Origin of the sequence: Paraburkholderia aspalathi, assembly GCF_900116445.1 — a bacterium.
In the GTDB taxonomy this organism is placed as follows: Bacteria; Pseudomonadota; Gammaproteobacteria; order Burkholderiales; family Burkholderiaceae; genus Paraburkholderia; species Paraburkholderia aspalathi.
Genome location: NZ_FPBH01000036.1, coordinates 1 through 81,432, shown reverse-complemented (window position 1 = coordinate 81,432; position 81,432 = coordinate 1). Strand labels below are relative to the sequence as shown.

At 60.9% G+C, this 81,432-nt stretch carries 73 protein-coding genes and 1 pseudogene; 37 read left to right on the top strand and 37 right to left on the bottom strand.

Annotated elements, in window-relative coordinates; all coding sequences use genetic code 11:
- Positions 1 to 197: 197 nt before the first annotated feature.
- Positions 198 to 1,091 (bottom strand): LysR family transcriptional regulator, encoded by an 894-nt coding sequence (locus BM438_RS37570; protein WP_093645171.1) that lies wholly within the window; start codon positions 1,089 to 1,091, stop codon positions 198 to 200.
- A 126-nt stretch (positions 1,092 to 1,217) separates the two neighbouring features.
- Between BM438_RS37570 and BM438_RS37565 the strand changes: the two genes are divergently transcribed.
- Both BM438_RS37565 and BM438_RS37555 read left to right on the top strand, forming a co-directional pair.
- Complete coding sequence (locus BM438_RS37565) at positions 1,218 to 2,066, top strand: SDR family NAD(P)-dependent oxidoreductase (protein WP_093645169.1); 849 nt, start codon at positions 1,218 to 1,220, stop codon at positions 2,064 to 2,066.
- Between the two features lie 1,076 nt (positions 2,067 to 3,142).
- Positions 3,143 to 3,862, top strand: a complete 720-nt coding sequence (locus tag BM438_RS37555) for a tetratricopeptide repeat protein (protein ID WP_093645165.1) — start codon at positions 3,143 to 3,145, stop codon at positions 3,860 to 3,862.
- A gap of 284 nt (positions 3,863 to 4,146) precedes the next feature.
- Here BM438_RS37555 and BM438_RS37550 read toward each other — a convergent pair whose 3' ends face one another.
- A complete protein-coding gene (locus tag BM438_RS37550; RefSeq protein WP_093645162.1) occupies positions 4,147 to 5,625 on the bottom strand; it encodes an esterase-like activity of phytase family protein in 1,479 nt (492 codons plus the stop codon).
- A gap of 926 nt (positions 5,626 to 6,551) precedes the next feature.
- Positions 6,552 to 7,289, bottom strand: a complete 738-nt coding sequence (locus tag BM438_RS37545; protein WP_093645181.1) for an SEL1-like repeat protein — start codon at positions 7,287 to 7,289, stop codon at positions 6,552 to 6,554.
- Between the two features lie 967 nt (positions 7,290 to 8,256).
- Between BM438_RS37545 and BM438_RS37535 the strand changes: the two genes are divergently transcribed.
- The gene (locus BM438_RS37535) at positions 8,257 to 8,826 is read left to right on the top strand and encodes a hypothetical protein (protein ID WP_093645158.1); all 570 of its coding nucleotides are present in this window, start codon (positions 8,257 to 8,259) and stop codon (positions 8,824 to 8,826) included.
- A 17-nt stretch (positions 8,827 to 8,843) separates the two neighbouring features.
- Here BM438_RS37535 and BM438_RS37530 read toward each other — a convergent pair whose 3' ends face one another.
- Positions 8,844 to 9,293, bottom strand: coding sequence for a hypothetical protein (locus BM438_RS37530; protein WP_143131826.1), 450 nt, complete (start codon positions 9,291 to 9,293; stop codon positions 8,844 to 8,846).
- 28 nt (positions 9,294 to 9,321) lie between these two features.
- Between BM438_RS37530 and BM438_RS37525 the strand changes: the two genes are divergently transcribed.
- Both BM438_RS37525 and BM438_RS37520 read left to right on the top strand, forming a co-directional pair.
- Positions 9,322 to 10,302 (top strand): hypothetical protein, encoded by a 981-nt coding sequence (locus tag BM438_RS37525; protein ID WP_093645154.1) that lies wholly within the window; start codon positions 9,322 to 9,324, stop codon positions 10,300 to 10,302.
- 278 nt (positions 10,303 to 10,580) lie between these two features.
- Positions 10,581 to 10,979: a hypothetical protein gene (locus tag BM438_RS37520; protein ID WP_143131825.1), complete on the top strand. Its 399-nt coding sequence runs from the start codon at positions 10,581 to 10,583 to the stop codon at positions 10,977 to 10,979.
- 116 nt (positions 10,980 to 11,095) lie between these two features.
- Here the strand turns inward: BM438_RS37520 and BM438_RS37515 are convergent, their stop codons facing one another.
- Entirely contained in the window at positions 11,096 to 11,656 is a 561-nt protein-coding gene (locus BM438_RS37515) for a hypothetical protein (protein ID WP_074302232.1), read from the bottom strand.
- A 683-nt stretch (positions 11,657 to 12,339) separates the two neighbouring features.
- On the opposite strand from BM438_RS37515, the gene BM438_RS37510 reads away from it, so the two are divergent.
- Positions 12,340 to 12,813: a hypothetical protein gene (locus tag BM438_RS37510; RefSeq protein WP_093645150.1), complete on the top strand. Its 474-nt coding sequence runs from the start codon at positions 12,340 to 12,342 to the stop codon at positions 12,811 to 12,813.
- Between the two features lie 87 nt (positions 12,814 to 12,900).
- Here BM438_RS37510 and BM438_RS37505 read toward each other — a convergent pair whose 3' ends face one another.
- Positions 12,901 to 13,812, bottom strand: a complete 912-nt coding sequence (locus tag BM438_RS37505) for a LysR family transcriptional regulator (protein ID WP_093645148.1) — start codon at positions 13,810 to 13,812, stop codon at positions 12,901 to 12,903.
- Between the two features lie 216 nt (positions 13,813 to 14,028).
- Between BM438_RS37505 and BM438_RS37500 the strand changes: the two genes are divergently transcribed.
- Positions 14,029 to 14,241, top strand: coding sequence for a tautomerase family protein (locus tag BM438_RS37500; protein ID WP_093645146.1), 213 nt, complete (start codon positions 14,029 to 14,031; stop codon positions 14,239 to 14,241).
- 157 nt (positions 14,242 to 14,398) lie between these two features.
- Here the strand turns inward: BM438_RS37500 and BM438_RS37495 are convergent, their stop codons facing one another.
- Entirely contained in the window at positions 14,399 to 15,826 is a 1,428-nt protein-coding gene (locus tag BM438_RS37495) for a spinster family MFS transporter (RefSeq protein WP_093645143.1), read from the bottom strand.
- A gap of 384 nt (positions 15,827 to 16,210) precedes the next feature.
- On the opposite strand from BM438_RS37495, the gene BM438_RS37490 reads away from it, so the two are divergent.
- Entirely contained in the window at positions 16,211 to 17,305 is a 1,095-nt protein-coding gene (locus tag BM438_RS37490) for a porin (RefSeq protein ID WP_093645141.1), read from the top strand.
- A gap of 52 nt (positions 17,306 to 17,357) precedes the next feature.
- On the opposite strand, the gene BM438_RS37485 is transcribed toward BM438_RS37490, so the two are convergent.
- The gene (locus tag BM438_RS37485) at positions 17,358 to 18,431 is read right to left on the bottom strand and encodes a LysR family transcriptional regulator (RefSeq protein WP_093645139.1); all 1,074 of its coding nucleotides are present in this window, start codon (positions 18,429 to 18,431) and stop codon (positions 17,358 to 17,360) included.
- 5 nt (positions 18,432 to 18,436) lie between these two features.
- Positions 18,437 to 19,420: an AraC family transcriptional regulator gene (locus tag BM438_RS37480; protein ID WP_093645137.1), complete on the bottom strand. Its 984-nt coding sequence runs from the start codon at positions 19,418 to 19,420 to the stop codon at positions 18,437 to 18,439.
- Positions 19,421 to 19,642: 222 nt separating this feature from the next.
- Between BM438_RS37480 and BM438_RS37475 the strand changes: the two genes are divergently transcribed.
- Positions 19,643 to 20,749, top strand: a complete 1,107-nt coding sequence (locus tag BM438_RS37475; RefSeq protein ID WP_093645135.1) for an NAD/NADP-dependent octopine/nopaline dehydrogenase family protein — start codon at positions 19,643 to 19,645, stop codon at positions 20,747 to 20,749.
- Complete coding sequence (locus tag BM438_RS37470; RefSeq protein WP_093645133.1) at positions 20,746 to 21,747, top strand: 3-hydroxybutyryl-CoA dehydrogenase; 1,002 nt, start codon at positions 20,746 to 20,748, stop codon at positions 21,745 to 21,747. Before BM438_RS37475 ends, BM438_RS37470 begins: the two co-directional genes overlap by 4 nt.
- A 57-nt stretch (positions 21,748 to 21,804) precedes the next feature.
- Here BM438_RS37470 and BM438_RS37465 read toward each other — a convergent pair whose 3' ends face one another.
- Positions 21,805 to 22,605, bottom strand: a complete 801-nt coding sequence (locus tag BM438_RS37465; protein WP_093645131.1) for an AraC family transcriptional regulator — start codon at positions 22,603 to 22,605, stop codon at positions 21,805 to 21,807.
- A 97-nt stretch (positions 22,606 to 22,702) separates the two neighbouring features.
- Here BM438_RS37465 and BM438_RS37460 point away from each other — a divergent pair, with 97 nt between their 5' ends.
- The 15 genes from BM438_RS37460 to BM438_RS37390 all read left to right on the top strand — a co-directional run bounded on the left by BM438_RS37460 (position 22,703) and on the right by BM438_RS37390 (position 36,480).
- Entirely contained in the window at positions 22,703 to 22,954 is a 252-nt protein-coding gene (locus tag BM438_RS37460; RefSeq protein ID WP_093645129.1) for a hypothetical protein, read from the top strand.
- A 38-nt stretch (positions 22,955 to 22,992) separates the two neighbouring features.
- Complete coding sequence (locus BM438_RS37455; RefSeq protein WP_093645127.1) at positions 22,993 to 23,949, top strand: quinone oxidoreductase family protein; 957 nt, start codon at positions 22,993 to 22,995, stop codon at positions 23,947 to 23,949.
- 94 nt (positions 23,950 to 24,043) lie between these two features.
- Positions 24,044 to 25,009: a LysR family transcriptional regulator gene (locus tag BM438_RS37450; RefSeq protein WP_093645125.1), complete on the top strand. Its 966-nt coding sequence runs from the start codon at positions 24,044 to 24,046 to the stop codon at positions 25,007 to 25,009.
- Positions 25,010 to 25,193: 184 nt separating this feature from the next.
- A complete protein-coding gene (locus tag BM438_RS37445; protein ID WP_054041289.1) occupies positions 25,194 to 25,685 on the top strand; it encodes a cupin domain-containing protein in 492 nt (163 codons plus the stop codon).
- A 37-nt stretch (positions 25,686 to 25,722) separates the two neighbouring features.
- Positions 25,723 to 26,718: a hydroxyquinol 1,2-dioxygenase gene (locus tag BM438_RS37440; RefSeq protein WP_093645123.1), complete on the top strand. Its 996-nt coding sequence runs from the start codon at positions 25,723 to 25,725 to the stop codon at positions 26,716 to 26,718.
- 95 nt (positions 26,719 to 26,813) lie between these two features.
- A complete protein-coding gene (locus BM438_RS37435) occupies positions 26,814 to 28,277 on the top strand; it encodes an aldehyde dehydrogenase family protein (RefSeq protein ID WP_093645121.1) in 1,464 nt (487 codons plus the stop codon).
- 6 nt (positions 28,278 to 28,283) lie between these two features.
- A complete protein-coding gene (locus BM438_RS37430; protein WP_093645119.1) occupies positions 28,284 to 29,342 on the top strand; it encodes a maleylacetate reductase in 1,059 nt (352 codons plus the stop codon).
- Between the two features lie 42 nt (positions 29,343 to 29,384).
- Entirely contained in the window at positions 29,385 to 30,674 is a 1,290-nt protein-coding gene (locus BM438_RS37425; RefSeq protein WP_093645117.1) for an ABC transporter substrate-binding protein, read from the top strand.
- Positions 30,675 to 30,694: 20 nt separating this feature from the next.
- Complete coding sequence (locus BM438_RS37420) at positions 30,695 to 31,417, top strand: ABC transporter ATP-binding protein (RefSeq protein WP_093645115.1); 723 nt, start codon at positions 30,695 to 30,697, stop codon at positions 31,415 to 31,417.
- Positions 31,418 to 31,419: 2 nt separating this feature from the next.
- Entirely contained in the window at positions 31,420 to 32,130 is a 711-nt protein-coding gene (locus tag BM438_RS37415) for an ABC transporter ATP-binding protein (RefSeq protein WP_093645113.1), read from the top strand.
- Entirely contained in the window at positions 32,127 to 32,993 is an 867-nt protein-coding gene (locus tag BM438_RS37410; protein ID WP_093645111.1) for a branched-chain amino acid ABC transporter permease, read from the top strand. Before BM438_RS37415 ends, BM438_RS37410 begins: the two co-directional genes overlap by 4 nt.
- Before the next feature lie 9 nt (positions 32,994 to 33,002).
- Positions 33,003 to 34,109: a branched-chain amino acid ABC transporter permease gene (locus tag BM438_RS37405; protein ID WP_244179542.1), complete on the top strand. Its 1,107-nt coding sequence runs from the start codon at positions 33,003 to 33,005 to the stop codon at positions 34,107 to 34,109.
- A gap of 8 nt (positions 34,110 to 34,117) precedes the next feature.
- Positions 34,118 to 34,981 (top strand): intradiol ring-cleavage dioxygenase, encoded by an 864-nt coding sequence (locus BM438_RS37400; RefSeq protein WP_244179541.1) that lies wholly within the window; start codon positions 34,118 to 34,120, stop codon positions 34,979 to 34,981.
- Between the two features lie 12 nt (positions 34,982 to 34,993).
- Entirely contained in the window at positions 34,994 to 35,362 is a 369-nt protein-coding gene (locus BM438_RS37395; RefSeq protein ID WP_093645107.1) for a Rieske (2Fe-2S) protein, read from the top strand.
- Positions 35,359 to 36,480, top strand: coding sequence for a porin (locus tag BM438_RS37390; RefSeq protein ID WP_093645105.1), 1,122 nt, complete (start codon positions 35,359 to 35,361; stop codon positions 36,478 to 36,480). Before BM438_RS37395 ends, BM438_RS37390 begins: the two co-directional genes overlap by 4 nt.
- A gap of 71 nt (positions 36,481 to 36,551) precedes the next feature.
- Here BM438_RS37390 and BM438_RS37385 read toward each other — a convergent pair whose 3' ends face one another.
- Entirely contained in the window at positions 36,552 to 38,918 is a 2,367-nt protein-coding gene (locus BM438_RS37385; protein ID WP_093645103.1) for a DNA polymerase II, read from the bottom strand.
- Positions 38,919 to 39,134: 216 nt separating this feature from the next.
- Here BM438_RS37385 and BM438_RS37380 point away from each other — a divergent pair, with 216 nt between their 5' ends.
- Positions 39,135 to 39,560, top strand: coding sequence for a PRC-barrel domain-containing protein (locus BM438_RS37380; protein WP_054041262.1), 426 nt, complete (start codon positions 39,135 to 39,137; stop codon positions 39,558 to 39,560).
- Positions 39,561 to 39,723: 163 nt separating this feature from the next.
- Here BM438_RS37380 and BM438_RS37375 read toward each other — a convergent pair whose 3' ends face one another.
- On the bottom strand, positions 39,724 to 40,734 hold the full coding sequence (locus tag BM438_RS37375; protein ID WP_093645177.1) for a DUF2891 domain-containing protein: 1,011 nt from the start codon (positions 40,732 to 40,734) through the stop codon (positions 39,724 to 39,726).
- Between the two features lie 84 nt (positions 40,735 to 40,818).
- Positions 40,819 to 40,905, bottom strand: a pseudogene (locus BM438_RS45920) (hypothetical protein); the annotation flags it as partial.
- A 202-nt stretch (positions 40,906 to 41,107) separates the two neighbouring features.
- On the opposite strand from BM438_RS45920, the gene BM438_RS37370 reads away from it, so the two are divergent.
- Complete coding sequence (locus BM438_RS37370; RefSeq protein WP_093645101.1) at positions 41,108 to 42,325, top strand: amidohydrolase family protein; 1,218 nt, start codon at positions 41,108 to 41,110, stop codon at positions 42,323 to 42,325.
- Positions 42,326 to 42,403: 78 nt separating this feature from the next.
- On the opposite strand, the gene BM438_RS37365 is transcribed toward BM438_RS37370, so the two are convergent.
- From BM438_RS37365 to BM438_RS37345, 5 genes are read right to left on the bottom strand one after another with little or no spacing between them, the layout of a single operon-like run.
- Entirely contained in the window at positions 42,404 to 43,855 is a 1,452-nt protein-coding gene (locus BM438_RS37365) for an amidohydrolase family protein (protein ID WP_093645099.1), read from the bottom strand.
- Positions 43,856 to 43,889: 34 nt separating this feature from the next.
- The gene (locus tag BM438_RS37360) at positions 43,890 to 45,086 is read right to left on the bottom strand and encodes an amidohydrolase family protein (protein WP_093645175.1); all 1,197 of its coding nucleotides are present in this window, start codon (positions 45,084 to 45,086) and stop codon (positions 43,890 to 43,892) included.
- A gap of 5 nt (positions 45,087 to 45,091) precedes the next feature.
- Positions 45,092 to 46,570 carry a sodium:solute symporter family protein gene (locus BM438_RS37355; protein WP_093645097.1) on the bottom strand — a complete coding sequence of 493 codons (1,479 nt, stop codon included), beginning with the start codon at positions 46,568 to 46,570 and terminating at the stop codon, positions 45,092 to 45,094.
- Positions 46,567 to 46,785 carry a DUF3311 domain-containing protein gene (locus BM438_RS37350; protein WP_093645095.1) on the bottom strand — a complete coding sequence of 73 codons (219 nt, stop codon included), beginning with the start codon at positions 46,783 to 46,785 and terminating at the stop codon, positions 46,567 to 46,569. The genes BM438_RS37355 and BM438_RS37350 overlap by 4 nt, the downstream gene beginning before the upstream one ends.
- 32 nt (positions 46,786 to 46,817) lie before the next feature.
- Entirely contained in the window at positions 46,818 to 47,948 is a 1,131-nt protein-coding gene (locus BM438_RS37345; protein WP_093645093.1) for a porin, read from the bottom strand.
- Positions 47,949 to 48,217: 269 nt separating this feature from the next.
- Here BM438_RS37345 and BM438_RS37340 point away from each other — a divergent pair, with 269 nt between their 5' ends.
- From BM438_RS37340 to BM438_RS37325, 4 genes are all read left to right on the top strand, one after another.
- Complete coding sequence (locus tag BM438_RS37340) at positions 48,218 to 49,099, top strand: LysR family transcriptional regulator (RefSeq protein ID WP_093645091.1); 882 nt, start codon at positions 48,218 to 48,220, stop codon at positions 49,097 to 49,099.
- 197 nt (positions 49,100 to 49,296) lie between these two features.
- Positions 49,297 to 50,022 carry a haloacid dehalogenase type II gene (locus BM438_RS37335; protein WP_093645089.1) on the top strand — a complete coding sequence of 242 codons (726 nt, stop codon included), beginning with the start codon at positions 49,297 to 49,299 and terminating at the stop codon, positions 50,020 to 50,022.
- Positions 50,023 to 50,126: 104 nt separating this feature from the next.
- The gene (locus BM438_RS37330; protein WP_054042818.1) at positions 50,127 to 50,852 is read left to right on the top strand and encodes a haloacid dehalogenase type II; all 726 of its coding nucleotides are present in this window, start codon (positions 50,127 to 50,129) and stop codon (positions 50,850 to 50,852) included.
- 41 nt (positions 50,853 to 50,893) lie between these two features.
- Positions 50,894 to 51,388, top strand: a complete 495-nt coding sequence (locus BM438_RS37325; RefSeq protein ID WP_093645086.1) for an Lrp/AsnC family transcriptional regulator — start codon at positions 50,894 to 50,896, stop codon at positions 51,386 to 51,388.
- 63 nt (positions 51,389 to 51,451) lie between these two features.
- On the opposite strand, the gene BM438_RS37320 is transcribed toward BM438_RS37325, so the two are convergent.
- The 11 genes from BM438_RS37320 to BM438_RS37270 form a co-directional block, all read right to left on the bottom strand.
- On the bottom strand, positions 51,452 to 52,774 hold the full coding sequence (locus BM438_RS37320; protein WP_093645084.1) for an NAD(P)/FAD-dependent oxidoreductase: 1,323 nt from the start codon (positions 52,772 to 52,774) through the stop codon (positions 51,452 to 51,454).
- Positions 52,774 to 54,066 carry an NAD(P)/FAD-dependent oxidoreductase gene (locus tag BM438_RS37315; protein ID WP_093645082.1) on the bottom strand — a complete coding sequence of 431 codons (1,293 nt, stop codon included), beginning with the start codon at positions 54,064 to 54,066 and terminating at the stop codon, positions 52,774 to 52,776. Before BM438_RS37315 ends, BM438_RS37320 begins: the two co-directional genes overlap by 1 nt.
- Positions 54,067 to 54,139: 73 nt before the next feature.
- The gene (locus BM438_RS37310) at positions 54,140 to 55,708 is read right to left on the bottom strand and encodes a DUF3138 family protein (RefSeq protein WP_093645080.1); all 1,569 of its coding nucleotides are present in this window, start codon (positions 55,706 to 55,708) and stop codon (positions 54,140 to 54,142) included.
- A 38-nt stretch (positions 55,709 to 55,746) separates the two neighbouring features.
- The gene (locus BM438_RS37305; RefSeq protein ID WP_093645078.1) at positions 55,747 to 56,658 is read right to left on the bottom strand and encodes an ABC transporter permease subunit; all 912 of its coding nucleotides are present in this window, start codon (positions 56,656 to 56,658) and stop codon (positions 55,747 to 55,749) included.
- On the bottom strand, positions 56,655 to 57,626 hold the full coding sequence (locus BM438_RS37300; protein WP_093645076.1) for an ABC transporter permease subunit: 972 nt from the start codon (positions 57,624 to 57,626) through the stop codon (positions 56,655 to 56,657). Before BM438_RS37300 ends, BM438_RS37305 begins: the two co-directional genes overlap by 4 nt.
- On the bottom strand, positions 57,623 to 58,786 hold the full coding sequence (locus BM438_RS37295; RefSeq protein ID WP_372450133.1) for an ABC transporter ATP-binding protein: 1,164 nt from the start codon (positions 58,784 to 58,786) through the stop codon (positions 57,623 to 57,625). The genes BM438_RS37300 and BM438_RS37295 overlap by 4 nt, the downstream gene beginning before the upstream one ends.
- A gap of 207 nt (positions 58,787 to 58,993) precedes the next feature.
- A complete protein-coding gene (locus BM438_RS37290) occupies positions 58,994 to 60,115 on the bottom strand; it encodes a polyamine ABC transporter substrate-binding protein (protein WP_093645074.1) in 1,122 nt (373 codons plus the stop codon).
- Positions 60,116 to 60,188: 73 nt separating this feature from the next.
- Positions 60,189 to 61,628 (bottom strand): aspartate aminotransferase family protein, encoded by a 1,440-nt coding sequence (locus BM438_RS37285; RefSeq protein ID WP_093645072.1) that lies wholly within the window; start codon positions 61,626 to 61,628, stop codon positions 60,189 to 60,191.
- 49 nt (positions 61,629 to 61,677) lie between these two features.
- Entirely contained in the window at positions 61,678 to 63,012 is a 1,335-nt protein-coding gene (locus BM438_RS37280) for a glutamine synthetase family protein (RefSeq protein WP_093645070.1), read from the bottom strand.
- 32 nt (positions 63,013 to 63,044) lie between these two features.
- Positions 63,045 to 63,839, bottom strand: a complete 795-nt coding sequence (locus BM438_RS37275) for a gamma-glutamyl-gamma-aminobutyrate hydrolase family protein (RefSeq protein ID WP_093645068.1) — start codon at positions 63,837 to 63,839, stop codon at positions 63,045 to 63,047.
- Positions 63,840 to 64,146: 307 nt separating this feature from the next.
- Positions 64,147 to 64,350 (bottom strand): hypothetical protein, encoded by a 204-nt coding sequence (locus tag BM438_RS37270; protein ID WP_035516723.1) that lies wholly within the window; start codon positions 64,348 to 64,350, stop codon positions 64,147 to 64,149.
- A gap of 434 nt (positions 64,351 to 64,784) precedes the next feature.
- On the opposite strand from BM438_RS37270, the gene BM438_RS37265 reads away from it, so the two are divergent.
- From BM438_RS37265 to speB, 3 genes are all read left to right on the top strand, one after another.
- Positions 64,785 to 65,336 carry a cupin domain-containing protein gene (locus BM438_RS37265; protein WP_054042828.1) on the top strand — a complete coding sequence of 184 codons (552 nt, stop codon included), beginning with the start codon at positions 64,785 to 64,787 and terminating at the stop codon, positions 65,334 to 65,336.
- An 89-nt stretch (positions 65,337 to 65,425) separates the two neighbouring features.
- The gene (locus tag BM438_RS37260; RefSeq protein ID WP_093645066.1) at positions 65,426 to 66,919 is read left to right on the top strand and encodes an aldehyde dehydrogenase; all 1,494 of its coding nucleotides are present in this window, start codon (positions 65,426 to 65,428) and stop codon (positions 66,917 to 66,919) included.
- 134 nt (positions 66,920 to 67,053) lie between these two features.
- Positions 67,054 to 68,016 carry an agmatinase gene (speB, locus tag BM438_RS37255; protein WP_093645064.1) on the top strand — a complete coding sequence of 321 codons (963 nt, stop codon included), beginning with the start codon at positions 67,054 to 67,056 and terminating at the stop codon, positions 68,014 to 68,016.
- A gap of 37 nt (positions 68,017 to 68,053) precedes the next feature.
- Here the strand turns inward: speB and BM438_RS37250 are convergent, their stop codons facing one another.
- From BM438_RS37250 to BM438_RS37240, 3 genes are all read right to left on the bottom strand, one after another.
- Complete coding sequence (locus tag BM438_RS37250) at positions 68,054 to 69,250, bottom strand: MFS transporter (protein ID WP_093645062.1); 1,197 nt, start codon at positions 69,248 to 69,250, stop codon at positions 68,054 to 68,056.
- Positions 69,247 to 69,780 (bottom strand): MarR family winged helix-turn-helix transcriptional regulator, encoded by a 534-nt coding sequence (locus BM438_RS37245; protein WP_093645060.1) that lies wholly within the window; start codon positions 69,778 to 69,780, stop codon positions 69,247 to 69,249. The genes BM438_RS37250 and BM438_RS37245 overlap by 4 nt, the downstream gene beginning before the upstream one ends.
- 120 nt (positions 69,781 to 69,900) lie before the next feature.
- Entirely contained in the window at positions 69,901 to 70,920 is a 1,020-nt protein-coding gene (locus tag BM438_RS37240; RefSeq protein ID WP_093645058.1) for a VTT domain-containing protein, read from the bottom strand.
- Positions 70,921 to 71,282: 362 nt separating this feature from the next.
- Between BM438_RS37240 and BM438_RS37235 the strand changes: the two genes are divergently transcribed.
- The gene (locus BM438_RS37235) at positions 71,283 to 71,888 is read left to right on the top strand and encodes a peroxidase-related enzyme (protein ID WP_093645056.1); all 606 of its coding nucleotides are present in this window, start codon (positions 71,283 to 71,285) and stop codon (positions 71,886 to 71,888) included.
- A 74-nt stretch (positions 71,889 to 71,962) separates the two neighbouring features.
- Here BM438_RS37235 and BM438_RS37230 read toward each other — a convergent pair whose 3' ends face one another.
- Together BM438_RS37230 and BM438_RS37225 are read right to left on the bottom strand one after the other, a co-directional pair.
- Positions 71,963 to 73,213, bottom strand: coding sequence for an MFS transporter (locus BM438_RS37230; protein ID WP_093645055.1), 1,251 nt, complete (start codon positions 73,211 to 73,213; stop codon positions 71,963 to 71,965).
- A 113-nt stretch (positions 73,214 to 73,326) separates the two neighbouring features.
- Positions 73,327 to 74,289 (bottom strand): LysR substrate-binding domain-containing protein, encoded by a 963-nt coding sequence (locus BM438_RS37225; protein WP_093645053.1) that lies wholly within the window; start codon positions 74,287 to 74,289, stop codon positions 73,327 to 73,329.
- Positions 74,290 to 74,557: 268 nt separating this feature from the next.
- Here BM438_RS37225 and BM438_RS37220 point away from each other — a divergent pair, with 268 nt between their 5' ends.
- Positions 74,558 to 75,286 (top strand): DUF899 family protein, encoded by a 729-nt coding sequence (locus tag BM438_RS37220; protein ID WP_093645051.1) that lies wholly within the window; start codon positions 74,558 to 74,560, stop codon positions 75,284 to 75,286.
- Positions 75,287 to 75,355: 69 nt separating this feature from the next.
- Here the strand turns inward: BM438_RS37220 and BM438_RS37215 are convergent, their stop codons facing one another.
- Complete coding sequence (locus tag BM438_RS37215) at positions 75,356 to 77,323, bottom strand: putative bifunctional diguanylate cyclase/phosphodiesterase (protein WP_093645049.1); 1,968 nt, start codon at positions 77,321 to 77,323, stop codon at positions 75,356 to 75,358.
- A 601-nt stretch (positions 77,324 to 77,924) separates the two neighbouring features.
- Here BM438_RS37215 and BM438_RS37210 point away from each other — a divergent pair.
- A complete protein-coding gene (locus BM438_RS37210; RefSeq protein WP_006049832.1) occupies positions 77,925 to 78,203 on the top strand; it encodes an HU family DNA-binding protein in 279 nt (92 codons plus the stop codon).
- A 266-nt stretch (positions 78,204 to 78,469) separates the two neighbouring features.
- Here the strand turns inward: BM438_RS37210 and BM438_RS37205 are convergent, their stop codons facing one another.
- Positions 78,470 to 79,588, bottom strand: a complete 1,119-nt coding sequence (locus BM438_RS37205) for a 3-deoxy-7-phosphoheptulonate synthase (protein WP_093645047.1) — start codon at positions 79,586 to 79,588, stop codon at positions 78,470 to 78,472.
- A 113-nt stretch (positions 79,589 to 79,701) separates the two neighbouring features.
- On the bottom strand, positions 79,702 to 80,508 hold the full coding sequence (locus BM438_RS37200) for a DUF72 domain-containing protein (RefSeq protein ID WP_093645045.1): 807 nt from the start codon (positions 80,506 to 80,508) through the stop codon (positions 79,702 to 79,704).
- Positions 80,509 to 81,432: the final 924 nt, after the last annotated feature.

Genomic DNA, 81,432 nt, shown 5'->3' with positions numbered 1-81,432 from the left:
GTCGTAGACAACAGGAAGACAGGAAGCTGCGAAGGCGCGGCCTCACCAGTCGCTCGACAGACCGCCGGCTCACGCGTTTTTACACGGCCTCGGCCAGGAGCGGTCAGTTACCGGCGTTATTCAAATGACCGCAGCTGGGTCGGCAATGGACATTTATTCCGCAACATCCGGACCGGGAGCTAATGTCTCAAACCAAATCAAGAACGATAACGAAGCGAGTCGATGACGACACGTACAGCGACCGGAAGTTGGCGTCGGTCGGGATAATAGAGGAAGCTTCCCGCTAGCGTGACAGACCATCCCTCTAACACTTGCGTCAATGTGCCTGACTTCAGGTGGGGTTGCACCTGTTCTTTGAGAACATAGGCGAGGCCGTTTCCCGCCAGGGCGGCATGGATAAGGATATCGCTGTCATTGGAGATAAAGACCGGATCGACTGGCACCTGGACGGATCGGCCCTCTCGCTCAAAGTCCCAGAAATGGAGGGCCTTCGAACTTGGTCGTTGATATCCCAGACATGCATGGCCGGCCACATCGTCCGGAGTGAGCGGCGCGGCATTGTTCTTCAGGTAAGAGGGCGATGCAACCACCGCGGTTCGGTAGTCTGCACCGATGCGAACTGCCACCATGTCCTTAGCCAATAGTTCGCCATTCCGGATGCCCATGTCGAAGCCAGCCGCGACGATGTTTGCCAAGGAATCATCTACCGACAGTTCAACCACGACCTCAGGATAGTCGCGCCGAAGTTGTGTGAGCTTCGGCACGACGAACATAAGCGCTGCCGTGCGATGAACACTGATACGGACACGGCCTGCTGGCCGGCTTCGATTATCCGCAAGCGTCGTCAAGCCTGCCCCGATCTCGATGAAAGCGGGCCGCAACCGGCTCAACAGCTTTTCTCCCGCAGCGGTCGGTGCGACGTTTCTTGTGGTTCTATTGAGCAGCTTGACGCCGAGGCGCGCCTCCAGCAAGCGAATGGAATGACTGAGAGCAGAAGCGGAAACACCGAGCCGCGCGGCTGCACGCGTGAAGCTGGATTCCTCGGCGATGGTTGCAAAAGTTAGCAGATCGGCCAGATCCTCGCGGTTCATTGTTGAGTCTCACTCATGATTTCATACAAAATTATGTCACTAATCAACAAAGCCGACAGGCACTAGACTGCTGGAACTGATGACAGTCCGACGCAATAAGGCGTCGTACAGTGCGCAGGAGGATCGATGACAGCAAACATGATTGCAGTGGTGACGGGTGCGAGCAGAGGCGCCGGAAAGGGAATCGCGATCGCGCTTGGAGAAGCCGGGGCCACGGTCTATGTCACCGGGCGCAGTGCCACTGGGGGCGAAACGCCCTTCGGCGGTTCAGTAGATGAAACAGCCGAACTCGTGTCTCGCGCAGGCGGGACAGGAATAGGAGTTGTGCTCGATCACGCAGACGATCTGGCAGTGGCAGATTTCTTCGCCGACATCCATCGTCAACACGGCCGTCTCGATATCCTCGTGAACAACGCTGCAAAGGTTGGTGCACCCGCTCAAGGCGGCTTCTGGCAGAAGCCGTTGGATACGGCCGATGTGATTACTGTCGGCCTGCGCTCGCACTACGTGGCTAGCTACTATGCTGCGCCGCTTCTGATTGCCAATGGCCGTGGGTTGATTGTCAACACCGGACACTACGGTGCCGTCAGCTACCATCAGAACCCGGCCTACGGCGCCCAAAAGGCAGGTGCGGACAAAATGGCGGCCGATATGGCGAAGGAGCTACGGCCATACAATGTCGCCGTGGTTTCCGTCTGGATGGGCGGTTTAGATACCGAACGTGCTCGCGCCTATCTCGCTACGCTCCTCGAAGACAAGCGCCCCAGGCAAAAGCGCGAGTCTCCACAATTTACAGGCCGCACTATCGCCGCGCTCTATGAATTTGAGTCCATGATGGCACTTTCAGGCAGGGCGCTGATCGGCGCGGAGATCGGCGCAACACTCGGCGTGACCGACATCGACGGTAGCCGGCCACGCTCTGATCGCTACGCGATGGGTGGCCCGCCTGAGTTACATCGTTCCCTTACCATTTAAGCCGTCCTGCCATATACAAATCTGAACACTAGCGAAGCGTGTCGGATGAAACCCTGTGATGTCGGACTTTTGTCCGGGCAACGGCCATTCGTGATCGTAGCCTACAGGGTGGCTGTGGGTCGAACCCAGGCGCTCGCCATCCGGCTGAGTTCGGCCTTGGATTCAACCGGTCGCCGGCTCGCGAATTTCAGGCTGCGAACGCCACTTGCGTGAGGCAGACAGCGGCCATCAGCGGACCTTCGACAACCACACCAGAATCGTCGACAATTTGCGTGCTCAACGTCAGAGGCAACCGGGAAGAGAATCATGGACTGCAAGTCTGCCGTATTCGCTGTGGGGCTGCTTTTTGCCGGTGTTGGTCCGATTCAAGCCCAAAACGAGGTCACGTCGTCAGATCCAACGGCGGTCAGGCCAATTCACACAGCCCCTATGGTTCCACCCGCGATGAGTCAAGAGGGTAGGGATGCCTTATGTACCATCTTCAATCGCATAAGTGTCGCGACGAAATCTTTGGAACCTGGGAGCGACTCTCCACCAGTAATCGGCTATAGCGTCCATGTTGACAGTAGTGGGCAGGTTACGAAAGTGATGAAGAACGCGCGTGCTGAAGATTCCGATTTTGATAACGCTGTCAGGCACGCTCTCGTAGGTTACAACGTGTCTCAACGCCCCGATGGCTTTCCATATGTTGTGACTATCGGGTTCGACGGAGAAGGGCACCTCGATGACAGCTACCATCTGGGAGACTGCCTTATCGCGCACTGACAAGCTTGGCAAACAGCGAGTGTGCAGGTCCAAAGGAGTCTCGCTAAAGCGCATCGGGCCGCGATCTGCCAGGAACGGCCTTTCATTGGTGCCCAATGATTATCGCAGGAATGACGGTTTTCGATCCGTGAGCCGACGCCCTTGATTAATCGGTTTTTCGAGCGCTACCCGTGCGACGACAAATATCTGATTGACACAAGATAGACCGATTAGTATCTTTGCGTACGCAATCAGGCCATCACATGACCTTTATGTGACGCTATTTCGTCATGTCGTCGTGAAGCGCTTCATCACCCGCTAATGGCGCCGGCATGGCTTCCCATTTTCAAAACGGAAATACCACGCCGATGATATTCTTGTCCATCCGCCGTCTTGCGTTCGGTGTCGCCGTCATGCTGTCCTTGACCGCACTGGGCGGCTGCGCGGTGCCCTCATCCAAGACGCAGTCCGAGCGTGAAGCCGAGGTGGCTGCACACGAAAAAGCCGCCGCGGAATCTGGCAATGTGATGGCCGAGTATCTTTACGCCTCGCACCTCGTAGGTCAGAACGACCTCGCCGGGGCCTTCGTCTATTTCCTGAAAGCCGCGCAGGCCGGCGATGCTTTGGCACAAGCAAAAGTCGCCGGGTACTACTACTACGGAAGTGGTGGCGTAACCAAAGACTATGCCGCCGCCGCGTCATGGATGCGGAAATCCGCCGAACAAGGCAACGACCGCGCGCAATTTTCGCTGTCTACCATGTATGCGGAGGGGGTAGGCGTGCCGAAGGACAAGGCCAAGCAGATTGAATGGTTGGAGAAGGCGGCCTGGCAGTACAACCGCGATGCGCTTAACGCCCTTACTCGCGTGGGCGATCCTCACGGAGTCGTGCAAAAGGTAGAAGCGAACAGAGACGCGTTCCTCCGGGCATCGAACGCGAACGTTCAGGCCGAACGACTCCAGCAGGCGGTACAGCAGCAGAATTCACAACCGGCGCCGCAGCGGCTGTGCCCGGTGACTATGGGTAGTGTTACCGGCCTGGCACCGTGCTGAGAGATCAGGCCGCCGGCAAAGCTGAGAATATGGCGTCCACCGAGGACACGCAAATGGCCGTTGGACTCCGGAAGCGGACTTTCAAGTAAAGCTGGCTCCAATGGCGGTAGAGGGTCGACAAGACTCAGTTGAGTTTCTTGAAAACGACCGTTCGTAGACGAAGATGTGTGTCCCTTCGATTAACGGCTATCGCTGAGTGCCAGCCGTCCAGCGGCGACAAAGAAAACGGGCCGAAAGTGGATCGCGCATCCAGCGTTAAAAAACACGGGATGCGCGATCGATGCTCAATGATCGTCGTCAGCCGCGCACATACGGTTATGGTCTTGGCCGCGACCGTGACCGTTGCCGCGCGTGTCGTCATCCACTCCGGGCAGGCGCTGCGCGACATAGGCCGGCAAGTCGCTCGGATCCCACGCGAACACGAAGAACTGATTCGGGTTCGCGATACCGGCCGGATGATTGGAATCGGTTATCGTCCCGATAAAATCGTTATCGTTCGCAATGAACAGCGTGTGCTTTTTCACGCCGCCGACCATGACATCGGGACCGAACGCGAGGCCTTCGAGCTTCGCCGGTATATCGTTGGCGCTGAGACCGTGTGCATTTAGCGTGGTGACGACATCGAGGAACAGGGCCTTCTGGACCGCGTAGGGTGCGAGCCCCGCCTGACTGCTTGCGTTGCTCACATCCTGGGCGCCCGTCAGGTCAATGTGAAACACCTTCTTGAACACTGCCGTCGAATTGTCGCCAAGACCCTTGCCGTCGCGTTCGTCCATCAGCAGTTCGTGATCGTTGACGGCGACCACGTCGCTGATGGTCGGGTACTTCGGCTTGGCTGCCGTGCCGATGTTCGTTAGCGGATACGCAAATTGCGTCATCTTGCCGCTGCGTATATCGATTTTCACGATGCGCGTATAAGCGCCGTCCGTGCCGCCATCCTGGATCAGCGGGCTTTGCATCGCGCCGAACAACGTCTTTCCGTCGGGCGAGATCGCCAGGCCTTCCATGCCCTTGTTCGCCACGCGGCCGGAGGTGTTGAGCGTGATTTCATCGCTACCGAGAGGGCTGAGCGTCGAGACCGCGAACGTATCCGGCAGCTTGTAAGTGTCGATGCGGCGTCCACTGCGGCGATCGAACCGGTAAACGTACGGACCGTATTCATCGGAGATGAATACGGTCTCGCCGTCATTGCTCACGCGCACACTTTCCGGGTCGAAGCGCGCGTTGCGATCATTCGTCGACAAGCGTGAAGGGTCAAAGTTGTCCGAGCGGCCCGAGAAGTAATGCGTGTGATTGCGGCGGTTAAGCGTTGGGGCGCCATCGGGGACGCCGGCAGCCGCGCCCGTTCCGTAGACCAGTGGTTCGGAGGCGTGGAGCAGGGTGGTATCGAGGAGTTTAGGTGTCAGCGTGTACGGCAGTGCTGCGCTCGCCGACGCCGGTTTCAGGCGCAGGCTCAAGGTTTGGAAGCGGTTGATGTACGACGCGGTATCGTCGATCGCGGCGTTGTACGACACGGCATTCGGGCCGCGGTCCGGAACAGCCACGAACGTTTGGCACCCCGCGTAAGCGATGCCCGAACCCAGGCCGCCGAGCAGATTGCCCGCTACACCGTTTTCCAGCGGCGCAGCCGTTTCCTTCGATAAATCGCCGGTCAGACCGCTCAGTTGGCCCATCGCAATGAGATCCACGCCCGCATACGCCGTAGTTGTAAATATGAGCGACGACGCAATCGCCGTCAGAGCAAACAGTCTTGAACGTGACACGATGTCTTTCCTTGAGTGGGCATGGTTCTTGTCGAGCGCGTATGGCGCTGAGTCTTGTCCTCGCTTGTCTTGCTCGCCCGGATGTTTGCATCGGACAAGGACGGACTCGCGCGCAGATCGTCGGCCATTTGAAGGCTGGCGGTAATACTGCGTGAGGGTTGTGACCGATTGATGACGCTAATTAGTTGGATCGGCCGGACGCTCAGATTGGCCAGTCTTGTGCCGCTTGCGCTAGAAACCGGGCCCTATTGCTCGCTGTACCTTGCTGGCTCAGGAGAAACGTCGGAGCCAATTCCCGGAGCGCGCCGGCTGCCTTTCTGTGTTACCTGAAGGGTTTGAGTGCTCACTGGCCGACAATCGCGAAGAGCGGTCTACTGTCGCGGGAATGAGAATATTGGGTGCCTCGTACAGACAGATCCACTCGGATCTACCGCGTTCTAGCGGATCTGTTTCGTGTATCCAGTTGAAGCCACAGTGCTTGCAGCGATAGCGATGTAGAACAACCGGCGGTCGGCCGAAGGGGCGAAGAATTGCTGGGTTGCGATATGTCAGCAGCCCATCGTGGGAACCGTCTGAATCGCCAACCAACAATTTCTGGCACGCTTCGCAGGGCATGGTTTCCTGAAGCCGACCGGGGTGAGCATCGAAGGTAGCACGTTCGCGAAGAAAGGAAAGAACGTTTGGGCGAAAAAATACCCGCTTTGTGGCGGGCTCAATTCATATCAATGGAGACATGGAGGAGACGTAACGAGTACAAACCCTTGGGGCTCGATTGCAATCGCACAACTATGCGCTCTATCTGGCAACCAGTGTCGATGGCATAGCTGCCTGCAATCTGTTCAGCCGTCCGGCGGTGCTGGCGAAGTCGTTCCCCGCTGGCGATTGTAGGTCGAAACTATGACGAGCCTGACGGGACCTTCGAGTGCTTAGGCGGTGCCTAAGCGCGATTCGGCAATCCGCTTCAGATCATCGGGAGTTGAAGCAGATTCAGCCAACCGCCCGAGCAGCTCCGTGGCCCTGTTTTCGTCTTTAGGCCCACCATCGCCAAGCGTCAAACTCACCGCCAGGTTAAGTATTGACCTAGGGAGCCCTCGCGAGGCCAGAGCCTCAAGGAGGTGACGAGCCACTTCGGGTTCTTGCTTTCGGTTGCCGCTTAGCAACTCATCAGCAATCGATTCTACAAACCTCAGCGAGCTTTCGTTTTCCGTTCTGTGTATGCCAGTCATGAGCGCTTGTTCGAAGTGGCCAACGGGACGGTCCGCGGCGTGAGCCAATGTGCTCAGCGCCTCCTGAAAACTCAGATCTTCCTTTGAGCCGGCAAACGGCGCTTCTGTCGGGTTCGGGCCCTCTTCGTGCGCATGTGCGGACGATGGTTGCCACCATCGAACAAATTCGTCGGCGGATTCACCGTGAAGATCAACTGACGATGCGAGCAATTGCGACGCCTGATATACGCGTCTCTCGGTTAGTGTCACGCTGTCACACGCCTCGTCGAGCGCGGAAGCCGCTTTGCTGCCCAGGTCGCGGTGGAGGTCGGTCCAGTCTCTATAGCCGAAGACTTCGGAGGTTACCTGTCGCGCCTGGGATTCCTTTAGCGAAAGGCGGAATTTAAGCCGATTGGCGGCCCGCGTCGGGATAGACGCGTTCTGGAAGTAGATACGCATGGCTTCGGTCCGAGTATCCGTGCCGATGAGCCTCCACAGCCGGCACGGAATCGAAAAGAACTGTGAGGCGGCGCAGGGGGCGTGACGCCCCATCAGAAAAAATACCGTTGGTTTCTCAAGTAGTCAATCCCATGCAAAGAGGTCGGTATTCTGCGCGATAACACAACCTTTCACTTCCAAGCAGACCCGCTCCGCGACAAATTGATTGACTCTCTGGACAAGCAAGATAGTGGGGTCTGGATTCGCGGTCTGAACAAGCAACTGGAAGCCTTCCTGATACGGGCACTACCGATCAAAGAGACCATGGATAAACTGGCGAGGAACGGGCCGCCGAAGGTTCCTCTCAGCATGAAGCTGGGCACTCTGCTTCAGTGGGGCAAAAAATAGGCATCACACAGTGTCAGTGCGCCGCACCGTAGCACGTGAATGTCCGCTCGGGACAAATCCCACAGACCGCTCAGGGTCGGCTACGGCCGACCGCGTCAGGCGGGATGGCCCACGATAAGCCTTTCGAATTATCAGCGCGAGCGTCCGATACCTCGTCTATTCCAAATGTTCGAACAAACTTGCGCATCTTCTACGAGGCTGAGGCCGAGCGGAAACATGACGGCCACTTACGAGTGCTGCCGTCAAGCGAGCAGGTCCGGTACCTGACGAAGCGCGTTCCATCGTCTCCACGCCCGCCTCACTCGCGGGTCGGGGATTGGCGCGGGCGACTAGGGCGATGTGCGCCGCCCTGCGTGTTTCGCGTGACTTTTGCCACATACCGTCGACGCATGGTTAACGATTTCTTCATGTTCTGTCGATGGCACAGGCTCGCGCTTCTGACCACAATGAAACAGGTCAACGTAAGCGGCGCGGTGCGCCGCCGCTGGCCAGCCTCTGCCGGACGCTTTGTGCCTGCGCAAGCGCCTTGACATCACGCACACCCTGCGAAGCGCCCGTGGTCGGTGACAAGGAGATGAACATGAAAAGCAAAAGTTTGACCTGCGCGGCGGCCGTTGCGGCCACCCTTCTGTCGTTGAGCGGTGCGGCGCATGCCAAAGACCCCACCTGTTCCAACGAAACGCTGAGAGGCCTGTATGGATTCAGCGCTCAAGGCGAAATACTCGGCATCATCGGCACGGATGGTGCGGTTCACTACGCAAAGTCTCGGCTGCTGCTCAACGATGTCGCCGTCGTCAACTTCGATGCCAACGGCAACTTCACGCGAAACGATGCGGGCAATATCGGCGGCTTGCCAAAGTCGGGCGGCGCCTTCAACTCCGTTCAGTTCGGCACCTACAACGTGAACAGCGATTGCACGGGAACGATGACGATCAACTACGGCACGAAAGCGAGTCCCGCAGGCGTGGTGCTCGTCGTGAATATCGTTATCTCGTCGGATGCGACACTGGTGATCGGCGAAATGACCAGTGAGACGGTCCCCTTCGCTGCTGCGCCTCCCACCGTCGATGGCACGTGTGGGAACCCATGCTCCGAAGCGGTGCAAATCAGTTTCGAGGGCAAAAAGGTGCTCGCCTACGGATTCCGTTAGGCGGACGGGACACGGCTTCAGGGGAAAGGTGGCAGCGACATCGGTACGACGACGCTTGCCGCTTTGGTGCGCAGGCCGCCCGGCACCCGGCACCCGGCTTTCGCTGGCGCAGCGGCGCGCTCCGCCAATCGGAGCTGCGGCAGACGCGACCCTTCAAAAGCCGATCTGATCGCATCTGTCCGACGGTCCGTTGCGGGTTGTCCTGAGCCGATCAGGTGTCGGGCCGAGTTCGGCCACAAGCGGTCGGTCGGCATCGTCGCCCAGATCGCCGACAATTCCTTGCGCACACCCGAGCCCAACAGATTACGGGAACCCGGGCATGTCGAGCGCGATCGCCAGTCGAAGCGTGCGATACTGATTCCGCTGACGAACTCCAGAGATGTTCGACGAATGCGGATTATTAGTCTCGCAACTGAATCCATCAATTCAATCGTGTAAATTTCGGCCCACCGATCGATATCCGTCAAATGGCGATGCAACCGCGAACCTACAATAATGAGTAAGCCCTCGTTTGTTGTCGATATTGCGGAAAACGCAGGGTCTAACCTCGACGCGCACACACCGCTGGCCCTCACCTCCGAGGAAGGATGCCATCATCACGGAAACGGTTTGCGCATGCCGCTCGGGATCTATAACGTTTCCATCGCGAGAGTGTGTAGCAAAGTGCTTCGACTGTGCCATCGCCTCGAAACCTATTTCGACGTCGGTCACACGTTGCGTTCTCTAGAAGGCGCAGGCGATCTCTTGGAAGAAGTCATCGATTACGTCGAACTTGCGCTCTACGCTGCCGCTGAGCATGTAGACGACATCGACTCGATCGCCAGTGGATTTTTCAAATCTAAAACGCTCAGAGACAAGAATCCAGCCTACAAACAGCTAGATAAATCCATCAAGTCTCACAAACGTTTCGTCGCAGCCGCTGCGAACGCAATCAAACACCAGCAGTCCAGAATCCGACCGTACACTTTAGAATATTTACACGGAACAGAATACAGTTGTTTTCACGGTTATTTCTTTGAAGGTGTTGCGCAAGGTACCGTGGGGCCGAACAATATTTTCCACCTGAACCAAGAAATATTTTCGATCACCACATTAATTTGGGAGATCTTGGTGTTCGTGCTGCAATGTTCTCGCGAGTTATCGACTTTCGTCAATGTCACATCAAAGCAAATTATTGGCCCTCCCCGAGAACAAAAAACAAGCCTTGCTGAAACAGTAATTGCGGCAGCTCGCTTGCCTCTGTATACGTTCGGCGAGGAGCATCCATTCTCACGCGTTGCCTTGCACATCGCTGCATCCGACGGAAAGATAGATTCTCTCAACTCAGCGCTTTACGGGTCTATCGGAAATCAATGGTCGCAGAATGCACAGGCGCAGTTCGGTCAGTTCATATTGCGGTTCAGCGGCGACGGAGTGTCAAAGACCTTTCGACTTGCCAACCCGGGGAAGGTAGTGCTTCAAAATTGGGCGCACTAAAATCGTCGTTCACCGATTCTGGTTTATCCAGAACGCCAGGTGAAACCGGCCTCGTGAGCGTCCGATTTCAAGAAATTCGACAGCCCGCTTCGCGTCGACTACGGAAGCAGGCCTCGCGACGCGGGCTGCGGAGATCGCCGCGCCGGGCGAACTTCCGTGTCCGGCCATGAAGAGACGTTCGACGCAACCACGCGAATCGTCGACAATGCCAGGTGAAGAGTTGCCCATAAAGCCTACACGTAAGGAGCGCATCCGTGCGGCAGGAAAGTGACGTTCCCGTGGACGAACGTGTGCTCGTGGTTGAAGGTCGAGCGTCACCGGATGTCCTGTTTCATGTCCAAAAAGCACTTCCAAAGGAACGGCCAGGAAACTGCGAAGTGCTGCTCGTTTCGTTTGCCTACGCTGATATTCCTATAGGCCGAACATTCGACATCGCCTTTCCAACACGCGCCCCGAAGTCCGAGACAAGGACACGCTTCGTCATCAGAGCAGTAACGCAGCAATATGCCAAACCGTTTGACGAGATTCCACACGGCTGGAAAACGATCTGCCTCGTGGAATTTCCAGAGGGCATTCCAGGCGTCATCGCATCCATGCCGGAGGTGAATGGCTGGTATGAGAATCGACAGACCGTGAGTCTTTGCGATGAAGAAACGTGGCGGCTGATAGTGGATTGAACGGCCGCTTTACCGCTGCTCGAGAGCCCCCTTCGGGTCGATCAGAGCCGACGGCAACAGGCAGAGGTCGGCCAACAGCGGCCTGTCGACCGCGCTGCGTAGATCGTTGACGATCGTCATCCAGCCTTTACGGTAATCCGCGTCATGCCGTGAGACGCCAGAATTTCGATAAACTCGATCATTGCTTGCGCCGGCGCCGTACCAAAGTCAACTGTCAGGTACCACCACTCGCCATTCGATTCGACAGGAGTGAAGGAATGAGCCGCCCCGCTAAGATTGTCATAGGCATGAGCTTCTGTTTCTTCAACGTCGAGCCACCGAGTAATAAATCGGTCCAACTGCTGCTGATCGGCGATCGCCTTTTCGAAAACGATTTGTGCCCTGTTCCAGCTGAACGGATAAAATGCGACCTGAAGCCCACCAAACTTGAATGCGGTCGCCTCGAAATTTGGGTCTGGGTCAAGCGCCAACTCGAATGGCTTGATCGCGTCATCGGAGTTTTTGGAGAGCACATCGACTCTGAGATAACGATACGGATACGGGATCTGTTCGTTGTTGAGAGCGATTAATACCTCTGCGGCGACGTTTTCTTCAGAGGCCGAAATGCGGTCGCGGGCAGCCGTGAAAAATTCAATGTAACGTCGCTGTACGTCACCGATCAAAGACGTAATCGTCACCAGGCCACCTAAGTAGAGTTTTCGAACTGGCCGTCAGTATAGACTGACGCCAACTTTCAGAACTTGCACCGACGATCGAGTTTTATCGGTTTGAGTGGCTGCTTTGGAGGGATCTGAGAGACCGTTCGGGGTCGACTTCAGTCCTCCGCGTTCTCCGAGAGCAGTCATTCAACCGGTTGCGATCAGATGGAGGTCCACCGTCCCTTAGGCCGATGAACCTCCATCAACCGCCAAGTTCGGACACTGACGAACCCCAGATACGCCTACGCGCTCACTATCACCGCAGAGCCAACCAACCGCCCGCGTCCTCTACGGCCTCCGAGTTCACGCCAACCCGCCAACCGCCGCCGCCGACGATGCCTTATCCAATCGGCCAAACGCAAACACTTAGCCTGCCTGGTTGATCGCTACGCGGCTGCCTTGATTTATAATCATCAAGCCGTTGGGAAACACCCGGCGGTCAGGTGTGGAAGCCTGTTGTTCTAACCGCACACCCGCCTAGGCGGGTCGTGCGTCTACCCCTGCACGTCTGTTGTCTTCAATGGGCGGGCTGTGGTGGGGGAGCCGCAAGGCTCGCCGGCTCGTTAGAACACCGGTCTTCCAAACCCGCCACGTGCCCGCTCACCCACTTCCCCAAGCAAGCGAGTGTCGGGCGATCAAAGAAGTACCAGGGAGGTCGCACCATGAGCAACAAACCTACAAAACAATCCCAACCCGCTTCACGCCCGCCAGTCGACGCGCTCCAGTACGAGAAGCTCGCGCTTTCCACCTTCGCTCTCTGCAATCGGCAGTTGAACCAACTCAACACATTGATCACACTTGCGTCCTCGATGTGTAGGAATCCTGCCATCACGAGCGACGAAAGACGACGCCAGCAGACCATGCTTGAATTGCTCGTCGACACAGCAGAGCAATATCATCACGAACTTGAGTGCGACCGTGAGCTATACCAGGTGATCGCGCTCGATGCGAAGGGCATCCCTCAAAGCCGCATCACCGCGAGCCGTGCAGCGCGCCTTCTCGCAGAGGCGTCACAAATAGCGACGACGGAAACACCGGCAGCCACAAAGCCCAGCCCGGCCAAACAAGCGTCAGCCAAATCCGCGACAAACGAAGAAGACGACGCGGACGAACAGCCGGCTCCTGTGCACCACTAACCACCGAGAAAGGCGGACGGCTTCAGTTGGCCGACTGCCGTCCAATGCTCAGCCGCCCGAAAGCGGGCGGCTCTTCCAACCTTGCTTTCAACCGTTCTCACCGCCGAATTTCGCCGCATACACCTGACTCGCCCAATCCACGAAAGCGCGGACCCTCGGAGCGAGCTGCCGGTGCTGGGGATAGAGAATATTGATAGGTAAGCCCGGACTCTCCCAGTCCTGCAGGACCTCGACAAGACGACCATCGGCAAGCTCGTCCTCCACGTGGAAGCGGGGCAGCTGAATCAGACCCGCCCCGCGCAACGCGCAGACGACATAATTCTCAGCGTCGCCCACCGAGATCCATCTACGCAGCTTGAATTCAGTGATCTTCCGCTCGATGCGCAGTTCGATCGCATAGGAGGACTCGCTCGTCTGGGAAAAGAAGCCGACGGCTTCATGCGAGGCCAGATCAGCCGGTGTCGCGGGCATACCCCATCGCTCAAGATAGGCGGGACTCGCGCAAATGATCTGCGGCACGACGGCCACGGGCCGCGCAATCAGCGACGAGTCGCGCGGACGCCCCCCACGGATCACGCAATCGACACCTTCGCGCACGAGATCGACGAGGCGATCGCCGCTACTCACCACCAGCTCGATACCCGGATAGCGTGCCCGAAACTCGTCGATGCGCGGCAACACGATGCGTGTGGCGTGCGTGCCATGCAGGTCCAGCCTCAATACGCCACGCGGGTTGCTAGTCTGATGCGAGAACGACGACTCCGCATCGTCGATCTCGCCCAGGATGCGCACGCAGCGCTCGTAAAAAGCCTGGCCGTCGAGTGTCGGCCGCACGTGCCGCGTCGTTCGTTCCAGCAGCCGTGTGCCGAGCCGCGCCTCAAGTGCCTTGATGGCATAGGTCGCCGTCGCGCGCGGGATGTCCACCATGCTCGCGCCTTTGGTGAAACTGCCCTGCTCGACGATCCGGACGAACAACTGCAGCGTGTCAAAACGATCCATATCCGCCGATCTCGATTAGTTATTCCCATTGAATAGTCATGGCAATTTACCACCATTTATCCAGGTGCTCTGGGTGGGAATAATCGCTCTCAAGGCAGTCGGCCACCTGACGGTCACCCTGTAAAGGAGCAGAAATGGAAACTGGTTCTTCACGCGTGACTGTCCAGGTGCCGAAAACCGACACCTCGTTTTCAAACCCCAATCAAGGAGTTTTTCATGCCATTTGCCAATTACAAGTTTCCGCAAGGCACGCTCGATGCCGCGAAAAAAGAAGAAATCATCCATCGCACGACGGCCATGTTCGTCGAGTATTTCGGCGAGGGCGTCCGTCCTTACTCGATGGTTCTCGTGGATGAGGTCACCGACGGTGGTTGGGGGCGCGCCGACGAAACCCTGACGATGGAGAAGATGGGTATCCCGCGGAACTGACGTCCATACGGGTGTGAGGATGACCGCCTCGCACCCGTTCAATCGAAGTCAAACGGTCAAGTGTTGAAGCCTGCAATGCAGAACCGCCCGAAAGCGGGCGGTTCTGCCGTCAGCGGATAGTGCAAAGAAACGAGTTAAGACCGAAGCAGGAACAGACTTACTGTCCCACGAGCGGGGCAGCGCCGCCGGCATGCGCGGCTTCTGCGCCGTCGTGATGCGCGCCGGCCGTTGCCGTCGAACCCGTTTGCCCCTGTACACGCGCAAGGCTCAACCGGAACTGCTTGCACCCCAGCCACAACAACCCTGCAGCCAGCAGTGTGGCGACAAGATTAACAATCGACATCGAATCACCAACCGCTTTCGGCGACCCGAACACCTTGTCGGTCAGCAGCGCGACGAGCGTCGTGCCGATCCCAAGTGCGATGAGATTGGAGACCAGCAAAAACACCGCCGAAATCTGCGCACGCATCTGGTTCGGTGCGAGCGTCTGCATCGCGGCGGTCGACGTGGGCATCGGGAACGAAGCGAAGAACATCGCAACGACCAGCAGCGCAAGCGACGCGTTCAGACTATCGACCTGTGTGAAAGCAACGGCCGGCACCAGCATTCCAACCGCGCCGATGAACCCCGCCAGCATCGGGCCGTCCGTGCGGCCTTTCTTCATGAGCCAGTCGTTGAGCCACCCGCCGCAGAACACGCCGATGGTGTTCGCGACCAGCAGGATCGTGCCGAGCGTGTAACCGGCTTCGGCCGGCGTGAGCCCGAAGTGGCGGATATAGAACGCGGGCGTCCAGCTCATCAGGCAGAACAGCGTCATCGCATAGAACGAGAAGCCGAGGTAGTGGCAGGTGAACGTCTTACCATGCGTGCCGATGAAGCGTAGCGAGTCGCCCATCGACACGCGCTTTGCCTGGCCGGCGCCATCCCGCACGAGTCCTCGACGCGCCGGATCGCGCACGGTGAGGATAAACAGCAAAGCAACGAGAAAGCCCGGCAAGCCGACAATAAAGAACGTGAGTTGCCACGAACGCACGTCGCCGAGAAGTGGCACGCTGACCGTCGTCATCTGCTTGAGCAGATGGATCACGTACCCGCCGATCAGGAAGGCCATCCCGCCGCCGATGAATGAACCCAGCGAGTACACGCCCACCGCACGCCCCAGCTTTTCCTTCGGAAAGTAGTCGCTCAACATCGAATACGTTCCGGGCGACAGCGCGGCTTCTCCCACGCCGACACTCATGCGGGAAAGGAACATGTGGATGAAGTTCTGACTGACGCCGCACGCCGCGGTGGCGAGGCTCCATAACGCAATGCCTGTCGCGATGATGCGCGGGCGGGCGAAGCGGTCGGCGAGGTAGGCGAGCGGCATGCCCATCACCGCGTAGAAGAGCGAAAACGCGAAGCCTTGCAGCAGGCTGAACTGCGTGTCGGTCAGATGCAGATCCTTCTTGATCGGCTCGATCATCAACGCGAGAACCTGTCGGTCGACGAAGGAAAACACATACGCAAGCATGCAGATCAGGACCACGTACCACTCGTACGTATAGCGCCTGCGTGCAGGGTTATTGCTCGTTGATACGGCCATGCCGGTTCTCCTGTGCCTGATATTCGACGAAGTTGCGATGAGGTTGCGAAGCAGCGTATGTAAACAAATTTCCGAAACATATACGCAAGGTCTGCGCACACACGGCGAGATTCCCCTGGGTCACTAAAGTTTTCCCCAGGAGGCGGCCGGAAAGGCTTGTCGCATAAGGCGCAAGAGGCCGTTGTACCGTGCGCGGCGCACCTCATTCGCGCTGTCTATAAGTGTTATATGTGCGCATTCATCGACGCTCGAAATTGGTGTTCCTAGACTCGCTTCGTTTTCCGCTCCATCAAACGAAAGCCTTCGGAGAAGACGGAAAACACGAGCGTCGCGACGGCAAATCCGCGCGGCAGTTAGAACCAGACTTTCGCCGGGACTAAGGGAATGACCAAACGGATGTGGTGCGTGTCGCTGCTGAGCCTCGCAGCGGCACCCGCGCTTGCGCAATCGAGCGTGACTTTGTACGGACGGATCGACACGTCGATCGAATACGCGAATTTCGGCCCCAACCACGTGGTGCGGATGGGCAGCGGCGATATCTTCGCGACGCAATTCGGCTTGAAGGGCAGTGAAGATCTTGGCGGCGGTTATCGCGCGATCTTCAAGCTCGAAAACGGCTTCAATTCGGCTAACGGTACGCTCGGCAACAACGGCGCGCTGTTCGGACGCGAAGCGTGGGTCGGGCTGTCGGGTCCGTTTGGCGCGATGCAGGCGGGCGTCAATTACACAGTCCTGCATACCTCGTTCGTGACCTACAGCTTGCCGGGCGACGGCGCCGGCCTCGCATGGGGCAATGCGGCGAATAACTTCGTCGGGCCGACCTTTCTGCGCGTGAACAACTCGATACGCTATTCCTCGCCTCGTATAGGCGGCGTGCTGGTGCGGGCTATCGCCGCGCGCGGAGCGAACGGTGCATCGAACGTTCCTTCGACGCTGGGCGATACGTATGGCGCCTCGGTTAACTACGTGAACGGCAGTCTGTCGATCGACGCCGACTACATGCAGCAGACCTTCAGTCCGGCGAGTGCGGCGGCACTGAACGCGAAAAGTCCGACGGCCGCCGGCAATTACGCGCTTGGGGCAATCTCGTACGATTTCGGCTTCATCAAACCGGCTTTCATCTATCTACGGCATCGCGGCGGGCCGGACGTCACGACGAGCGTGAACGCCGCCAGTTCGAATCCGCACAACGATCTGTTCGAACTCGACGCCACCGTGCCGGTGGGCCGTTCGCTGGTGTTGCTGAGCTACGGTCATTACCGGAAAGTGGCCGACAGCGCAGGCAATGCAGATTCGTTTGGCGTGCGCTGCGACTATCCGCTTTCGAAGCGCACCGTGCTCTATACGGGCGCAGCGATGATCCGCAACGGCGCGCACGCGAACTTCACGGTCAATGGCGCGGCGGGTGGCGGGGTATCGGTGGCGAAGGCTGGCGCGACTGCAAGCTCGGTGGTGGCTGGCATCATGACGGCCTTCTAGGCGGCCGATCAAGCTGACCCGCTGGTGAAGCGGCGGGTCGCTCCCGACGCGTTCAGACGCTACGTACGCCTTCCGGATTGAGATCGAGCGGCGCGCTGAGCCAGCTGTCGAAAGGCTCACGGGCGCCGATCCGGAACAGCTCCATGAGCACACCGCGCAACCACCGGTGGCCGGGATCGGTATCGAAACGGCGATGCCAGTAGGCGTTCACGGGCCACGTGAGCGCATCTTCGAGTTCGAACACGGCCGATTCACCGAGCGTGGAGAACGCGCGCGCAACGGTGCGGGGCAGAATCAGCGCGTAATCGCAGCGGCTCAGGATAGCCGGCACCACCATGAAGTTCGGCACGGCAATCCGCACGCGCGAGGTGAGCCCATAGCGCTCGAGCAGTTCGACCGATTGCGGGTGAGAAGTGACCGCGATGAAGTGCAGCCCTGCGGGCACGTTCGCATTCAGCGTATAGCCTTCCCGCAGTTCGAACTGCTCCGCCACGCGCCGCGCCATCAGCAACACATAACGCTCCTGCAGCAGTTCGCTATGGTGAAAGTGGCTCGACGCATGCGGAAAATGCCCGAGCGCAAAGTCGATGCGGCCCGATTCGAGCGCGACATTGAACTGGCTGTCGTCGATCTGATGGGTTTCGATCACCACACCGGGCGCTCGCGTATCGAGTTCGCGCATTAGCGTCGGCAGAAACGCGGCTTCGGCGAAGTCGCTCATATGCAGGCGGAACACACGGCGCGACGTGGCCGCGCGGAACTGCGCGCCTTCGTCGAGCATGTCCTGGAGAATCTCCAGCACGCGATCGATGGAAATCGCGAGGCGCTGCGCACGCGGCGTTGCTTCGACACCGCCGGGCGTACGCACGAACAGCGCGTCGCGAAACACGAGCCGCAGGCGGGCAAGCGCATGGCTCACGGAAGGCTGCGTGATCCCCAGCCGCAACGCCGCGCGGCCGACGTTTTTCTCGATGTACACCGCGTGAAATGCCTTCAGCAGATTTAGATCGAGGTCTCGCACACGCGGAGCCCCGGCGGTCTCTGCGAAGGACAACGGGTCATGTTCGTGCGAAACGGAATCGGCGGAAGCGGTCGGATCAGCGGAGTTGGCGGGATCGGTCTGCATGGGAGTCAGTTGCGCACCATGCGCTTCGCGGTGGCCGATGGCAGGCAGCCGAAGCGCCGCGCGTACGCCTTGGCGAAATGCCCAAAGCTGTGCACGCCGTGCTCGATGAAAATATCGGTCACCGAGCGTTCAGACTGCGTCTGTAGTGCGCGGTGCACGGCTTCGAGTCTCCGTTCGCGGATATAGCCCCCGGGCGACGTATTGAGGAACTGGCTGAAACCGTTCTGTAGCGTGCGCGTCGAAACACCGGCGGCGCGCGCCAGGGCGTCCATCCGCAGCGGCTCGTCGAGGTGGGCGTCGATATAGTCGCGCGCGCGGCGCACGTGGACCGGCAGTGGCGACGAGGAGGCACGGGCCAGCGTCGCGCTGTACGAATGCGGCAGCTGGCTGAGCAGAACGGTCATCAGCCACTGCGTGAGATCGCGGCCGAAGATCCGTTCCTGCGCGGGCTCGTCGAACTGATCGCACAGATTGCACAGGTAGCGCAGGGTCGACAAAAAAACCGTGGTGCCCGTGTGTGCATTGTCGAAAGCGAGATCGAACACGAGCGGTTGTTTGACGCTGTCGTTCAACATCTCGGCAAGCTTGACCTCGAGCGCCTGGCGGTCGATCCGCAAGAGCAGGTTGCGGCATTCGCGATCCGTGACGATGCGGCTCATGCGTGCGGGCGATGACACGCTCAGGCTCCCGGCCCGCAGCGAAACGCGTTCGCCGCCTGATTCAAGTGCGCATTGGCCGCTGAGCGTGGTGCGAAACAGGTAGTGATTGCCGATGTCGCCGGCATCGATGTGGGTTTCGCTGCCGTAGTGGAGTTCGAGGAGCATCGCCTGATGCAGCGCGACGCCGTATAGCTCGGCGTTGAGCGGGCCACGGTGAGGGACTTCCATCCGGTGCGGACAGAGCACCTGTGAGACTTCCCGCTCGATATCCTCGCGGGCGTGCGATGCGATCAGACGGTTACGGTTTCTGCGTGAAATCGCGATTTCCATTCATGGGCCTCGAAGCGGGGAGCGGGGAGCGGGCAGCGCGCTCATCATGCGATGGCCATTTTTTTCGCGCAAGAACGGATCGACCCGGATAGCGAGATTGTTCAGCAGGCGCGCGACGGCGTTCTCATTGAGTTGCCGGATTTGAATGCGGCTTGCGCGCGGTGAAGCGTCTTTGTGCCGGCGACCCCGTAGTCTGATGATCATCGAACAAGGAGAAGTGTGATGAATGTCAGCGTACTGGGCGGGGGGCATGGCTGCTATGCGGCCGTGATCGACATGCTGGAAAAAGGCCATAACGTGACGTGGTGGCGCCGCGATACGGTCGCCGCGGCGCGGCTGCGCGAACTCGGCGCGCTCAAGGTCAAGGACTTTCGCGGCGAGCGGCGGGTGCCGATCGGCGCGCAGCCAGGCGCGATACGTCTCGTCGACGATCTGGCGGAAGCGGTGGAGGGCGCAGCGCTCATCGTGATTCCGTTGCCTTCAACGACGCACGAAGCGCTGGCGGCTCAACTGGCACCATTTCTCGCGGACCATCAGGTGGTGTTCCTGCCGCCCGGCACGTTCGGCAGCTATGTGTTCGCGAAGGCGATGCACGAGGCGGGCAACGCGCACGAGGTGGCCTTCGCGGAGACCGGCACGTTGCCGTACCTCGCACGCAAACATGGCGAGGACAATGTGGTGGTGAGCGCATACGCTACGCGCCTGCCGAGCGGCGTCTTTCCCGCACGGTTTGCGACGTGGGCGGTTCCGGTGCTGCAGCAGGCCTATCCGTCGGTCGAACCGATCGAGGATGCGTTGAGCGGCGCCCTGATGAACGCGGGACCGGTGATCCACCCGCCACTGATCATGATGAACGCCGGCCCGCTCGAGCACTTCGATGCCTGGGACATCCATAACGAAGGCACGCAACCGTCGATCCGCCGCGTGACGAGTGTGCTCGACGCCGAACGTATGGCGGTACGCGAGGCCCTTGGCTACGGCGCGCCGCATTTTCCGCTCGCCGACCACTACGCGAGCGAGGGCGACGAGTGGATGTACGGCCGCGGCGCGCACGGCAAGCTGACCGATAGCGGCGACTGGCGCGAGGACATCGATCTGAAGACGCACCGCTATATGCTCGAAGACACGCGGCTCGGTTTGTCGTTTCTCGTTTCGGCGGGACGCTGGGCCGGCGTGCCGACGCCCGTCGCCGAAGGTCTGCTGAATCTGGCGAGCGCGGTGTCGGAGCGCGACCTGTACGGCGAAGGCCGCACGCTCGAGCGGCTGGGCCTTGCGTCGCTTTCGCGCGAGGCGATGACGGCCTTGCTCGAACGGGGTTTCGATCAATGAGCGCGGCCGTCGACATCCAGCACGTTCATATCCTCGGTGCGGGGCGGATGGGGCAAGGCATCGCGCTTGCCTTCGCTTATGCCGGCTTGCGCGTCACGCTGATCGACTTCAAGGAGCGCGACCCGGCGGCTCGCAGCGCCTTCGCGGCTGCCGCGCGTGGCGAGATCGTGCGGCAGTTGCAGACGCTGGTGGTGTTGGGCCGCATCAGCGAGGCGCAGGCTGCGGAGACGATGGCGCGCATCGTCATCGTGGATCGTGAGCACGCGCGGGAAGAGCTTGCCGAAGGCGAGATCGTCTTCGAGGCCGTCCCGGAAGTGATGGAGGCCAAGCAGGTCGCGTTCGCATGGCTATGCGAACACGCCGGGGCGGACGTGTTGTTTGCATCGACCACGTCGACGTTTCTTGTGACCGAGCTTCAGCAGGTGGTCGTGCATCCCGGGCGGCTTCTCAACGCGCACTGGCTCAACCCGGCTCACTTGATGCCGCTTGTTGAAGTCAGTCGTAGCGATGCCACGGCCGCAGCGACCGTTGAGCGCGTGGTCGCCTTGCTGCGCCGGGTCGGCAAAGTGCCGGTGGTGTGCGCGCCGTCGGCGGGATACATCGTGCCGCGCATCCAGGCGCTGGCGATGAACGAGGCCGCGCGCATGGTCGAGGAGGGCGTTGCCAGCGCGGAAGACATCGATACGGCGATCCGTACCGGTTTCGGTCTGAGGTTTTCCGTGCTGGGTCTGCTCGAGTTTATCGACTGGGGCGGCTGCGACATTCTCTACTATGCGTCGCACTATCTGGCGCGGGCGATCGATCCACGCTTCCTGCCCGCCGCGATCGTCAGCGACAACATGCGGGAAGGCCGCGATGGTCTGCGCGATGCGCGTGGCTTCTACGATTACGCGGATGTCGATGTGCCGGCGTATCTGCACAAACGGCTCGGTGAATTCAGCAGCTTGCTGGACAACACGGGGCTCGCGCCGGTGTTTAATGCTGCGTCGAAAAGCTGAACGGCGTCTGCGAAGAAAGTTCGTTGAGGGCGATGCGGTGCGGACGCCCCTCATGAATCAGATCGTGGCTCTATCGTCCGGATTCGCAGCCGTTGCGTATCGCCCCGGCGTCGTCCCCATCACTCGCCGGAACATGTCGATAAACGCGCTGACGTTGTCGTAGCCGAGTTCAAGCGCAATCGTCGTGACAGGCAGGCCGTCCGCGACGAGCTCGAGCGCGCGAAGCAGACGGGCTTGTTGACGCCATTGCGCGAACGTCAGGCCCGTCTCCGCCACGAAACGCCGGCTCAGCGTACGCGGTGCGACGCCAGCCCACGCGGCCCATTCTTCGAGGCGGCGATTATCTGAAAGATCGCTCGCCAATGCGTCGGTGATCCGGACGAGCCTTGGATCTTCCGGGCTCGGCAGACCTAGTGATTCCTCTTTCGCTGCGGCCAGTTCATCGATGATGACGTCCGCAATGCGCGTCTGCGCTTCGTCGAGTTCGATACCCGGCCAGGTCGCGGCGCGCCGCACGGCCTCGCGCAACAAGGGGGCTGTTCTGATCGCGCGAGGTTCGCGAGGTAAGGGCGTGCACCTCTGTTCTGCGATGAACACGCTCCACCCTGAGAACGGGCCATACGACCGCACGGAGTGGGCGCAATGCGGCGGAATCCAGATCGCGTGTATCGCAGGAACAACCCATTGCTGCTTGTCGAGTCCGACCGAGACGAGGCCGCTCAGCGCGCCCATGAGCTGTCCGCGCGCATGACTATGTGGCGCCGTCGCGCGCGCTTCGTTTTGCGTCAGCTCGGCCGCGGCGAGATAGGGACCTTCCTGCGAGGTCACGAGATCGGGGCGAATGAGGTAAGTGGACATGGCCGAAACACCGTATGGAATGGCCTTTATACCGGAGACGGGCCGCTTTTGCACGACTACACTGGTTTTGTTCTTTTAACGACCGGAGTGCAGTGCGATGCGAGCAGAACAGATTCTTCCCGATCACGTCGACCAGGTCGACTTCAACGGCACGACGGTCCGCAAGGGCACCGTCGCGGCTTTTCTCGCCAGTGCGCGTATCTGGAGCGATGAAGGCGCCAGTGAAGAGGCGCGTGCCCATGCCGAGGCCGACATTGTCGAAGGGCTGCCTGCACTGCGCGCAATAGGACTCTTCGATGTGCTCGAGATCCGTGATGTTTCGCTGCGCAATTGGCTCGACGCACATTGATCGGGACGCAGGTTCACTCTTACCTTCGAGGAATTCTCATGAAAGCTGCAGTAGTTAAAGGTGCGGGGCAGCCTCCCGTTTACGAAGACTTCGATCGTCCCACTGCGCTGGCTGGTCATCATCTGATCGACGTCGCCGCTTCGGCGTTGAGCCGGATTACCCGCAGCAAGGCAGCGGGCTCGCATTACTCGGCGTCGGGCGCGTTCCCGTTCGTCGCGGGCGTCGATGGTACGGGGCGTCTCGAAGACGGCCAACGTGTCTATTTCTTCGCCCCGCAAGCGCCGTTTGGCGCGCTGGCGGAACGCAGCCTCGTGCCCGAGGCAAACTGCATTCCGCTCCCCGATGCGATCGACGATGTCACAGCGGCCGCTATCGCGATTCCGGGCATGTCGTCTTGGGCGGCACTGACCGAGCGGGCCAGGTTTGTGCGAGGCGAGACGGTGCTGGTCAACGGTGCAACGGGCGCCTCCGGACGACTTGCTGTGCAGATCGCGAAGCATCTCGGCGCCGGAAGAATCATCGCGACCGGTCGTAATCCGGCCAGCCTCGAATCGCTCAAACGTGCCGGTGCCGATTTCACGATCTCGCTAGAGCAGGACGAAAACAGCCTGAGCCGCGCCTTCGAATCACATTTTCGCCAAGGGGTGGACGTCGTATTGGATTACCTGTGGGGACCCAGCGCACGGTCATTGTTGATCGCTGCGGCAAAAGCATCGGCTGACGCTTATCCGGTTCGCTTTGTCCAGATCGGTGCGATTAGCGGTGCCGATATCGTGTTGCCGGCAGCCGTGCTGCGCGCGACCGCGATCACGCTGCTGGGCAGCGGAATCGGCAGCGTGACTTTGCCTCGTCTCCTGCATGCGGTAAAAGAAGTGCTCAATGCAACGGTACCCGCCGGACTTCAGATTGCAACGGAGGCCGTGCCGCTTTCCGATCTGAACCTGCATTGGGGCAGCAGCGATAGCCAGGTCCGCACTGTCTTCACGCTCCGGTAGTTCCAGTTGTCGTCGCCTCGTCCAGATTCCCGAAGCAGACTACACTTGCCGTAAGCAAGGCAGACTACGGGCCACAGAGACCGGAGGAGACAAGATGGACCTGTTCATGTCGATGGAAGCGTTCGTGCGGGCGGCGGAAGCGCAGAGCTTTGCCGGTGCCGCGCGCCAGCTGGGCGTGGCCAAATCGGTGGTGACCTCGCGCGTCAAGCAACTCGAAGACCATTTCGGCGTGCCGCTTTTTCATCGTTCAACGCGGGCAGTGCGCCTGTCGGAACTCGGCGAAACGTACTACCGTGAATGCGCCGAACTGGTCAACAAGGTCCACGACCTGTCCGGCCGCTCACGCGGCGATCCTCAGGCGCTCGCCGGCACGCTCAATATCCACGTTCTACCGGGCTTCGCGCTTGGGCATTTTTCGCAAACGCTGATCGAATTCCGCGCCGCTTACCCACGCGTCGAGTTCGTCGTGACGGTCAACGACCGCGTGATCGATCCGGTGCAGGAAGGCTTCGATCTGGCCTTGCAGATCTATCCGCCGGCCTCCAATCTGCTGGTGGAGCGGCGCCTCTTTCCCGTGCGTGGCGTGCTGTGCGCGGCGCCCGGTTATCTGAAGGAAGAGCCGGTGATCGAGACGCCGCTCGACCTGTTGCGGCACGATTTCGCCCGTTATTCGTACTACCCATGGGGCGACAAGTGGCCGCTGATGCGCGGCAACGAGTGCTTCGAAATCGCGCTGAATCCGGTACTTAAAACCAATAGCGTGCACCTGCTGCTCGAGTTCGCGCGGGCCGGTGCGGGCGTCGTCTATTTGCCGACGATGGTCGCCGCAGCCGATCTGCTCGAACGGCGCCTTGAACGCGTGCTGCCGGAGTACGCGGCGCCGCCGCTGTGGCTGTCGGCGGTCTATCCTGCCTCGCACCGCTCGACCACCAAGGTCAAGGCTTTCGTCGACTTCCTGCGCGCCCGCTATCTGCGCGAACCGCAGTGGGACAAGGCGCTCGGCATTTCACCACCGGACGACGAGACCAAAAGCGTCGGCGAGGAGCTGGCCGAAGACTGAGAACTACCCACGAACCCCCGGGAGAACCCCGCGGGTTCTCCACCAGGTAGTTTCCCTGGCGCGATTTTGAAGCACCCATGGTTCGCGTTTCCCGACCCTCAGATCATTGCTGTTGCGCCTGCCGCCACTTAATCTTCGATCCAAGCAACGCATTCGCGGATTCGTAGATCAACTGGAGGCAGACATGCAAGAGACCTGGTTCGGTAGCCTGGACAATTTCCGCAAAGGCTCCATCGAAATCATCAAGGGCAAACCGGAGCACTACGCGATGTCGAACGTGTTCGACGTCGCGAGCCGCGCCGCGCCCTACGAGAAAGTTGTCGTCGGCAAGAATCTCAAGTACGTGATCGAGACACTGCGCGCGGAAGGTTCGTCGCCGTGGTTTGCTGCGTCGCACGATGAATTCGCGGTCGTGCTCGACGGCGAGATCGACATCTATTTCATCAAGCCGTCGGACGGCCCGCTGGTCGACGCGCAGACCGAAGGCAGCGTGCGGCTCGAAGGCCAACCGTCGGGCCAGTCGATGGGTTATGTGCGGCTGCGTCGTGGTCATCAGGCCCTGCTGCCTGCGGGCGCCGCGTATCGCTTCGAAGCGAGGACGAAAGGCGTGCTGCTCGTGCAGACGATCCTCGGGCGCTATTCGGTCGAGAAGTGGGCCGACATCTGCATCCACTGATTTCCTCTACCCGATCGATCCTCTTCTGGAGCCCATCATGGACAAAGCCAGCACCCTGCAAAACGTCACCGCGAGCGAGGCCGACGCGGTGAGCGGTTATCGCACGTTCCGCCTCGGCGATTTCGAATTCAGCCGCGACGCTTATTTCGCCACCGTCAAATGGCCTGCGAAAGGCCAGATCCGCTCGCACCAGATGCATGCCGACGACTTTCTGCGCGCCATGATGCGCGATGTTGCGTGGGGCTTCTTCTACGGCTGGGTCAACTTCGACGAAGTGATCGGCACGCGTAATCACTACGGCAAGGTCGACATGTATGCCGGCGCGTACAACGCCAGTTTCAAGGAAGCGGGCGTCGATCATATGCAGCAGTTCGACACGCCGCTCATCATGGCCACCTTCAAGGCGATTCTGCGGGACTGGGTCAACGAAGGCTTCGATCCGTTCGCCGCGCCCGAAGAAACCGGTTCTGCGTTCGGTACGAAACATGGCGACAACATCGCCGCGATCGAGCGCACGCGGATCGCCACGAAGCGTATGCCCGGCCTCGAAGGCGATTCGCCGTTGCGCGACGACTTGCCGGTCAATCGCCAGTTCGCCGATGTGGTTCAGGATGAACCCGAGATTCATGCAGAGCCAGGATTTGAGAGCGCGTTGCATGCGTTCAGCCTCTTCAAGTACCTGTCTCGCTCAGACGTGACGTGGAATCCGTCGGTCACGTCGGTCTGCCAGCAGAGCCTGTTCTGCCCGACCACCGAGGAATTCGTGCTGCCGGTGTTTCATGGCAACGACCGCGTCGAGTGGTTTCTGCAACTGTCCGACCAGATCATCTGGGACGTCGCCGATAAAGACAGCGGCGAGCCGCGTGCACGCATCACGATGAACGCGGGCGATATCGCCGCGATGCCGGCCGACATCCGCCACAAGGGCTATTCGCAGAAACGTTCGATGCTGCTGGTGTGGGAGAACGCCACGCCCGATCTGCCGAAGCGCTACGAAAGCGGTGAATTGCCGCCGTATCCGATCCAGATCTAACTCTCAGACATTCCTCCGATCGTCGATCGAACGGCGCCAGACCGCTGGCGCCGCGGGGACTGTCACGTCCAAAGTTTTACTTGCGCGGGATTGACATGCAAACGCAACTCTTCATCGGTGGCCGCTTCGTGCCGGCTGCAAACGGCGAAACGCTCGCCTCCCTTAATCCGCACGACAACTCGGTGATTGCCGAAGTCGCGATGGCCGGACCCGCCGATGTCGACCGCGCCGTGGCGGCTGCGAAAGCGGCGTTTCCGAAGTGGAGCAATCTCGCCGCGATGGAGCGGGGGCGTTTGCTGCTCAAACTCGCCGACGCAATCGAAGCAAACGCCGATGCACTGGCGCGCCTCGAATCGCTCGATACTGGGCACCCGATTCGCGACACACGCAATCTCGATGTACCGCGCACGGCAGCGACGTTCCGCTATTTCGGCGGCATGGCCGACAAGTTCGAAGGCTCGGTAATTCCGGTCGAGCAGGGTTTTCTGAACTACATGACGCGCGAGCCGGTCGGCATTGTGGGGCAAGTGGTGCCGTGGAATTTTCCGCTGATGTTCACGAGTTGGAAGATGGCGCCGGCGCTTGCGGCAGGCAATTGCGTGATCATGAAGCCCGCTGAACTCACGCCGCTCTCGAGTCTCGCCATCGCCGAACTGATGGCGGAGGTTGGATTTCCGGAGGGTGTCGTCAATATCTTGCCGGGTCTCGGTCATGTGGCGGGTCAGTACATCGCCGAGCATCCGGAGATCAGCAAGGTTGCCTTCACCGGTTCGACTGCGATCGGCCGCAAGATCGTGCAGGCGTCGAGCGGCAATCTGAAGAAGGTCCAACTCGAACTCGGCGGCAAAGGCGCGAACATCGTATTCGGCGACGCGAATATCGACGCGGTCGTGCAAGGCTCCGCGTTCGCGATCTTCCATAATCAGGGGCAGGCGTGTATCGCCGGCTCGCGGATGATCGTGCATGAATCGATCGCCGACGAAGTGCTGGAAAAGTTCGCTGCGTTGAGCCGCACGATCCGGATCGGCAATCCGCTCGATCCCCTGACCGAAATGGGCCCGCTCACCTCGCGTCAGCATCGCGACCGCGTGCTGTCGTTCGTCGACGTCGCACGTGAACAGGGTGGCCGCGTGCTGGCGGGCGGCAAGGCGCCGGACGATGCCGCGCTGGCGAATGGTTGCTATGTCGAGCCAACCATTGTCGAGGCGAAGCCGGAGCATCGCGTGTCGCAGGAAGAAGTGTTCGGTCCGTTCATGACGGTCACGACATTCCGTACGGACGAAGAAGCACTCACGATCGCGAACGGCACCGAGTACGGTCTCGGCGCGGGTCTCTGGACACGCGACCTGCAACGCGCACACCTTGTGGCGCGCGAGATTCGCGCCGGCATGGTGTGGATCAACTGTTACAAGCGCGTGAGCCCCGCGTCACCGTTCGGCGGTGTCGGCGCGAGCGGCTATGGACGCGAGATGGGTTTTGAAGCGATGCGCGAATACACGCAGCCCAAGTCGGTCTGGGTCAACGTGGATGCGCAGATTCCGCCTTATTACCCGCGCTGAACCGCCATGGAATCGTTCGTCTATAACGGCCTGCCGTCACGCGTGATTTTCGGTGTGGGCAGTCTCGACCAGCTCGATCGAGAGATCGGCTTGCTCGGCGCCATGCGCGCGATCGTGCTGTCCACGCCACAGCAGCGTGCTCAGGCCGAAGCGCTGGCGGCAGGTCTTGGTTCGCGGGCGGCGGGCGTCTACGCCGAAGCCGTGATGCACGTGCCGATCGAAACCGCTCGCGCGGCCCGCGACTTCGCCACGCAGGTCGGCGCCGATTGCGCGATCGCGATAGGCGGCGGTTCGACGACAGGTCTCGGCAAGGCGATCGCGCTCGAAACCTCGCTGCCGATCATCGCGATTCCGACCACGTATGCAGGCTCCGAAATGACGCCGATCTACGGCCTCACCGAGGACGGCATCAAGAAAACCGGCCGCGATCTGCGGGTATTGCCGAGAACTGTGATCTACGACCCTTCGTTGACCACGTCGCTGCCGACCGCGTTATCGCTGACGAGCGGCATCAATGCAATCGCCCACGCGGCCGAAGGGCTCTACGCGCAGGACACGAACCCGATCATTGCGCTGATGGCGGAAGAGGGTATCCGTGCGCTCGGCCAAGGTCTGCCTCGGGTGACGCTGAAACCGGTCGATCTCGGCGCACGCGGCGACTGCCTCTATGGTGCATGGCTGTGCGGCGCCGTGCTCGGCAGCGTTGGCATGGCGCTGCATCACAAGCTGTGCCATACGCTCGGCGGCACGTTCAATCTGCCGCACGCGGAAACGCACACGATCGTGTTGCCGCACGTGCTCGCCTATAACCGTGAGGCCGCACCGGGGGCGATGAAGCGTATCGCACACGCGCTGCATGCCGACGACGCCGCGCAAGGTGTATTCGACCTCGCACGCGACAACGGTGCGCCTACCGCGTTGAAAGACATTGGTGTAAGCGCAAGCGATCTCGACCTCGCGCTCGATCTCGCGTTGAAGAACCCGTACTGGAATCCGCGGCCAGTTGAACGAACGCCGCTACGCGCGCTGCTGGAAGCTGCGTTCGAAGGCAGGCGGCCGGATTAGCACGAACGCCCCCACTCATACAAAAAAATTCAGGAGACAACCATGGACGCATATTCCTTCGATGCGAAGCGCCGCCGCTTCGTCACACTCGCCGCCGGTGGCGCGCTCGCCGCGTCAACCTCGGCGTTCTCGCCGCTCGTCTTCGCCGCCGGCCCGCGCACGCTGAAAATCGGCTACGTATCGCCGCAAACCGGCCCGCTCGCGCCGTTCGGTGAGGCCGACCGCTTCACGATCCAGCAGATGCAGACGACGCTGAAAAACGGCATCGTGATTGGCGGCAAAACCTATCCGGTGTCGATCGTCGTCAAGGACAGTCAGTCGAACCCGAATCGTGCCGGCGAAGTCGCCAACGATCTGATCCTGAAGGACAAGGTCGACATCATGCTCGTATCCGGTACGCCCGAGACCGCGAATCCTGTGAGCGATGCGTGCGAGTTGAACGAGATGCCCTGCGTGTCGACGGTCGTGCCGTGGCAGCCCTGGTTCTTCGGCAGAAAGGGCGATCCGAAGAAAGGCTTCCGCTTCACCTATCACTTCTTCTGGGGACTGGAGGACGTGATCACCGTCTACACCGGCATGTGGCAAGCGGTGCAGACCAATCACAGCGTCGGCGGTCTGTTTCCGAACGATGGCGACGGCAACGCCTGGGGCGATGCGAAGCTTGGCTTTCCGCCAGTGCTCGCGCAGAAAGGCTTCACGCTGAAGGACCCGGGCCGTTTTCAGAGCATGACGCAGGACTTCTCCGCGCAGATTTCCTCGTTCAAGCAGGCAAATGCGCAGATCGTGACCGGCGTCGTGATTCCGCCCGACGCGAAGAACTTTCTCGTGCAGGCGCGTCAGCAAGGTCTGAAACCCAAGGTCATTTCGATCGGCAAGGCACTGCTGTTTCCCACTTCGATCGAAGCGCTCGGCGATCTCGGCGATGGCCTTTCCACCGAGGTGTGGTGGTCGCCTTCGCATCCGTTCAAATCATCGCTGACGGGACAAAACGCGCGGCAAGTCGCGGACGACTACGAGCGCATCACGTCGAAGCAATGGACGCAACCGATCGGTTTCGCACATGCGCTGTTCGAAATCGCCGTCGATTCGCTAAAGCGCACGAAAGATATCGACTCTAACGAAGCGATCCGCGACGCAGTGGCGGCGACGAAGCTCGACACGCTGGTCGGTCATGTCGCATGGGGCAGCGGACCGGTGAAGAACGTCGCGAAGACGCCTTTGGTAGGCGGCCAATGGGTGAAGGGGCAGCAGCATCGCTTCGATCTCGCCATCGTCAACAACCAGCTCGCGCCGAGCGTGCCGCTATCCGGCCCGCTCAAGCTGATCGCGTGAACGCATAGCGGAGAGCGGTGATGAACCCAGTTCTCATATTAACCGGCGTGTCGAAGCGTTATGGCGCGCTGCAGGTGACTGACGACATCAGCTTCACGGTCGAACGCGGCGAGACCTACGGCATTCTCGGTCCGAATGGTGCGGGCAAGACCACGCTGTTCAACCTCGTTAGCGGCGACGTGCGGCCCGATCAGGGCAGTGTCGAATTCGACGGCGCGGATGTGAACCACTTACCGCCGCATCGCCGATGCGCAGCCGGGATTGGCCGCTCGTATCAGGTGCCGCGTCCGTTCGGCGGCATGACGGTATTCGAAAACCTGCTGGTCGGCGCGACCTTCGGTGGCGAACTGGCCGAGCACGCTGCCTATGACGTCTGCATGGATGTGCTCGAACGCACGGGTCTCAAAGCGCGCGCCAACCAGTTGGCCGGCACGCTGGGCCTGTTGGACCGCAAACGTCTCGAACTGGCCCGCGCATTGGCCACGCAACCGCAGCTGTTACTGCTGGATGAAATTGCAGGCGGCCTGACCGAACCCGAAACGCACGAACTCGTCGGCGAGATTCGTCGCGTGAAAGAGGCGGGCGTGACGATCGTGTGGATCGAACACGTCGTACATGCATTGCTCGCGGTGGCCGACAGGCTGCTCGTCATCAACTTCGGCAAACGGCTTGCTGAAGGCCTGCCCGGCGCCGTGATGGACGACCCCGATGTGCGGCGCGTGTATCTCGGACTGGAGGCTTGACCATGTCGGCATTACTGGAGACTCGCGCGCTGAGCGCGTTTTACGGCGACTTCCAGGCGCTGTTCGGCATCGACGTGACGGTGGCGCCCGGTGAGATCATCGCGCTGATCGGCTCGAACGGCGCGGGCAAGTCGACCTTTCTGAAATCAGTGGCGGGCCTGCTGCGCCCGCGTTCCGCCGGGCAGATCCTGTATCGCGGAGAGCCAATTGGCGGCGTGGCTGCGGCGAGCATTGTCGGCAAGGGCATTGCGCTGGTGCCGGAAGGGCGGCGTCTGTTTGCGAGCCTGAGCGTCGAGGAAAACCTGCTGCTCGGCGCATTTTCCAAACGGCCCGGCCGCTGGAACCTGCAAAGCGTCTACTCGCTGTTTCCGGCCTTGCGGGAGCGTCGTCACCATGCGGCCACCGCCTTGTCGGGTGGTCAGCAGCAGATGGTCGCGATCGGCCGTGCGCTGATGAGCAATCCCGATCTGCTGATGTGCGACGAACTTTCGCTCGGCCTCGCGCCGGTGATCGTGCGCGAGATCTATGCAGCGTTGCCCGCGATTGTCGCTGACGGCATGAGCGCAATCGTCGTCGAGCAGGACGTGCAACTGGCGCGCCGCGTGTCGTCGCGTTTCTATTGCTTCCAGGAAGGACGCGTGTCGCTAGCTGGCGTGTCGGCCGAAGTTTCAGATGAGGCCATCACGCAGGCATATTTTGGAGCGGTCGCATGAACACGTTCATCAATATCGTCGTACAGGGTGTGCTGCTCGGCGCGCTGTATGGGCTCTTCGCGATGGGGCAATCGCTGGTGTTCGGCGTGATGCGGCTCACCAACACCGCGCACGGCGATTTCATCGTGCTGCTGGTGTTCGTGTTGTTCGCGCTCACGAACTACGCGCATCTGCCGCTCGCCGTGTCGCTGGTGCTGCTGCTCGTGATTGCGTTTGGTGCGGGTTACGCGGTGCAGTACACGGTCCTCAACCGGGTGAGCAGCCGCGATCCGCTGCCTTCACTGATCGTCACGTTCGGCTTGTCGATCGTGATCCAGAACGTGTTGCAGCAGGTGTTCTCCGCCGATCCGCGTTCGATCGCAACAGGCAGCTTTGAGTCGAAGAGCCTCACGCTCGCGGGCGGCATCACGCTGGGCTATTTGCCACTCGTCACTTTGGTCGTCACCACCGCTTTGGCTTTCGCCATGCAGTGGTTGTTCGGCCGCACGCCACTTGGCCGCGCGTTTCGCGCCACGTCGGATGACCGCGAGATCGTGCAACTGATGGGCGTTTCCTATCGCCGCACCTATGCACTCGCGATGGGCATCGCGTTCGTGCTCATCGCAGTCGCCGCCGCGCTGTACTCGATGCGCACCGCGGTGTCGCCGACCGATGGCCCGGCTTTGCTGCTGTACGCGTTCGAAGCCGTGATCATCGGCGGGATGGGCTCGTTCTGGGGCACGTTCGTCGGCGGCATGGCGCTCGGTATTGCGCAGCAGGTGGGCTTTTACTTCGATCCTGGCTGGGGTATCTGGCTCGGCCACGTGGTGTTTCTCGGCGTGCTGGTGGCCCGGCCGCAGGGCTTGCTGCCCAAAACCGCATAGAGGCTCGATATGACGATGCATATGAACCGGCCCGCAGGGGGCTTCGAAGTGCGGCGCGCGACCCGCGCGAGCCGCGTGGCGATGATCGTGTTGCTGATCGTCGCGCTGGCGGTAGCGAGCGCGCCATGGTGGGCGGGGCGCGATGCGATGCGCGACTTCGTGCAGCTCGCGTCGTATCTGGTGTTCGCCTTGATGTGGAATCTGCTGGCGGGCTATGGCGGGATGGTGTCGATCGGGCAGCAGGCGTTCTTCGGGATCGGGGGCTATGGGATGCTGATTCTCGCCAACTACTGCGGGATCTCGCCGTTCGTCGCTGTGCCGATCGCGGCGGCAATTGCAACGGTCATCGCAATTCCCGTATCGATGGTGGCGTTCCGGCTGGAAGGCGGCTACTTCGCAATCGGCACGTGGGTGATCGCTGAGGTGTTCCGGCTGACGGTGGCGAACGTCTCGGTGCTGGGCGGTGGTTCGGGCACCAGCCTCACCGCGCTGCAGGACGTGCCGCGTGCGCTGCGTGAATCGCTGACGCTATGGCTCGCGCTCGCTATCGTCGCGGCGGCGATCGGTCTGTTGTATCTGTTTCTGCGTTCCAAAGCTGGGCTCGCGTTGACCGCGATGCGTGACAACGCGGTGGCGGCCAGCAGTCAGGGTGTCGACGTGAAGCGTGCACGCTTGCTCGTCTATCTGGTATCCGCGTGCGGTACGGCGTTGGCCGGTGGCCTGTATTTCGTCGGCAACCTGCGCATCTCGCCGGACGCGGCGTTCTCGGTGAACTGGACCGCGTTCGGCATTTTCATCGTGATGATCGGCGGCCTGGGCACGCTCGAAGGGCCGATTGTCGGCGCGCTGATTTTCTTCGTGCTGAACCAGTTTCTCTCCGACTTCGGCACCTGGTATCTGATCGGGCTCGGCGCGCTGGCGATCGTCGTAACGATGTTCTTTCCGCAAGGGCTGTGGGGCTTCGTATCGCGCCGCTACGGACTGCAATTGTTCCCCGTGGGACGCCGCGTTGTATTCGTCGACGCTGGCGCTTCCCAGCCAGATTCACAGCAAGCTTCGCCGCACGACGCATCGACCGATTCCGTCGAAGCGCCGTCGGCTCCCCATCGCGCATGAGGTCGACAATGAACGACGAAACTATCCATCCTTTGACGCAGAACGTGCTCAGGACGTTCGCCGACTGCACCGATCCGCGACTCAAGCAGATCATGACCGCGCTGGTCAGGCATCTGCATGCGTTTGCCAGCGAGGTTGAACTGACCGGCGAGGAGTGGCGCCGCGGCATTGAATTCCTGACGGCGACCGGCAACAAGTGCAGCGGCATACGCCAGGAGTTCATCCTGCTGTCGGACACGCTTGGCCTGTCGATCATGGTCGACGCGATCAATCACGAACGCGCCGGCGACACGACCGAGAGCAGCCTGCTCGGCCCGTTCTACCGCGAGGGCGCGAGCGATGAGGCCTTCGGCGCCAATATCGCGCGCACCGAAGGCGAGCCCACGCTGATCCGCGGCCGTCTCGTCGACGAGCGCGGCATACCGGTATCCGGCGCGTTGATGGAAGTCTGGGAAACGGCCAATAACGGCATGTACGAAGGCCAGGACCCCGATCAGCCCGAGAGCAATCTGCGCGGCAAATTCCGTTCTGGACCGAACGGCGAATACGCATTCAGAACCATCAAACCGACCAGCTATCCGATTCCAACCGATGGCCCCGTCGGACAGATGCTGCTCGCGACCGGACGTCATCCGATGCGACCTGCGCATATCCATTTTCTGATCGAAGCGCCGGGCTACGAGACGCTCACCACCGCGTTGTATTCCGCTGGTGACCCGTATGTCGACTCCGACGCGGTGTTTGGCGCGAAGCCGTCGCTCGTAATCGACTACGTGCCGAACGACAACGCGTCGGCCGCGAAGGAATGGGACTTGCCGAGCCCGTTCTTCGAAGTCCAGCGCGACTTCGTGATGAGTCGACGACTCGCGTGAGGAGGGCACGTCATGAATGCGGCGAGTCCCGAACATCATGCGGACTTTCTATGCGCGCTCGACGATATCCCAGACGGCGGCGCGCTGGAAGTTGCCGCTGAGCAAGCCGGTGCTCCTGGCATCGTCGTGGTGCGCCGGGGTGACGACGCCTGGGCCTATCGCAACGTCTGCCCGCACTTTTCGATTCCGCTGAACTACGAGCCGAACACGTTCTGGGCCTACGACGCCGAATTGCTGATGTGCGCGCATCACAGCGCGATGTTCCGTTTCGAAGACGGTCAGTGCATCGACGGTCCGTGTCAGGGCGCGGCGCTCACACGCGTTGCCATTCGTATCGAGCAGAGAGACATATTCAACAACGACGGAAGGGGACAAGCATGAAAAAGACGAAGGCGAAGCGCTTTTCGCTAGCAGGCTGCACGGTCGCGTTGATGGCGCCGGGTTTCGCAGGCGCGCAAAGCAGCGTGACACTGCAAGGCGTGATCGATGCGGGCGTTACTGATGTGAACAACCAGCATGGCGGCGCGGCGACGCTGTTCGACAGCGGCGTGCTGTCGCCGGATTTGCTGACCTTTAAAGGCAGTGAAGACCTGGGGGGCGGCAATAAGGCGATCTTCGAGCTCACGTCGCAGTTCGATCTGGGCAGCGGCGCGACGATCCCCGGCGCAGGACAGCTTTTCAATCGCACAGCGCTGGTGGGACTCACCAACGACCGCTTCGGCTCGCTGACCTTCGGCAATCAGTATGACTTCATGTTCGAGACGCTGACGCTCGGACTGTATGACGGCGCGTTCCTGTTCGGTGGGATCTACGATTTTCGTCAGGGGCCGTTCACTGCGTTGGGCGTGCCGAACAATCCAACCGGCTCGTTCGACTTTGACCGCATGGCGGGTGCAACGCGTGTGGGGAACTCGGTCAAGTATCGTAGCCCGGATATCTCGGGCTTCACTTTCGGCGCGCTCTATGGCTTTGGCGGCGTGCCGGGCTCGTTTTCAGAAGACTCGACGATGAGCTTCGGTGCGAACTATGCGAACGGTCCGTTCGGCATCGGAGCGGCGTATGTCGAAGTGAAATATCCGCAACTGGGCGACGGTCACGACGGTATCCGCAATTTCGGGGTCGGCGCGCACTATAACTTCGGCAGCGTTCTGGCCATGCTGCTGTACACCAACACGAAGAATACGGCGAGTGGTGCGAAGATCGACGTGTACAAGGGCAGTGCGGCGTGGACGATCTCCGGGGCATGGACCCTCGGCCTCGACTATGCGTATATGAAAGGCAACGACGTGCTGCTGGACAACAAGGCGCAGCAGATCACCACGGCGCTGCAATACAGTTTCTCGAAGCGCACTACTGGCTATATTGAAGCGATGTATCAGCGCGCGGGTGGCGATGCGGCGGTGACGCGGGCGTGGATCAACGGTTTGTTGCAACCGGACGGTGCGGCGAGCAACCGGTCGCAGACGCTTGCACGCATTGGCTTGCGCACGAGCTTCTGAGGATGCGACGGTTGTTATTCAAGCAGACGTGTCATGCGGCTTCTGCGAAGCATTCATTGCAAATGCTGCTCTCAGAACAACTGTCTTTGCCCCGACACCAAGGTCGTAAAGTCATCGCGCAATAGCGGCAGGATCGCGTCGGCGACCGGTTGCAACTGCCGGGTCAGATAGTGTTCGTAGTCGATCGCCGAGCGCAAGGTTTCGAGCGGTTCCGGTCCGGCGGTTGTCATCACATAGCTGATCCAGCCGCCGTCCTGGTATTGCAGCGGGCGCCCCTGTTGCCGGTTGAACTCGTCGGCGACACGGGCCGCGCGCACATGCGGCGGCACGTTGCGTTCGTAGTCGCCGAGCGAGCGGCGCAGCCGCTTGCGATACACGAGTTGATCGTCCAGTTTTCCTGCCAGCGTATCGCGCACGTAGTCGCGTACATAGTCCTGATACGGCTGTTGCCTGAAGATTCGCCCATAGAGTTCCTGCTGGAACTGCTGGGCGAGCGTTGTCCAATCGGTCCGCACCGTTTCGAGCCCTTTGTAGACGATGTCCTCGCTACCGTCCGGCAAGACAGTCAGTCCGGCATAGCGCTTCTTGCTACCTTCCTCGGCGCCGCGAATCGTCGGCATGAAGAAGCGCTTGTAGTGCCGCTCGAATTGCAACTCGAGTGCGCTCTCGAGGCCGAAACGCTCCTGCAGATTTTGCTGCCACCGCGCGTTGATATGTTCGACAAGCGCCCGGCCGATGCGACTCGCTTCTTCCTCGCTATGCGCGTGCTTCAACCACACGAAGGTCGAATCCGTGTCGCCGTAAATAACCTCGTAGCCTTGCGCCTGAATGAGCTCACGCGTGGTGTGCATGATTTCATGGCCGCGCATGGTGATCGACGACGCGAGGCGCGGGTCGAAGAACCGGCAGCCTGTGGAGCCGAGCACGCCGTAGAAGGCGTTCATGATGATCTTCAACGCCTGCGAAAGCGGCTTGTTGTTCTCGCGCTTGGCGGTTTCGCGCCCCTGCCACACCTGGCCGACAATCGACGGCAAACAATGGCGCGTGCGCGAGAAGCGTGCGCCGAGAAAACCCGGCACCGATTGATCGTCGCCAGGATTCAGCATGCCTTCCACGAGACCCAGCGGGTCGATCAGAAACGTGCGGATGATCGACGGGTACAGGCTCTTGTAGTCGAGCACCAGGACCGAGTCGTAGAGGCCGGGCCGTGAATCCATCACGAAGCCACCAGGGCTCGCGGCGCCGGCTACGTCACCGAGATTCGGTGCAACGTAGCCTTGCCGATGCATCCGTGGCATATACAGATGCGTGAACGCCGCGACCGATCCGCCGCTTCGATCCGCGGGCAGGCCGGTGACCGTCGCGCGCTCCAGCAAAAACGGTAGCAACTCGGTCTTCGCAAAGATGCGCGTGACCAGTTCGCAGTCTTTCAGGTTGTACTGCGCGAGTGCAGGTTTGTCCTCATCGAAGCGACGCTGGATTTCATCCATGCGCTGATACGGATTGTCGATCGACTTGCCTTCGCCCAACACCGTGCGCGAAACGTATTCGAGGCTGAACGAAGGGAAAGTCCACGTGGCGGAGCGCAGCGCTTCGATACCGTCGATGATCAATCTTCCCGCAGCGCCCGCGAAGAAATGGTTCTGCTTATGGCCATGCTCGCGCCATTCCATGACCGCGCCGCCGCGGCCGAGCCGTAATGGCACGCGATATTGTTCGGCATGCTGCTGCAGCACACGCAAATCGAACTGCACGAGGTTCCAGCCGATGATCGCGTCGGGGTCGTGCCGTTCCAGCCACGCGTTCAGTTTTTCGAGCAACTGTGCGCGGGTTTCGCAGTATTCGAGGTCGAAGTGGACGCCGCTCGCATCGCCGTTCGGCGGCCCCAGCATATAGACCTGGCGCTGCCCGCAACCTTCGAGCGCGATCGAATAGAGTTCGGCGTGCGCGCTGGTTTCGATATCGAGCGACACCAGCTTCAATGACGGCCGGTAGTTCGTGGCCGGCTTCAATTCGCCGTTCAGAAGCGGGCCGCCATGCTGTGCGTCGCCGGCGAACCACACCGGCGCGGTAATGAAGCGCTCCATCATGTAGCGCTCGGGCGGGAAGATGTCGGCCTCGTAGACATCGACGCCGCCTTGTTTCAGGCGTTTTTCGAAACCCGTTAATTGCCGGTATTGCGGGCAATAAAGCCCCATCACCGGCCGATGCTGGAAGTCGCACAGTTCGAGCGGGCGCAGATCGAGCGGCGCTTCGCGGCGCAGGATGGTTTCCGCTCGCTCGCGGTGGTCGGCCGGAATGAAGGCTACCGAAGGCTGAGGACGCAGGCGCACGTGACGGGGCCCGCCGTCTGTTGCCAGCCAGAAATCTACCTCCGTGCCGGCGGGGGTATCCCGCCAGTGTCGGGTCAAAATGAAACCCTGTTCAAGCTCAGTCAAACTTCCACCTCTAAACGGGCGTCATCGCCTGGCTCGATTTTACCGTTATGCGCTTTGGGCCGCGCCTCCGCCTTTTCGTGGCAGCGACGGGGGGCGTTTCGTTCGCGCGACACGTCTGGATGCAGACCCGCCGCGTAGTCTGTATCATCGTTTGGCAGCGATTCCTTCGGCGCAAACCATGCGCCGGTCAAGTCTACTAAGAACGGAGTGAGCGATATGACGTTGAGCAAACTTGTTGTCGTGGTCGCGGTAGCTGCAACCAGCTTTGGTGCACAGGCGCAAGTCGCCGGCACGCAACCTTTGAGCGTCACGGTCGAACAGTCCAATGCGCTGCTGAGCGGCTGGAGCGTGAAGAAGAGCATTCTCGGTAAGGCCGTCTACAACGACCAGAACGAGAAGATTGGTTCGATCCGCGATCTGGTGGTCGCTCCCGACGGCTCGCTGTCTGCTGCCATCGTCTCCGCAGGTGGATTTCTCGGCGTGGCGTCGCATGACGTAGCGGTGCCGATCGCTGCGCTGGATATTCGCGGCGGGAATTTCTATCTGGCCGGCGCGACCAAAGATGCCTTGAAGGCGACGCCGGAGTTTCAGTACAACAAGGTTCAGGCGCCGCCGAAGCCTAAAAAGCTGACTGGCCAGTAATGCGTCAAGTCGGCGGATTCAGCGGCGGGGCTGCACCAGGCGGCTTCTGAATCACCCGGCAAAAGAAAACGGCGCTTGCGGCGCAGAACGGTAGCTGAATCCAAACCGTTTCACGCTTGCGGCGCCGTTTTTGCATTCAATTCGGCCCCCGTCGGGCCGCTGCTCACGCTTCCAACGCGAGCGTGGCGAACGTGCCCAGCCAGTGTTCGCCCATATAGTCGCCCGCCACATGCGGCAGGGCGCTTAGAAGATGCCGCTCGGCCGAATCGAACAGGGCAGTCCGACGCACGTCGCCGGCGGGCAGTGCGCGCGCCAGCGACCGCTGGCACCATGCACGGCTCAGATTCAAACCGTCCAGGTGCGCGATCTTGCCGTCGGTACGGTCGGTTACTGTGACGGGTTCGAACAGCGTGGCGGGTTTTTTCGCGCCGAGATCGGGCAGAAAGCGTCTGAACCATTCGACGAATTGCGCGGGCGGCAACACGCGCCGCATCAATTCCGCTTCCATCAGCGAAGGCGACAAAAACTCATCGCCGGCGGGCTCCCAGGCCTGACAGGCGACATCGTTCAGGAACCAGCGCTCCGCCGTATTTACCAGCAACGCCTCCAGCGATTCACGCGAAGTCTGCCGCGCGAAATCTAGCGTGAGCGCAAGTGCGAATGCCATATTGAAGTGCGTGCCGACGCGCAACGGGTAGGTCGCTTTCGGCAGAAATTCTTCGAAGCGGCTAACAAAAGTCGCGGTAAGCGGCGCAAAGACCTTGGACCAGCGCGCGGCCTCCGAGAGCTTCAACGAATGAAGTTGCGCGCTCAGCGCGAGCAGCCATGCCCATCCATACGGACGCTCGAAACCGCGATTGTGCGGCAGGTCGAGATACGCCAGTTCGCCAGCCACATTCGCTTCGGTGAAATGCTCGTCGACCACCGCAACGATGCGCGCTGCTTCAGGCAGATCGGGAAAACGGTCGAGCAGATGCAGGATCAACCAGTAGCCGTGCACGCATGAATGCCAGTCGTAGCTGCCGTAAAAAATCGGATGCAGGGCGCGCGGACCTTGCACGTCTTGCGGGCCGGCAAGCGAGTGGGTCAGCTTGTTCGGATACTCGCGCGTGAGGTGGGCGAGCGCGAGATTGGCGAATTTGGACGCGAATTCGGGCGTGAGTTGGACAGTCATCGGCGCCTCCTCAAAAGCGGAATGCAATAAGTACGACAGTATGATATTGACGACCGAAAATAGTAAAGCCGCCGGTCGCCGCGCCCGGATCGGGCCATTCGGGCCATTCCGGCTTTTCAGTTCCAGCAGCGCGGCCGGCGCGATATTGAAGTTCGGCGCCGTCGGCGCCATCAAAGTGCCGCAAAAGCAGCACAGTACGCCGATCTATCCAGAAAATGAATACAGGCCATTCCAACATTTAATTTGTGGATATATCGGCGGTCCGATATGGTTCAACGATCCATTCCACACAAGACCATGCGGCGCAACGAACGCAACCCGATCAGGGCGCGCTGGATGCGTGCTTGAGTCCTGATTTGCAGAGGCCAGAACCATGTTCGACCGCGTATTCGTCAATGCCGTAGACGCCGACGGCAACCCGCTCAACCTCGCCGTGCGTGAGGGGCGCTTTGCCGCCATCGGTCCGGAACGTCCCGCGATCGGCGGCGCGGAAGTCGTCGATCTGGCCGGGCACCTGGTGTTGCCCGGGTTCGTCGACGGACATATTCACCTCGATAAAAGCTTCGTTGGCGATCGCTGGCGTCCTCATCGTCATGTCACAAGCCTGCGTGAGCGGCTCGCTATCGAAAAGCAGGAACTGGCAAGCGCCGGGCCGATCGTCGAGCGCGCCGACGCGCTGATCCGCCAGGCTGCGTCGTTCGGCACCATTGCGATGCGCAGCCATGTCGACGTCGACGCGACGACGGGTCTAACCAATCTGCATGCCGTGATGGAAGCGCGCGAGAAATGGCGTGGCGTGGTGGATATCGAACTCGTCGCGTTCCCGCAGGCGGGCGTCGTGTCGTGTCCGGGGACGGCGGAGGTGCTCGATGCGGCAGCCCGTGAAGGTGCGCAGGTGGTGGGCGGAATCGATCCGACAACGCTGGATGGCGACGCCGATGGCCAGCTCGATATTGTCTTCGGCATTGCTGAAAAGCGTGGCGTGAAAATCGATATTCACCTGCATGAGCCTGAGCAGCAGGGGATCGATCAACTGCATCGCATTGCCTCGCGTACCCGTGCAGCGGGGTTGAACGGCCGGGTTTCGGTGAGCCACGCCTACGGGCTCGGCGACGTCGCACCCGAGGTGGTGGATCGTATCGCCGCCGCGCTTGCAGAAGCCGGTGTATCGATCATGACGAATGCGCCGGGCGACCGCGCGTTCCCGCCGATCCTGCAATTGCGCGCAGCCGGAGTGCGTGTGTTCACCGGTAATGACAACATTCAGGACGCGTGGTGGCCGTATGGCAACGGCGACATGTTGCAACGAGCCATGCTGGTTGGTTATCGCTCCGGGTTTTATACGGATGAAGAACTGGGCGTCGCGCTTCACATGGCGACGGAAGCAGGCGCTGCGGTGCTGGGGAAAAGCGGTTACGGATTGAAGGTCGGCAATGAGGCGACCTTTGTCGTCGTGAAAGCGCCGAACGCTGCCGCTGCGGTTGCTGCGGTACCGGCAGATCGTGCCATTGTTCGAAGCGGGCAATTCTGGGGCGAATCGTCCCGCGTGCAGTTCAAGGTCACGGCGGCAGGCGTGGGCTCTGCCGGCTGAGGTTGAGGTTGTTGTCGGGCACCGAGCCGGTGCCTGACGGGGCTGGCGCGGCTTGCGCCGCCGCAAGCCGCGCCACACTCAATAATGACTACGTCGCCACAGCGTTGGCGGCGTTTCCAGCAAATGACGCAGCCCTGCGCGGTCGAACGCTTGATCCGCGGCCACCTGCACGCGCTCCAGAATGTCCCCTTCATCGACCGACAGCACCCGGTAGTTCTCCATCAGAACTTTGCCGCCGACCATCGTCATGCACACGTCGCCGGCATTCGCGAAGCAGGTGACGCGATGAACAGGCATATTCATCGGCATGAGGTGCGGCTTGAACAGGTCGACCAGAATGATGTCAGCCTGCTTGCCCACTTCGAGCGAACCGAGTTGGTCGTCGAGCGACAACGCTTTGGCGGCATCGATCGTGACCATTTCGAGCACCTTGCCGTGCGGCAGGACGTCCGGGTCACGAAAATGTCGACGGTGGTAATGCATGCATTGCCACATGTGGCGGAACATGTCGTAACCTCGATCGGGCGCCGCGCCATCCGAGCCGATCGCCACCGTCACGCCGGCATCGATGAGTTCCGGAACCGGGCAACGTCCGATGATCGACATGATCGCGCTTGGGTTGTGCACGATCGAGGCGCCGGTTTCAACGCACGCCGCGATATCCTCGGAGGTGAGATCGATGGCATGCGACATGAACGACTTCGGGTTCAGCAGTCCCAGCTCGCGATGCGCGAAATCGAGCGAACCGGCGCGATGGCCGTCCTGCGTCAGACTTAGACCGCGCTCGCGGGCCAGCGCCGTGTAGCGCTCGGCCTGAAGCCGGACGCTGCGTTCGTGTGCCGCGTGCTCGGGATAGTGCTGCGGGGCGTAGACGGGCAGCGTCAACGCAATCTGGATGCGGCCGTTGGCGTCGCCATGGCATGCGTCGATGATCTCTTTGCAAACCTCATACATCTGCGCGAAATCGACGTCGCGCGTCACGCTGCCGTTTGCACCGTGCCGGGTGTAAGCGCGTGGTTCGGGTGGCCGCGACGGACCGACCGCGACGATCGAGCGGGTGCCCGTTCTGACCACCGCATCGCAGTGACGCCGCGCATAAACGGGGTCGTCGACGCGCATGATCGAGTCTCCGCCGCCGAGCAGCGATACACCCGTCGTCACGCCCGCCTTGAGGCGCTCCAGCGCCGCAAGATGCGATTCCATTTCCCAGAACGTTTCGTCTGAGGCGCGCGTATAGATCGCCTCGCACGCCGCCGACCACGCATCGCCGTTCGCGCCGCCAATCGTCCTCAACATCGCGTGCCCGGCATGCGCGTGGGCATCGATCAGGCCTGGCAGCACCGCTTTGCGGCGGGCGTCGATTACGCGGTCTGCCTGGTATTGCTGCGCAAGCTCGCTTGTCTCGCCGACGGCGACGATGCGGTCCCCCTTGATAGCCACTGCGCCATCTTCGATGACGCGGCGGGCGGCATCGACTGTGATCACGCAGCCGTGTTCGATGAGTATGTCGACCTGTTGCTTATCGTTCATATGAAAGTTTTTCTTGTGAAGTGCTCACGCACGGTTACACAGCGTCGACCAGCTCGCCATTGCGCGCGACGATGCGTCCGTTTGCGACAACCAGCTTGCGCTTGGGCCGGGCAACCACGGCATGCGCGACACACTCGGCATCGACCAGCACGAGGTCCGCGCGTGCGCCCACATGCAGGCCATAGTCGGCGAAACCGCAACCTCGAGCGGCAGCGTCGCTCACGCAGTCGAAGGCAATTGCGAGGTCGTCGTCGCGTCGCAAGTCGTAGCGCATGCCGATCAGCATCGCGCGCTCGAGCATGTCCGGCACGCCATACGGTGACCAGGTGTCGCGAATGCCATCGTTGCCGCCGAAGATCGTGATGCCTTTGTCCCTGCAAACTTTCAGCGGCGGAACGGGACGAGACGGCGGCGCACTGGTCAGAAGCGCTACACGCAAATACGAGATCCTTTCGAGCAGCGCGTCGCGTTCACGTTCGGGCAGTGCACCCAGGCAAAATGCGTGGCTGACGACGACTTGCCCCTGCATGCCCATCGCGGCAACGCGATCGAGCAGCAGTTTCAGCGTGAATGCGCCGACTTCACCGGGTTCGTGCAGATGGATATCGATCGGCTTGCTATAGCGTTCCGCCAACTCGAAGGTCGCGTTCAACGATGCAACGGGATCACCGTCGATCAAGGCAGGATCGAGTGCGCCGAGTACATCGGCGCCCGCAGCGAGTGCGCCGCCCAGCAATTCGACCGTGCCGGGACGGATCAACATGCCCGATTGCGGAAACGCGACGAGCTGCATGTCCAGCACATCTCGCATCGTCTGACGCGTGCTGAGTACGCCTTCGATATAACGCAGGCCGGCGTCGGTATCCACGTCGACATGGGTACGCAGTCGCGTCGTGCCTGCCTGCACGAATGCCCGCGACAGTGTGAGCGACTGGCTGGCCGCATCGTGTCCCGACGTCTTGCGCCATTCGCGCTCGTTGCTGATCCGGTCGGTTAGTGCGGGTCCGACCTCGTTGCGATACCACGAGCGGCCCCAGTGGCTTTTATCGATGTGCGTGTGCCCTTCGACGAAACCCGGCAGCAGCAATGCGCCGCCGCCGTCTTCGGCCAGCACGCCAGGTTGCGCTTCGACATGCGGGCCGAGCGCCGTGATGCGGCCATCGGCGATGGCTACGGAAACCGCCTGGCCATCAGCCAGCCGGACGTTGGAAAGAAGAATAGAGCGAGTCATGGTAGTCATGCCGATTCGACGGAAGTGGCGATACGAGCCCGCAGCGCGCGCTGCGCGGCGCTGATCGCGATGAATACCACGGCATTGGCGAACAACGCGACGAGGCCCGTGTTGATGGAGGTGAAGGCGATCGGCGCGGCCGGGAAAACAGTGGCCAGCGTCATGCCGCGCCAGTTCGCCAGCGCCAGCACGATCGCGCCCGCGAAGATGCCGCCGAACGCGGCTTCACGGGTGCCGAATGGGCGCTTCAGGAAACTCGAGGCGAGCATGGGTACGAGTTGCGTCAGCAGGCTCGACGAGAAGATTGCGAGCGCAACAAAGTTTGAACCGCCACGCAGCACGAAGTAGACGACAACCAGCGTGAACAGCGGCAACGCGATACGTGCGACGCGGCCGACTTGCCGGTCGCTCGCCTGCGGTGCGAAACCTTCGCGATAGATGTTGCGGGCAATCATCGTCGACGCATTGAGCATGATCAGCGAGCCTGGCACCAATGCCGTCAGCAGACCGGCGCCGCCTACAATCCCGACGAACCACGAGGGGAAAGTCTGCTTCACGAGCCGCAGCAGCGCGAGATCGGTTTGCGCGCCTTCGAGCCCGTGCACGGTCAGCACCGCGGCGAAGCCGACAAGAAACAGGAACGCGATCAACACCTGGTAGATCGGCATCAGCATGGTGTTCTTGCGCAGCGCAGACGCGTCGCGCGCCACGTAGACGGCGGTGAAACCATGAGGATACAAGTAGTAGCCCAGCGATGTCAGCAGCAGTGTCGAGTTGTACCAGCTCAGATTGAAACCGTGCTCCGGCATACGCAGCAGTTCCGGATGGACGGCATCGATGCGCGCGAACATCTCGCCAAAGCCGCCGAAGTAGTGCAGCGGCAAATACGTGCCGAGAAAAATTGCAAGACCGAGGATCAGCACGTCCTTGAAGATCGCAATGCTTGCCGAGCCGTGGATGCCGGAGACGCTCATATACAGGACCATCAGCGTGGCGCTAATCCAGATGGCCGTTTCCTGCGAGATCAGGCCATACGACATCTCGGAGACGATAATGCCGAGACCGCGTAACTGGATGATCAGCAACGACACCATTGCGAAGACGGCCACCACCGACACCAGCACGCCGATGGCGCGGCTGTCGTACTTCGAAGCGAAATAATCGGCGAACGACACGAGGCCGCGTTCCTTCGCATAGCGCCAGATGAGGGGCAGCATCCAGTAACCGAATACGTATGCGAGGCAGCCGTACGACAGGATGTAGAACGCCGGCACGCCTTTGCTGTAGGTCCAGCCACTCGCGCCGAGAAACGAGAAGGTCGAGAACGCCTCACCTGCCATCAGCAGGAAGGTGAGCAGCGACCCGAAGCCGCGTCCGCCGACCGCCCATTGCTCCATGCTGAAGGTCTTGCCGCGCCGCGCGTACAAGCCGACCGCCAGCGCGAAGAGGGCAAACAGAACGATGATGACGAGTGCCGGGTTCATTGCCCACCTCCCGTCTGTTCGGCCGCTTGCGCCGCTTCGTCGCGCGTGTCGAGGCAATAGATGATGGCGAGAATGGCCGCCGTTGCAGCCATCCAGAACAGGTTCCAGACGAGCAGAAACGGCAGGCCGAACAGGAGCGGCGTACCGGCGGCAATTGAGCCGCCTGAATAGATGCCGATGAATGGCAGCGCGGCCAGCAGAAAGCGAAGTTTCATGGGGTCCTTCCTGAGGTGTCTTGCGTATCCCGTCAGAACTTCTGACGCAGGCCGGCGACGAACGCCAGTTGTGAAGTCGTCGACGAGGGCGCTGCGATGCCGTCGATCCACGCATGACCGATGCGCGACGAGGCGTTCTGGTAGAGGCCGTTCACATACACGTCGGTGCGCTTGGACAACAGGTACTGGAGACCGGCCGAGGCCTGGTGATAGTGTCCGCCGGCGTCGCCTTGCGACACCTGGGTGTACGTGTAACCGGCGGCCGCGATCAGCGCGGGCGTCAGCGCGTAGCGCAGGCTTCCCTCGTAGTTGCCGAAGCGCAGGGCGCCACCGGCCGCCATGTTGAAGTCCGTGCCTGTGTAGAGCAGCCCCAGCGTGGCGGGCCCGATAGCGTAGGTCGCGCCCGCGCCCCAGATCTGTTGACGCGTCGCCGCGCCGAGATGTGTGCCGAATACGGCGGCCGAAGACGCAAAGTAATTGTCGGATGCGACCGCGCCCGCCGCGCTGCTGGCGGGCTGATTCATACGTGCGTACGCCGCGCCGGCATTGAGTGGACCGTGCGTGTACGTCACACCCGCGCTCCAGCTATTGTTCGCAGCGAAGCCGGTTGCGTTCGAAAAGCCGTACATCAGGTTGGTTTGCAAGCCGGCGATGATCGGCGAGACGTATTTGACCGCGTTGTTGGTGCGGAACGTATTGTTGATGTCGTCGTTGTCGAACGGGTGGGTCGAATACTGGACCAGCGTATTGCTGATCTGGATCGAGCCAAGAATGTCCTGGACGGTGTTGTACTGGCGGCCCAAGGTCAGCGCGCCCAGCTTGTCGCCGCTCACGCCGACCCATGCCTGACGGCCGAACATCCGGCCGCCCTGGCCGGCCGCGCCGTTTTCGAGGTTGAAACCGTTTTCCAGCCGGAAGTTTGCCTTCAGGCCGCCACCCAAATCTTCCGTTCCGAGCATCCCCCAGCGCGGCCCGGACTCGTTGCCGGCCGTTGCCTGCCATGCCGAATGGCCTTGCTGGTTGTTCGTGTAGGTCACGCCCGAATCGACGATTCCGTACAGCGTGACGCTGGACTGCGCACCTGCCGTGCCCACTAGCATCATGCCTGCGCCGATGCCTGCGAGTGGTTTTCTCCAGCTTTTCTTCAACTGCGTTTGCTGCATGCCTGTCTCCGGGTATGTGTCTCGTTGTGGCGCTTTTTTCTGCCGGCACGGCGGCGTCGTGCCGCGTTTCGCCCACATTCGAGTTTTTTGTCTGATGTCGATGCGGAGTAATCTGCCGTCGAGTGGCCACCGCTTCGACATCGCTTGATGTTATCCACGTCACCCAATATTCAAAAATTAAATGTTCAAATGCATATCAGTGCGAAATCGAATAGTATTGATTAGACGTATGCCCTTATCCGGCATGACGGCGTCTGACTGGAGGCTCAATGAAACCCAACGCCAAAGCGCGTACACCGTTGTTCGATCTGGATCTGCTGAAGGCCATCGTCATGGTGGCCGATTGCGGCACCTTCACTGCGGCTTCCGCACGGCTTCATTCCACGCAGTCCACCATCAGCCAGAAGGTGCGGCGTCTCGAGGACATGGCGGGGCACAAGCTGCTCGAGCGCGGCAGCCGCGACGTGAGTCCGACCGATGCCGGCGAAACCTTGCTCGCCTACGCGCGCCGCATGCTTGCTCTCAACGATGAAATGATTGAAGCGCTCTCGGGCGCGACGGTGGGGCTGACGGTCCGGCTGGGCGTGCCGGAAGATTTCGTCGGCGGGCCGACAACCCATATGCTTGCCGCGTTCAACCGCAAGCATCCGCAGGTCAAGCTGGAAGTGACCAGCGGATTGAGCCGCGACCTGAGCAATAGCTACGATCGCGGCGATCTGGATCTGATTCTCGTGAAGCAGCGGCGCAATAGCCGTGAGGCCGTTGCGTGCTGGCCGGAGCAATTGAGGTGGATCGACAGTGCGAAGAACCCTTCAATCCACCTTGATCCGATTCCGATCGTCGCGTTTCCGCCGCGCGGGTTATACCGTGACGACATGACCAACGCGATCGAAGGACTCGGGCGCCGCTGGCGGATGAGCTTTATCAGTTCGAGTTTGAGCGGAATCCAGGCAGCTGTTGCCGATGGTCTCGGGATCAGTCTGCTGCCCGCGCGCGCGGTGCTGGCGGATCACGCGGTGCTGACATCGAAGAGCGGGTTGCCTTCGATCGAAACCATGGATATTGCGCTGCTGCATCGTCCGACGGCGGATGCCGCTGTTAAGGAGCTTGCGCGCGCGTTGTCGCGGATGTTTGGGCCGCAGCGGAGATAACGCCTGCTTGGGTGCCTGCAGCAAGGTATTCAGCGATCGCCTTTTGCTAACATGCCAGGCAGAAGCCAGCAGCAGATTCTGCTGTTGGTGTGCGGACGAGCAACAGAGATTGCCGATGCGGTGGACCACATAAGTAACGGTTGCTGGGCGTGCCCAATAGACTATGTCTAGCTCACCAACCAACTGGAGGCGTTACTGTGAAACTGACCGACTTCGATACACTGACTTTCGACTGCTACGGCACGCTCATCGACTGGGAAACGGGTATTTTCGAGGGCTTGCGTCCGCTGCTCGAACGCGTCGACCCGCCGCTGACGCGGGATCAGGTTCTTGAAGCACACGCACGTCATGAGTCGTCGCAGCAGACCTACACGCCGGCCAAGCGTTACCAGGAACTGCTGCCGATCGTGTACAAGCGACTCGCCGAGGAATGGCAGGTGCCTTTCACGTACGAGGAGTGCCTCGCCTACGGCAAGTCCATACGCAATTGGCCGGCATTTGAGGACTCGGCGAACGCGCTGCAGTATCTGAAGAAGCACTACAAGCTGGTCATCCTGTCGAACATCGACAATGACAGCTTCACGTACAGCAACGCGAAGCTTCAGGTCGAATTCGACGCAATCATCACCGCAGAAGACGTCGGCTCCTATAAACCGTCGCCGCGAAATTTCGAGTACATGCTGGAAAAGCTGGGTGAGCGCGGCATCCGGAGGGAGAAGATCCTCCACACCGCCGAGAGTCTGTTCCACGACCACAAGCCCGCGAACGCGTTCGGGCTTGCATCGTGCTGGATCTATCGCCGCCATTCGCAAACCGGTTTCGGCGCAACGATGAACCCCGGTGAGCAACCCACCGTGAACTTCCGCTTCAACAGCATGGCCGAATTCGCGAAGGCTCACCAGGAAGCGCTGCTGCAGAAGTAAGTAGTCGATAGGTTTACCGGCCTTTGTGCCGGTTTGATTTGCCGCGCCGGTGCGGGCGCGGCGCGTTCCGCGCAAGCCGGAACACCCCAGTTAAGGAGCCCTTCATGCGGCTGACGGATTTTAAGGCCCTGACGTTCGACTGCTATGGCACCCTGATCGACTGGGAATCGGGCATCGTCGCGGGGCTGTCAGCATTGGTCTCATCGCTTGACCCGCCATCGACGCGCGACCAGGTGCTGGAAGCGCACGCCCGCCACGAGTCATATCAGCAGAACGCGACGCCCGACATGCCGTACAACCGGCTGCTCGAGGTGGTCTACAAGCGGCTAGCGGAGGAGTGGGGCGTCAGTTACACGCGCGAGCAGGCGGAGGCCTATGGTCGTTCGGTCCGCAATTGGCCTGCCTTCCCGGATTCGGCAAGTACGCTGCAGTATTTGAAGAAGTACTTCAAGCTGGTCATCATATCGAACGTGGATAACGAGAATTTCACATACAGCCGCGCCAGGCTGCATGTGCCCTTTGACGTCGTTGTCACGGCTGAGGATGTGGGAAGCTACAAACCGTCGAGCCGCAATTTTGAATATATGCTCGACGTGCTGTCGACACTCGGCGTGCGCAAGGACGAAATCCTGCACGTCGCGGACAGCATGTACCACGATCATGAGCCAGCCAACCGGTTAGACATTCGTTCATGCTGGATTCATCGGCGCTTCGAGCAGCGCGGGCTCGGCGCGACGATGCGCACATTCGCGGAGCCTTCTGTCGATTTCAGGTTCACCAGCATGGCGCAGTTCGTCAAGGCGCATCACGAGGAGCTTTCCCGCGTTTAGCGGGAAAGCCGGTTCGCCCGCCGATTCGAGAACAGAACGATATGAGCAACCGACCAAAACTCGACCGGATCGACATCAAGATCCTCGCCGAATTGCAGAGGAACGGCAACATCACCAACGCGAATCTCGCCGCCGCGGTCGGTCTTTCTGCGAGCCCGTGCCTGCAGCGCGTCAGGCGTCTTGAATCAGCCGGTGTGATTTCGGGCTACGGTGCGCACGTGAATGTCGCGAAAGTGACCAGCATCGTGTCAGTGTTCACGGAAATCATGCTGCATGACCATCGGCGCGAGGACTTTGTCCGTTTCGAGGCGAACGTGCGCGATCTCGACGAAATTACCGAATGTCACCTGGTGAGCGGCGGGTACGACTACCTGCTCAAGTTCGTCGTCAAGGACATCGGTCACTACCAGGAAGTGATCGAACGCCTGCTCGACCGCAATCTCGGCATCGAGAAGTATTTCAGTTACATCGTGATCCGTTCGCCGTTCGTCAAGCACGGAGTGCCTCTCGACAAGTTGCTGACAGATGATGACTGAAGCTACGCAATTATCGTGGTTGGAGCACTGGCCGATCTCACGTCTTAAAGCTCGAAAGCCTGCCTAGAACAACTCCAGAATCCGGTGATACATCATCCCGAGTTCCAGCGCCGGCCCACGTAATGCCGGGCCGCCCGGAAAGCGTGCGTGCCGCAGTTGCGCGAACAGATCGAAGGCCGCGGTCTCACCGGCCATAGCTTTCGCAATCACGCGCCCGGCAATCCCGGTCAACGCCACGCCGTGACCTGAAAACCCCTGCACGTAGAAGTAGTTCGGATCGATCGAACCGAAATCGGGCGCACGATTGCGCGTCACGTCGACGAAACCACCCCACGCATAGTCGATTCGCACATCGCCTAGCTGCGGGAACACGCCGATCATGCGCTTGCGGATTTCCTCGCCGAGTTGCACGGGCGACGCGCCGGTCGAACTCGCGCGGCCACCGAACAGCACGCGGTGATCAGCCGACAGACGGAAGTAATCGAGGAAGAAGTTGTTGTCGCAAATCGCCTCACGTCCTTTGATCAGTGCGTCCGCGCGTGCCTGACCGAGCGGCTCCGTGGCGACAATGTAAGAGGCAATCGGCGCGATGCGCGCGGCCACCGGCGCCGGCAAGACATCACCGATCGTGGCATTGCCGCATGCCGCGACGAAGCGGCAGCGTACCTCGCCATTAGCGGTCCGCACGACAGGCCGTGCACCACGCACGACTTCGATTGCCGGCGAATGCGCAAACAGTTGCGCGCCTTCGCGACGTGCCGCATCGGCGAGACCGAGGCAGTATTTGAGCGGATGCAGATGACCGGAAAACGGATCGTAGACGCCCGCCAGATAACGTCTCGAAGCGACACGTGAACGCACTTCATCGGTATCGAGCCACGAGAGTTTCGTATAGCCCCAGCGTTGCGACGCCGATTCCATCCACGAACGCAAATCCGGCACGCGTTTCGGTTTGGTGGCCACCGTCAGATAGCCGGCGGTGAAATCGCAATCAATGCCGTAGCGTTCAATGCGCTCGCGCACCAGAGCCACGCCTTCCACCGACATCGCCCACGCGGCGCGTGCGCCGTCGAGTCCGAGTTGCCGTTCGATGATCTCGTCTTTCGCGAAACCCACCAAGGTCTGCCCGCCGTTGCGGCCCGACGCGCCCCAACCGGGACGATGCGCATCGAGCACCACCACCGACAATCCGCGCGCCCGGCATTCCAACGCCACCGACAAACCGGAGAAGCCCGCGCCGATCACGCAGACGTCGGCCTCCAAGGTGCCGTCGAGCATCGGATCGTCGGCCGGCGGACGCGTGGCGCTCGCCTCGTAGTAGGAGTTGGCGATCAGCGCATCCGCGCGGTGGTCGAGGGTGTTGAAGCCAGGAGTCGGTGTATTCATCAAAGCAGGTCCTTCATTCGATACCAGGCCATCGCAAGCACGAGGGCGGGGGTGCGCAGTGTAGCGCCGCCGGGGAAGTCGCGGTGGCGAATCTTGCCGAACAGATCAAAGCGCGACGCCTGACCGTCGATCGCTTCGGCGATCAGCTTGCCCGCGAGCCCGGTAGTGTTCACGCCGTGACCGGAGAAACCCTGCGCGAAATACACGGTAGGCGATAGCCGGCCGAAATGCGGTGCGCGATTCATTGTGATGTCGACGAAGCCGCCCCACGCATAGTCGATTTTGACATCGTCGAGCTGCGGGAAAGTCTTCAACATATCGCGGCGCATTGCTTCACCGAGATTGCGCGGCGCGAAGGTCGAATAGCTGACTTTGCCGCCCCACAACAAACGATTGTCGGGGGCAGGGCGGAAATAGTCCAGCACGAAGCGGCTGTCGCAGACGGCCGCTTTCGCCGGCATCAGCGCTTCGGCGCGATCGGGGTCGAGCGGTTCGGTGGCGATCACGTAGGTGCCGACCGGCATGATCTTGCTGGCAAGATCCGGTGCGAGTTGGCCGAGATAGGTATTGCAGGCGAGCACGACGAATTGCGCATTGACCTTGCCACGCGCGGTTTCGGCCACATGCCGGCCGTTTTCCTGGCGCAACGCGGTGACGCAGCTGTCTTCGAAAATCCGTACGCCTGCTTCGCGCGCAGCGCGCGCCAGACCGAGCGTGTAATTCAGCGGATGCAGATGGCCGCTGTCCGCATCGAACAATCCGCCGAGATAGCGCTGCGATTGAACATAGTTGCCGACGCCATCGGCGTCGACATAACTGAAACGGTCATAGCCGAAGCGCCGTTGCGCTTCGTCACGCCATTTTTGCAGCGCATCCGTATCGCGCGGCTTGTTCGCCGCGGTCAGGTAACCAATGGTCAGGTCGCAGTCGATCTGATGCTTCGCGACGCGTTCCTTGACGATATCCAGGGTTTCGAGCCCCATGTCCCAAACACGCTTCACGTCATTCGCGGGCATGAACTTCGCGAATGTATCGATATCGCAGGCAAAGCCGCCGATCAACTGGCCACCATTGCGGCCGCTCGCGGCCCATCCGACTTTCGATGCTTCGAGCACCGCGACCGAGTGACCGCGTTCGGCGAGGTTCAACGCAGTCGAGATGCCAGTGAGTCCGGCGCCGATCACGCAGACGTCGACGTTGAGCGTTTCTTCGAGTGGGGGATGGCGGGTGGTGTCGTTGGCGGTTGCTGCGTAATACGAGGCGACGTGAGGCTGGTTTGAGAATCGGAGCATAGGCAGAGCATGCAGAAGAGGCCTTGGCGCGTGGCCCGCGGTAAAGCCGGGCCACGCGATGAGGCGGGTCGTTTTAGAACGAGTAGATGAACTGCGTTGCGAGCAGGTCGTTGGACTTGCCGTACGAGCCGTCGTTCTTCAGGAACACCTGTTTGTTCGCCCAGTCGTGGCGGTATTCCACCTTGACCGTGATCTGCTGGGTCGGGTAGAACAACAGATCGAGCGAAACGTCCTGGCGGGTTGCGCCCTTGCACTCGAAGCCGAGACCGCCGTTCGCCTTCGAATTGGCGAGGCAGTCCGCGCCGATACCGAAGCCGTCGGCAGTGTCCATGCCGTTCGAATTCAACGCGATGCCACCACCGCCGCCGCCATTCTTGCTGTCGACGAGCAGGTCGTAACGGGCGGTCACGCCCATACGGCCCACCACCGGCAGCGAGAACTTGCGGTGCGCGAGCAGCGAGAGGCCGTACCACTGTGCCTGGCCGCCGTTGAACGCGGCGTTCTGCTGCTGACCGTAGTCGAGTTCGGCGTTGTACTGCACATCAGCCAGCGTGTAGGTCAGGTCGGCTTCGGTGAAGAAGAACGTACCGCCCGAGCTCGGCGCCTGACCGCCTACGCCGTAGCTGACTACACCGTTGCTATCGATCGCGCTAGGCAGCGTCTGACGGCCGATGTTGAACGAGCCACCCACATCCAGTGCGCTCGACCACGTGTAGTCGACTCGTCCCGTGAGGGTCGGGATCTTGTTGCTGGTCGTGATCGGATCGCCCAGCGCATTGGTGCCGACCTGCGTCGTCGCGCCAAACGTGCGGTACTGTTCGTTGCCGAGGAAGAACTTCCACGCCCAGTTACCCGTCGCATAGTTCGCGCCGATACCGATGTAGCTGCCCGGATCCGAGAAGTCGTACAACAGGTTGTGCGTGAGCGTCAGCATCTGGTTCGATTGCTGCACTTCATAGCCGCCGAAGCTCGGAATCAAACCGGCCACGAGGGTCGTGGTCGCCGTCAACGGCACATTGACCACGGCCGTGTTCAGGATGTTGTTGCCGATATCGCCGTGCTCGTTCGAGAGCAGGGTAATGCCGTTGCCGCGGTTCGGCATCAAGGTGATTTCGGCCGACGGCGCCATCGGGCCGACACCGAAGGTCTTCTTGATGTCTAAGTACAGATCGCCGAACGTGCTGTTGAAGTAGTTGTAGCTACTTTCATGGTTCGCGAACAGGAACGACGAGCTGCTCTGCGCGCGGTTATACATGTAGGTCGGATCGATATAGCCCGTCACCGACAAGCCGGCGATCGGCCCCGTGTTCGCCGCGTCCACCAGCGAGTCGACCTTCAACTGCTGATTGGCGATCTGCTGCTTCATCGAATCGACCTGGTCGTTGGTCAGCGTCGCCTGGGCCTTGCCGTAGTCCGGCGAGGAGATGTCGACCGGCGCCGCCACCACAGCCGGAGCCGGCGCCGCGGTGGCTGCTGCCGCCGCTTTCGGTTTGGACGCTACCTCGGAACGCAACTGCTTCACCTCCTTTTGCAGTGCGTTGAGCTGGGCCTGTAGCGCCTTGATCTGGTCGCTGGTGGCGTCTGCCATGGCAAAGCCTGGCAAACTCCCCGCCACCAACAGACAGATGAGCTTCTTTCTCATGCAAATTCTCCTTATTGGTCGTATTGCAAAAGGACTTCTTATGCGCGTGCCGTATCGAGCGACTTTCGTACGACGGCTTGTTGTGGTGCTGACGGTAACGGGTCGGCGGCTTCGGCGAGTGCGAACGCCATCTGCATGTCGCGGTTGCGCTTGCGCTCACGTACCTGCATCCAGCGGTTCACGGCGATCACGCCGATCGTCACCGTGGTGATGAAGATCGTGGCGAGCGCGTTCATTTCCGGATTCAGGCCAAGACGAACACGTGAGAACACGACGAGCGGCAGCGTGGTCGAACCGGGACCGGAGAGGAACGCGGAGAGCACGAGATCGTCGAAAGACAGCGTGAACGACAGCAGCCAGCCGGACATCAGAGCCTGCGAGATCAGCGGCAGCGTGATCAGGAAGAACACCTTGAAGGGCGTTGCGCCGAGATCGAGTGCGGCTTCTTCGAGCGACTTGTTGAGCTCCTTCACCCGCGATTGCACGATGATGGCCACATACGACACGCACAGCATCACGTGGCCGATCCAGATCGTGAAGAGGCCACGGCCCTTCGGCCAGCCGAGCATCTGTTCGAGTGCGACGAACAGCAGCAGCAGCGAGATGCCCTGAATCACTTCAGGAATCACGAGCGGCGCGTTGATCATGCCGGCGAACAGCGTGAAGCCGCGAAAGCGTCCGAAGCGGGCCAGCACGAAGCCGGCCCACGTACCGATCACCACCGATGCACACGCGGTCAGCAGACCGATTTTCAGCGACAGCCATGCTGCGCTGAGCAGTTCGCCGTCTTGCAGCAATGCGCCATACCATTTGAGCGAAAAGCCGGACCAGACCGTAACGAGCTTCGACTCGTTGAACGAATACACCACCAGGCTGATGATCGGGATATACAGAAACAGAAACCCGAACGTCAGTACGCTATTGGAAAGCGTTCTATTTGGCTTGATCATTTCGCGCCCTCCAGTTCCTTGACCTGGTAGTACTGGAACACGGCCATCGGCACGAGCAGCAGTAGAACCATGGCGACGGTGACAGCGGATGCCATCGGCCAGTCCATATCGTTGAAGAATTCATCCCACATCACGCGGCCGATCATCAGCGTATCGGCGCCGCCAAGCAGTTCAGGAATCACGTACTCGCCGACCGCCGGAATAAACACCAGCAGGCTGCCGGCGATAATGCCGTTCTTCGACAGCGGCAAGGTGATGCGCGTGAACGCGGTCCACGGTTTGCAACCGAGGTCGTAGGCCGCTTCGAGCAGCGTCAGATCCATCTTCACCAGGTGCGCATACAGCGGCATCACCATGAACGGCAGATACGAATAAACCATGCCGATATAGACGCCAATATCCGTGTGGTAGAGGCGCAACGGCGAATGAATCATGCCGATGGCCATCAGCGTGTGATTGAGCAGGCCGTCGTCCTTCAGGATGCCGATCCACGCATAGACGCGGATCAGGAACGACGTCCAGAACGGCAGCATCACGCCCATCATCAGCAGGTTGCGTTTGGTCGGCTCGGAACGCGCGATGTAGTACGCAATCGGGTAACCGATCAACAGGCAGAAGAAGGTCGAGATTGCGGCCATCTTCAGCGAGCTGATGTACGTGGCGACGTACAGATCGTCCTGCAGCAGGAACGCGTAGTGGCTCAGCTGCATGGCGAAGTGCACCATGCCGTCCTTGACCGTCACGAGATCCGTGTACGGCGGAATGCCCAGGCGCAGATCGGCGAAGCTGATTTTCAGCACCAGCACGAACGGCAACGCGAAGAACACGAAGAGCCACATGAACGGCACACCGATCACGGTCGTGCGGCCCGAGGGCACCAGCATCGAGAGGCGTTTTTTCAGCGAGCCGAGCAAACGGCTGCCGGACGGCGCGCCGAGCGCCGCGGGGGAGGTAGTGGGATTGCTCATTGCGTCAGCACCACGCCGCTAGCCGGCGACCAGTAGACGAACACGTCGTCGTTATAGGACGGCGCACCTTCGCTCATGAGGTGCGAGCTGGAGAGATTCGACACGACCGTCTTGCCGCTCGGCAGGCGCACGTGATAGAGCGAATAGCTGCCCATGTACGCGACGTCCGAGACCACGCCGCGCGCCCAGTTGTGCGGCGTCGAGGGCTTGTCGAGCGAGACTTTCACGCGTTCCGGACGCACCGAGATGCCCACCGGCATGCCAAGCGGGCCGGTAATGCCGTGGCTCACGTAGATGCGCGATTCGAGGTCTTCGCTTTCCACGAAGATGTGGTCAGGTTCATCCGCGACCACGGTGCCTTCGAACAGGTTGGTCGAGCCGATGAACTCGGCCGAGAAGCGGCTATTCGGAAATTCGTACACCTGGCTGGGCGAGCCGATCTGCACGATACGGCCTTCGCTCATCACGGCGAGGCGCCCGGCCATCGTCATGGCTTCTTCCTGATCGTGAGTCACCATCACGCAGGTCACGTCGACCTTCTCGATGATGTTCACCAGTTCGAGCTGGGTCTTCTGACGGATCTTCTTGTCGAGCGCCGACATCGGCTCGTCGAGCAGCAGCAGCTTGGGGCGCTTGACGAGCGAGCGGGCCAGCGCCACACGCTGCTGCTGTCCGCCGGACAACTGGTGCGGCTTGCGTTGCGCGTATTTGCTCATCTGCACGAGATTCAGCGCGTCGGCAACGCGTTCCTTGATCTCGTTCTTGGGCGTGCCTTCCTGCTTGAGGCCGAACGCGATATTCGCTTCGACGCTCATGTGCGGGAACAGCGCATATGACTGGAACATCATGTTGACGGGCCGCTTGTACGGCGGCATCGCGGCGAGGTCTTCGCCGTCGACGAAAATGCGGCCGGAGGTGACCGACTCGAGCCCCGCGAGCATGCGCAGGAGTGTGGACTTGCCGCAGCCGGAGCTGCCGAGCAGCGCGAACAATTCATTCTTCGCAATGCTCAGATTGACGTTGTCGACAGCAGTACTGTCGCCGAATTTCTTCACGACATTTTCGATGCGAACGAATTCGTCCGATTTCGATTTTGTCGTCGGTGCGGGGCGGGCCATCTGGGTGGCGCCGGCTACGCTGTTTTGTGTCGTCGAGTTCATGATGTAACCATTCCTTGCGGATCGCGAGCGCAAGTGTCTCCATACGAGTCGCTGAAAGCGGCTCGCAAGATGCGCTGCGATCGGAAAACATGGGACTGCGCACAGATGGGACTTAAGCACGCAGGCTGACTACCGTTACTGCCATTCATGCGCTCAGGGTTCAAGCGATCCCTGAGCGCGGGATCGATTCTTTTTAGATTGGCTTAATCAATGGCCGGTTTTAAGCTGCGCCCAAAGTCGATTTTCAAGGCGCAGAATGTCGGTGGGCATCGGTTTCATCAGTGTCATTTTGCTCAACACTTCATCGCCCGGATAAACGGTCGTGTCCTGTGCGACACCCGGAACGACGAACTGGCGCGCGGCCTTGTTCGCGGTCGGGTAGAACACTTCATTGGTAATCGCTGCGTTGACCTTCGGATCTTCGATGTAGTTGATCCACTTCAGCGCGGCTTCGGGATGCGGTGCGTCTTTCGGGATCACCATCACGTCGAACCACAGCAGACCGCCTTCCTTGACGTTCGAGAATTTCACCTGATACGAACGCTTGGCTTCCGCGGTACGGCGGCTGGCGATGCCGACGTCGCCGGACCATGCCACCGCGACGCAGATGTCGTTGTTAGCGAGGTCGTTGATGTAGCCGGACGAATTGAATTGGGTGATGTACGGGCGGACTTTCTTCAGCACTTCGAACGCGGCCTGATAGTCGGCGGGGTTTGTGCTGTTCGGATCCTTATGCATGTATTGCAGCGTTGCGGCGAACACGTCGACTGCCTGGTCGAGGAACGACACGCCGCAGCCTTTCAGCTTCGACAGATTGGCCGGGTCGAACACGAGGGCCCAGCTGTCCACCGGCGCATTGGCGCCGAGTGCCTTCTGCACGGCCTGGACGTTGTAGCCGATACCGTCGGTACCGTAAGCCCAGGGCACGCCGTACTGGTTGCCCGGATCGGCGTCGGAAATCATCTTCATCAACACGGGGTCGAGGTTCGACAGATTCGGCAGCTTCGACTTGTCGAGCTTCTGATACACGCCGGCCTGGATCTGCTTGGCCATGTAGTTCGACGTCGGCACCACGATGTCGTAACCGGAACTGCCCGCGAGCAGTTTGGCCTGCAAGGTATCGTCGCTATCGTAGTTGTCGTACTTGACCTTGATGCCGTCCTGCTTCTCGAAGTTTGGAATCGTGTCCTTCGCGATGTAGTCCGACCAGTTGTACACATTCAGTTCCGTGTCGGCCGCAAGGGCCGGCGTAACCGACAACGCCGCAAAACCCGTGAAGGCGAGAAGCGCGGCCCCCGCGACCGCATGACGAAGATGACAAACGCTCATGGTTTTTTCCCTTGATGTGAAGAACCGGCATGAGCGCGTATCGTGGGTGTGCCCATGCCGGAACGAACTGCCGTTACGAAATTCCGAGTTGTTGTGCGGTCGCGTCGATGGCGTATTTGGCCTTCGCAACGATCTCGTCGATTTCCAGCTTGTTGATCACGAGCGGCGGCGACAGCAGCATCCGGTCGCCGGTGGCGCGCATGATCAGGTTGCCGTTGAAGCAGAAGTCGCGGCAGATCGTGCCGACTTCTCCACCATTAGCAAAACGCTTGCGTGCTTTCGGGTCTTCTGCGAGTTGCAGACCGGCGACCAGACCCGCGCCGGAGATTTCACCGATGATCGGGTGATTGGCAAAGGTGTCGCGCAGCTTCTTCTGGAAGTACGGACCCGTGTCGGTCTTGACGCGCTCGACGATCTTGTCGTCGCGCAGCAGTTTCAGATTGGCTACCGCTACTGCTGCGGCCACCGGGTGGCCGGAGTAGGTGAGGCCGTGATTGAAGTCGCCATTTTCGATGATCGCCTTGGCCACGCGATCGTGCAGACCGACCGCGCCCATCGGCACATAGCCGCTCGTCAGGCCCTTGGCCAGCGTGATCAGATCCGGCTCGAAACCGAAGTGCTGATGCGCGAACCATTCGCCGGTCCGGCCGAAGCCGCCGATCACTTCGTCGGCGACCAGCAGGATGTCGTACTTGCGGCAGATGCGCTGGATTTCCGGCCAATACGTTGAAGCCGGGAAAATCACGCCGCCCGCTCCCTGGAAAGGCTCACCGATAAAGGCGGCCACGTTGTCCGCGCCGATTTCGAGAATCTTGGCTTCGAGTTGCTGCGCGCGGGCCAGAGCGAATTCTTCCGGCGTCAGATTGCCTTCTGCTTCGCCGAAGAAATACGGTTGGTCGATGTGCACGATGTTCTCGACCTTCGAGGGCATCTGTTCGTGCATGTAGCCCATGCCGCCCAGTGTGCCGCCCGCGATCGTCGAACCGTGATAGCCGTTCTTGCGCGAGATGACGAACTTCTTCGAGTGCTTGCCTTGCGTCGCCCAGTATTGGTGAACGATGCGCAGCACGGTGTCGTTGCCTTCCGAGCCGCTGTTGCAATAGAAGAAGTGGTTGAACGGTTCCGGCGCCAGCTCGGCGAGCAGGGCCGACAGTTCGATCACCGGCGGGTGCGTCGTCTTGAAGAAGGTGTTGTAGAAGGGCAGTTCCTGCATCTGACGGTACGCTGCGTCGGCCAGTTCCTTGCGGCCATAACCGACATTCACGCACCACAAACCGGCCATGCCGTCGATGATCTTGTTGTCGTCCGAGTCCCACAGGTACACGCCCTGTGCCTTGACGATCACGCGGCTGCCGCTGCGATTGAGCGAACCCATATCCGAAAACGGATGGATGTGGTGCGCGGCGTCGAGCGCGCGGTATTCGGCGGTGCTGCGTTTCTGTTGTGCGGCTTGTGCGCTAGCGGCGGGTTGGGCCGGCTGCACGTAAGCGACTTCATCTGTTCTGTAGCTCATACTGCCTCCAATTTTTTTGCGTTTGCGGGCGACGTCGTTGAAATAGATCTTAGACGTGCAGCAGCAAATGCCGGCGTTCCCACGAACTGATCACGCGGAAAAACGCTTCATATTCGGTTTCTTTCAGTGCGAGGTAGGCTTTGACGAATTTCTCGCCGAGTACTTCGGCGATCGGCTCGCAAGCGCCCATCAGCGTCAAACCTTCTTCAAGGTTGCGCGGCAACTGGTACGGCAATTCGTAACCGTCGCTGAGCAGCGGCTCAGTGGCTTCGAGGTTTTGCGTCATGCCGAGATAGCCGGCCGCGAGCGTTGCGGCAATCGCCAGATACGGGTTGCAGTCCACGCCCGGAATGCGGTTTTCGATGCGCCGCGCAGCCGGGCCCGAATGCGGAATCCGGAAACCCACCGTGCGGTTGTCGTAACCCCATGCCACGTTGATCGGCGCAGCCATGAAACGCGACAGGCGGCGATACGAGTTGATGTACGGCGCGAAAATCGGCATCAGTGCCGGCGTGTATTTCTGCAGGCCCGCGATATAGCCCGTGAAAAGCGTGGTGGGCTTGCCGTCCGGACCGGTGAACAGGTTGTGGCCAGTTTCTTCGTCCACGAGACTCTGGTGCATGTGCATCGCCGAGCCCGGTTCGCCTTCCATCGGCTTGGCCATGAAAGTCGCGTACATCTTGTGACGCAGCGCGGCCTCACGCACCGTGCGCTTGAACAGGAACACGCTGTCGGCGAGTTTCAGCGGATCGCCGTGCATGAAGTTGATTTCCATCTGCGCGGCGCCGACTTCGTGAATCAGCGTGTCAACTTCCAGTTCCTGGACTTCGCAGTATTCATAGATGTCTTCGAACAGCGGATCGAATTCGTTGACGGCTTCGATCGAGTACGCCTGACGGCCGGTCTCCGGACGGCCCGTACGGCCGATCGGCGGTTGCAGCGGCAGGTCGGGGTCCTTGTTCATGTCGACCAGGTAGAACTCGAGTTCCGGCGCGATGACCGGCTTCCAGCCCTTGGCCTTATACAGTTCCAGCACGCGGCGCAGCACACGGCGCGGCGAGATGGCGACGGGCGTGCCGTCGAAGTGAACGCAATCGTGGATCACCTGGGCGGTCGGATCGACGGCCCACGGAATCATGCGGATGGTGCTGGCGTCGGGAACGCAGACCATGTCCGGGTCGGTGACGCCGGTGAGCGTGCCGTCTTCCGGATAGTCCCCTGTGACGGTCTGGATCATCACCGCCTGCGGCAAGCGCATGGATTCGCCGGATTCGAACTTGCTGCGCGGAATGATCTTGCCGCGTGCGATCCCGGCCATATCCGGAATGATCGCTTCGATTTCGGTGACGCGGTTCTTCTTCAGGAAGTCGTCGATTTCATGCATGGTTATTCTCTCAGTTTTGGTGCGCGACCGGCTCAGGCATGCGTGGCAGCGGCGGATGCCGCGCCATAGCCGGCCTTGGTGCGCATTCGATCGCGGCAGGCTTCGCCGAAGGCACGGAAGATCGCGGTGGAAAGCGCGTCGTTGGCATGCTTCCATTCCGGGTGCCACTGCACACCCAGCGCGAAGGCACGCGCATCTTTCACGCTCACCGCTTCGATCAATCCGTCCGGCGCGGTGGCTTCTGCCACCAGACCCACGCCCAGCCGCTCGACGCCCTGACCGTGCAATGAATTCACACGCGCTTCATTCGTGCCGCCCGCGAGGCGCTGCAACAAGCCGCCCTGCGCCAGCGTGATCGAATGCGACGGTGCGTATTGCACGTCGAGGTCGTCTTCCTTGTTCTCGCGATGGTCGTTCAACCCGGCCACCGCGTGAACGCTTTGATGCAACGTCCCACCGAACACCACGTTCATTTCCTGAAAGCCCCGGCATACCGCCAGCACCGGCACGCCTGCGGCGATCGCGGCGCGCAGCAGCGGCAGCGTCGTCGCATCGCGTGCGGCGTCGTGCAGCGTGCCCGGCGCGCTGGGATGGCCGCCGTAGCGGTGCGGCTCGACATTCGAATAGCTGCCGGTGAACAGTAAGCCGTCGACAGTAGCCAGCACGTCCTCGGTGGACTGACGCTCGCCGAGCGCCGGCAGCAACATGGCCAGTGCCTGCGAGCCGTCCACGATCGCGGCGATGTACTTCTCGCCGGTGACGTGCGACGGGTGGACTCCCATCATCGTTCTGTCGGCGCTGATGCCGACGAGAGGTTTGTTTCGCATATCAGATAGACGTGTATGTTCCCCGCGGGACGCGGCATGAACAACGTTAAACACGGCGCGGCAACATTCCGCAGCCGGACGCAAGGCGTCAGGCCACCGGGTAGTGCAGGCGGTCGTCGTCAGCGGGACGCGCCGCGCGTGGTAATTAGATGTGTCGTTCGATTCGGCCCGTTGCGGTGCGCAACTAACTAATCTGATCCGCATGAAGTGCATAGGCGGCAGACGGCACCGCACACGCACAAACGCATGGCTCAAGAGAGCGCGTTCACGCAAACGGACGAATCGAACGACGGAAAAGGGGGAGGCGCTACGGCAGCAGCGAGGCGACTTCGTCCGTGCGCACAGCAATGAAGGCGCGCGCGGAGATGGAGTTGTGACGTCGAACTGAACGGCGGGACAGGATCGTGAAGACGGACAGGAAGCGGCGGAACGCAAGGCTGCCGTTGCTGCCGTCGGCGATGGCGCCGTCAGCGCGAGGACAACTCGCCTGACTTCGATTCCATCTCACCAAAGGGCCTCGGACTCTCACGATTACACTCGACTAGCGACGTTGAAAGTATTGAACGCTTGCTCGAAAAACGCACAGGGCGTTTAAAGAAACATGACGCTGGGATGACCGTCTCTGACCGTTGCGAACCGGGTTCGCTGCGTCAGAAACACACGTTCGTGTTTCGTGACGTCGGCATGACGATCGCCTGAGAACCATCGTATACGAGCCAATAATGCCGTCAAATCATTTTTATAAAAGATTTATCAGGGCTTTCCCGAGGGTGTCCCTGGAATCCGGGTCATTGGGAACATTCGTTGCGCAAATCATATTTCGGAATCCTTTCAGGGTTTTCCCCAGCGGCGCAACGATTAAAGTGATTAGAATATTCAACACTCGCGGGCACACGTTGCCCGAGTCCACGCGCCCGATCGTCTCCCATGTCAGAGAACCTAGCGATGTCCATAGAAGTTGCGACCCGCCTGCAGTACATCCGTAAGAAGAATGGTCTGTCCCAGCGCGAGCTGGCGAAACGGGCGGGGGTGACCAACGGCACGATCTCGCTGATCGAACAGAACCGGGTGAGTCCGTCGGTTGGATCGCTGAAGAAACTGCTTGAGTGCATACCGATGAGTCTTGCCGAGTTCTTCACTTTTGAAGTGGAGGTGGAGCGCTCGGTTGTGTCGCGCCGCGCCGACATGCCGAATCTCGGCAATGAGTCGATCGAGTTCTATCTCGCCGGCTCCAGTGTGAAAGACCGCAACATGGGCATTCTGCGCGAGGTCTATCAGCCGCTCTCGGATACCGGGCCGGAAATGCTGGAGCACGAAGGGCACGAGGGCGGGGTGGTGGTCAGCGGTCAGATCGAACTGACAGTAGATGGCGTGACGTGGCTGCTCGACCCTGGTGACAGCTATTACTTCGAAAGCCGTCTTCCGCATCGTTTTCGCAATCCCAGCGCGGAGCATCTCTGCGAGATCGTGTCGGCCAATTCGCCGCCCACGTTCTAAAGACTCCGCGCCAACGCGCCGCGACGCAGTTCCAGGCCGCTTGAAGTCGGAGCCGGCGTGCGTCGAGCGCATAACATTGAGGCATCCTGATGGACAAGAAATCTCTCGCTTTCTGGCAAGACAAAGCCGCTACGCTTTCGATCGAAGGCCGTGCGTTTATCGACGGCGAGTACCGTGACGCCGCAGGCGGCCGCACGTTCGACTGCCTGAGCCCGATCGACGGCAAGCTGCTTGCCAAGGTGGCCGACAGCGGTGCAGCGGATGTCGACGCCGCCGTGGCAGCTGCACGCCGCGCGTTCGATTCCGGTGTGTGGTCCGGCCTCAACCCTCGCAAGCGCAAGGCGATCCTCCTGCGCTGGGCCGCGTCGATCCGTGAGCATATGGACGAACTCTCGTTGCTCGAGACGCTGGACGCGGGCAAGCCGATCGCCGACACCACCTCGGTGGACGTGCCGGGCGCGGCCTATTGCGTCGAGTGGTTTGCTGAAGCCATCGACAAGGTCGGCGGCGAAGTCGCGCCGGCCGATCATCATCTGGTGGGCCTCGTCACGCGTGAGCCGATCGGCGTGGTTGCGGCAGTCGTGCCGTGGAATTTCCCGATCCTGATGGCATCGTGGAAGTTCGGCCCGGCTTTGGCCGCGGGTAACAGCGTGGTTTTGAAGCCTTCGGAGAAGTCGCCCCTCACCGCGATTCGCCTCGCTCAACTCGCGCTGGACGCGGGCATCCCCGCTGGCGTGTTCAACGTAGTGCCGGGCGCGGGCGAACCGGGCAAGCTGCTAGCACTGCATCAGGACGTGGACTGCCTCGCTTTCACCGGCTCGACCAACGTCGGCAAGCTGATCATGCAATACGCCGGTCAATCGAACCTGAAGCGCGTGTGGCTCGAACTCGGCGGCAAGTCGCCGAACATCGTGATGCCCGATTGCCCCGACCTCGACCGCGCGGCGAATGCGGCGGCCGGCGCGATCTTCTACAACATGGGCGAAATGTGCACCGCGGGTTCGCGCCTGCTCGTGCACAAAGACATCAAGGACGTGTTCCTCGACAAGCTGATTGCCGCCGCGCGCAGCTATACACCGGGCAATCCGCTCGACCCGCAAACCTCGATGGGCGCGATCGTCGATAACGTGCAACTCGAACGCGTGCTCGGTTATATCGAAGCGGGCCGTGCCGAAGCGAAGCTGCTGCTGGGTGGTTCGCGCGTCAAGCAGGAGACCGGCGGCTTCTATATCGAGCCGACCATCTTCGAGATTCCGGCTTCCGGTGCGAAGGTTGCGCGCGAGGAAATCTTCGGGCCGGTGTTGTCGGTGATTACGTTCGACACGGTTGAAGAGGCGATCAGGATCGCTAATGACAGCGAATATGGTCTTGCCGCCGCTGTCTGGACTTCGAACCTCACCACCGCACATGAAGTGTCGCGCAAGCTGCGCGCCGGTACGGTATGGGTCAATTGCTACGACGAAGGCGGGGACATGAACTTCCCGTTCGGCGGCTACAAGCAATCGGGTAACGGCCGTGACAAGTCGTTGCACGCGTTGGAGAAGTACACCGAGCTGAAGTCCACGCTCGTTCGGCTGCGCTAAAGGATTCGCAAGCCAGCGCGGCGGCGTTTGAAAGAAACGCCGTCGCGTTCCCAATGAATCCGAGGCCGGACGTTGCGCGCATTACCTGGAAGCCCCGCGTGCGGCTCCGGCATGTTTAGGTATCAGGTCATCCCATGACTGAACTCGTTTATGGCGACGGCGCGATCCGTCGTCCATCGCTTTATGGCTCGTCGATCGAAAACACCTATGCGGGTGTGTTGTCGTTCATGCGCCGCAAGTACACCCGCGAACTCGACGGCGTCGACGTCGTGGTCTCCGGCGTGCCGCTCGATCTGGCCACCACCTTCCGTTCAGGCGCACGTCTTGGCCCGGCGGCGGTGCGCGCGGCGAGCGTGCAATTGTCGGAGCTGCATCCCTATCCGTGGGGCTTCAATCCGTTCGACGATCTCGCCGTGACGGACTACGGCGACTGCTGGTTCGACGCGCACAATCCCATGACGATCAAGGAATCGATCGTCGAACATGCGCGCACGATTCTGCGTTCGGACGCGAAAATGCTGACGCTCGGCGGCGATCACTACATTACGTATCCGCTGCTGATCGCGCATGCGGAGAAGTACGGCAAGCCGCTCTCACTGATCCATTTCGACGCCCACTGCGATACCTGGGCCGACGACAGCCCGGACAGCCTGAATCACGGTTCGATGTTCTACAAGGCGGTGAAAGACGGTCTGATCGATCCGAAGACTTCAGTGCAGGTCGGCATTCGCACGTGGAACGACGACTTCATGGGCATCAATATCCTCGACGCCGCATGGGTCCACGAACATGGCACGCGAGCAGCGGTGGAGCGGATCACGTCGATTGTCGGCGAGCGGCCCGCATATCTGACCTTTGATATCGACTGTCTCGATCCGGCGTTCGCGCCGGGCACGGGTACGCCGGTGGCGGGCGGTTTGTCGTCGGCGCAGGGGCTGGCTATCGTGCGTGGGCTCGGTGCGTTGAACCTGGTGGGCGCGGATGTGGTGGAGGTGGCGCCCGCTTATGACCAGAGCGAGATCACGGCGATTGCCGCCGCGCATATCGCCTGCGATCTGTTGTGCCTTTGGCGGCAGAAGAAGGTCGCTGAACGCTAGGCACGTTTGATCGTCCTGAAGCGGTGCAGTGCAGGCGTTAGCCCATCGACGACGATCGATCGGGCTGACGCCGGCCTTCGCGCAAGCCGAGCGTGTAGACAACGAGCGCGCCGCTCATGATCGCCAGTTGCCACAACAGCATGTCGCTGCCGCGTGCTTTCATGGCGAAGCCGGCAATGAGCGGCCCCACGATCGAACTCGCGGTGAAGGTGAGTGATACCAGCCGCATGTTGCGCGTGAGCGATGCCTTATCGCTGCATGCCGCCGCGACCATGCCGAGTGTTATATACGCGCTGTTCATGCCGCCGAGCAGCAAGGCGCTCGCGCCGGCGAGCCATGAGGCCGGCGCGGCGAGCGCGAAACCACAGATCGCCAGCGTGCTGAGCGCGGCGCAGACGATCACCGTGGCCGCCAGGCCCGCGCGATCCGCAAACCAGCCGACCGGAAATTGCAGCGCCATGCCGCCGACACCGAATAGCGTGAGTAGCGTGGCCGTTTGTGTGGTGCTGAGGCCATGGGCGTCGGCAAAGAGCGGGAAGAGGCCGTAGAGCGCGCCATCGCCGATGCCGCCTGCCGCGACGACCACCATGCCGAGGCTGACCATCGGACCGATAGGGAGGCTTTTCGCTGCGCTGCCTGTTCGCGCAGGCCGTGCTGGTTTAACAGCAGCGGGCCTGTCGTCCGACGCAGTCAGCCACAGCGGAAGGGCCGCCGCAAATGTGAAGGCCGCGCCGGCCGCGAATGTGATGCGCCCGTCGACTGCACACCACACAGCCAACGCCGGGCCGATGACGCCGGCGCTGGCAATCAACGCTTCGTGCACGCCCACTACACGTCCGCTCGACTCAGCCGGCACGAGCCGATAGAGCCACGTTTCATTGGCGATCCAGCGCAATCCAATGCCGAGCCCTGTCAACAGACCGGGCACGAGCCACAACGGCCACCACAGCGCATTCATCGTTGCGAACGCAAGCACTGTGGCGGCGAGACCGAGCGATACCGTGCGCTTCGCACCGATCCGTTCCATCAACCACGGCGCGATCAACAAGCCGGCCAGCATGCCGGTCCATTGCGAAGCGGAGAAGAGGCCGGCGCGCGGTGCGTCGAGGCCACGCTGCGCGAGCCACACCGGCAGCACCATGAAGCCGATGCCGAACTGGCCGATCTGCGAGAGCGCCGAGACCGTGGTCAGTGCGGCGATCGCCGGCCAGCGCACCGGCGCGACGGTATTCATGTGCCGCTCCGCGCAGGCATGGGCAGACCCTGTTCGCGGCATTCGACCGGGCAGCCGGCTTTCAGGCAGGGGCCGTCGTCGCAAAGGCGGCACAGTTGCATGGCGTGCGCCGGATCGCGGGTTTCATTCCACAGGATCTTGATCAGCAGGTTTTCGAGCACGTCGCGTTCGCGCTCGTCGAGCTGCCCGACGATGCGTTGGAGCATCTGGTCGCGTGCCGTTTGCAGGCGTTTGGCTTCACGCTTGCCGGAAGCGGTCAGGGCAAGCGCGACGGAACGTTTATCCGTGCCGGACTTCTTTTCGATGAGGCCGGCCTCCACGAGGCCCGCTACGGCGCGGACCGCGGCCGGATGCGAAAGATCGACCGCCTCGCGTAATACTTCAATGGATGAATCGGGATATTGCCCGACCGCGTTGAGCATGGCGCGAGCAGTGGGGCCCGCGAGCGCGGCCACGGTGGGCTGCGCGTTCATCTCGTCCGTGACCAGCAGGGCGAGCACGCCAAGCAGGTTTTCTGTGCGCTGCGTCATAGCGACACCTCAATGTGTGCAACGTGCATATATGCATAGTGCACACATTGAGGGGGATGCGCAAGCGGTTTTTATTTCCGGCTCGTTATGCTTGGGCGGGCGGGGTTCAGGCACCTGCCGTCACTTCGCCAATCTCGCCCGCACGGTGTATTCGCCCTCGTTGCCCTCGTCTTCCGCCATGTGGGCCATCGCCGTCTCGAAGTCGGGCGGCAACGGCTCGACCGGATAACCGCGTTTTTCCCACGCGTCGAGGCCGCCCTTGAGCGCGCGGACGTGGTGGATATTCTTTCGATGCAGCTGATTGACGATCCGTTTGGCCGTCGCCTCGTTAGGACAGACGCAGTAGACGACAATTGGCCGCTTCAGCAAGTCGGGATGCAGGGGCTCGGGCGAATCGAGGTCCAGCAACTGCGCGCCCGCAATCCGGTGCGATTCTTTTGCGCGAATGCTGTGCGGCCGGGCGTCGAGGATCAGTGGCGGCTCATTGGACCTCATCATTTCGTCGAGCTGGTCCGGCGAAATGCGTATATGCGCGAGCCAGCGGCGAAACTGCCAGCGGCGCACGTAGCGATAGACGAGCACGGCAAGGAAGATCGCTGCGAACGCGTCGAAAATCGTCCCGCCGTGATGGCGCACGAGCAGAACGAGCTGCACGATCTGATCGTCAAGTGCGGCGCCGCCGATCACCCACACGCTGGCCCACAGCATCGCGCCGACAAAATCCCACAGCAGAAACACGCCGACGTTGATTGGCGTGGTGCCGAGCAGCGGCGCCGAGATCAGGCCGAGGCCCGGCAGGAATTTGGCGACGGTCAGAATCGGCGCGCCGTACCGTTCATAGGTATTGCGTGCGACGCGGACGGTGGTGTCGAGCGAGAGTGAGAAGCGCACCAGTTGATTCAGCAAGCGGCGGCCGTAGGTTCGTCCGGTGAAGAACCATAGCGAGTCCGCCAGCAGCGTGGCGCAGACGGCGGCCCCAATGACGCTGGCGTAGGAGGTTTGTCCCATGGCGGCCATGGTTCCGCCGAGGATCAGCATCGGCGCCGCGGGAATCGGCAGGCCGAGTTGCGTGACGAGCACGCTCATGAATACGGCCCACACGCCCAGCGAGGGTGGAATAGCAACCGGAAAATGCCACACAACCACGCTCCTGTTGATGCAGTGAAGGGATCTTGAACAGTCGGCGCCTGGCCGGCGTGCGTTGCGAACACGTCGTTTAGGCCGGTAGCGGCCGGCTGCATGGCTCGTTCAGCTGGCCGGTGGCACGAGCACAGCAGCACGAACTTCGGATTTAAGCACAGGTTGGTGAAATGGCGCTGCGGGGCGGGCTGAGTACCCGCAAAAATTTAAGGGAATGGAGCGATTGTCCGTGTTGCGGCGCCCCTGTGCGGCCTGTCCCTGCCGCCGCCCAGCACAGAGCAAAACGCCAGATTGACCGGGACGGCAGCGGGTCGAAGTTCGCTACAATCGTCGTGCACATACAGATACAACGGAGACACAACATGGCAAACCTTCAGCCGATCAGCCGCTATCCCGTGCCTGAGCCTGACGCGTGGCCGGACGACATCCGCGCCCGCATCCTCGAAGTGCAGGAGAAAGCCGGTTTTGTCCCGAACGTATTCCTCACGCTGGCGCACCGGCCGGATGAATTCCGCGCTTTTTTTGCGTACCACGACGCGTTGATGTTGAAAGAGGGCGGCCTCAGCAAAGGCGAGCGCGAGATGATCGTCGTCGCGACGAGCGCTGTGAATCAGTGTCTGTATTGCGTGGTCGCGCACGGCGCGATTCTACGCATCTACGAAAAGGCGCCCTTGCTTGCGGATCAGGTGGCCGTCAACCATCGCAAGGCGGATATCACGGCGCGTCAGAAGGTGATGCTCGACTTCGCGCTAAAGGTCTGCAGCGAATCCGGCACGGTCGACGATGCCGATTTTCAGACGCTACGTAAGCACGGCTTTTCGGATGAAGACGTGTGGGATATCGCGGCCATCACTGCATTTTTCGGTTTATCGAACCGGATGGCCAACGTCATTTCAATGCGCCCGAACGACGAGTTCTATCTGATGGGCCGTGTGCCGAAAGCGGCGGCGGACGCGCCGCGAAAATAACATTGGAGATGCCAGTAGCGGACTCGCGGTGCGTGCGGATACCTGCTTTCGCAGGCTCGCTCGCACCGGACCCTTCACGCAGCCGCCGGCTCGGACCGGATTGCTGGCGTGCTAACGGCCTTGTCGTCGATCGGGAAGTGCAGCATCGCCGCGACGAGTCCTGCAACGACCGTCGCTTCCCACAGCAGCGAATACGACCCGGTCAGATCGAACACCAGGCCGCCTAGCCACGCGCCGAGAAACGAGCCGATCTGGTGGCTCAGAAAGCAGACGCCGAAGAGGCTGCCGAGGTGCCGAGTGCCGAATACTTTCGCTACGAGTCCGCTCGTCAGCGGCACGGTCCCGAGCCAGGTCAGCCCCATCACCGCCGCGAAGATCACGACCGAAGCGGAGGTCTTCGGCAGCAGAAAAAACGCGCCGATCGTCGCGCTTCGAATGAGGTAAAGCCAGCCGAGTACATGATGCTGGCGGAATCGGCCGCCCAACCAACCGCATCCCCAACTGCCCGCCATGTTGAACAGGCCGATCAGCGCGAGCGCGGTGGCGCCCAACCCGACAGGCATATGGCACAGCGTCAGATACTCAGGCAGATGGGTGGCGATGAACGCGAGCTGAAATCCACAAGTGAAGAAGCCGAGCGTCAGGAGTCGATAGCCCCGATGCCGGATCGCCTGTGCGAATACCTTGCGAAGCGGCGCAGCGGGCGGCTCCTGAACCTGCATGCCGACACTCGCGCGCCGGTCGAGCACCATGCCGAGCGGCGCGATCAGCAGCATCAGGAAGGCCAGCACGAAGAGCGAGGTGGCGATGCCTGAGCTGAGTCGAATACTCTGCACGAGCGGGATCATCAGCACCTGTCCCGCCGAGCCGCCTGCGCTGACGAGACCCATCGCCATGCTGCGCTTTTCCGGAGAAGCGATGCGGCCGACTGCCGGCAACACCACGCCGAACGTCGTGCAACTCACGCCGATGCCGACCAGCAGACCCATCCCGATAATCAGCATCGGGCCCGATGGCGCAACCGCCGCGACGCCCAGGCCCGCGGCAAACGTCGTCGCGCCGAACGCGACCACCGGCGCCGAGCCATAACGGTCCGCTGCCGCGCCCGCGAACGGTTGCGCGAAACCCCATACCAGGTTGTGCAGCGCGATGGCGAAAGCGATCAGCGTAACGGGCAGCCCGCGGTCGAACGAGAACGGCCCGATGAAGAGACCGAAGGTCTGCCGGATGCCCATGGCGGCGCTCAGAATCAGCGCGCCGGCGATGATCACGAGCGTCGTTTGACTCACGGGGATGGCGAGGCGTTTGCTGTTTGTCGTGGACATGGTTCTGATCTCCTTGGACACCATGGTCGCAGCGAGCGTCAGAAGCGGCAAAAGAAAAGATTTTGACGACGGGTGAGTGTGGCTCACCTGTTCAGACAGAGGTTGGGCAGGGTTTAGTGGTCGGCGCGGTGCAATTCCGAATCGGCAGCAGCGGGTGGATTGGCGAACGGTTCAGCCTCGCTGAGCAGCCACCGTTTGAAGTCGGACAGTTCCGGGCGATTCTCCGCGCTATCCGTGTTTTGCGCGCTCACCAGCCAATACGCCGTGGAAGAGTCAATCGTTTGTGGGCTGGCCTCGACGAGTGCGCCGCTTGCGAGATCGCGGTCGACCAGCGGCCGTCTGCCGAGCGCGACGCCGAGGCCCATGCTCGCGGCTTCGAAAGCGAGCTGGATCGTGTCGACACGCAAGCCGTCGTTCAGGTCGATGCCGTCGATAGCTGTCCCATCGTTGGCGACCCCGTCGAACCATGCCTGCCAGTCCTCGCTCGCCGAGTTCACGTGAATGAACGTCGCGTGACGCAGATCGACGTTGCCATGCGCGTCGCGCAAGTTATCCACGTACGCCGGGCTGCACACCGGCACCAGGCGTTCGCCGAACAGACGCGTCCACGCGGTCCCCGCGACCGGAGCGCGGCTTAGGCGAATGGCGAAATCGAAACCGTCGACGGGAAAGCCGACCTGACGGTGCGAGGTATCGACGGTGACGTTCGCAGCCGGCCAGCGTGCGCGAAAGGCGGCGAGGCGCGGCAACAGCCACCGCGAGGCAAGCGTAGGCGCGCAACTCAGCGCGATCGGGCGATTCGCGCGGTGGTTCGGCAGGCGCTGCGTGCCGATCGCGATCAGCGAAAACGCTTCGGATACGTACGACAGATAGTCCGCGCCCGCCGTCGTCAGCGAAACTCCGCGCGGCTCGCGCACGAACAGTTCGACGCCGAGCGATTGTTCGAGGCCGACGATGCCGTGGCTAATCGCGCTCGGCGTGACGCTCAGTTCCGCGGCGGCGAGCTTGAAACTCTGATGCCTGCCGGCCGCTTCAAAAAAACGAAGCGCGGGCAGAGGAGGCAGACGAAGCGGCATAGGGCATCCTCAAAGGCGGCGCGGCGGCCATCGTGACGGTGCAAAAGTACGCCGGCGCGCGCATGCTGTTTTGGGAAAGGATACCTTGCAATGAGGGTTCGATTACCGCCGCGGACGGGCCAGCAAAATATTTCGCTGACGTTGTCGATTCGTCGGCATGCCGTTCGTCGTGGCTATATAAGGGCAAAAGATGCGCTCGCGGCCGCGTCGCGCCATGCCGTGCCGCTATCGCGCCCTTAATCCTTGTTACCGCAACAGGAGGTGGCTGATGAATGATGTAGACCCGTCTGCACAAGCGTTGAAACCGGCCCGGCTGCTGGCCGAATCGCCCGCCCGCTTTCCGGGCGAGAGCGCCGAATATCGCAGCGCGCGCAACGACCTGCTGGCCGAAGAAATCGAGTTGCGCCGTCACATCGAACGCGTGGCCGCGCAGCGCCGTGCGCTGCCGCCCGGCGGTATCGTGCCGCAGGCCTATCTCTTCGAGGGGGAGGCGGGCCCGGTGACGCTATCCGAAATGTTCGGCGCGCATGACACCCTCGTCACCTACAACTGGATGTTCGGCCCGCAGCGCGAGCGCCCCTGTTCGATGTGCACTTCGCTCCTGAGCGCGTACGACGGCGAAATGCCCGACATCTTGCAACGCGTGGCTTTTGCGGTGATCGGCCGCTCGCCGATCGACAAGCTGGTGGCCTTCAAGAAAGAGCGCGGCTGGCGGCACCTGCGGCTGTATTCGTCGGGCGGCAATACTTTTAACCGCGACTACGCCGCCGAAGTGCCGGATGGCGGCGACAATCCCGCCTTCAACGTGTTCACGCGTTCAGGCGGTACGGTGCGGCATTTCTGGGCCGAGGAGATGGGACCGTCGACAGCGGACCCGGGTCAGGATCCACGCGGCGCTCCCGATGTGATGCCGATCTGGACCGTGCTCGACATGACCCCCGGCGGCCGCGGCAGCGACTGGTATCCGGAGTTGGAGTACGACACTGTGCCGCGTTAGTCGTGCGGCTTCATGCAGGTGTGCTGTACGCCTGTCGTGCTGATTCGCGCGAGGCAGGCAGGAGAGCATCTACGTCTCGACGACGTCACTCTGCCCGAGCATGGTCTGCAAATAGGCCTTAACGGCGCTTGCCCGCATCGGCCTGCCGAACAGATAGCCCTGCAGCGCGCGAGCGCCCAGTGCCTTGACGACATCGGCTTGCGACGACGTCTCGAGTCCTTCCACGATGCATTCGAGTCCGAGGTTTCTGCACAGATCGAGCACCGACTTGACGATCTTCTTCGAAGCGCTATTGGAATCCACGTCGGTCATGAAGCTGCGGTCGATCTTGATCGTATCGAAGGGCAGGCGATGCACGTAGCTGAGGCTCGAATAGCCGGTGCCGAAATCGTCGAGCGAGACACGGCAGCCGGCTTGCTTGATCATCGTCAGCGAGCAGTGGGCCTGCTCGAAATCGCGCGTGACCGCGGTTTCCGTGATCTCGAAGTTGACGTGATGCGCGGGCACGCCGCTCGCCAGCACGATATCGACCAGGCGGCGAGCGCGCGGCGAAGTCGAAATATCGATCGCGGAGAGATTGAACGACAGATAGAGATCGGCCGGCCAGCGCGATGCTTCATCAAGGGCTTTTCGCAGCAGCACTTCGGTGACGCGCAGAATCAGATCGGTACGCTCGGCAATCCGAATGAATTCCTCTGGCCTGACCGCGCCTAGCCGCGCGTTGTGCCAGCGCCCGAGGGCTTCCATGCCGATGGTACGTTGCGTGAGCACGTCGTAGATCGGTTGAAATTCGAGGAACAGTTCGGACTCCAGGTCCGCATGGCGGAGTTCCTGCGCGACGAGACTCGAGCGCCGGATCCGTGTCTCATGTTCGGTCGAGAAGATTACCGGCGTGCCGCGGCGGCTTTCCTTGCCGACGTACAAGGCGGCGTCCGCGCGTTCGAAAACCTGCTGCACTGTCGTGCCCGCTTCAGGAAACGCGGCCCAGCCGATTGTTCCGGTCAGTTCGGCGACATTGCCGGCGACCCGGTAGGGCTGGCCGAGCGTTTCGCAGATGCGCTCTCCCAACTCGACGAGCGTCTCGTTCGGCAGTTTGTGCTGGGCCAGCACGCCGAATTCGTCGCCGCCCAGGCGCGCGAAGAAGATGCCCGGTTCTGCAAGCGCCAGCAAGCGCACGCCGACTTCCTGCAGCACGAGGTCGCCGCTTGCGTGTCCGTAGATATCGTTAACCTGTTTGAAACCGTCGAGATCGATCAAGCCGACATTGAAACCGCCACCGGCTGCGGGCGTCTGTTCCGATAGCGCGCGCAGCGAGGCAAAGAAGCTGCGCCGGTTGGGCAGATCGGTCAGGCTGTCGATGCTCGCAAGTCTGAAGTTGTCGTCGCTGAGTCTTTGCGTTTTTTCCTGGCTTACCTGCAATTCGCGCTGCGCGTGCACCACGCCGGCAAAGGTCCGGTAATACAGCTCGATGATGAAGGCGAGCGCGAGCCCGACCAGGGTCATGTCGACGGCCATCGCGATGAACACTGGCGAGCGCGTGGAGACCAGGTACGCCGAAAAGCTCAGGATAACGATTGATAACAGAAGCAGGGCGGCCGCCCGCAGGTGCATCAGGCAGAACACGCAGCCGACCAGTGTCGTTGCCATGTAAAACGCGACCTGAGCCTGCTCATAGGCTGAGCCGTAGGGAAACAGTAAGAGTGACCAGCTGCTGAAGGCGACGGCGAAGATGCCCGCGAGCCAGATCAGTTTGCGCAGTTCCGGCACGGCCTTGTCGTGCGTCAGAACCCGGTGCCGGATACGCCACCAGCGCACGCAACGGATGACGCACAGCGCGCAGAGCGCCCCGGGGAAGTAGATGGACAACCACGCCGGCGCCGATCCCAGGTGCGTGACGGCCACGGCCATCGTGTTGACGATGAGGATGAAATAAAGCAGCGGTATCTGGCGGCCGAATGCCTGAAGTTGCGAGCGCACGAGTTCCGGGTCGCCTTCCGCGACCGATAGCGCTTCCCTCAATCTGGCTAACCGAACCATGCCCGTCCCTGTAACGTTTGCGCCGCACACGCAGCTTTGTATATCGGCAACGTCGGCGAGACCTTGAGGGAATTCTCAGCGGAAATAAATCAGGCGTGTTGAATGAGCGGTAAATACACCCTGCGAGCGAGTCGCTGATGAGTCATTTGTGCCGCGCCGACCCGCGTCACGCAGGCGGTATCGCCGGCTGCTCCGGTTCCCCAAGACCATCCGGCGAGCGCCACGCATGTTGCAATATGGCGAATTTTCATTGTTTTATTCTTCCCGGATTTTTATTACTGGGCGTAGCGTGGTGCTGAATCGTCAATTTTTGCGATTCCCCATAACATCGTAAAAAAGCATGGTGGTAGCCGGTTTGCCGCCGCTAAATCACTGAAATTGCAACGGATTGTGATACGCCGCGGAGCGCCGTAAAGCGGGAGAAATGCGTAAGCGCGCGATTCTTATAGCACTTTGGGACAAAAAAACGTCAAATTGCCGCTGGGCGGGCGATACAAGGCTTACATCCAAGGTTTGCGCGAATGCGCGCCTATGCGTTAGTGTGTCGGTCCCGGCGCAACAGATGTGGCGCCGGTTCCATGATTACCATACGGGAAGTGCTATGAACAAACAGGAACTGATTGATGCAGTCGCCGCAGCGACGGGCGAAAGCAAAGCGGCCACCGGCCAAACCATCGACGCTATCGTCGAAGCGGTGACCAAAGCCGTGGTGGGTGGTGATACGGTGCAACTGGTCGGTTTCGGTTCTTTCTCGACCGGCGCGCGCGCAGCACGCGTGGGTCGCAATCCGTCGACCGGTGCAGAGATCCAGATCGCCGCAGCCAAGACGGTGAAGTTCACCGCCGGCAAGGCATTCAAGGAAGCCGTCAACGCGTCGTAATGCAACGCGCCTCGCGCTGGAGCATCCACGTGCGCTGTTTTAGTGCGCGGTGCCCGATGCATCGGGCGTGAGGAAACACGCGCTGCCCAACACCGGTGAGGGTGTTCTATCGGTGATTGGTGCGGCGCGTGTGGTGCTTATGGTGGTGTTGTTTGCTTCAGATTTGCGTCGTGCACGCTCGCGTTCCAGCCTTTATTGATGCTCATCGTGATGGTCATCGGACGGTTACTGGAAGCGCGAGATCGTGCAGGCCGCGTCGGCGGGTTTCAGCCCGCGCGTCGTTTCTGGGTCGCTTCGGCCAGCGTCTCGAGCGCCGGTTCGGTTTGCGCCCAGCTCACGCAGGCGTCCGTAATCGATACGCCGTGACGCAGCGGCACACCGGTCTTCAGATCCTGACGACCTTCTTCCAGATGACTTTCGAGCATGACGCCGAGAATGCGGCGCTCGCGCTGCGAGAGTTGTTGCGCCAGATCCTGCACCACCTCCAGTTGACGCAAATGCGATTTGCCTGAGTTCGCATGTGAGCAGTCGATCATGACCTGCTCGCGCAGGCCTGCCGATTTGAGCACTGCGCAGGTTGCATCCACGGACGCGCTGTCGTAATTCGGACCTTTCTTGCCGCCGCGCAAGATCACGTGCGCGTCGTCATTGCCACGCGTCTCGAAGATCGCGGCCATACCCATCTTGGTCATACCCATGAACGCATGGCTTGCGTGCGCCGCGACGATGGCGTCCGCGGCGATCTGTACGCCGCCGTCCGTACCGTTCTTGAAGCCGATCGGGCAGCTCAGCCCCGATGCAAGCTGCCGATGACTCTGACTCTCCGTCGTGCGCGCGCCGATCGCACCCCACGCGACCAGATCCGCGATGTATTGCGGGCTGAGCAGGTCGAGAAATTCGGTGGCCGTGGGCAAGCCGAGACCGTTGATGTCGAGCAGCAGTTGCCGTGCGAGACGTAAGCCCTCGTTGATGCGGAAGCTGCCATCGAGACGCGGGTCGTTGATATAGCCTTTCCAGCCTACCGTTGTGCGCGGCTTCTCGAAGTACACGCGCATGACGATCAGCAGATCGTCCTTGTAGGTCTGCGCCGCGACCTTGAGCTTGCGGGCGTATTCGATGGCCTGGTCGTGGTCGTGAATCGAACACGGGCCGACGATCAGCACAAGCCGGTCGTCGCGGCCATGCAGAACATCGGCGATTTCCGCGCGGGTTTTCTCGACGAGCGTCTGCACCGACGGCGGCACAGGCAATTCATCCTGCAGCAGGGCAGGGGAAATCAGCGGACGTACCGCGCCGATGCGAACGTCGTCGATGCGCGTGGTGTCCTGGGTGGCGTCGGCCGAGCCGACTTCCTGATCGTGCAAAGGATTGTCGATGGCGCTCAAAATAGTCTCCCGGACCTTGGATGTTGGGGTGGTCTCACCGCCCGATGGGTGAGTGTCGATGCGTCGATTCGCTGCCGGGATTATGACACTCGCGCGTGTGAGCCGGATGACCGTTATTCGAGGCGTTCGATCAGCGCCATGGCGGCGGCCGGATTGCGTTCCTTGAAGCCGCTGATGACGTAGAGGTAGACGTCGCGCGCCGTGGTTTTTGCGGGGGCTGCGGCGGATGTTTCGAGGTCATCCGGTGTTGTGCCCGCGGCGAGTTGGCGGGCGCGTTCGACCCAGGCGTCGAGGGCCTTGGTTGAATAGCCTTTGGCTTCCTTGTCGCTTGTACCCATGATGCGGGCGTAGACGAATGGCGCGGTGATGTCGGCGATTTGCGGGTAGTCGCTGTCGGCTGCCAGCACGATGGCGACTTTGTACTTTCTGGCTAGCGCGATGAATTCGGGGGTCTTGAAGGTGTCGTTACGGACTTCGATGGCGTGCCGTAGTTTTTGCCCTTCGATGCTGGCGGGCAGCAGTTTCAGGAAGGCTTCGAAGTCTTCGGGGTCGAACTTTTTGGTGGTGGCGAATTGCCAGTTGATCGGGCCTAGTTTCTGTTTTAGCAGTAGCACGCCGCTGGCGAAGAAACGTTCGATGGTTTCGTTGGCGTCGGCCAGGACTTTTCGGTTTGTTGCGTAGCGGGGGGCTTTTAGCGAGAAGACGAAATCTTCGGGGGTTTCCTGATACCACTTTTCGTAGCTTGCCGGTTTTTGCAAGCCGTAGAAGGTGCCGTTGATTTCTATCGATGTGAGATTCTGGCTCGCATATTGGAGCTCGCGGTTTTGTGTCAGGTCTGACGGGTAGAACGTTCCTCGCCAGGGGGCATAGGTCCAGCCGCCTATGCCGATTCGGATTTTGCCGGGTTTCGGGGAGGGCATTATTTGAGCCTCTTGAATGGTGGCTTCGCCGGGAGAGGTAGGGTAGCGCATTTTGGGGTTTTTGCCTTCGCGGCGCTTTTTGTCTGTGTTCCTCGTTTTTGTGTCTTGTTCTGGCTTTCGTGCCTTTCCTTGTTTTGTTAGTGGTCTATTAGTGTTGCCCCTGTGCGGGGCGGCACTTACTTTCTTTGCCGCCGCAAAGAAAGATAAGCAAAGAAAGCGGCTAGAAGCCCCTGCTAAGTGGGCACCGTGGTTTGCCTGGGGTAGTGGTGCGACTGGAATCCGTGTTCTCTCACATTCCGCGTTAGTGACAAAGGTGTCATCAGCTCCCACTCCGCACTGCGTGCGTCGCGGACGGGTCTGCAAGGGAAACCGCCGGCTTCGGTTTTGGTTTGTGGGGCCGTCGGCTTCGCCTCGGCGACGCATCCCTGCACTCACGCGGGAACCCGCCCTCAAATGATATGGCGTTGCCCCGCAATCACGGTCACGGCGCCGGTGCCGGTGCCATTCCAATCACAATCACAATCGCAGTGGCAGTGGCAGTGGCAGTGGCAGTGGCAGTGGCAGTGGCAGTGGCAGTGGCGGGGCAATGATGAGGCCACGGTCTGATGGCGAGACACGAGCGCCAAAACGTAGCGATCGGTTTTATGAACGGCTCTTCGGCGCGCGCAGCGCCGCCGGAAGTATGACTCCCTTGTCACTAACGCCGAATGTGAGAGAACACAGATTCCAGATGCACCACTACCCGTTGCAGGCTACGGTGCCCGCTTAGCAGGGGCTTCTAGCCGCTTTCTTTGCTTATCTTTCTTTGCGGCGGCAAAGAAAGTAAGTGTGTAGTGGTTCAATGAACCTGGACACCTCTAAAGGGGATAATTCTCCAACTGAGGTGAGAAATGAGCAGACGGAACATTCCTGAAGAATTCAAGG

Bases quoted from the DNA above. Each gene is read 5' to 3' on its own strand.
- BM438_RS37570 (WP_093645171.1), bottom strand. From the start codon at position 1,091: ATGAACCGCGAGGATCTGGCCGATCTGCTAACTTTTGCAACCATCGCC.
- BM438_RS37565 (WP_093645169.1), top strand. From the start codon at position 1,218: ATGACAGCAAACATGATTGCAGTGGTGACGGGTGCGAGCAGAGGCGCC.
- BM438_RS37555 (WP_093645165.1), top strand. From the start codon at position 3,143: ATGGCTTCCCATTTTCAAAACGGAAATACCACGCCGATGATATTCTTG.
- BM438_RS37545 (WP_093645181.1), bottom strand. From the start codon at position 7,289: ATGCGTATCTACTTCCAGAACGCGTCTATCCCGACGCGGGCCGCCAAT.
- BM438_RS37535 (WP_093645158.1), top strand. From the start codon at position 8,257: ATGAAAAGCAAAAGTTTGACCTGCGCGGCGGCCGTTGCGGCCACCCTT.
- BM438_RS37525 (WP_093645154.1), top strand. From the start codon at position 9,322: ATGAGTAAGCCCTCGTTTGTTGTCGATATTGCGGAAAACGCAGGGTCT.
- BM438_RS37510 (WP_093645150.1), top strand. From the start codon at position 12,340: ATGAGCAACAAACCTACAAAACAATCCCAACCCGCTTCACGCCCGCCA.
- BM438_RS37505 (WP_093645148.1), bottom strand. From the start codon at position 13,812: ATGGATCGTTTTGACACGCTGCAGTTGTTCGTCCGGATCGTCGAGCAG.
- BM438_RS37500 (WP_093645146.1), top strand. From the start codon at position 14,029: ATGCCATTTGCCAATTACAAGTTTCCGCAAGGCACGCTCGATGCCGCG.
- BM438_RS37495 (WP_093645143.1), bottom strand. From the start codon at position 15,826: ATGGCCGTATCAACGAGCAATAACCCTGCACGCAGGCGCTATACGTAC.
- BM438_RS37490 (WP_093645141.1), top strand. From the start codon at position 16,211: ATGACCAAACGGATGTGGTGCGTGTCGCTGCTGAGCCTCGCAGCGGCA.
- BM438_RS37485 (WP_093645139.1), bottom strand. From the start codon at position 18,431: ATGCAGACCGATCCCGCCAACTCCGCTGATCCGACCGCTTCCGCCGAT.
- BM438_RS37480 (WP_093645137.1), bottom strand. From the start codon at position 19,420: ATGGAAATCGCGATTTCACGCAGAAACCGTAACCGTCTGATCGCATCG.
- BM438_RS37475 (WP_093645135.1), top strand. From the start codon at position 19,643: ATGAATGTCAGCGTACTGGGCGGGGGGCATGGCTGCTATGCGGCCGTG.
- BM438_RS37470 (WP_093645133.1), top strand. From the start codon at position 20,746: ATGAGCGCGGCCGTCGACATCCAGCACGTTCATATCCTCGGTGCGGGG.
- BM438_RS37465 (WP_093645131.1), bottom strand. From the start codon at position 22,605: ATGTCCACTTACCTCATTCGCCCCGATCTCGTGACCTCGCAGGAAGGT.
- BM438_RS37460 (WP_093645129.1), top strand. From the start codon at position 22,703: ATGCGAGCAGAACAGATTCTTCCCGATCACGTCGACCAGGTCGACTTC.
- BM438_RS37455 (WP_093645127.1), top strand. From the start codon at position 22,993: ATGAAAGCTGCAGTAGTTAAAGGTGCGGGGCAGCCTCCCGTTTACGAA.
- BM438_RS37450 (WP_093645125.1), top strand. From the start codon at position 24,044: ATGGACCTGTTCATGTCGATGGAAGCGTTCGTGCGGGCGGCGGAAGCG.
- BM438_RS37445 (WP_054041289.1), top strand. From the start codon at position 25,194: ATGCAAGAGACCTGGTTCGGTAGCCTGGACAATTTCCGCAAAGGCTCC.
- BM438_RS37440 (WP_093645123.1), top strand. From the start codon at position 25,723: ATGGACAAAGCCAGCACCCTGCAAAACGTCACCGCGAGCGAGGCCGAC.
- BM438_RS37435 (WP_093645121.1), top strand. From the start codon at position 26,814: ATGCAAACGCAACTCTTCATCGGTGGCCGCTTCGTGCCGGCTGCAAAC.
- BM438_RS37430 (WP_093645119.1), top strand. From the start codon at position 28,284: ATGGAATCGTTCGTCTATAACGGCCTGCCGTCACGCGTGATTTTCGGT.
- BM438_RS37425 (WP_093645117.1), top strand. From the start codon at position 29,385: ATGGACGCATATTCCTTCGATGCGAAGCGCCGCCGCTTCGTCACACTC.
- BM438_RS37420 (WP_093645115.1), top strand. From the start codon at position 30,695: ATGAACCCAGTTCTCATATTAACCGGCGTGTCGAAGCGTTATGGCGCG.
- BM438_RS37415 (WP_093645113.1), top strand. From the start codon at position 31,420: ATGTCGGCATTACTGGAGACTCGCGCGCTGAGCGCGTTTTACGGCGAC.
- BM438_RS37410 (WP_093645111.1), top strand. From the start codon at position 32,127: ATGAACACGTTCATCAATATCGTCGTACAGGGTGTGCTGCTCGGCGCG.
- BM438_RS37405 (WP_244179542.1), top strand. From the start codon at position 33,003: ATGACGATGCATATGAACCGGCCCGCAGGGGGCTTCGAAGTGCGGCGC.
- BM438_RS37400 (WP_244179541.1), top strand. From the start codon at position 34,118: ATGAACGACGAAACTATCCATCCTTTGACGCAGAACGTGCTCAGGACG.
- BM438_RS37395 (WP_093645107.1), top strand. From the start codon at position 34,994: ATGAATGCGGCGAGTCCCGAACATCATGCGGACTTTCTATGCGCGCTC.
- BM438_RS37390 (WP_093645105.1), top strand. From the start codon at position 35,359: ATGAAAAAGACGAAGGCGAAGCGCTTTTCGCTAGCAGGCTGCACGGTC.
- BM438_RS37380 (WP_054041262.1), top strand. From the start codon at position 39,135: ATGACGTTGAGCAAACTTGTTGTCGTGGTCGCGGTAGCTGCAACCAGC.
- BM438_RS37375 (WP_093645177.1), bottom strand. From the start codon at position 40,734: ATGACTGTCCAACTCACGCCCGAATTCGCGTCCAAATTCGCCAATCTC.
- BM438_RS37370 (WP_093645101.1), top strand. From the start codon at position 41,108: ATGTTCGACCGCGTATTCGTCAATGCCGTAGACGCCGACGGCAACCCG.
- BM438_RS37365 (WP_093645099.1), bottom strand. From the start codon at position 43,855: ATGAACGATAAGCAACAGGTCGACATACTCATCGAACACGGCTGCGTG.
- BM438_RS37360 (WP_093645175.1), bottom strand. From the start codon at position 45,086: ATGACTCGCTCTATTCTTCTTTCCAACGTCCGGCTGGCTGATGGCCAG.
- BM438_RS37355 (WP_093645097.1), bottom strand. From the start codon at position 46,570: ATGAACCCGGCACTCGTCATCATCGTTCTGTTTGCCCTCTTCGCGCTG.
- BM438_RS37350 (WP_093645095.1), bottom strand. From the start codon at position 46,785: ATGAAACTTCGCTTTCTGCTGGCCGCGCTGCCATTCATCGGCATCTAT.
- BM438_RS37345 (WP_093645093.1), bottom strand. From the start codon at position 47,948: ATGCAGCAAACGCAGTTGAAGAAAAGCTGGAGAAAACCACTCGCAGGC.
- BM438_RS37340 (WP_093645091.1), top strand. From the start codon at position 48,218: ATGAAACCCAACGCCAAAGCGCGTACACCGTTGTTCGATCTGGATCTG.
- BM438_RS37330 (WP_054042818.1), top strand. From the start codon at position 50,127: ATGCGGCTGACGGATTTTAAGGCCCTGACGTTCGACTGCTATGGCACC.
- BM438_RS37325 (WP_093645086.1), top strand. From the start codon at position 50,894: ATGAGCAACCGACCAAAACTCGACCGGATCGACATCAAGATCCTCGCC.
- BM438_RS37320 (WP_093645084.1), bottom strand. From the start codon at position 52,774: ATGAATACACCGACTCCTGGCTTCAACACCCTCGACCACCGCGCGGAT.
- BM438_RS37315 (WP_093645082.1), bottom strand. From the start codon at position 54,066: ATGCTCCGATTCTCAAACCAGCCTCACGTCGCCTCGTATTACGCAGCA.
- BM438_RS37310 (WP_093645080.1), bottom strand. From the start codon at position 55,708: ATGAGAAAGAAGCTCATCTGTCTGTTGGTGGCGGGGAGTTTGCCAGGC.
- BM438_RS37305 (WP_093645078.1), bottom strand. From the start codon at position 56,658: ATGATCAAGCCAAATAGAACGCTTTCCAATAGCGTACTGACGTTCGGG.
- BM438_RS37300 (WP_093645076.1), bottom strand. From the start codon at position 57,626: ATGAGCAATCCCACTACCTCCCCCGCGGCGCTCGGCGCGCCGTCCGGC.
- BM438_RS37295 (WP_372450133.1), bottom strand. From the start codon at position 58,786: ATGAACTCGACGACACAAAACAGCGTAGCCGGCGCCACCCAGATGGCC.
- BM438_RS37290 (WP_093645074.1), bottom strand. From the start codon at position 60,115: ATGAGCGTTTGTCATCTTCGTCATGCGGTCGCGGGGGCCGCGCTTCTC.
- BM438_RS37285 (WP_093645072.1), bottom strand. From the start codon at position 61,628: ATGAGCTACAGAACAGATGAAGTCGCTTACGTGCAGCCGGCCCAACCC.
- BM438_RS37280 (WP_093645070.1), bottom strand. From the start codon at position 63,012: ATGCATGAAATCGACGACTTCCTGAAGAAGAACCGCGTCACCGAAATC.
- BM438_RS37275 (WP_093645068.1), bottom strand. From the start codon at position 63,839: ATGCGAAACAAACCTCTCGTCGGCATCAGCGCCGACAGAACGATGATG.
- BM438_RS37265 (WP_054042828.1), top strand. From the start codon at position 64,785: ATGTCCATAGAAGTTGCGACCCGCCTGCAGTACATCCGTAAGAAGAAT.
- BM438_RS37260 (WP_093645066.1), top strand. From the start codon at position 65,426: ATGGACAAGAAATCTCTCGCTTTCTGGCAAGACAAAGCCGCTACGCTT.
- speB (WP_093645064.1), top strand. From the start codon at position 67,054: ATGACTGAACTCGTTTATGGCGACGGCGCGATCCGTCGTCCATCGCTT.
- BM438_RS37250 (WP_093645062.1), bottom strand. From the start codon at position 69,250: ATGAATACCGTCGCGCCGGTGCGCTGGCCGGCGATCGCCGCACTGACC.
- BM438_RS37245 (WP_093645060.1), bottom strand. From the start codon at position 69,780: ATGACGCAGCGCACAGAAAACCTGCTTGGCGTGCTCGCCCTGCTGGTC.
- BM438_RS37235 (WP_093645056.1), top strand. From the start codon at position 71,283: ATGGCAAACCTTCAGCCGATCAGCCGCTATCCCGTGCCTGAGCCTGAC.
- BM438_RS37230 (WP_093645055.1), bottom strand. From the start codon at position 73,213: ATGTCCACGACAAACAGCAAACGCCTCGCCATCCCCGTGAGTCAAACG.
- BM438_RS37225 (WP_093645053.1), bottom strand. From the start codon at position 74,289: ATGCCGCTTCGTCTGCCTCCTCTGCCCGCGCTTCGTTTTTTTGAAGCG.
- BM438_RS37220 (WP_093645051.1), top strand. From the start codon at position 74,558: ATGAATGATGTAGACCCGTCTGCACAAGCGTTGAAACCGGCCCGGCTG.
- BM438_RS37215 (WP_093645049.1), bottom strand. From the start codon at position 77,323: ATGGTTCGGTTAGCCAGATTGAGGGAAGCGCTATCGGTCGCGGAAGGC.
- BM438_RS37210 (WP_006049832.1), top strand. From the start codon at position 77,925: ATGAACAAACAGGAACTGATTGATGCAGTCGCCGCAGCGACGGGCGAA.
- BM438_RS37200 (WP_093645045.1), bottom strand. From the start codon at position 80,508: ATGCCCTCCCCGAAACCCGGCAAAATCCGAATCGGCATAGGCGGCTGG.